The organism is Cytobacillus stercorigallinarum, assembly GCF_014836495.1.
Classification (GTDB): Bacteria; Bacillota; Bacilli; order Bacillales; family Cytobacillaceae; genus Cytobacillus; species Cytobacillus stercorigallinarum.
The window spans coordinates 1-115343 of record NZ_JACSQT010000006.1; the positions used below are offsets into that span (position 1 = coordinate 1).

Below are 115343 nucleotides of genomic sequence, written 5' to 3' on the forward strand. Positions count from 1 at the left end.
GAACTGGCAGACGCACAGGACTTAAAATCCTGCGGTAGGTGACTACCGTACCGGTTCGATTCCGGTCCTCGGCACCATAATTTAATAAAAAATATTGCCGGTGTGGCGGAATTGGCAGACGCGCACGACTCAAAATCGTGTTCCGTAAGGAGTGTCGGTTCGACCCCGACCACCGGTATATGCGGGTGTAGTTTAGTGGTAAAACCTCAGCCTTCCAAGCTGATGATGAGGGTTCGATTCCCTTCACCCGCTTATAGAAGTTAAAGACTGTAGACAATCTCTATTTATTAGAAGATTGCCTGCAGTCTTTTTTATTTACCTTTAAAAAGTTTATAATGACTAAAAGTGAAGTGAATGGATTAAATTCGGTAACGAGAAACGTATTCTCCTTAAAAATATAAGGGGAATAACAGTTGGATAAAAAGAAGTAAGCTGAAAGTGAAAACTTTTCGTATTGATGGTTGACAGGATAGCTTTTATTAGATAAACTTTTCTTTGAAGTTGATAATCATTATCAATGAGTTGATGATGATCTAAAATGTTCGGATGGAGTGAATGACCTTGTCTAGATTATTTACTGAAGACTTGAGAATTGCATACGGTGATAGAGAGATTGTGAAGAATTTAAACATGATGATACCAGACGGTGAGATTACGGCTATTATTGGGCCGAATGGTTGCGGTAAATCGACTGTCTTAAAGACGATTGCGAGAATTATCCAAGCCAAATCTGGGTCTGTATATCTTGATGGTAAGCAAATCAGTAAGGAATCGACAAAAGCAATCGCACAAAAAATGGCCATTCTTCCTCAATCTCCAGATGCTCCTGAAGGTTTAACGGTTTCAGAGCTAGTATCATATGGAAGGTTTCCATATCAAAAGGGAATGGGAAGATTAACAGCAAAAGATCGCCAAGTGATAGATTGGGCACTCCAAGTAACAGGAATTGCAGAATTTAAAGATAGAGAAGTAGATGCATTGTCTGGTGGACAGCGTCAAAGAGTATGGATTGCGATGGCTTTGGCTCAAGAGACTGATATTATCTTACTAGATGAGCCGACTACATATTTAGATATGTGTCATCAACTGGAAGTATTAGAACTGTTAAAAGAGCTTAATCATTTAGAAAATAGAACAATTGTTATGGTTATTCATGATTTAAACCATGCAGCTAGGTTTGCTGATTATTTGATTGCTATGAGAGCAGGGAAAATTATTAAAAATGGTGCTGCGAAGGAAGTTATGAATAAGCAGATTTTAAGAGAAGTATTTAATATTGATGCAGAAATTGGTATTGATCCACGTACACAAAAACCAATCTGTTTAACGTATGATTTAATTGATAGTAGGATGGTAGTTCAAGAGCAAGTCGTTTAAAGATTTGCTTCTTTTTTTGACTATAATTGAGAATGATTATTATTTAAAAGGTGGATGGAGAACTTGAAAAAGCAATTGGTATTTTTATTTTTTATTCTATTATTAGTTTTAACAGCCTGCGGAAATGGTGGTAATGAATCGTCAGGTGAAGGCAGTAAGGAAACGGAAAAAGAAACATATACATATGAATCCGAAAATGGAGAAATGGAGTTACCTGCTAATCCTAAAAAAGTAGCATCAATGGCTTACACTGGTAATGTTCTATCCTTAGGGATTACGCCAGTAGCAATAGATGAGTGGTCTAAAGCGAACAAATTTTATGGTGATAAACTGAACGAAGCTGAAGTTATTACAGCAGATAATGTAGAGAAATTATTAGAATTAGAACCAGATTTAATTATCGCTTATTCCACTGACGAAAATGTAGATAAATACAAAGAAATCGCACCAACCGTCACATTAACTTATGAAAAATATGGCTATTTAGATCAACATCTTGAAATAGGTAAGGTGTTAGGAAAAGAGCAGGAAGCACAAGCATGGGTGGAAGAGTGGAAAGAGAAGACAGCTGCTGAAGGTGAGAAAGTAAAAAAGACAATTGGTAACGATGCGACTGTTATGGTATTTGAGACTTTTGGTAAGGACATGTATGTGTATGGTGAGAACTGGGGACGAGGAACAGAAGTCATCTATCAAGCACTTGGTTTAAAAGCACCTAAAGCGGTAGAAGAAGAAGTATTTGGACCAGGATACTTAGCTATATCTTCAGAAGTCATACCCAAATATGCTGGAGATTATATTTTTTTAGGAGATGGACAAGGAGCTGATAATTCCTTTACTGAAACAGATGTTTGGAAAGGTATCCCAGCTGTGGAAAATGACCGCGTGATTACATTTGATTCTTCTTCTTTCTATTTTAATGATCCGATTTCATTGGAAAAAGAATTAGCATTTATCGTTGAGAATTTACTTGGGGCTAAGTAATGTAATGAAAAATAATACTCTTAATGAAGCAAAGGAAAAGAAAATATATGCACGTCCTGCAGTTGCTTCCATTATTCTTGCACTAAGCTGCCTACTTTTAGTAGGTAGCTTAGTTTTGGCTATTTCAGTTGGAGCAGCGAGTATATCATTTGCAGATGTTTGGCAAGCTGTATTTGCTTATCAACAAGGAAATGAAGACCATCAAATTATAAGAAGTATACGATTACCTCGTGAGCTAGGAGCTGCTGTTGTCGGAGCTGCTTTCGCTGTTAGTGGTGCCATTATGCAAGGAATGACAAAAAATCCTTTAGCGGATCCGGGTTTACTAGGTTTAAATGCAGGTGCAAGTTTAGGACTAGCGATTGCCTTCTCGTATGTAGGTAATACAAATTATATGATTATTATGTTGTTCTCATTTATTGGAGCAGGGATTGCTGCTTGCTTAGTATTTGGGTTTAGCGCAATGAACAGAGGCGGGATGACACCTCTGAAAATAACGTTAGCTGGTGCGGCAGTAACCGCTTTTCTTTCATCGATTGGAGAAGGGATAGCACTTATAAATAAATTATCACAAAGTATTGCCTTTTGGACTGCTGGTGGCGTTTCAGGAACAACATGGGCGCAATTGCAAATTGTTACACCTACAGTACTTTTGGGTATTATGATCGCCATCATGCTTTCAAGAAGTTTGACTGTATTAAGCTTTGGAGAAGATGTGGCTAAAGGGTTAGGGCAAAGAACTTTTATTGTTAAGGCTGTGCTTATGACGGTTGTGCTTATATTGGCAGGAGCCGCGGTTTCTCTTGTTGGGGCGATTGCTTTTGTTGGTCTTTTAATTCCCCATATCGTGAGATTTTTAGTCGGTAATGATTATAGGTGGATTATTCCGTGTTCAGCCGTAATAGGTAGTGTGTTTTTAGTTTTAGCCGATACGGCAGCGAGAATGGTTAATCCTCCGTTTGAAACGCCAATGGGGGCAATTGTAGCGATACTTGGCTTACCTTTCTTCTTGTATCTTGCAAGAAAGGGGAGATCATTAATATGATGAGTACCCGCCATTTAAAACGTTCAATTATTATCATTATCTCGACGTTTGTGTTACTCTTGCTTATCTTTACAATAAGTGTAGCAACGGGATTTGCCTCTTTAAGTCCGGATCGTCTTTTGCCAACATTATTTGGTAATGGAACGGCGAAGGAAAACCTGATACTATTTACCTTTAGATTGCCTAGGATACTGATTGCGGTGCTCGCAGGAATGGGGTTAGCTTTGTCCGGAGCAATCTTACAGAGCATTACGAGGAACCCGTTAGCAGACCCGGGAATACTAGGGATCAATTCCGGCGCCGGTTTGTTTGTTGTTTTCTTTGTTTTGTTATTTGGAAATAGCACAGGCAATCATTTATATTTATTGCCACTATTCGCTTTAATTGGCGGATTAATTACTGCTATATTCATTTATCTTTTCTCTTACAAAAAAGGGGAGGGTATTCAACCTGGAAGAATGCTTTTAGTTGGTGTCGGATTAGCTGCTGCTATAAATGGTGCATTGTTAACTCTTGCTTCTAAAATGGCTAGAGAAGAGTATGATTTCTTTGCCAACTGGGCTGCAGGGAGAATATGGGGGGATGATTGGTTATTTGTCTTTGCTCTACTACCTTGGCTTGTACTATTAATTCCGTTCATTTACTTTAAATCAAATACGCTTAATACTATGGCTTTAAATGAAGAGCTTTCTGTCGGTCTTGGAGTTAAAACGAATAAGGAACGGTATACATTGTTATTGGTTTCTGTGGCCTTAGCAGCTGCGTCAGTATCCGTTAGTGGTGGGATAGCTTTTATCGGTTTGTTGGCACCCCATATTGCAAGAAGCTTAGTCGGTCCTAGACATCAGTTGTTTTTACCTGTTGCGGCAATGTTTGGGGGGTTACTTTTACTTTCAGCCGATACGATTGGCAGAGTGTTACTTGATACGATTGGCATACCAGCAGGAGTAATTGTATCATTTATTGGGGCGCCATATTTTCTATATTTAATGGCTAAAAAATAGTAGTCTTAAGAAATTGAAATGACCCCTAAGGCAACTCGGGTAAAATGGGTTCGGTATTGCACCGGACTCATTTTATATTTCGCCTTTATGCGTTTTGTGTAAATGCTCCACCACTTTCAAATTCCTTCAAGTAAAGGAATTCTGATTTCATTTCCCTTTAAAAGCTCTATTAACAGCAACTAACTTTTCCTTAAAGCTTTAAATTTGGCCATAGAAAAACTGCACCTCCAGTCGTTAGATTGTATCTAACAATGGGGATGCAGTTCATATGAATTGTTCGGATCTTTTTTTTTTGAAGAACGATTCTGTCTTAACTTTTTAAACGATTACCTCAACTTGTCCGCTACCCCCGTGTACTTGAATAAACATATCTTTTAGGGAGTGGAGCAGTGCTTGTGCCTCATCTACTTCAATGGAGTGTCTTAAAAAAACAACTTGTAACGCATTGGTTGTCTGTTCATTGACATTTGTTCTGGTAGAATCAACAAATGGACTACCAAACGGACCAAGTGAATCACATATAATAATTAAGTCTTTTAATGAATTTTCGCGCCCATTTAATCCTTCGTATACTTCTCCATCATGTCCGACCCTCACTTCAATATTTCCGTTGAGACAATCTAGATCGTATATGCCAATCGGGACTTCGTATTTTAATGAGAAAAAGTTATTAATATCAGCGGCACTGTTGATGCTTTGTAAGTAGTTCTGTTTTTTTATTCGGCGATACATCGCTTCAGCAGAGTGGCGATATTTGTTAGGGTCTTTACCTGTTTGTTTGAAAATACTTCTCCATTCTTTTATCCCTGCAAATTCAGTTATCTTCTTTTCTTCAAGGTCAAAAAATAATGACTCTTGAAAGAGCTGTAAGCGACCCTTTACCATTTGGGGAGAACCTGATATAGTGATATGATTGTATGTAATAATGCCTATTTTGAATTGAGGGAATAAGGCTTTTAAATCTTTTGAAATGTTGATTTCCAATATTTACACCTCCTGATTTTATAATACAAGTTTATCATGAGAGGGAAGATGAATCACATGGAAAGCCAAGGAGGAGTGAATAATCCTTGAATATAGCAGAACTAAAAGAAGAAATCATTCGTTATAGTAAGACGATTGGAATAGATAAGATTGGCTTTACAACTGCATCCACTTTTGATGGTTTGCGGAATAGATTAATGATACAACAAGAGCTGGGTTTCCAATCGGGTTTTGAAGAGCCTGATATAGAGAAGAGAGTCAACCCTGCGTTATTGATGGACCAACCGATGTCGATTATTAGTATTGCCTTAGCTTATCCAACAAAGATGAAGGATAGAGTAGTGAGTAAACCGGGTGAGAGAAGAGGTATTTTTTGCCGAGCTTCTTGGGGAGATGACTATCATTTAGTGTTAAAAGATCGCCTAAGTAAGTTAGAAGCTTATTTAGAAGAGCTTGTTCCTGATGTCCGCTTTACATCAATGGTCGATACAGGAGCTTTATCTGACCGTGCTGTAGCAGAGCGAGCCGGTATAGGGTGGAGTGGAAAGAATTGTTCGATCTTTACACCTGAATTCGGCTCTTATGTCTATTTAGGTGAAACCATTACAAATATTCCTTTTGAACCGGATGAACCACTAGAATCAAAGTGTGGGACTTGTACGAAATGTATTGATGCTTGTCCTACAGGCGCACTCGTACAAGGCGGGCAACTAAATGCGCAACGTTGTATTTCCTTTATTACGCAAACAAAAGGATTTATGCCCGATGAGTTTCGCGAAGAGTTAGGGAATCGAATTTATGGCTGTGATACGTGTCAAACAGTTTGTCCAGAAAATAAAGGCAAGGATTTTCATTTTCATGAAGAAATGGAGCCAGATTCAGAAATTGTCAAACCTTTGTTAAAACCAATCCTTCATATGAGCAATAAAGAGTTTAAGGAGAAATTTGGTCGTCTTTCTGGGTCATGGAGAGGGAAGAAACCCATTCAGAGAAATAGTATTATCGCTTTAGCTCATTTTAAGGACGAATCAGCTGTGGAAGATTTAATCATGTTAATGAAAAAAGATCCGCGACCAGTAATAAGAGGAACGGCAGCATGGGCATTAGGGAAAATTGGAGGCGAAGAGGCAGAAAAAGCTTTACAAGCATTACAAGCTTCTGAGAACGATCCCGAAGTCCAACAAGAGATCGAAAAAGGTTTAAAGATGTTTAATCCTATTATGTAGGAGGTGCAAGAGAAAGTGATGTCCTTACTTTCTCTTTTTTATCGTTAAAATTCCGTTATGAACATATGCATGTTAATGGAGGGAGTGATACGATGAAAGAACAATTGCAAGAACAATTAGAAAAAAGGGTTAGGCAATGTGTGAGCAATGAGAGAGAATCAACTCATACTTGTATGAAGATAAAAAATAAAAAAAGAAGTTTAGAAAAAAGGGGAGCAAGTATCGTAAAGGCAAAGGCAATTGGAAAAATCAAAGGAGAGCCGCAAATAAAAGAAGATAGTAAATATATTTCGTACATGGCGCATTTTCAATATTTAATTAAGCAAGGGAAAACTTTTTATATTGAAGAAGAGGTAGAAGAACGAATGGCCGAGTTTTATAAAGAAACGCTTGTTGAGGATAAAGAAAAGTTGGTTCTTTATGATCAAAAAACGGTTGATTTCTTAGAGGAAGATTCGCGTGCTTCTTATCCATTTCAGTATGACCGCAGAAAAGCGGTACAATATGCAGAAAAATGGTGGAATAGCCATAATCCACAGTTCCACGCATTTGATGTGGATTGTACGAATTATATCTCGCAATGTCTACATGCGGGGGGCGCACCGATGCGTGGATTTCCAGCGAGAGGAACAGGGTGGTGGATGCGGAGTAAAAATTGGAGCTATAGTTGGAGTGTGGCTCATTCTTTGCGTATTCACTTGGCTAACTCGACAATCGGATTACGAGCGAAAGAAGTGGAGCGTCCTGAGGAATTATTGCTAGGAGATATCATTTGCTATGATTTTCAAGGAGATGGTCGTTTTGACCATACGACGATTGTGACGGCTAAAGATGAGCAGAAGATGCCGCTTGTAAATGCTCATACGACTAATAGTCGCAAACGATATTGGGATTATGAAGACTCTACTGCCTATACAGAAAATATTAAATACAAATTCTTTACGATTTATGACGCCTAGCACTTACCTTTCGTAATAAGCAGAAGAGGTGTATAATAAGAGCGAGATATTATAATAGAGGTGAACAATTAGTGTCAGTGAATGTTGTTTTATATCAACCAGAAATTCCAAGCAATACAGGTAATATCGCCCGTACTTGTGCAGCTACTTATACAACGCTTCATTTAATTCGACCATTAGGTTTTTCAACGGATGATAAGATGTTAAAAAGAGCGGGATTAGATTATTGGACGTTTGTAGATATTGTTTATTATGATTCGTTAGAAGAATTTTTAGAGAAAAATAAAGACGGCGAATTTTTCTTGTTAACAAAACATGGAAAACAACCGCATACGACTTTTGATTATAGTGATCAATCAAAAAATTATTTCTTTATCTTTGGAAGAGAAACAACGGGGTTACCAGATGAATTTATTCAAGCGAATCTGGAGCGCGCTTTAAGAATTCCAATGAATGAGCATATGCGCTCACTAAATTTATCAAACACAGCAGCTATTTTGATTTATGAAGCTCTGCGTCAGCAAGGATATCCACGAATGAACTAGCATGAATAAGAAGGTCTGCTCTAAATATGGCAAGATCTTCTTTTTACTAATGTTTTTACATAGGGGAGATGAGAAGATGAATGAAATGATTCAATTGATGAAAGACCATCGTTCAGTGCGCCATTTTGAGGATAAACGTTTAACGAAAGAGCAAATTGAGGAGATTGTGACAGCCGCTCAGTCTGCTTCTACTTCAAGTTTTGTACAAGCGTATTCTATTATAGGTGTTTCCGATCAACAGAAGAAGGAAAAGTTGGCCGAATTGGCAGGGAACCAAGGGTTTGTGGCAGACAGTGGCCATTTCTTTGTGTTTTGTGCAGACCTTCATCGACATGAAGTCATTGCAGAACTAGAGGGGGTAGATTTAACCGAGTCCATTGAAAGTACGGAAAAGTTTATGGTCGCTTTAATCGATGCAGCCTTAGCGGCAGAAAACGCAAGCTTAGCAGCTGAATCCATGGGTCTTGGCATTTGTTATGTTGGTGGATTACGGAATCAACTTCAAGATGTAAGCGAAGTATTAAAGACACCGAATCATGTGATACCACTATTTGGGCTAGCAGTAGGGTACCCATCAAAAAGAAATGCGCAAAAGCCGCGACTACCAATGAACCATATCTATCATGAAAATGAATATGAACAAGATAGGGACCTATATATTCAAGAGTTACAAGCGTACAATGAGGTGATCTCCGCTTATTATAAAGAGCGAACAGCAGGTAAGCGTGATGATACTTGGACAAGTCAGATTGCCGGTATGTTTGAGCGGAAAAAGAGAATGTACATGAAGCAATTTGTTCAAGAAAAAGGATTAGATAAACGATGAAAAAAACTGCGGGAGTTAGACTCTCGCAGTTTTTTTGTCTTAGCCTATTACTTAATGTGCTTACCAGGCTTATCATCATAGCCCGCTGTGAAAATAGAAACTAAAAATGCCACCATCACACCTAAAATTAGGACTGTACCCATTATGTATGGCCTCCTTTTTCCTAAAAATAGAAACACAACAATAACTTTATTATATCCTAATAAATTTAAATAGTGAATGCAAATCATGGATATTATTGGACAGTTCTGCATAGGAATGTGTATTAGATATTAGCGTTATTCAAGACCCTCTTTTTACAGTTCTTTGGGGATGGATAATCTAATGTTGTTTTTATTTGTAAAAGTTCTTAAACAACCAAATTTTTTGTCATTTGTTTTCGGTAAGCATGTTTGTTTTTCTTCAAGCATAGATTGTAATAATCGTCTCTGATAATGTGACAGGGGGAGGTCCATATGGATATTCTAAAAAAAGTGGAGTTGTATAGACGAGAAGAGGAAAAGTTGAAATGGGAAGGGACTTTTGGAGAGTACTTAGAAATCATAAAAGAAAAGCCATGGGTTGCCCAGTCCGCACATTCACGGGTTTATAATATGATCAAAGACGCTGGTGTTAATGATGTGAAAGGGCAGAAAACATATGAATTCTTTAGCAATCAATTATTTGGCCTAGAAGAGTCATTAGAACGACTTGTGGAAGAATATTTTCATCCGTCGGCAAAAAGATTAGATGTTAGAAAGCGGATATTATTATTAATGGGGCCGGTAAGCGGCGGGAAATCAACCCTTGTGACGATGTTAAAGAGAGGATTAGAAGCCTATTCATTAACAGATAGAGGAGCGGTATATGCCATTAAAGGCTGTCCAATGCATGAAGACCCACTTCATCTTATCCCTCATCATTTGCGCAAAGATTTCTTGGATGAATATGGCATTAGAATTGAAGGGAATTTATCACCACTTAATATGATGAGGCTTGAACAAGAATATAATGGAAAAATTGAAGATGTAATAGTCGAAAGAGTCATGTTTTCTGAAGATAAACGGGTAGGGATTGGTACATTTAGCCCTTCTGACCCTAAATCTCAAGATATCGCTGATTTAACAGGAAGTATAGACTTTTCCACAATCGCCGAATATGGTTCCGAATCTGATCCGAGAGCTTATCGATTTGATGGGGAACTGAATAAGGCCAATCGGGGTATGATGGAATTCCAAGAAATGCTTAAATGCGACGAAAAATTCCTATGGCATCTCTTATCATTAACCCAAGAAGGAAATTTCAAAGCAGGCCGGTTTGCTTTGATATCAGCGGATGAATTAATTGTTGCTCATACAAACGAAACAGAATATCGTTCGTTTATAAGTAATAAGAAAAATGAGGCATTGCATTCACGGATTATTGTGATGCCAATTCCATATAATTTGAAGGTGACAGAGGAAGAGAAAATTTATGAGAAAATGATTTTTGAAAGTGATGTGTCAGATGTTCATATTGCTCCGCATACATTAAAAGTCGCTGCTATGTTTACAATTTTAACGAGAATGAAGGATCCGAAAAAAGGGGATATCGATTTAGTCAAGAAGATGCGTTTATACGATGGTGAAAGTGTAGAAGGTTTTAATCGGGCAGACGTAGAAGAAATGAAAAAAGAACATGCGGATGAGGGAATGAGCGGTATTGACCCACGTTACGTAATCAATCGTATTTCCTCTACCATCATTCGTAAAGAGATGACGTCAATCAATGCCTTAGATGTATTAAGGTCATTAAAAGAGGGATTAGATCAACATCCATCCATTACTGCTGAACTGAAAGAGCGTTATTTGAACTTTATTTCACTTGCTCGAAAAGAATACGATGAAATTGCGAAGAAAGAAGTGCAAAAGGCATTTGTCTACTCTTATGAAGAATCAGCGAAAACATTAATGGAGAACTACCTTGATAATGTTGAGGCTTATTGCAATAAGGCTAAACTTAGAGATCCACTTACTGGAGAAGAAATCAATCCAGATGAGAAACTAATGCGTTCGATTGAAGAGCAAATTGGGATCTCAGAAAATGCTAAAAAAGCGTTTCGTGAAGAAATTCTCATTCGTATTAGTGCTTATGCTAGAAAAGGTAAACGATTTGATTATAATTCTCATGATCGTCTGCGTGAAGCTATTCAAAAGAAATTATTCGCTGACTTAAAGGATGTAGTCAAAATTACGACTTCCTCAAAAACACCAGATGAACAACAATTGAAGAAAATTAATGAAGTTGTCGCACGTCTTATTGATGAACATGGCTATAATTCAACATCTGCGAATGAATTACTTCGTTATGTAGGTAGTCTATTAAATCGGTAAATCTCCTTAGTCTATTGTTTAAAAAAGACAGAAATAGGGTATTTAAACAATAGAGGTGACGCATATGTCAAATGAAGAAAAAGTACCGGAAAATAGCTCAATGGCAAGCAATGAAGCAGAAATAGAAACACTAGGAAAAGAAATGGAACAAATGAAATCGAAAGAAGAATTAAAAGAAATGCAGAAAACACCTGATCCAAAACAGGAAGTAGGTAAGCGAAAATCATAAAACTACGAACGATGAAAAAAGCGATGGAGATTGACCCCATTGCTTTTTTCATTCTATTCACTTTTTTATTAGTTGAACGATGTATTCTAAAGAGTAATTGCCCAACTTTGCTAATTGTCTAAATAATGTGTAAATAATTCGGTTTTATAGCATAGGATAGAGTAATCAACATTTTTTGAACCTAGCTATAAGTAAACATTTATAGGTTGTGATGGATACTCGTCATATTGTATGTCTTTGGGTGAAATATGTGAATGAATTTTGTAAAATCCTTCAAGTTTTTTTATAAACAATAAAGGAGGGCAAATGAGAATGACCGAAAAAAATCAAAACCATCAGTTTGTCGTGTCACAGGAAGATTGGTCCCTCCATCGTAAAGGGCATGATGATCAACAACGCCATCAAGAAAAAGTACAGGATGCCATCAGAAACAATTTACCTGACCTGATTACAGAAGAAAACATTGTCATGTCCAATGGTCGTGACGTCGTTAAAATACCGATTCGTTCCTTAGATGAATATAAAATTCGCTATAATTATGATAAGAATAAGCATGTGGGTCAAGGGGATGGCGACAGCCAAGTTGGCGATGTTGTAGCGCGCGACGGATCAGGTCAAAAAGGTCAAGGAAAAGGTCAAGGTGCTGGTGACCAAGCGGGCGAAGATTACTTTGAAGCAGAAGTATCATTGATGGAAATTGAGGAAGCCCTTTTCAAGCAATTGGAGCTACCAAACTTAAAGAAAAAAGAACAAGATCAAATTGTTGTTGAAAATATCGAATTCAATGATATTCGGAAGACGGGTCTAATGGGAAACATAGACAAAAAAAGAACAATGATGTCAGCATTTAAACGGAATGCGATGCACGGGAAAGCAGCCTTTCACCCGATCTATCAGGAAGATTTAAAATTTAAAACATGGAATGAAGTCATTAAGCCTGAATCGAAAGCAGTTGTTTTGGCGATGATGGATACAAGTGGTTCGATGGGGATTTGGGAAAAATATATGGCAAGAAGTTTCTTTTTCTGGATGACTCGGTTTTTACGTACAAAATATGAAACGGTCGAAATCGAATTCATTGCCCATCATACAGAAGCAAAGGTTGTATCTGAAGAAGATTTCTTTTCAAAAGGGGAAAGTGGAGGGACAATCTGCTCGTCTGCTTATCGTAAGGCATTAGAATTAATTGATCAAAAATATAACCCTACAAGATATAATATATATCCCTTTCATTTTTCAGATGGAGATAATTTAACTTCAGATAATGCGAGATGTGTGAAGCTTGTCGAAGAGTTAATGAAAGTATCAAGTATGTTTGGTTATGGTGAAGTGAATCAATATAACCGCCATTCCACTCTTATGTCAGCATACAAAAATATAAAAAATGATTTATTCCGCTATTATATTTTAAAGCAAAAAGTTGATGTGTTTCATGCGATGAAAAGCTTTTTTAAAGAACAAGAGCAGAAGGAAATGTTAGCTTAATATGGCATGTTCTGAAAGAATCGCAACTAAGTTCTGAAGTGCCACAATTTACTTACGAGCGTTTCGGAGGCAGGTTTTGAAAATGAAGTGAACAAAGTAAAAGTATTTTCTTGGGTGTATCACAGCGATTGATGCTGTGGTTCTTTTTTTGCTCAAGTGACCAGGCACTATGATAATTTGAGCATATTAAGTAGCTCTCTTCATCTACTTATGTCATAATTTTCATAAAGAGCAATATGGAGGGGATTACTTTGCACAAAGTTCGTGATTTAGGAAATGATATTCAACTCATTGATTTAATGGATTTACAAACACCTGAGCGTACGGGGGCGTATATATTAGGTGCTGAAGAATTAACAGTGATTGAAACAAGTGCTAGTCCTTCTATTCCCCATCTTATAGAAGGGTTGCAAGAATTGAACATTAACCTTGAAGACATCAAGCATATTATTGTCACCCATGTACATTTAGACCATGCGGGTGGAGCCGGTTTGTTCTTAGAGCAATGTCCAAAGGCAAAAGTATATGTTCACCCAAGAGGTAAACGGCATTTAGCTGATCCTAGTAAATTAATTGCTGGTGCTAGAATGGTATATGGTGATGAATTTGATCAACTATTTAATCCGATTATGCCAATTGATGAGAAGAGACTAGTCACGATGGAAGAGGGACAATCATTGGATATCGGTGGTCGCTTGTTAACATTTTATGATACTCCTGGACATGCAAAGCACCATTACTCTATCCATGATTCGAAAAGTAATGGCTTTTTTACTGGCGATACGATTGGCGTATTTTATCCGGGCATAGCAAGAAAAGGTTATCCATTAGTACTGCCATCGACGTCTCCTAATCAGTTTGATCCAGAGGCGATGTTATCATCTGTTGAAAAAATCGAATCACTTCAACCACAACATATCTTTTTTGGGCATTATGGTGAAGGCCCTGAACCAAAGGATGTTTATACACAAATCCGCTATTGGTTACCTATATTTACTTCAATTGCAGATGAAGTTTTTCAACAAGGAAATGACATAATAAAAATGCAGGAAGCCATACAATCGGAACTGTTGGATCAAGTAAAACATTATTTATTATCAGAGCATGAAGTTGTAATAAGTGCAGAGGATGAGAAGTTAATAGGCTTAGATTTAAATGTCTGTACAATGGGAATGATTGATAGGTTACAGAAATTGAAATAGAGATTTTAGTCGTGTGTTTGGAGGTAGTTAACATGGATTTGGAGGAAATAAGATCAGAAATAGAGCATCGTCAATCAGATATATTAGGCAGCCCCACATTGGTTAAATTTGCTGTTCTTCTTCCCCTAATAGAAAAAGATGGAGAAATACATATTTTGTTTGAAGTACGATCTTTATCTATGAGAAGACAGCCTGGGGAAATTTGTTTTCCTGGAGGGAAGATGGATCAAGAAGATGTGGATTTAATTGAGACGGCAAAAAGAGAGACGAGTGAGGAGTTAGGTATTCCCATTGGCGAAGTCTCTGTTTTTTCCGAACTTGATTATGTAGTCACACCTTATAATACAGTGGTTTATCCGTTTGTAGGCACAATAGAAAGCATCAGAGATCTTAAGCTAAATCCAGAAGAAGTGGATCAAATTTTCACCGTACCACTTGCTTATTTTTTGAAAGAGGGTCCATCAATTCATTATATTGAGATGAGACCAGAGCCTAATAGTAGCTTCCCTTATCATCTCATTCCTAATGGGGAAAAATATAAATGGCAAACTCGGAGGATGCAAGAAATTTTTTATACTTATGAAGGTCATGTGATATGGGGGTTAACAGCTAAGATACTGTATCATTTTTTGACACTTATCCAAGGGGGAAATAAATAAATTTTCAAAATGTTATTGACGATTCCCTATGAATGGGTATATGATGTTAAACAAATAAATAGGAACTTCTTATCCAGAGAGGCGGAGGGACTGACCCGGTGAAGCCTCGGCAACCAACAATCTTTTGTATGGTGCCAATTTCAGAGGATACTATCCAAAGATAAGGAGAAGGTAAGCTCGTTAATTTAAAGCCCTTCTGCCTCTTCTTGGTAGAAGGGCTTTTTATGTCATAGAGCGAATATTTTATCGGAATATAAAATATATTCAGATTTTATATTGACGATAAATCGTTTTTTGGATATAATTCTATTTGTAATTAAAGTATTAACGCTTTAAAAAATAAAATATTTCTTATCGAGAGTGACGGAGGGATCAGGCCCTATGAAGTCCGGCAACCTTCAAGCAAATGCTTGAAAAGGTGCTAAATCCTGCAGGCAGTAAATGTCTGGAAGATAAGATGAGGCACCCCCCTCTTCTTATGAAGAGGGGGTTTATTTATTTTAATCATCCGACTAAAAAGTAGAGGAGAGTATATAATGACGAATCAATTTAACACTTACGATGACGAGACGATTTTATTACATGGAGGTCAATCACCAGACCCGACTACGGGATCTCGTGCAGTTCCTATCTATCAAACGAGTTCATATGTTTTCCATAATACAGACCATGCGCAAAGTCTATTTTCATTGGATGAGACGGGAAATATCTATTCACGAATCGGTAATCCAACCGTTGATGTATTAGAAAAACGTATTGCGTTGTTAGAAGATGGTGTAGCGGCAGTAGCGACTTCATCTGGAATGGCAGCTATTGCTCTTTCAATTATGAATATTGCTCAAGCTGGTGATGAGATTGTCGCAGCTTCCAACCTTTATGGTGGAACATATAATCTTTTTGCCATTACCCTTCCGAAATATGGGATTAAAGTTCATTTTGTTGATGGTTCTGACCCAGAGAATTACCGTAAAGCGATTACACCAAAAACAAAGGCTTTATATGGAGAGATTATTGGTAACCCAAGTCTTCATGTCCTAGATGTAGAGGCAGTTGCAAATATTGCTCATGAAAATGATATTCCTCTTATTATTGATAATACTTTCGCCTCTCCTTATCTTTGCAAACCAATCCAATGGGGAGCAGATATTGTAATACATTCGGCAACAAAATGGATTGGTGGTCACGGAACAACTATTGGTGGACTTGTAGTTGATGGGGGACGATTTAATTGGAATCATGATAAGTTTCCCGGTTTTACTCAACCAGACCCAAGTTATAACGGTATTGTTTATGCTAATGAGTTTGGTACACTCGCTTTCAGTACAAAGCTTCGTGTCCAGTTGCTACGCGATTTTGGGTCATCATTAAGCCCGCATAGTGCATTTCTTTTACTTCAAGGATTGGAAACACTTCATTTACGAATAGAGAAACATACGGAAAATGCAGCGAAGATTGCCCATTTCTTAAACGACCATCCAGCTGTCGATTGGGTCGCATATCCAGGTTTAGCAGAGCATCCAGCGCATGAATTAGCGAAAAAATATTTAAACACTGGTTTCGGTTCTATTGTGAACTTCGGTATTAAAGGTGGCAGAGATGCGGGTAAGAAAGTAATCGATACAATTGCATTGTGGTCTCATGTAGCCAATGTAGGTGATGCAAAGTCACTCATTATTCATCCAGCTTCAACAACACATCAACAGTTAAGCGCAGAAGATTTAATTAAAAGCGGTGTAAGTGAGGAACTCATACGTTTATCAGTTGGGATTGAATCGGTTAGAGATTTAACGAATGACTTAGATCAAGCCTTCTATGAAGCGACTGGTATTTCTTCCAAGGGAGAACAAAAAGGGGAGACAGCAGTCAATGATGAAGGTGTAATTCGTTGGGCATTACAATCATCCTCATTAAAAGAAGTTGTGGATAGCAATGAGCTAGTAAGAGCAAAAAGGATTGCTGTAGTTGGTTTAAGTGGAAACCCAGCTAGACCAAGTTACCGTTTAGCAAGAAAAATGCAAAGATTAGGTTATCAAATTGTGCCAGTCAATCCAAAGGAAACAGAAGTATTAGGTGAACAGGCATATCCAAATTTAAAATCCATTCCTTATACCATTGATATTGTGCAAGTATTTAGAAGTCCTGAGGCAGCGATAGAAGTTGCGAAAGAGGCAGTAGAAATCCAACCAAAAGTGTTCTGGCTACAAGAAGGTGTCATTTCACCAAAAGCAGTTGAAATAGCAAAAGAAGCTGGACTTGAAGCGGTACAAAATCGCTGCACATATAAAGAGGCGCAGAGGTTAAGAGGTTCTATTGTAACCTTTGCTTGTGAAATCTAAAACCGAGATTGAGGAGAGTCATCTAATGAAGAAATGGTTCGTTTTTTTAATCGTCGTTTTATCAGTTGGATTCATTAGTGCTTGCGGTAATAGTGAGGCAAGCACTGATGGTGGCAGTGGAGAAGAAAGAAAGCCAGAAAAAATTGTTTTAGACTATGCGTATTATTCCCCAACAAGTGTCATTTTGAAGAAATTCGGCTGGGCAGAAGAAGCGTTTGACGAAGATAAGATAGATGTTGAGTTTGTCCTCAGTCAAGGAAGTAATAAGGCACTTGAGTTTCTTAATAGTAGCAGTGTTGATTTCGGCTCAACTGCAGGTGCAGCGGCATTAATTGCAAAAGCAAATGGAGCTCCAATTGAATCAGTCTATATATACTCAAAACCAGAATGGACGGCATTAGTTGCCCCTGAGGGATCAGCTATTAAATCAGTTGGTGATTTGAAAGGAAAGAAAGTAGCAGCAACGATTGGAACAGATCCATATATCTTTTTACTACGCTCTTTAAATGAAGCTGGATTGACTTCAGCGGATGTAGAAATCGTTAATTTGCAACACGCTGACGGTGGAACGGCATTAACAACAGGCCAAGTAGACGCTTGGGCTGGTTTAGATCCACATATGGCGAAATTAGAGCTTGAAGCAGGTACAGAATTTATTTATCGAAATATCGATTTTAACACTTATGGCACTTTAAATGTGAGAAGCGAATTTGCTGAGAAATATCCTGAACAAGTGAAAAAGGTAATTGAGCTTTATGAAAAAGCCCGTACATGGGTATTAGAAAATCCTGAAGAAGCGGCAGAGATACTGGCAGAAGAAGCACAAATCACCCTTGATGTGGCGAAAAAAGAATTAGAGAGAAATGACTTTAATGAGCCAATTCCAGGTGAAGTACAAATAGAAGCATTAAATGCTGCTGGTAAAGTTTTAAAAGAAGAAGGCATTATTAAGAGTGATGACGTAGGTAAAGTGGTTGATGAATTAATAAACCCAGATTTCTCAACAGAGGTCATTCAATAGGGTTGGTAAAGGAGAATGAATATGAAGGAAGTCATAGCGATCCCAAATGTAAATGAGGGTAAGGAGAAGCATAGAAAAATTAATCCTAGTATTCAAAGGGTATTACTCGGAAGTATCGTGCCAGTCTTACTTATTCTTGCATGGGAGTACTTGAGTCGGGTCGGTGTGTTTCCTCCTCATTTACTCCCAGCTCCATCAATCATTTTACAATCACTTATGACAATGACATCAGATGGAAGTTTATGGACACATACGAGCATTACATTATATCGCCTAGTGCTTGGTTTCTTATTTGGCACTGTTGCAGCATTAATTATCGGTGCCGCTGTTGGCTATTTTTCAACAGTTGAAAGTTTATTAGATCCGCTTATCCAAGCTTTTCGTTCCATTCCTTCATTGGCATGGGTGCCGTTATTTATTCTCTGGATGGGAATTGGGGAGCCTTCCAAGGTGGTTTTAATCGCTGTCGGTGTTTTCTTCCCAGTATATTTAAACATCGTTTCAGGCATTCAAGGAATTGACCGTAAACTAATTGAAGTGGGGAAAATCTATCATTTTAGTTCATTGCAATTAATTCGAAAGATTATTTTACCAGCAGCTTTACCATCATTTTTAGTCGGACTAAGAAGCGGATTGGGACTTGGTTGGATGTTCGTAGTCGCTGCGGAATTAATGGGCGCCTCTACAGGTATTGGCTACTTGCTCGTATATGGTCAAAACACTTATGCACCGGAATTAATTATTTCTAGTATCGTCTTATTTGCTATATTAGGAAAAATAACGGATGCCATTTTAAAACGACTAGAGACAAAAACATTGCATTGGCAAGATACGATTGTCAAGAAGTAGGAGGTGGCAAGATTGTTATCAATCGAACGAGTATCGAGAACTTTTTCCAATGGAACAACGGGATTCAAAAATATTGAATTAAAGGTAGAACAGGGTGAAGTCATTGGTATCTTAGGAACAAGCGGTTGCGGTAAAAGTACGCTTTTACGGGTATTATCCGGCTTGGATAAACAGTATGATGGTCGAGTTGTAATAGATGACGAAACTGTCCATGATGTTCATAAGAAAATCGGCATGATTTTTCAAGAACCTAGACTGATGCCTTGGTTAAAAGTTCATGACAATATTGGATTCGGTCTACAAAAGAAGGAACAAAGTAAAATAGCACAATATATAAAAGCCGTTGGGCTCGAAGGCTTTGAAAATCATTACCCGAAAGATTTATCTGGTGGGATGGCGCAAAGGGTTGCCATCGCCAGAGCACTTGTAACCTCTCCAGAAATATTACTTTTGGATGAACCCTTTAGTGCGTTAGATGCTTTTACAAAAATGCAGTTACAAGACTTATTATTGAATCTCTGGCAAACCTATCAATCAACTATTCTCTTAGTGACGCATGATATTGATGAAGCATTATATTTAGCCGATCGCATTATTATTCTTAGAGGACAGCCGGGAGAAGTATATCAAGAAATAAAAATTGAAAAATCGAAACCAAGATCAAGAGGAGATCAAGATCTTGCTGCACTAAAAGATGAGATTTTGCAATTATTAGATTTATCTCAACCAAAAGCAATTTAAAGATAAAGGAGCTAAGAACTTATGACAGTGATAGGGCGGCAACAGCTTGCTCCCATTGAAGGAGATTACAACTTAACGAATTATGAAGAGGCATGTCAACATATTTCATGGGATGAGGTTAAACAACAGTTTAGCTGGAGCGAATCAGGTCTCGTCAATATGGCTTATGAATGTATTGATAAACATGTGGTTGACGGTTATGGAAACAAAATAGGATTGCATTACGTGAATGGTGCATATGAAGAGACGTACACATTCGCAGAGATTAAAGAAAAAACAGATCATATTGCCACCGTTTTAAGAAACCAAGGGGTGAAAAAAGGTGATTTTGTATTTATTTTTTTACCTAAACATCCTGATTGCTATTTTGCCATGATTGCGACCATTAAACTGGGCGCAATTGCTGGTCCCCTTTTTGAAGCATTTATGGAGGAAGCAGTAAAAGATCGAATCTCTGATTGTGACGGTAGATTTTTGATTACGGATACTGACTTACTTAAGCGAGTACCAAAAAATGAACTGCCTTCTTTAGAGAAGATATTTATTACTGATGACGTACAATTATTAGGTGAAAAGGAAATTTCTTTAATCAAAGAACTAGAGAAAACAGAAATAGAAGAAGATATCACGACGTGGGTTGATCTTGAGCATGGTTTAAATATCCATTATACGAGCGGTTCTACAGGAAAGCCAAAAGGAATTATTCATGCCCATAGAGCGATGGTTCATCAATATCAAACAGGGAAATGGGTGCTGGATTTAAAAGAGGATGATGTGTATTGGTGTACGGCACATCCAGGTTGGGTTACGGGAACTGTGTATGGCATTTTCACACCTTGGTTGAATAGAGCGACAATTGTTGTTAATGGCGGCCGCTTTGATGCAAAGGGTTGGTATCATACATTAGAAACAGCTGGAGTATCTGTATGGTATAGTGCACCGACAGCATACAGAATGTTAATGGCAGAAGGAAATGATTTACCGAATAATTATGATTTATCTAACTTAAGACATTTATTAAGTGTTGGTGAGCCGTTAAATCCTGAGGTTATTTATTGGGGACAAGAAACCCTAGGGAAAAGAATTCATGATACATGGTGGATGACGGAAACAGGAGCACAATTAATCGTCAACTTACCTTCAGAAGTAATTAAACCCGGATCAATGGGGAGACCATTTCCTGGTATAAGCATCGCTATTCTCGATGATGATGGCATCGAACAATCAAGAGGATCGATTGGACATCTAGCAATTAAAGCACCATGGCCAGGAATGATGAAAGAAGTATGGAAGAATGAGGAAAAATACCAGTCATACTTTCCTTTTGAAGGTTGGTATGTATCAGGAGATCTGGCTGTTCAAGATGAAGATGGATATATATTCTTCCAAGGTAGAAGTGACGATATGATCAATTCTTCTGGGGAGAGAATAGGCCCTTTTGAGGTAGAAAGTAAGCTCATTGAACATCCTGCTGTAGCAGAAGCTGGGGTCATTGGTAAGCCAGATGTATTAAGAGGAGAAATCGTCAAAGCCTTTATCGTCCTGAGAAAAGGATATACAGGCAGTGATGCATTACTTGAGGAGATTAGAAAGTTTGTGAAAACAAGATTAGCTGCTCATTCTGCCCCGCGGGAAATGGAAATAGTCTCGGAACTTCCTAAAACAAAAATCAGTGGCAAAATACTACGCAGAGAACTAAAGGCAAGAGAGCTAGCCAAACTTAGTCAACAAGTACAGTAATATCATGTAAAGGGAGGTAAAGGGCATGACGATAAATATCGCTTTACTTGGCTATGGTACTGTTGGTAAAGGTGTTTACCGGACAATTCAACAGCATCAAGGGCGTTTGCAGAAATTATTAGGTGAGGAAATAAAGGTTGTTGCTATTTTAGTGAGGGACATTAAGAAGCATACAGCCCCTGACCAGTCAGTTATTTTGACAAATCAATATGAAGAAATTCAACAATTGGAGAATGTTGATGTAGTAATTGATGCCATTGTTGGGATTGAACCAGCTGTGACCTATTTACAAAATGCTATTGAAAAAGGGCGCCACGTGATTACGGCAAATAAAGAGATGTTTGCTGAAAAAAGTCACATTTTAAGAGAATTAGCAAAAAAATATCATGTCTCAGTGGGCTACGAGGCTACTGTTGCAGGTGGTATTCCTATTATTCAAACTTTAAAGAAACTGTTAAATGCTAATAAAGTAACGAAGGTTGAAGGCATATTGAATGGTACATCTAATTTCATATTAACCAAAATGAGAGAAGAACAATTATCATTTGATAATGCCTTGGCGCTAGCGCAAGAATTAGGTTATGCGGAAGCGGATCCAACGAATGATATTGAAGGCTTTGATGCGTATTATAAAGCATCTATATTAAGTGAATTAATTTATGGAGAGAAACCGAAAAGTGAACAGGTTGAAAGAAGAGGGATTGCGAGTATTGCTAAATCAGATATTACGTTCTTTAATGAGCTAGGTCTTAGATACAAACATGTGGCAACAATTGAATACGCACAATCTCATGTGAAATGTGCTGTTCGACCAGTGTTAGTTGAAAGTAATCATCCTTTGTATCAGGTGGAAGATGTGCAAAATGCTATCCATATCGAGGCGGATATTGTCGGGAGTATTAGTTTGCAGGGACCAGGTGCAGGTATGTATCCAACAGCAAGTGCGATTATAGAAGATTTAATTCATTTAAAAGAAGAGGATCGGGATTATACATTTAATGAAGAGTCCGCCCTTGATCAACAAAGTGTGAAAACGAGTTGGATTGCATATGGGCGTTCAGCTTTACTGCAATTACCTGAAGGAGCAGAAATTATGAAGATGATTGCCAATGATACATGGGTAGTAGAAATCGAGGGGGATTTAAGTATAAAAGATGCTTCCTTTATTGAAATTTTAGGTGATACCACAAGATTAAAAGAAGTGAAAAAAATTCATTAAAGTAGTGGATGTTAAAACTATATCTAATTAATTGCCTTGTTCAACAGAAGGATTCATTCATTGAACAAGGTAATATTTTTATGGCTCTAATGTCATTGGCCAATAACAATAGAAATCAACCAAACAGAAAAGGGATCATCAATGAAATATATGTATGGTTCTGTTTGTAGTCTTCTTTCCTATATATGAAGGAAAAAAATTCTAATATCCCTTAAAGTATATAAAATGAAACTCCTTGTTTTTTATGAAGAACCCATCATTAATTCTTTTAGATCATCAACAACCAACTGTTTTTATACACATGCGTTCTTTAGATAAATAAAAAAGGATAGCTAGCCCCGATTTGTAGACTAACTATCCTATAAATACATTTATCTGCTCTTTTAAACTGATTGCGATGGTGTTTTTACTGATTGTTTCGGAAGTAACGTTTGGTTAATTTCTGAATATAAATCCTTTATATTGACAGTGACAATTTTAGCCCCGATCTGTACGTGGACCATATTATCAAAGACTGCTGTAACGAGACCATTTAAAGACACGCTTGTTCCGATACTTACATCTTTCTTTTCATTCTTTCTTATATTTGTAACTTTGTTATTTGCCATATTCTCCACCATCCATTCTTATAAATTATAAGTATAGAAGTTTTCTACTTCGTTTACATTATATCTATTTATATTACCTGTTTATAGTAAAATAAACGTTAAAAGTGAAAATGTCCAGTGAAAAGGTTGGTCTTTTTATCGACAAATTTCTCTCATTTTATAATTGTAATAAATCATTCAATTGCTTCTTTAAAACAGGATATTGATTAAAGTTGTTAATCATTCCTTTAATGACTGGAAGGCGAGGATGTTCCCTTTGGGTTTCTTCTTCTATCATATCGAGAGAGACCTCTAAAGTTTCCTTATCATCGCATTCTTGAATTTGTTGTCTAATATCTGCAATGGTAGTCGATGGACTAGTATTTGGTAAACATAAATTAAACTTTTGCAGGAGACGGTTCATTTTATCTTCGGTGATCAAAGGTTCTTCTTTTTTTAAACCTTCTGCTAAAGAGTCCATTCTATTCAATAAATAATCAGTAACATTTTCAGGCTTAAATATTTCTTTATCAATAATTAATATTTTTACGTATGAATGAAAAAGACCATCAAGGAGCTGAGACAAATCCCATAAATAAGGAGTCATTTCTTCTCCATATATAGAAGATAAACTTTTGCGGTAAAATTCATTCATTTCAATTTGCTTTGAGAATAATAATTCTTTAATTGTTTCATTAATAGGTATGGCTTGTTCTCTTGTTTGTGTAATAATAAAATCCTTATGTTGGATTATCATATCAATGGTTGTATTGATTTGTGCCTTGAATTTTTCTCTGGCTGAAAGGTTCTTGTTGTCCCACTTCATGATTTCTTCAGTTAATTGATCAATATAAAATATTAATAAGGACTCTAACAATTTTTCTTTTGATTTAAAATATAAATAAAATGCCCCTTTGGAAATGCCACTATGAGTGGCGATATCTTGTACAGATGTGGCAGTATATCCTTTTTTTGCGAATAATTTGATCGCAGCTTCAATAATTATTTTCTCTTTTTCTTTCATCTGTAACAACTCCTTAACCGAAGAAGGATCTCCGTGTTAACAAAAACTTCACAATAATATAATTGACACATGACTGACCGGTCAGTTATATTTATTGGTGATGTGACCCACTAGTCATATTCTATAGGATACCCGAGTTTGTCGTCAAGAAAACAACCAAAATAGATTGTATAGAACCGTAACGATTTTTTTGGGTATGATAGTTAGTATCCCTATTTGTTAGACTTCATTTACGCTGATTTCTACTATATACATAATGGTTATCAGGTAAAGGAAAATCGAATCTTTTAAAAAAAGAGGTGTCAATGTGAAGGGCATAGTCAATTTCGTTTTAAAGAATAAGCTCGCTGTGTGGTTATTAACCATTATTATTACAGTTTCAGGGGTTTACTCCACTACACAGATGAAAACTGAAACAATCCCGGATATCTCTATTCCATTCTTAATGGTGAATGGCGTTTATCCTGGTGCCACCCCTGAACAAGTGATGGAAGAGGTTTCAGTGCCTATTGAACAGGCAATCGAAGGGCTTGAAGATGTCAATGCTGTTTATTCTAATTCAAGTGCGAATGTAGGAAGTATTCAAGTAGAATATAAATATGGCGTCGATATGGATGATAAGAAGGTTGAACTAGAAAGAGCGGTTGCTAATCTAGATCTTCCTGAAGACGTGGAAGAGCCGACTGTAACATCTATCAGTATGAATATGATGCCAGTAGTTGCACTTTCAATTAGTAGTACAGAAGAAGATATTGTTGGACTGACTGAATTAGTGGAAGATGTTATTTTACCTGATATTGAGAAGATTGAAGGTGTAGCATCTGCAACAATGACCGGTCAACATATTGAACAAGTGGAATTTACTTGGGATGAAGACCAGCTAGCCAAGTTTGAATTGAATCAAGATGATGTAAAAGAACTGATTAAAGCAAGTGATATGGCATTATCTTTAGGTTTATTTGATTTTGAAGAAGCTGAAGAAGCGGTTTCGGTAGATGGTAAAGTAACAACTGTTGATGAGTTGAAAGAAATGATGATCCCAGTAACGCCAACTGCCGATCACCCACAACCGTTTGTTGAGTTAAGTGAACTTGCTCAGATTGAACAGGTAGGTAAAGTAGAGTCTGTTTCTCGTACAAATGGAGAAAATGCGATTGCCATCCAAGTTGTAAAAGGACAACAGGATAACACAGTAGATGTTGTTAATCGTGTGAAAGACTACGTTGCAGAAGAAACGGATAAGTATGATGGACTTGCTATTGATATTTCTTTAGACCAAGGGGAACCAATTGAAAAGTCTGTTAGCACAATGGTTGAAAAAGCTCTTTTTGGTGGATTAATTGCTGTTTTAATTATTCTGCTATTCTTAAGAGACTTTAAGTCAACGATTATATCCATTGTTTCTATTCCAGTGTCAATCTTTATGGCATTTTTAGTTCTCAATTGGTTGGATATTACACTTAATATTATGACCCTTGGAGCGGTTACAGTAGCAATTGGTCGTGTAATCGATGACTCGATCGTTGTTGTTGAAAATATTTACCGTCGCTTACATTTGAAAGAGGAAAAATTAAGTGGTCGTGCTTTAGTAAGAGAAGCGACTATTGAAATGTATAAGCCAATTCTTTCATCTACATTAGTAACAGTGGCCGTTTTCGCTCCGTTAATTTTCGTAGGTGGGATGGTTGGAGAGTTATTTGTCCCATTTGCTTTAACAATGACATTTGCATTAGGCGCTTCATTAATAGTTGCCATTACAATTGTTCCAGCCCTATCTCATTTCTTATTTAAGAAGAAGCTTTACGGTAAGAAAGAGGAGAGCAATCATAAAGAAGTAGGTAAACTTGCTTTATGGTATAAGGGTATTTTAAACAAAGCATTAAATCACAAAATTATTACATCAGCTATTGCTATCCTTTTATTAGCTGGATCATTAGCACTAACCCCATTAATCGGTTTTAGCTTCCTCGGAAGTGAAGAAGAGAAGGTGATGTATTTAACATATACACCTGAAACCGGCGAAAAAATGGATAAAACAGAAGAAAATATAACTGAAGTAGAAGAAGAGTTATTAAAACGCGATGAAATTGATATATTACAAGTGTCCATTAATGACCCAGACAATGTAGATCCTGCTGCAATGATGATGGGCGGTGGAGCTGGTGGAGCTCTCATGTATCTAATCTTTGATCCAGACATGAAGGACTTCCCAGAGGTAAGAGAAGAAATTGAAGAATACGTATTTAATCTTGAACAATCAGGTGAATGGAAATCTCAAGACTTTTCTTCAATGGGTGCGAATACTAGTGAAGTAAGCTATACATTGTATGGTGAAGATTTAGATAAGCTAAATGATGCAGTGACACAAGTGGAAGATGTCATGCATGATACTGATAATTTAGAAGATATTTCATCTACAGCAGAAGATGCGTATGTGGAACATATCTTAAAAGTTGAGCAGGCAGATGTCATGCAGTATGGCTTAACGACAGGTCAAATTGTTATGGCGTTAAACAATACAGATAATAGTGAAGTGCTGACAACTGTTCAAAGTGATGGTAATGAAATAGATGTCATTATTCAAACTGAAGCTGCTGAGCCTGCGAAATCAATTGATGAATTATTAGATACAAATGTTCCGACTGCAACAGGCCAAGAAATGCCATTATCTGAGCTTGTGAATGTCGAAGAAGGGACAACATTAAATACGCTGTCTCGTAGTAAAGGTGAGTACTATGCAACTGTCTCTGCCACAGTAACTTCAGATGATTTATCTAAAGTTACAAATGAGCTGGATAAAGGTATCGATGATTTAGAATTGCCACAAGGCGTAACGCTTGATGTTGCTGGTGTAACTGCAGATATGAATGAAACGTTTACGCAATTAGGTTTAGCGATGCTTGCCGCCATTGCGATTGTATATTTCATCTTAGTTGTTACATTTGGTGAAGGTGTTGCACCGTTTGCCATTCTATTCTCACTACCGTTTGCTGTAATTGGCTCATTTGTCGGATTATACATTGCAGGGGAAACAATCTCTGTTACTGTAATGATGGGTCTACTCATGTTAATCGGTATCGTTGTTACAAATGCGATCGTATTGGTTGACCGGATCATTCATATGGAAAGAGACGGTATGACGATGAGAGACGCTATTCTAGAAGCGGGTGCCACTCGTCTTCGTCCAATACTAATGACAGCTATTGCTACAATGGGTGCGCTAGTTCCATTATTATTTGGTTCAGGCGGTGGAGGCTTAATCTCTAAAGGATTAGGTATCACAGTTATCGGTGGTCTTGCAAGTTCGACCTTATTAACTCTAGTCGTTGTTCCAATTGTGTATGAAGTATTATCAAAAATGTTTAAAAAGAATCGGAAAGATGTTCAAGATAATTAATTGATAAGTAACCCAAAGCGTTGATGCTTTGGGTTATTTTTTTAAATAAAGTTGATCTAATGAATTAATTGGGCTGATTTTAGGTATACGATCACTTTAGAGACGTTATTTTAAACTTTTTGAATACTGTTGTGATAATGTTAAAATGAACCAGAGCATGGAAAAGGTGAGTGATAACTATGGAAAAAAAGATAGGGTTTATCGGTTGTGGAAAAATGGCACAAGCGATTATTGGAGGCATATTAAAAAACGGGTTAGTAAGTCATCATGAAATTATTTCTAGCGCAAAAACGAAAGAAACACTACATAAGGTAGAAGAAAAGTATGCGATTCATACAACACAATCAAATAAAGAAGTGGCAAGAAACGCTGAAGTGATATTTTTAGCGATCCCTCCAAGTGACCATAAAGAAGTGATTGAGGAAATAAAAGGAGAAGTAAATGAACAAAGCATTATCGTAACAATTGCTGCGGGCATTACTTTAGATGATATCGAAAAGTACTTTGGGCGGAACGTAATGGCTGTACGTACAATGCCAAATACACCTTCACTTGTTGGTGAAGGAATGAGTGTGTTAAGTAGAAACCAGTATATTAATGAAGAGAAATTAAGGAAAGTCATACGCATCTTTTCTGCTATCGGGCAAGTAGAAGTAGTTGATGAATCATTAATGGATGGAATTCCAGCAATTAGCGGCTCTTCTCCTGCCTATGTGTTTTTATTTATAGAAGCATTAGCCGATGGAGCGGTAAAGGACGGTATACCAAGAGAGACTGCTTATAAACTAGGTGCCCAGGCAGTATTAGGTGCAGCAAAGATGGTGCTTGAATCTGGTAAACACCCTGGTATGTTAAAAGATGAGGTTTGTACCCCTGGAGGCGCGACTATTGATGCGGTCAGCAAGTTAGAAGAAACAGGATTTCGTTCCTCTGTACTCACTGCTATGAAAGCATGCAGTGAGAAGGTAAAAAGTTTATAAGATGATTTTTATTTAAGCTGCGGCCATCACTTGAATTTTCAAAGTGATATCGCAGTTTTTTAATTTGTGTAAGCATATCAAGTGATGGTATATATTCATAAAAAAAGCATATACCATAAAGGATAATTAAAAAGTAATTCATACTTGACTTATAGGAATAATCGTATTAATATATGAAATTGTGCAAAAGTAAGATATTAGGAGGAGTAATGATGGATAATGTATGGTTTATTATTAACTTAGCATTAATGATTGGTTTTATTAGTTTATTATTTATTATGCAACGTAAACATATTTCATTTTCTAAAAGAGTCTTTACGGCATTGGGAATAGGGATATTATTTGGTTTAGCATTGCAACTAATTTATGGACCAACTTCAGAAGTACTTGAAAGATCAACGGATTGGTTTCAATTAGTTGGTGGGGGTTATGTTAAATTCTTGCAAATGATTGTTATGCCACTCGTGTTTATTTCCATTTTAGGCGCGTTTACAAGATTAAGCCTCTCAAGTAATATTGGTAAAATAAGTGTGTTAATTATTGGCATACTACTTGGGACTACAGCTTTGGCTGCAATTGTTGGTATTGGTTCGGCAAACGTCTTTAATTTAGAAGCAATCCAAATTGAAGAGGGCGATGCAGAGATCAGTAGAGGGACACAAATGGAAGAAACCTCTCAATCACTTGAAGCTCAAACATTGCCACAACAAATTCTAGAGTTACTTCCTGCCAATCCTTTTCTTGATTTAACGGGAGCGAGGGCGACTTCAACGATTTCGGTCGTTATATTTGCAGCCATCTTAGGTATTGCTTACTTGGGTGTACGAAGAAAAACCCCTGAGCAAGCAGAGGTATTTGCAAAAATCGTCGATGCCTTCTATAGCATTATTATGCGAGTAGTCACATTAATCCTCAGATTAACTCCTTATGGCGTGCTAGCTATTATGACTAAGACAGTTGCGTTAAGTGATTTTTCTGCAATCTATAATTTAGGGAAGTTTGTTATTGCTTCGTATGTAGCATTAGCGGTTATGATGTTAATCCATTTGTTATTATTACTATTTGTCGGATTAAGTCCACTACAGTACTTAAGAAAAGCCTTTCCGGTGCTTGCGTTTGCCTTTACGTCTAGAACAAGTGCTGGGGCATTACCTTTAAATATTAAGACGCAAAAATCCTTAGGGGTATCAGATGGGATAGCCAATTTTGCTGGCTCGTTTGGTCTCTCAATTGGGCAAAATGGTTGTGCGGGTATTTATCCGGCTATGTTAGCGGTTATGATTGCACCTACAGTCGGGATTGATCCATTACAGCCAAGTTTTCTGTTTTCTATTATCCTTATTGTTGTTATCAGCTCATTTGGTGTTGCAGGAGTAGGTGGGGGGGCAACATTTGCGGCCATTCTCGTCCTTTCAGCCTTAGATCTACCTATTGCTCTTGCGGGTTTATTGATTTCGATTGAACCGTTAATTGATATGGGAAGAACAGCGGTAAATGTAAGTGGTTCAATGACTTCGGGTATATTAACAAGTAAGATTACGAAAGATCTCGACCAAGAAGTTTATAATAACCCAAATAATAAAATTGAAGAAGTTGACATTTAACTGTTTCAATATGAAAAGCAATTACTAAGGAAAAAGTAAGAAAATCCGAACATTCATCATCAGATGCTACTTTGCTTTAGCATTTGAAGAGATGTTCGGATTTTTTTATCTTTCCAATCAATTGACTTTAATGTGGTAAAAAGAGCAATTGAATGAGAAATAATACAGCGAAAATATAGACAAGCGGATGAACTTGTTTATATTTGCCTTTAAATATTTTTAAGATTGGGTAGGTAATGAACCCGAGTGCAATACCTGTTGCGATACTAGAGGTGAGCGGCATCGTCAAAATAATTAAAAAGGCTGGGAAAGCTTCGTCAAACTCGCTCCATTTAACTTTAACTAAGCTACCCATCATTAAGCTACCAACAATAATAAGTGCAGGCGAAGTAATGGCTGCAATACCGGAAACCGCACTGACAAGAGGGCTAAAAAAGGCAGCTACGATAAAAAGGATACCTACTGTCAAAGAAGTTAGTCCTGTTCGACCACCGGCGGCAACCCCACTTGAAGATTCAATGAACGCAGTTGTAGGGCTTGTTCCGAACATAGAACCGACTGTTGTGGCTAATGAATCGGATAATAAAGCCTGCCTTGCACGAGGCAATTTATTCCCTTTCATTAAACCAGCTTGTTGTGCAACACCAATCATCGTTCCAGTTGTATCAAAGATTGTTACTAATAGAAACGAGAAAACAACGGCATAAAGACCATGAGTGATAACGTCTCCAATAGCTGATATCGGATTGAATACTAAAATGCCTTCTGGAAGCGAAGGTAAAGATGTAAGCCCGTCACTAAACTGTAGTTGTCCAGTAAAGAAAGCGATTAAGCCTGTTATAATCATACCGAAAAACAGTGCTCCAGATACATTTAGTGCAATTAAAATAAGTGTGATGACTAAACCAACTAACGTTAATATTGTCGAAGTTGCTGTTAAATCTCCTAATGCGACAAGATTACTAGGATCACTAGTAATAATACCTGACATTCTCAGTCCAACAAAAGCAATAAATAAGCCAATACCAGCAGAAATTCCAGCTTTTAGGTTTTCTGGAATGGCCTCGATTAATTTTTCGCGAAAAGCAGTTAACGATAAAATGACAAAGATTAGACCGGCTACGAATACGGCAGCGAAAGCAGTTGCATAATCTAAGCCACCGCCAACGACAGAATAGGCGAAATAAGCATTTAATCCCATACCGGGAGCGATAGCAATTGGATAGTTAGCAAAAAAGGCCATCCAAAGTGTACCAATAACTGCGGCAATAATCGTTGCAGTAAAGACTTGATCAAATGGGACACCAGCGTCAGAAAGAATGACGGGGTTAACAACAACGATATAGGCCATTGTTAAAAAGGTGGTAAAACCGGCGAGTATTTCTGTTTTTGCTGTAGAATTGTTTTCTTTTAACTTAAACATTAGAATCCTCCAAGTTTTAAATACATGGTCGTGTGTATAATACGAACGAAAAAAGGTCACATGGACTATAGTATTCGTTTTTATGAAGATTTTCAAGTTATTTATAGTATTTGTTATAGATGTATTCTTATGAGAAAAGAAAAAAATCCTTAAAGGATTCATACCTTTAAGGATTTGTATGCGTTATAGGAAAGAACTTAAAATTAAATAGGTTAAACCAGCTATCGTTGCTGAAATCGGCAAAGTAATAACCCAAGTAATTATCATACGTTGTGCTGTTCCCCATTTAACTCCTTTTACTCGATGAGCAGAACCTACCCCGAGGATAGATGAAGAAATAACGTGTGTTGTACTAACTGGCATATGTAGTGCGGTTGCACCAAAGATAACCATTGCTCCTGTAATATCTGCTGCTACTCCATTAACAGGGCGAATCTTCATGATTTTGCCACCAACTGTTTTAATTATTTTCCAACCACCAACAGATGTACCAAGTCCCATCGCGATCGCACAAGAAAGTTGAACCCAAAAAGGAATGTCCGTTGAGGTTACATAGTTGTTGGCAATTAACGCTAATGTGATGATCCCCATTGCTTTTTGAGCATCATTTGTACCATGAGTATATGATTGCAATGCAGCGGTGAAAATCTGTATTGTTCTAAAATTTCTATTTGTCTTTGTTAAATTATTATTTCTAAAAACAATTTTAAAAATGCTATAAATGATAAATCCTGCTGCAAAAGCAATCAGTGGTGAAAAAATGAGTGCCTGTATGATCCCGATAAATCCGCTATAGTTTAATGAAGAAAACCCAGCTGATGCAATGGCAGCCCCTGCGATTGAGCCGATTAAAGCATGAGAAGATGAGCTTGGTATGCCGAAATACCAAGTCAAAAGGTTCCAAAAAATCGCTGCTATAAGGGCAGATAGTATGACAATTGAGCCGTTTTGCAATGTGAAAGGATCGACAATATCCTTCGTTATCGTTTTTGCTACACCTGTAAAAGTCATTGCACCTACAAAGTTCATTGTTGCAGCTAGTATAATGGCATGTCTAGGTTTTAAAGCTTTCGTTGACACTGAAGTTGCAATAGCATTTGCTGTATCGTGAAACCCGTTAATAAAGTCAAAGACTAAAGCAAAAATGACGATTAATACTGTAATAATTAAAATTGCATCCATTAGTTATTGCTCCTCACGCGTTTTTCATTATAATTGTTTCGAATGCGTTGGCAACTGTTTGGCAGCTGTCAGCAATTTCCTCTAGGTTTTCGTAAATTTCTTTTATCTGAATGATACGAATTGGATCTTTTTCAACGGAAAAAAGATGCTTAATTGATTGGCGTAATACGCCATCGCATTTTGATTCGAGATCTTTGATTTTAATCGCATGATCTCGTATTTTTAGCAACTTTTTAGAGGATAATAGCTCAACTGATTTTTCAATTTCTACTGCGCTTTGTTGAATAGCTTCTACAAACTTCAACATATACTCATCAGCGTTCGTGATGGAGTACATTTCAAATAAATCTGCTGTTTGTTCAAAACCATCTAATACGTCATCCATAGCCATAGCAAGATGAAGAATATCTTCTCTTTCTATTGGTGTAATGAAGGCGTTGTTTAATTCTTTAATTGTTTCATGAACCAGCGTATCACCTTTTGTTTCGTATTCTTTCATTTTTTCTGAGAAGATTTTTAAGTCACTAATGTTATTTAGCTTATATTCGGCGAAGTACATTGCTCCTTCTTTCAAGTTGATTGCAATATCACTTAATAATTTATTGAATTTATCTTGTTTTTTAAAAACCATCATAAATACCTCCAGTAATTTTCGGAAAATAAATCCTTCAAACGTTACTATTTTAAACGAAAATTTTTATTGTATAAAGCGAAATTTTCGGGTCTAGAAGAAAAGTGTCGAATTATGTATACTTGTAACCAAAATGTAATATTTCTTATTATTTGATTAAATGACCTTTACCCCTTGTTATTATTAACTTTATTAGAGTATAAATGGGGGAAAACATGCTTTTTCTTATGAATTTGGTGATTTCACCTTTACAAAAAATTAATAATATTTATCATTACTTTTACATTATTCCCAAACTAAATTATCATATTGGAATACCTTAAAAGAAATGTACATTTATTTGATTGTTATGCATTTTTCTGATAATATATATTTCTTCTCACTTACACAACGTCAGATTACTCTCCATCAGCGGCTAATTATTAAAATGGAGGTAAATGATTATGACAACGGTACATCAACACCCCGATTACAATGAAGAAAGCCAGCGCCTAGAATATACAAAGAGATATATGGAAGCAGTTATTAAAACGGCAGAAACATCGAAGGATAACTTTCAAGACAATATGAAAGCAGCCTTTCAAGACGTCGATTCCAGCTTAGGTTATTCATCCTTATTAACGAATGCTCGCTTTTTTGATATGTCAAAAGAAGAACTATCAAGTTTAAAAAAATCCCGTCTCAAACCTTATTTTGCAAGAATTGATTTTTCCAGAAATGATCAACCGATGGAAGAAGTCATCTATATTGGGAAAACATCTTTATATTCAAGAGAAAATCAGGATCAATTAATTGTCGATTGGCGATCACCAATAGCAAATCTTTATTATGAAGGCAGGCTAGGGGATGTTTCGTATGCCTCGAATGGAGAAAACTTCAACGGTGAGCTTTTATTAAAAAGACAATTTATGATGGAGCGAGGTTACCTGACTGAGATTCGGGATATTGATTTGACAACAAATGATCAATTGCTGCAAGAAACGCTAGCTGGAAGTTCAAGTAATCGCCTCACAGAAATTGTATCTACTATACAAGAAGAACAAAATAAAGTGATTAGAGCAGATTTGAATAAACCAATCATCGTTCAAGGCGGGGCTGGAAGTGGTAAAACGACGATTGCTCTACACAGAATTAGTTATTTTATCTTCCAATACAAAGAAAACTTTGAACCTGAGCAATTGATGATTATTGCCCCAAGTAATTTATTCCTTGATTACATTTCCGAAGCGCTGCCAGAGCTTGGCGTAGAAAATATTAAACAAAAAACGTATGAGGATTATGTGCTGGGAGCGTTACAAAAGGAAAATATAAAATTGAAAAAAGATGATAAGTTAATTCAATTGTTAGAGAATAATCATCATAAGGAAACCGTTCATGCGCTTCAAATATCAAAATGGAAGGGATCTAAAATATTCCAAACAATCCTAAATGAATATATGAAAGAAATCTTTCTAACTTTTCATCCGTCTACTGATTTTTATGTTGATAAGTATCGATTATATAAAAGTGAGCGATTTGTCAAATTATTAGAAGAAGATTTTTATTATTTACCTCTGTATAAGAGACTAAATAAGTTACGATCGATATTACAAAATGAAATAAAACATAAAAAGAAGCGGATGCTTGAGAAAATTGAAACGTTTTATGATGACAAAATTGAACGAGCATTATATCAAGCGAAAGATCCTATCAAGAGGAAAAGGTATGTATCACAGGCCCTTGATAAAAAAGAAGCGAGATTACAAGAAATGAAAGCGGCAATAAAGACATCGGTTGCTACATATATGAAGCAATTTCCAAAGAAGAATATTTGGACCTATTATAAAGATCTATTTCAAAACTCACAGCAATTAGTCAAACGCTCGCATAATCAGTTAACACAAGCAGAAGCAGATTATATAATTCGCTATCAACAAGACTTGTTTAAGAGGCGAACGTATGAAAGAGAAGATTTAGCTTTATTATTGTATTTGCAGGTTCATTTATTTGGGATTGAAAAAGAATGGAAAGTAAAAAACATAGTCATCGATGAGGCGCAAGATTATACGTTCATGGAACTTCTTTCTCTTAAGAAAGCAGCTGATACCGATATGTTTACATTAGTTGGAGACTTAGCTCAAGGTATTCACTCTTATAGAGGGCTTACATCTTGGGAAGACGTCAAGGCTGAAATTTTCCCTCGAGCTACTTATACCGAATTACAGAAAAGTTACCGAACTACTGTTGAAATTATGGAAGCAGCTAATCATTTATTAAGAAAACTGCCGTATACTTTTCCTAAAGTGGAGCCTGTTGTTAGACATGGAGAGCATCCGCAGTTTATTCAATCAAATGAAGGCAAGCACTATATAAATATCCTAGAGGCTAAATTACTTAAAGTAAAAGGAGAAGGATATAAAACTTTTGCATTAATTGGGAAAACGATGAACGATTGTATGAAGCTTTATCAACAATTTGAAAAACATGGTAATATGTCGGTTTATTTACTAGGTGAACATGGACAAATTCCTAAAGAATCAGTCGTCATTGTTCCGGCTTATTTAGCAAAAGGTTTAGAGTTTGACGTAGTATTTATCTTTTCAGTTGATGAGGTGTTTACCGCAAAAACTCCCTTGGAAATACAGTTGCTATATGTGGCAATGACTAGACCGCTTCATCGTTTATATTTTTATGGGAATAAAAAAACAGATTTTTTACTTGAGGAGGATGAAGGATGATAAAAATACCTAATGTAAAATTAGCGAATGGAATCTTGATGCCCCAATTTGGGTTAGGTGTATATAAAGTAGAAGAAGGGAAGGAAGTGGAAAATGTCGTATGGAATGCGATTCAACTAGGTTATCGCTTAATCGATACCGCAAGCTTCTATGATAATGAAGAAGGCGTAGGTAAAGCGATAGAACAAAGTGGCATACCTAGAGAAGAGCTGTTTATTACGACAAAAGTTTGGAATGATGATCATGGATATGAGGAGACCATTGCAGCCTTTAAGAAAAGTTTGAATAAATTACATTTATCTTATATTGATCTATATTTAATACATTGGCCCATGCCAACTAAGTATAAAGATACGTGGCGAGCACTGGAATATTTGTATGAAGAAGGCTTAGTAAAGGCAATAGGCGTTAGTAATTTTCACGAACATCACTTAGCAGAAATAAAAAAAGACGCCAAAATAATGCCAATGGTAAACCAGGTTGAATTGCACCCGCAATTATCCCAACAACCACTTCGTGAGTATTGTAAGAGTAACGATATTCAAGTGGAGGCGTGGGCGCCTATTGCAAGAGGTAAACTTTCTGAGGAGCCACTTTTCGTTACTCTAAGTGAAAAATATAATAAATCAGTCTCGCAAATTATCTTACGTTGGCATATACAACATCAAGTGGTCGTTATACCTAAAACAACGAAATTAGAAAGGCTAGAGGAAAATCAAGCTATATTTGATTTTGCTCTGTCTGAAGAGGATATGAGCATGATTGACAAATATAATAAAAATAAACGAATGGGTAAAAATCCTGACGATTTGTAAGTGGCATTTCCATATTAGGAAAAAAGTGAATGAATGATTTCTTGAATGCTATCACAACCTAAGTGTACATCTAATGAAGATGGAATAGATGTAATGAAGGAGTGAAGAGCATTGTTTAGCTTTTTATGGTCTTTAATTATTGGTGGTCTTATCGGCTGGGTTGCGAGTTTAATCGCAGGCAGAGATATTCCAGGAGGAGTTATAGGAAATATTATTGCTGGCTTTATCGGAGCTTGGTTAGGGTCTCTTATTTTAGGGGATTGGGGACCAGTAATCGCAGATTTTGCCATAATTCCAGCAATCATTGGTGCGATTGTACTTGCCTTTGTCGTGAGTTTCATCATGAGATCCATGAGGAAAACGACAGATTAAAAAAGTCAAAACGAACAGATTCAGAAACTCGAATTTGTTCGTTTTTTTATTTTTAAAGTTTTTCCTAATTGACTTTTATGGAGATATTGAACGGAAGTCTGCTGGTGCCGGGCAAGTAATCTCCTGCTTTTCTTTTGTGAAGGGGTGCTGCCATTCAAGTTTATATGCATGTAATGCTTGTCTAGTTAGAAGATGATTCCCACCATATAAATGATCCCCAACGAGTGGATGTCCGATATGACTTAAATGGACACGAATTTGATGGGTTCTCCCCGTATCAAGTTGACAAGTGATGAGTGAAATATTTCTTTTGCTGTCGTAAGCTTGGACGTCATAAGTCGTTTTAGCATACTGACCTGTAGTTGAGACTCTCCGCTTATTAGAATGATGGCGATCCTTACCAATGGGAAATTCAATACTATCATGTTTATTTTTTAATTGTCCATGGACGAGAGCCATATACGTGCGCTTGATTGATCTTTGTGCAAGTTCTGTATCAAGGATAGCGCCTGCTAAAGAATGTTTGGCAAACAATACTAAGCCAGATGTATCCTTATCTAAACGGTGAATATGGCGGATGTAAGTAGATTCACCCTGCGTTTGCATATAAAATTTGGCTGCATTTAAAAGGGTGTTTTTTTGAACTAAGTTGTGTGGGTGTGTTTCCATCCCAGCAGGTTTGTTAAAAATGATTAAATGATCATCCTCGTACTTAACATCTACATCTTTAAAGAAACCATCATTCTCCAGTGTCTCCACTTGATGATCAGCCAAAAGTTTGAATTGTAACCGATCTCCTTGTATTAGTGGCTTTTCCCATACAATAGGGTGGTTATTCTTTTTTACGCAGTGTTCCATGCGCATTTGATGGGTAAGCTTTTTAGGGGCGCCCCAAATCTCTCTAAACAATTGCATAGCAGATTGACCCGCCCATTTCTTTGGAATGGTTAATTCAAACCATTCTCCTTTTTTACTTACTGTTACCATTATTTACTTCCTTCCATTTAAGCATATCAGCTAGTGTTCATTCATATAGATGAAAAGTGTATTTTATCAAGGATTATTCATCCTCTCTTTTAGAAAACAATAGTTGCATCAATAGTATATAAAATCATGGTGATAATTACCACCAAGAGGCAAAAGTAGTTTATGCTATTCTATTGGTAATCATGAAGTATTAGTGAACAAAGGTGGGTTACTTGTGAAAGTAGTTTTTGCGGCAACAACAGAACAAGAGGAGCAAATTGAAGCATTGGTGGATAAAATGTTACATCATGTGTTACCTCATTATTTTTCAGAGAAAGAATTACAGACATTTGGTGATATGAATATTTTAAAGCCGACAGAGAAGTGTATGGATACTTTGGGAGATGCTTACTCGGTAATGGCTAGTTTACAAACTTTAATGCATCTGCTTGAAAATGAAGGGCTGAAGAAAGAGCATTGTGAGTTATTTAATAGAAATACTGAGATTTTAAATCGATTTGATATCTCTTTCCCATTTTCCTTTCATCATTTCCTTCCTGAACAAACAAAAGAGTCAATGAATATCGATCAAACATACTTACAGTAAGAATCAATTTAAAAGCGTGTAATGAACAAAAAACGACCAAATTCATGATCATTTTGGTCGTTTTTCTTTTATTCTTTTTATTCTGTTACGTTTTCCTCAAACCAATCTTGAAATACAGCTTCTTCTTGGTATCCCGTAATACGAGCAACTTCTTTTCCATCTTCATAATGCACAATAGTTGGTGTTTCAGAAATGCCAAAGTCATTCCAACCTTGATCGAATTCTAGTAAGTTGTATTGTAATAAGTCAACGCCCATGTCATCGGATAAAGGAGCAACAATTGGAGTTGTTCTTTGGCAGTGAGGGCATGTTGGACTAAAAAAGTATACAGTAGCTTCGCCGCTTTCATTTAATTGATTGTCTAAATCCTCCGGTAGCACAATGTTGCTATAATTAGGATCATCTAACTGATCAATCGTTTCTTGCTCTAGATCAGTTGTTCCATAAGGGTTGTCCCCTGATACTTTTTGATCGTTCTGCATTTTTGTTAACAGTGCAACTCCTCCAAAAAGGATAATAATGACTGCTAAGAATATGATGATTTTTTTCATTTCGTCGTCTCCCCCTTCGTTCTTTTCCATATCATGACACTACAAATAAAAATAATAATAAATGCTACCAATGCTAGAAATGGAATGGTAATAAAGCCAAACCAGTTAATATATTGTCCCGTACAAGGAACTCTGCCACATGCTGGAGCGGTTTCAGTTAAAAAAGAAAGCTTTTGAATCCCGTAATGGTAAATAGAGATGAGTCCTCCAATTCCAGATAAAATCATCGTATAAAAGCTGATTCGAAAGTCTTTTTTAACTACTGCTATGCCTAAAATGACAATGAGAGGATACATAAGAATTCTTTGGTACCAGCATAATTCACATGGCTCATACTGTCTAATCTCCGAAAAATATAAACTGCCGAACACTGCAACGACTGAGGCAGCCCATGCTGTAAACAGTATACTTTCCCTCGCATCCTTCTTTTCTGTTGGTTTCATAACGTTCTCCCTTTTTTCATATTTATAGGCGAAATGAAAAATATGTATACTAACGTATTTTAACAAATTATACGTCTCTTTATCGTAAAAATAAACGATGCTTAAAAAAATTCTATAAAAAGTCATAAAATGCACACAAAATAAGCATAGTTATGTGTTGACAAATGAATCTATAGGAAGGCCTTAGACTAAGGTTAGAAATAGGAGAATAGGGGTATAAGAATTAACAAACGTTTGTTTCAATGAAAATAAGGGGAGTATTTATGAGAAAATTAGATTTAAGTAAATTTGAGAAAAAAATGATTATTAGAAATATGAAAGACGAAGATATCGATAAAATTATCGCGCTTCAAGAGGTATGTTTTCCTGGAATGGATCCATGGAAGAGAGATCATCTTGAAAGTCATTTAAATATATTTCCAGAAGGGCAGTTTGTGGCAGAATATGATGGTGAAATCATTGGCTCCTGTTCTAGTTTAATTATTAATTTTGATGAATATGATGATCGCCATACTTGGGCTGATGTGACAGATGATGGTTATATTACTAATCATAATGATGATGGCTACAATTTGTATGGAATTGAAGTAATGGTTCATCCTGAATATCGTAGAATGAAGATTGGGCATCGTCTTTATGAGCAAAGAAAGGAGCTAGCTCGGGAGTTAAACCTGAAGAGTATTATTATTGGGGGGCGGATCCCGAATTATCATAAGCATGCAAAAGAGATGAGTCCGAGAGAATATGTCAATGAAGTATCACTTCATAAAATATATGATCCTGTTTTATCCTTTCAATTATTAAATGGTTTTACACTGATGAGGATAAATCCGAATTACTTACCAGATGATAGGCAATCCAATAAATACGCAACATTAATGGAATGGAATAATGTTGATTATAAATCGACGACGAAAAGATTTTATAAAACAAGTTACCCAGTTAGAATTTGTGTCGTACAATATATGATGCGCCAAATTCAGTCATTCGAAGACTTCGCTAGTCAAGTTGAGTATTTTACAGATGTTGCGTCAGATGCAGAAGCGGACTTTGCGGTTTTTCCAGAGATATTTACGACGCAATTAATGTCATTTTTGGACGAGAAAGTACCGAGTCTTGCCATAAGAAAGCTTACTGAGTATACAGAAGAATATATACAATTATTTACTGATTTAGCAGTTAGATATAACATAAATATTATTGGAGGATCTCATTTTGTAAAAGAAGATGAGGATAAAATTTATAATATAGCCTATTTGTTTAGACGTGACGGTACAATTGAAAAGCAATATAAGCTCCATATTACTCCTAATGAAAGAAAATGGTGGGGGATATCGCCAGGCGACTCTGTCCGCGTCTTTGATACAGATTGCGGAAAAATAGCGATTCAAATTTGTTATGATATTGAATTCCCAGAATTAGCCCGAATAGCAACTGATATGGGGGCAAAAATTATATTCGTTCCTTTTTGTACCGAAGACAGAGAAGGGTATTTACGGGTTCGATACTGTGCACAAGCTCGTGCAATAGAAAATCAAATTTATACGGCAATATCCGGCACAGTCGGGAATTTACCACAAGCAGAAAATATGGATATACAATATGCACAATCAGCAATATTTTCACCTTCAGATTTCGAGTTTCCTAAGGATGGGATTGTGGGAGAAACGAATGCAAATATCGAAATGGTGCAAATTGGAGATGTAGATTTAGAGGTATTAAGAAGGAAAAGACAAGACGGAACGGTAAGACATTTAAAAGATAGAAGGCATGATATTTATCAAATTCAATATCGTCATCATAAATAAATCTATGGACAGTATCCTTTTCACGAACAAATTTATTTGTTCGTGTTCTTTTTGGGAGGATTATTCATTGGGGCTCTTGGGATTATCCATCTAATGAAATGGAAATTGCATTAATTTATTGAAAATTTTATAAAAATCAACTATTTTTAATAAGAGAGAATAGCTTACAAAATGGATTAATTTAGTCGATAATGGAATGAGGTATTTAACTAGGGGGGAAATAAATACGATGGATTGGAAAAGCAATGTCGATAGATGGAATACATATTCACAATTGACGACTGAAATGAAAGAAGAATTAATTCAATTAAATGACAATGAAAACCATCTAGAAGATGCGTTTTATAAAAACCTCGAGTTCGGAACTGGTGGGATGAGAGGCGAGATTGGTGTAGGCACAAATAGAATGAATATATATACCGTTAGAAAAGCCTCTTACGGTTTAGCCAAATACATAATTGAAAAAGGACAGGAAGCAAAAGTAAGAGGTGTTGTGATTGCTTATGATTCAAGACATATGTCACCAGAATTTGCTTTAGAAGCGGCAAAAACGCTTGCTTCAAATGATATTCAAACATATATTTTTGATGAGCTAAGACCCACACCGGAGCTTTCGTTTGCTGTAAGATATTTGCATGCATATGCTGGTATTGTTATTACAGCTAGTCATAATCCAAGAGAATACAATGGCTTCAAAGTATATGGACCAGACGGAGCACAATTGATTCCAGAGGATGCTGATACGGTTATTGCAAAAGTAAATGAAATTGAAAACGAGTTACTTATTGAAGTAGAAGAAGAATCAATCTTAAGAGAAAGAGAACTGATTGTTACAATTGGCTCAGCTATTGATCGGGCTTATGTTCAAAAGTTGCAGACAATTTCTGAAGACCGTTCGATAGGTGAAAGAACGGATCTTACTATCGTATTTTCTCCACTACATGGCACAGGCAATAAGCCGGTTAGAGAAGGTCTTGCAAGCTTGAATTATAAGCATGTTCATATTGTAGAGGAACAAGAAAAACCCGATGGTGATTTTCCAACAGTAGACAGCCCTAATCCGGAAGAAAGGTCTGCATTTAAGTTAGCTATAAAAAAAGGCAAAGAGGTAGATGCGGATTTACTTATTGCTACTGACCCTGATGCCGATAGACTAGGTATAGCAGTTAAAAATGACAAGAATGAATATGAGCTTCTGACAGGCAATCAGACAGGTGCTTTAATCCTTTACTATATGCTGTCACAAAAGAAGGATAAAGATAGCATTCCGGCAAATGGAATTGTACTGAAAACAATTGTTACTTCAGAACTTGGAAGTGAAATTGCCGCTTCGTTTGGTTTAACAACAATAGATGTACTCACAGGTTTCAAATTTATTGCTGAGAGAATTAAAGAATATGAAACAACAGGTGAGTATAAATTCCTTTTTGGTTATGAAGAAAGCTATGGTTATTTGATTGGTGATTTTGCTAGAGATAAAGATGCTGTTCAAGCCGCATTATTAATTGCTGAAGCCGCAGCTTTTTATAAAGAAAAGGGCCAAACACTATATGATGTATTAATGATGATTTATGAAAAGTATGGCTATTTTCGCGAAGGATTAAAGTCGATCACTTTAAAAGGCCAATCAGGTACAAAAACAATTGCAAACATACTTTCCAAGTTTAGAAATACATCTTCAATGGATATAGAAGGTCTTAGTCATATCGCGACAGAAGATTATTTAACAAGTATTCGCACGGATAGTAATCGTAATTTTTCGGATATCCATCTTCCGAAATCTAATGTATTAAAATATTTCTTCGCAGATGGTACTTGGATTTGTTTGCGCCCATCAGGAACGGAACCAAAAATTAAATTTTACTTTGGTGTGAAAAGCGAATCATTAAGCTTGAGTCAAGAAAAGCTTGACCATGTTCAAATGGAATTAATGAAGAAAGTGGATCAATTGATGCAAGAGGAATTAAAAAACTAAATGAAAGCAAAAAATTCGAACATCATTCCAATCTATGTAAAGGATGCGAATGATGTTCGGCTTTTTTTTAATTAAGTAAGGTAGCCAACATCATCCTTTGAACCGCGTAAAGTAGATTTGCATGCAGATCAGAAGAAAAACGTGTTTGAGCGCTTTGTGAAAGGATTACTGAATATTCACAAATTTATAGTTGGAAACAGTAATCGAACAGGCTTGATACATAAGACTTTAGACTGAGATATATTCATTGTTGCGAATGAAGATTATTGCATCAATACTCATTATAATCATTATAAAGAGAGGGTTTAGCGAATGGTGGATCAACAAATTCGTGAAGCAGTAATACTTAAGGAAATTGCGGAATTACTTAATGAAGGAAGCGAAATGAGAGAAACATTGTCTGCTGTATTAGAAAGATTGTTACAAGTAACCCGATTAAAAACAGGGTGGCTTTTTTTAATCAAGAATAATGAACCTACTCTAATCGCATATCATCATTTGCCCCAAGCATTAACAAGGAATCAGCTAGCTCCTATGTGTACGAAAGAATGCTGGTGTGTCAACCGTTACAATAACGGAGAATTAAATCGTGCGAGTAATATTATTAATTGTAAAAGAATTGAAGATGCAAAGAAGGATGGACATGCAGATATTGAAGGATTAACACATCATGCAACAGTTCCCCTCCGCTTTGGTGAAGAAATGTTTGGCATTTTAAATGTAGGAGCTCCGAATAAAATTCACTTTTCGGAAAAGGAACTTTCTTTATTAGAATCTGTTGCTTTTCAGATAGGATCGACATTGAAAAGAATGGCATTAACTGAGAGAGAGAGAGAAATGGCCCTTATTGAGGAAAGAAATCGCCTGGCTCAGGAATTGCATGACTCTGTCAATCAGTTGTTATTTTCGGTGAGTTTAACGGCTCGAGGTGGAAGAGAATTAACAAAATCTAAAACAGTACAAGAAACATTTACTTATATACAAGAACTATCCCAACAAGCACTTCATGAAATGCGCGATCTAATTTGGCAGTTACAACCAAAAAGTTTAGAAAACGGGTTGCTTTCATCATTAAAGGAATACAGTGAAATGCTTGGTCTTCAGTTATATTGTCATGTTAATACATTAACAAATATTTCTGGACAAACAGAAGAAACTTTATGGAGGATAGCCCAAGAGGCGATGATGAATTGTAAGAAGCATTCTGGTCAGGATAAGATTGAAATTGCAATTGATTTTAACCAGGAGAAACAGAAAGTACAGATGATTATCACTGATCAAGGTGTTGGGTTTAATTACAGTCCATCAGTAATCTTACCTTCTCATGGATTGAGGAATATGCGTCAACGAGCTGAAAGGCAGAACGGTACAATGGAAATATTCACTAGTGAAGGGAATGGGACGAAAGTCATTATAGATCTGTTCAATTAGGAGAGGAGGGACTAACGGGTGAATGTATTAATTATTGACGATCATCATGTTGTAAGAAAAGGGCTCATCTTTTTTTTGAAAACCCAAAAGAATATTCATATCGTTGGCGAGGGTAGTACTGGAGAGGAAGCAATAAGATTAACAGAACAATACATGCCCGATCTTATTTTAATGGATCTTGATATGCCTGATATGAATGGGGTTGAAGCAACCAAAGTAATTAGGAAGAAATTTCCCCAAGTAAAAATACTCATACTAACAAGTTTCTCAGATCGAAGCCATAGTCTCTCTGCAATAGCAGCAGGTGCATCAGGTTATCAACTGAAGGATGTAGAACCAGATGAGCTCGTAAAAACAATGAACGGAATAATGGATGGGGAAAATTATATTCATCCTAAAGCGACAACGCATTTAATGTCAAAGTTCTCTCATGAAAATGATGGCATACATTTATGGCATGAACTTACAAAAAGAGAAAAAGAAGTATTATCGGAAATGGGAAAAGGTAAATCCAATAAAGAAATAGCGGCCGATCTATTTATAACAGAGAAAACGGTAAAAACACATGTCTCTCATATTTTGTCAAAATTAGACGTCGATGACCGCACACAAGCGGCCATTTTTGCAGTGAAAAATAACTTTGTCAATTAAAAGAAGAGCACTACGATAGATAGTGCTCTTACATTATTTGGTGGAATTCTACATAAAATAGGGTGAAGCTGTTTTCATTTCTTCTTCCGATAATTGATTGGCGTGATCAATATAACGAAGAAGTGTATATAGATGCTGCTCGATTATCGTGTAATCTTTTTCAAAATTGTACGCATGAAGAAAATGCTCTATTTTTTTCGCTAAAAATTGATCACTTGTTCTAACCATAAGAATGAGTAAATTATCCCATTCGGAACGGTGAGTATAATATAGCGCGCGGTCATAATCCACTTTATTCATTATCATTCTCCTCCCTTGGGAGTTAAGAATAGTTTGAGCTATAATGAATTATTTTTTCAAGCAAAAATTTGGTCAACCTGTTATTTAACGTTTTTCAAGTTTTACCTGTATAAAATTAAATTCTTTTATTTATACATAATCAAGTTACAATTTGAAAAAGCTACAAGTAGTGATTTTAGATAAACGGGGGTTTATTAATGAAAAAGCTACTTTTATTGTTACTTACTGCAGTATGTTTGAATTACATTCAGGCACCAGTATTTGCCGACGTACATACACATGGAGAGCATAAAGAAAAAGTCGATTATAAAAAATACGGAAGAATCGCAACAGCGGTTGTGAAGGAAGATTACCCGGAAGAAGAAGTGGTTGATTATCAGTACGCTGGAAGACGTATGATTTCAGAATATGAAGTCATTGATACTTTTATATTTCAAGTAAAAGAAGATGGTAAAGATTTGACTGTACTTGTCAAAGTAACTCATCGATTAGACGATAGTAAATTTTTAAATTTAACTGTTGAAGAGCAGGAGCGAAAGTGAAAAAAATGTAGTAGACGCCTAGCGACTTCTTTAGAAAAAAATAATTATTTCACAAAGGATGCTCATTTTAAGGGCATCCTTTGTTTGTCTAAATGAAGATTATTGGATCACTAAAAGTCTTGTTTGAATGACTGAAGTGTACTCATCATTCTCTTTTTTCTATCATAGATTATGTTAAAGGTGAAGATAGGAGTGAGAGAATGCTTGGTAGTGAACACAAATCGTTAGAATATGCAATAGACGAAATCACAGAAATCGCCACAGGTTTTGGTCTGGATTTTTATCCAATGAGATATGAGGTTTGTCCAGCAGAGATCATTTATACTTTTGGTGCTTATGGAATGCCAACAAGATTTTCACACTGGAGTTTTGGAAAGCAGTTTTTTAAGATGAAACTACATTATGACCTCGGTTTGTCAAAAATATATGAATTGGTGATTAACTCTGATCCATGTTATGCTTTTTTATTGAATTCCAACTCTTTAATTCAAAACAAATTAATTGTCGCACATGTTCTTGCTCACTGTGACTTTTTCAAAAATAATGTTCGATTCCAAAATACGAAGAGAGATATGGTTGAAAGCATGTCCGCTACGGCAGAACGGATTAGAAAATATGAAATTGACTATGGCAAAAAAGAAGTAGAGACATTTTTAGATGCCATTTTAGCTATTGAAGAACATATAGATCCTTCTCTCATGCGTCCGAAATTTATTTGGGATGATAATGAGGAAGAAGAGAGTTCGTCTTTTCCTGTTGAAACACCTTATGACGATTTATGGGGACTTGATCAAAAAGAAGTGAAACAAAAAAAGAAGAAAATGAAAAAGTTCCCACCTAAACCAGAAAAAGATATTCTTTTATTTATTGAACAATATAGCCGTGAATTGACTGATTGGCAGAGAGATATCTTAACAATGATGCGAGAAGAGATGCTCTACTTTTGGCCACAACTTGAGACAAAAATTATGAACGAAGGCTGGGCCTCTTTTTGGCATCAACGAATTTTAAGGGAGATGGATCTCACTTCTGGGGAAGCTTTGGAATTTGCGAAATTAAATGCGGGTGTGGTGCAACCATCAAAAACAAGTATTAATCCATATTACCTCGGCTTGAAGATTTTTGAGGATATTGAGGAGCGATATAATCATCCGACGGAAGAAATGATTCAGAGAGGAATAGAGGTTGGCTCTGGAAGGGAAAAAATGTTTGAAGTACGCGAAATTGAATCTGATATCTCATTTATCCGGAATTACTTAACAAAGGATTTAGTGATGAGAGAGGATATGTATTTATTTCAAAAGCAAGGAAAAGATTATAAAGTTGTCGATAAAGGCTGGGAAAATGTTCGTGATCAGCTAGTAAATATGAGAGTAAATGGAGGATTTCCTTATCTGACGGTAAATGATGGGGATTATATGAAAAATGGTGAGTTGTATTTAAAGCATTGGTTTGAAGGGATTGAGCTTGATTTGAAATATTTAGAAAAAGTCCTTCCTTATGTACATCAGTTATGGGGAAGAGCGGTTCATTTGGAAACAATTGTAGAAGAGAAAGAAATGGTTTTTACTTATGATGGAAAGACGCTTCATAGAAAATATCTATAAAGGTGATCATTGAAAAATTCAGTAATCGTGACAAATACGAACAGTTCTGATTTGAATCGATTCTGTTCGTATTTTTTTATACAAATAGATGAATGGTATTATTTTTTTAAATTAATGAAGAGCCGATTTAAATTTACTGCCTCGTGCTTCTTGTGTGTCCATAATAGTTGTAAAAGCAAGGGGATCAATTTCGGCAATGATTGTTTTAAGTTTCGATAACTCTAATCGCGTCACAACAACGTAGATAATTTCTTTATCTGAATTAATATATCCACCTTTGCCGTTCAACTTCGTGACACTTCTTCCTAGCTTTGTAATAATACAATCAGCCATCTCCTTATAATTGTCAGAAACGATGAGCACAGCTTTCGTATCTCCTTCAAATCCTTGTACAACCATATCAATCGTTTTAGAAGCAATATAGTAAGTGATAATTGAATACATGGCTTGTTCCCATCCTAAGACGAACCCTGCCCAGACAAAAACGAAAATATTAAAGAACATGATAAATTCCCCTATAGAAAAGGGGATTTTTTTTGTGAGAAGAATAGCCATAATATCGGTCCCATCTAACGCACCACCATATTTAATGACTAGGCCCACTCCAGCTCCTAGAATGACACCTCCGAATACTGTTGCCAGTAATGGGGTAGATGTAAAAGGAGTCGTATGATGGAATAGTGATTCGACTGCTGCTAAAGAGATAATACCTATTAAGGACGCAAGAAAAAAACTTTTTCCTAATAGCTTATAGCCAGCAATTAAAAAAGGAATATTAAAACAAATAATTAATACACCGAAATGGACGGTAGTTAAATGGTTAACAATTAAAGAAATACCAATAATTCCGCCATCTATAATCAGATTAGGTATAAGAAATAATTCAATTGATAAAGCAGCAAGTACAGCACCAACGATAATCATTATAAACTTATAGATAAGAAATGCTTTACTTTTGAAGAGTGCTTTTATCATGAAAAAATCCTACTTTCTGTTGAAGAAGCTTTGTTCTTTTGATTTTGGTGATGTTTTATATCATTTTTGTAAACAATACCATATTTTAGGCTACAAACAAACTTTTCATTCGGTTTTATACAAAAACATTTGAACAATTTCGTTAAGTTTGTCATAATGTAATATATGAACATATATTCATATATGAGGGGTGAAATATAATGAGTCATCATCATTCACATTCACATACGCATCATTCGTCTAACAATCAAAATGTTTTATTACTGACCTTCTGTTTAATTTTTGGATTCATGCTTATTGAGTTTATTGGTGGACTGTGGACGAATAGTTTAGCACTTTTATCGGATGCAGGCCATATGTTAAGTGATGCAGCCGCTTTAGGGTTAAGTTATATCGCCATCAAGGTAGCTAAAAGGGAATCAACAAACAAAAAAACATTTGGATTTAAAAGGTTTGAAATTTTAGCGGCGGCAATCAATGGGGTAACTTTAATAGTCATTGCTATACTGATCATGATTGAAAGCGTGAAAAGGTTTATCTCACCGCCCGAAGTAGCAAGCTTAGGAATGTTAACAATCGCTACAATTGGTTTTCTTGTTAATATAGTAGCAGCTGTTATCTTAATGAAAGGTGACAAAGATGAAAACCTCAATGTGAAAAGTGCGTTTCTTCATGTAATTGGAGACTTACTTGGCTCAGTAGGAGCGATTATAGCAGGATTACTGATTTACTTTTTTGGCTGGGGCATTGCTGACCCTATAGCAAGTTTAATTGTTGCTATTCTGATTATAAATAGTGGATATAGAGTGACAAAAGAAGCCTTTCATGTATTGATGGAAGGGGCACCTGATGGGATACAAATTGAGCAAATTAAAGCTTCCATCAAAACACTTAATAAAGTAGACGATGTCCATGATATCCATCTCTGGACCATCACTTCAGGGTTCCCTGCTTTTAGTTGCCATATAGTCTTAAATGATGACGGGCATCATGACACTGTACTTAAAGAAACAAAAGAATTACTATCTCATCAATTTGGAATCAATCATAGTACGATTCAAGTTGAAGGCAGAAGCAGTGGTTGTCCAAACCTTGAGGATGTATGTAATTAAGAATGGCGAGTGTGTTCTATTGTTTGTTTTAATAAATGCATAACATGCTCATCATCGTGACTATAATATAAAGTAGTTCCTTCCCGTCGGAATTTAACTAGTCGCAAGTTTTTAAGAAACCTTAATTGATGGGAGACAGTTGATTGTAATAGAGAGAGCTTATCGGCAATCTCATTAACCGAGTGTTCTTCGTGAAAAAGTAAATGTAAGATTCTCAGCCTTGTCGGATCAGATAAGGCTTTAAAAGTTTGTGTGACTAAAAAAAGAGTTTCTTCGTCTAATTCGTTGTATGCTGGTTTGTCATTCATTATTTTATTCACCTTCCTATTTATCCTAAGTATACCTTTGTTAAAATTGAAAATAAATATCGAAGTCATCTTTCAATTACTTTTAGTGAGGACGCAATGTGACTTTCATATTTTTAACACCGTTTTGACACATAAATGAGATATAATTCTTTTATTAAAATAAAATATGTCTATTCATTCGAATAAAATAAGGTCTTTAAAATAAACTTAGATTACCTGTTTAAAGGATGGTGTTTATACATGAATTTATTAGTAGTTGAAGATAATGAAAGTGTTTGTACAATGCTTGAAATGTTTTTCATGAAAGAAGGATATAGAGGAACCTTTGTCCACGATGGACAATCAGGGTTTGAGGCGTTTAATAAAGGAGACTGGGATTTAATCATACTCGATTGGATGCTCCCGGCTATGGACGGTGTAACATTATGCAGAAAAATTCGTGATATTAGCAGTGTTCCTATTATTATGTTAACAGCGAAAGACAGTGAATCTGATCAAGTACTTGGGCTTGAGATGGGTGCTGATGATTATGTGACGAAACCATTTAGCCCTTTAACATTAATGGCAAGGATTAAAGCAGTAACAAGGAGATTTCAATCAGATACAACAGAGAAGGATCATCATTTTACGACAAGTCATTTTTTTAAAATTAGTAAAGAAGCAAGAGAAGTATATTTTAAAGATGAACTGCTTTCAAACTTAACACCTAAGGAGTTCGATTTACTGTATTACTTTATTACACATCCAAAACAAGTATTTTCAAGGGAACAATTACTTGATAAAGTATGGGGATACCAATTTTATGGAGATGAAAGAACAGTCGATGTTCATATTAAACGTTTAAGGAAAAAGATAGGCAGTGCAGACCAACCATTTATCCATACTGTGTGGGGTGTAGGTTATAAATTTGATGAGTCGACAGATGCTCATGAGAAATAAGTATTTTCTTAAACTGCTATCGAGTCATGTTCTTATTTTAATATTGGCGTTTCTTTTAATGGGATTGATTTTTTCACAATTTGTAAGAAGTTATATTTTTGAAAATAAAGTGGAAGAATTAAATGAATATGGCCAGCAAATTCTAGAAGATGTATCCATTCATGAAGAAAGTCCTCAAACATTTTTAAACAAGTATAGTAAGCTGCTTGAAGCAAGAAATATTCAATATATTTTATTCGATAGTAATGCAGATATTATCTACCCCAATGTTTCTATGGACCCTAGTATACGGCTTTCCCAAAAAGAGTGGGACAAGTTATCAAAGGGTGAGTCTGTAACGATTCTTCATGATATTAAACGGTTTGATCAGGAAGTATCATTAGTAGCTTTACCATCAATGGAAGGTGAAAACATTACGGGTGGAATTTTATTACTTTCGCCGATAAGTACTTCTTTAAAAATGATTGGACAACTTAATCAATATTTATTATATACGATTGCTATCGCTGCAACTGCAGCAATCTTTTTAAGTTTAATCTTCTCCCGTAACTTATCAACAAGAGTGAGGGCATTTAGAAAAGCAACATCAATGATTTCATCAGGTGATTATAATGTACATGTGCCAGATGATTCAAAGGATGATTTAGGCTATTTAGCAAGGGACTTTAATGAGATGGTTGTGCAATTGAAAAAATCTCATGAGGAAATTGAAAGGCTAGAAAATCGCAGACAAAAATTTCTTGCTGATGTCTCACATGAACTAAGGACACCCTTAACGACAATTAGTGGATTAGCGGAAGGCATTAAAAATCAATTGATTCCTGAAGGGGAAGTTGATAAAGGGATGAATTTAATTGACCGCGAAGCTAAAAGGCTGATTAGGTTAGTAAATGAAAACTTAGACTACGAGAAGATTCGTTCAAATCAATTGGAATTACATATGATTGATATTCAAGCAATTGAGGTATTTGAGGTCGTCAGTGAGCAACTTTTAATGCAAGCAGATGAAAAAAACAACCAAATTTATATTGAAGCAGCAGATGATATCTTTATTCATGCCGACTATGACCGATTGGTCCAAATTCTTATTAATATTGTTAAAAATAGTATTCAATTTACAGAAAACGGATGGATATCCATGCGCGCCTTTGAGAATGAGCATGACATCTGTATTGAAATTGAGGATAATGGAATGGGGATAGACCCAAAAGAAGTTGATTGGATTTGGGAAAGATTTTATAAGGCGGATAGTTCAAGAACGAACAGTTATTTTGGTGAATTTGGGATTGGTTTGTCAATCGTAAAACAATTAGTCTCTTTACACAATGGTAAAATAGATGTTCAAAGTGAACCAAATAATGGAACCATTTTCCGCTTGTTTTTTCCTAAAAAATGAAGGAGGAAATAAAATAATCGCGCTGAATTTCAGCGCGGTTTTTATTTCACATTTGTACTTGTGATTCCGTAGACAAAGGAATTTGGGAAGGAGCTATTTCTTCAATAACTGGTTTTTTGAATGCTTCCACTAATTTGATATGGTGATCTTCCATTTCTACAATAGTAAACACAAAGTTCTCCTGTTCAATAAAATCGCCTTCTTTGGCTTCGAAGTTTTCAGTTAACAACCAACCACCTATCGTGTCAACGTCTTCATCATTGATGGAAATATTTAAGATGTCATTAATTTGACTAACTAATACTTTTCCTTCTAAGATATAATGATTTTCTTTCACTTTTTGAACACTCGGTACTTCGTCTACATCAAACTCGTCTCTAATATCACCGACAATTTCTTCGATTATATCTTCAACTGTCACCAATCCTGAAGTCCCGCCATATTCATCCATCAATATAGCCATATGAATACGTTCTTTTTGCATTTTTAACAACAAATCATGAATCGGTGTCGAATCGATTACACGAATGATAGGACGAATATAAGATGATATTGATTTTATTGTTGTCTGAGACTTAGAAGAAATTAGGTCCGTTAAAATTTCTTTCATGTTGATCATACCGATGATATGGTCTTTGTCACCGTCAATTATTGGATAGCGTGTGAACTTCTCATTCTTCGCGATAGGCAAAAATTCCTCTAGAGAATCATCTTTAGAAATCGAAATAATCTCTGTGCGTGGAACCATAATTTCTTTCGCAATACGGTCATCAAAATCAAAAATTTTGTTCACATATTTATATTCAGATTGGTTAATTTCCCCACTTTCATAACTTTCTGAAAAGATGATTCTTAATTCTTCTTCAGAGTGAGCCATTTCATGTTCAGAAGCAGGTTTTAACCCAATCAATTTTGTTAACAATCTGGCGGATCCGTTTAGTACCCAGATAAATGGGAACATGATACGATAGAACCAAATTAAGGGCTTGGCTACCATTAATGTGACCGCTTCGGCTTTCTGAATAGCAATTGTTTTCGGCGCAAGCTCTCCAACGACAACATGTAAAAATGTAACGATCGTAAAGGCGAATACAATAATCAAAATATGAGATAATGAGGCAGGTATTTGAAACAACTGGAATAACGGTAAGAGAAGATTTTCAAATGTTGTTTCACCAAGCCAACCGAGAGCTAATGCCGTAATTGTAATTCCTAATTGACAGGCAGACAAATACTCATCTAAATGAGTAGTTACTTTTTTTACTGAAATGGCTCTCTTGCTACCTTCTTCGATTAATTGATCCACTTTTGAGCTACGTACCTTCACAATAGCAAATTCTGAAACGACAAAGAATGCCGTTAAGCCAATTAAAATGGCAACAATAACCAAGTTTAATATGTCCAAATAAATTCCCTAAACCCAATAAAGGGTAGGGTGTCACCTCCTGAGAATTGAAAAATAGATGAGCTCCTATTACAAGCAAACGAAGCAATCAATGAGTTAAGTATTCTATTTGATGTATACTTAAATATTCCTATTTCAAATTTAGAGGTATAGGTTTTTTGTTTTTAATTTTAAAAAAAGATGGAATTGCTTCGATGATCTTGTAAACTATTGTAGTTCTTTTTCATAGAAAGTTCATCACAATATATAGAAGAAACTTCATATACGCCTATTTCCTGCAATAACTCAATTTTCACTAATCCACCGATGCGATAGAATATCCCATTTTACCACCTCAGTTTGAATATTTTAAATAATTATACTTCAATAAAATATAACCCGTCAAAGGGAAACTTCGTAATTAAAACTATTTTATTCAAAAATTCTGTAAATATGAAGGGCGAAAAAACGAATTTCTGTTCCATCTGGGTTTTATTAAGGGTATAATATTTATACATCTTTTACCAATTGTGATCTGTACTTAACAGAGAATAAAGAACAAGGTCATGAAAATGGTTATTAATGTATTCGTTGTCTCTGAGAATACCTTCTTGAGTAAAACCTAATCTTTCTGGTACTTTACGGCTTTTTTCGTTTTGTACGGCACATTTTATTTCTAGGCGATGAAGATGTAAAAGAGAAAATGTATAGTTAATGAGGTGATTAGCTGATTTCGTAATAAGACCTTTCCCTTGATGTGTTTGATCCAATAAATAACCAATGCTTGCTTGCTTATTTTGCCAGTCTATCGTATGAAGACTAATGGAACCGATTAATTTTTGATTTATAAATATACCTAAGAATATCCCGTTCTGTGTATGATATTGTTGGAGCCATGAGGAGATCATTGTACTTGTTTTTTCGATACTATTTGTGAATTGCACCCATGGCAACCACTCAGCTAAATAGGCGCGATTTTTTTCAATTAATAAATAAAAATCCTGCGAATGATTAGGCTCTAATAAGTGAAGTGTATGAGAGGAATCGATATTCATTTTCCACTTCGACAAAAAGCTCACCCCTTCGACATAAATAAGTAAAAAATAACCAATTTTATAGGTAAAAAGTTCTGTTTTTCGTCATGGATGGACAAAATGTTTTGCAGAAATACACTTGTATATATTACGATTGTATCTCGAGTATATTATTTTATGGGAGGACTTCTATGAAAATTACCACAAAAATTATTATTGCGTTACTTGTTGGTGCAGTTGTCGGAATTATCTTAAATATAACCGCTCCTAATGTATTTGAAGTATTAGATACGTGGTTATTTTATCCGCTTGGACAAATTTTTCTTAATTTAATTAAGATGTTAGTAGTGCCAATAGTTTTATTCTCAATTATTCTCGGATTTACTGGCTTAGGGGATCCGAAAAAATTAGGGAGAATCGGTGTTAGAACCATTTCATACTTTCTTGTAACAACGGCAATAGCTATAGTCATTGCTATTTCTTTAGCGTTAATTTTCAAACCTGGCGAAGTGGGCACATTTGACACAGCAAATGCCGAATTTAAAGCAGAAGAGGCACCACCAGTAAGTGATACCTTACTTAATATGATTCCTGCTAATCCATTTGCAGCGATGACTTCTGGTGATATGTTACAAATCATTGTTTTCGCAGCATTTATTGGTTTTGCATTAACAATGTTAAGAGAAAAAACACAAGGTATTATCAAATTGGTCGAACAAGGCAATGAGATTATGATGTATCTTGTTGGCGTTGTTATGAAGTTTGCACCATACGGAACTTTTGGTTTGATTGCTTCAGCAATTGGAAGTCAAGGTTTCTCGGCAATTAAAGCAATGGGATTATATTTTATCCTAGTAGTTGCTGCACTTATCATACATTTAATTATTGTATATGGTGGTACAGTGTATTTCTTAGGTGGTAGACAAAACCCATTGAAGTTCTTTAAAGGTTTCTCACCTGCAATGGGCGTAGCATTTAGTACGTCAAGTAGTAATGCTGTTTTACCAATCTCAATGGAAGTAGCCCAAGAGAACTTAAAAGTTCCTAAGCATATTAGTAGTTTCGTTCAACCTTTAGGTGCAACCATTAACATGGACGGAACAGCCATTATGCAAGGTGTGGCAACCATTTTTATTGCTCAAGTTTATGGAGTAGATTTAAGTGTTGGCCAATTATTGACAGTAGTTCTAACAGCGGTCCTTGCTAGTATTGGGACAGCAGGCGTACCGGGAGTAGGTTTAATTATGCTTGCGATGGTTTTACAATCAGTTGGTTTACCTGTAGAAGGAATTGCATTAATTCTTGGAATTGACAGATTATTAGATATGGCACGTACAGCTGTTAATATTACGGGTGATGCAGCTTGTGCTGTTTACAATACAGCAGCAGAAGAGAGACGTGAAAAAAAACTGGCTAAATAAGTTAATCCTATAAGAGGATTAATCAAAAATGGTTTCATTAAGATCCGAGCACATATGAATTCTTTCAAGAAGGATTTAAGGCATGTGTTCGGGTTTTTTCTTTTGATTAAAATATTGATGGTTATTTAAAAGTATGAGAAGTCTCTATTCCCAAATGACAATAGATTTTTCACTTAATAAACACCATAAAATTGATGGTGAAAATTGCCTGCATCTTATAAAAATAATGGCATTTTATATAGTCCGTATTTCTTAATTATTTGCAATTATGTTGTGTTCAATTGAGTAATCTTTCTTGCAATGTTAATATGATTATCAATCGATGTGTATTGGACTTTTAAATATATCTATAATATAAAATTACATTTGTTAAACAAATGTAGGATGTATATGCGTTATTCATTTCGTTTTTTATTTGAAAGGTTCGAAAAATTTAATTATAATCGATGTGAAAAGGTGTAAAAATACACGAAAAATAAATCAAGGGAATGAAATGATTTTGACTAGAGATGAAATCATATTAAAAGTTTCGGAGAAGATGCGCTTAATTCGTACTGAAGCCGGTTATACACAAGACAAAATGGCAGAAATCGTTGGGGTTTCCAAGAAAACACTTGTACAAATTGAAAAAGGTCGAGCAAATGCTGGTTGGTCGACAGTGGTGGCTGTGTGCGCGTTGTTTAGAGAAACAGAGACAGTCAGGTTTTTATTCGGGAACGAGCCTTTGGAAGTAATTGAAACAGTAGTGCGAGAGGGAATTGATTTTCGCAAAGAGAAAACTCTAGGTGGAAAGATTTGGTGGAAGGAAATACAGAATAAAAGCGGTTATGTTTTGCAGCAAAATATCATTAGTCAACATTACCGAATTATTGACGAAGAGCATTTCCGCATTTATAGTAGTTTTGATGAAACCTCTGCTAAAGAGAGATTTGCTGAAGTCATTGAAGAGCTTCAACATCAATATTGATTCATTTAATACATAGCTTTAAAAAACCCAACAAAGTTGGGTTTTTTGCTTATTATTTGACGACCATTACACTACATGGTGCTTCTTTTGTTATTTTTTCACTATTGCTTCCTAAGAAAATTCTTTTTAATCCTTCTTTTGAGGAACTTCCTACGAATATAATGTCTGCATTTAATTCTTCTGCTAATTCGCATATGGCATCTGCCGGTTTGCCTTCTAATATTTTTATTTCTATTTTCCCTCCAGCATCATCAGCAATTTGTTTAGCATGTGTAATTGCTTGGTCGACACTGTTAATTACTGTGGAATGTGAAGTTTGTTCTTCTGCATGATTACTAATATGGAGAGGTTGTATTTGCATGCCTTCAACAATCATATTATTCGATCTTAATTGAGGGTTTTGTTTAGTTGCTGAATAAGAATGTTCAATCACTTCTTCATCAGCATGAGCTAGAATGACTTTTGTGTCAATCGTGGAGAAAGAAAGTGCTTTTTCCAATGCGTGTCGGCTGTTTTCAGAATCATCATATCCGACAATAATTGTTTGAAAGTTTAACAATCTTATCACCCTTTCGTCTTATGTTATACTTTACCCTTATTGAAGAAGTATAATCCTATAATAATAGAAATTTTTTTGCTAGGAACATAAGGTGGGATATTATGAAAAGGGGAAAAACACCATTTATTTGGTTGAAAAATGTCATAAAGAAATTGCATATATGGCAGGTAATATTATTACTCGTATCACTGGTGGTTCTTTTGGGTTTAATCTATCTCATTCCATTTGCAACAAACAATGATATTGAGGGTTTAAATAGTCAATTAAGTAAGCCAACCATTATTTATGATAAAAATGGTGAAGTGGCTAGTAAGGTTTCTGCGAATAAAAATGAAGGAGTAGCCTTTGATGAGATCCCCGAATCACTCATCCAAGCTGTTATTGCTATAGAGGATCATCGTTTTTTTCAACATGAAGGCATAGATTATCAAGGAATTGGCCGCGCTTTTTTCAGCAATATCAAAGCAGGTAGAATTGTTGAAGGTGGAAGTACAATCACTCAACAACTAGTGAAAAATGAGCTTCTAACAGCAGAAAAATCATATGACAGAAAGCTACAGGAGTTTTTTATAGCTAGAGAAGTAGAGCGCCAATATAGTAAAGAAGATATACTTCAAATGTATTTGAATAGAATTTATTTTGGTGAAGGTGCGTATGGGGTAAAAAAAGCAGCTAATAAATACTTTGCTAAAGAGTTAGACGAATTATCGTTAAGTGAATCTGCATTGTTGGCTGGTTTAATTAAAGCACCTTCTGTGATTAACCCTTACAATGATAAACAAAAGGCAATAGCAAGAAAAAATCTTGTTTTAAGGCAAATGAAGGAACATGGATACATTAATGAAGAGGAAATGAATCAGGCAATAAAGGTAGAAATGAGTTTTAAAGAAGGGGAAGCTGATCCAATAAAAGGAAGGTACCCTTATTATATTGATGCAGTTCTAGAAGAAGCAATGAATCAATATGATCTCACATTAGATGAGTTGTTAACACAAGGCTATCAAATATATACCGAACTAGACCCTAATATGCAAGCTGATATAGAGTCTACTTATCAAAATGATGAAATCTTTCCTTCAACAACAGGGGATAGACCTGTTCAAAGTGGGATGATATTAATGGATCCTAAAACGGGTGGAATTCGTGCTTTAGTTGGTGGAAGAGGTGAGCATACGCTTCTTGGACATAATAGAGCCATTCACCCTGTGGGAGAGCCAGGTTCAACGATGAAACCGATTATTCCTTATGCTGCGGCAATTGAAGCTGGATGGGAAAATACAGATATGTTGAACGATGAAAAATTATCATTCGGTGAGTATGCTCCAAACAATTATAATAACCAATATTTGGGTGAAGTCGCAATGTATGAGGCTATGATGCATTCCATCAATTTACCGGCTGTATGGTTATATAATGAAATAGGTGTAGAGACTGGAAAGAAGATGGCCGAACAATTCGGCATCCCTAAGAATGTATTGGATGGAGGGCTAGCTCTTGCCTTAGGTGGAACAAGCCGCCCCGTATCGCCTAAAGTAATGGCTGAAGCTTATAGTGTTTTCGCCAATGATGGTAAGAAAGAAGAAGCTCATACAATTATTGAAATAAAAACACAATCTGATGAGCCTTTCGTTCAATGGGAAAGTAAAAAGAAAAGAGTCATCTCTGAACGGACGGCAAATCAAGTGACAGCAATGCTATTAGGTGTAGTCGATTATGGTACAGGGAAAGCTGCTAAAGTTGATGGAGTGGAAATCGCAGGGAAAACGGGTTCAACACAGTTGGGAATTGAAGGTTTAAGTGGGACTAAAGATCAATGGTTTGTTGGTTATACTCCTCATCTAGTAGGTGCTATCTGGGTTGGTTATGATCAGAGTGATCGTCATCATTATTTAACGACGAGTAGTAGTGAAGGCACTGCACCAATTTTCAAGGAAGTCATGGGGAAGGTGCTTCAAGGAAAATCGGTTGAAAGCTTTAATGTCGATAAAATCGATGATGAATATAACAAGAAACAACGTAATAAGGAGAAACAAGAACAAAGGGATGAAATAAGAAAGTGGTTAGAAGATAAAAAAAATCAGTTTTTTGATTGGTTTAATTAAAATGAGAGTAGCTTGGAAAGGGAAATAGTGAAAAATCTAATGAGAAAGTATAATAATCTCATTAGATATCCTATTTCCCTAATCCTTTACTGAATAAGATATCTTATACATGAACACTTTTGTTCAATAATAAATTTTGATTCTCGGCTGTAAAGTGAGCATCATCAGTACACAATGTTTTAATTTGATTAAGTATTTCTTCTGGTTCAGTGCCTTCCACAATCACTTTCAATTCGTCTTTCGGACGGACCATCATAAGAAAGGTTACGAGCTTTGATAAGTGAGAAGGAATCACTACATTATGTTGATAAAGAAAGTAAATTGTACCGTCATATTTAGTTGCAGTTTGGTATATAGCAATCATTTTCTTTATAGCTAATGATTTTTCAAATTTTAAACTGGAAGAGATTATTTTTCTATTCATGATATGTAACTCCTTTATAAAAGAATTTAATAAAAAATTACCCCTTTCTTTTTAAGTTAAACATTTTGCATTTAGATTGTATTCACATTTAAATTCTCGATATTATTAATAGAAAAGTCGAATAACTTGATTCTGTTAATTAGGAATGTAAAACTAAAGATGAAGCTTGAATAAACCTATTTTAAAATGTCTTGAAATAGGAAAGTAATAGACAGGAGAGAATTTTGGGAGGTAGTAAGATGACTGAATATCGTGTAGAAAAAGATACGATTGGCGAAATTAATGTGCCTGCTGAAAAATATTGGGGGGCACAAACAGAAAGAAGTCGCAATAATTTCAAAATAGGTATTGAAAAAATGCCATTAGAGTTAATTTATGCTTTTACTACGATTAAACGTTCAGCAGCGATCGTCAATTACGAATTAGAAAAGTTATCAGAAGAAAAGAAAAATGCAATTATTGCAGCGTGTGATGAAGTGTTAGTTGGCAAATATGATGAACATTTTCCTTTAGCTGTATGGCAAACAGGAAGTGGAACGCAAACAAATATGAATGTTAATGAAGTCGTTGCGAGACGAGCAAATGAGTTATTAGGTAATAAAGATATTTCCATTCACCCGAATGATGATATAAACATGTCGCAAAGCTCTAATGATACTTTTCCAACAGCGATGCATATTGCGGCAATGAATAGTGTGGAGAAGCATTTAATTCCTGCCCTTATTAGTTTAAAAGAAGTTATCTTACAGAAGGAAAACGATTTTGCAGATATCGTGAAAATAGGAAGAACTCATCTTCAAGATGCAACTCCACTTACATTAGGACAAGAGATAAGTGGTTGGCGTTATATGTTAGAGAAGGATGAGCGTCTTATCAATGAAGCGAAACAAGCACTAGGGGAACTGGCTATTGGTGGAACTGCTGTCGGAACAGGAATTAATGCTGATCCTTCGTTTGGAGAAAAAATGGCTAATGAGATTTCTAAATTAACGAAGCTCTCGTTCACTTCTTCTCCTAATAAATTTCAAGCACTAACAAGTCATAGTGAGATTGTTCATCTTCATGGCACATTAAAAGGTTTAGCTGCAGATTTGATGAAGATTGCTAATGATGTTAGATGGCTTGCGAGTGGACCAAGAAGTGGGATTGGAGAATTAACGATCCCCGCTAATGAACCAGGAAGTTCAATTATGCCAGGAAAAGTAAATCCAACACAAAGTGAAGCGTTGACAATGATTTCAAGTCAAGTATTTGGAAATGATGCAACGATAGGCTTTGCTGCAAGTCAAGGGAATTTTGAATTAAATGTCTTTAAGCCAGTAATTATTTTTAATTTGCTACAAAGTATTACATTACTTAGTGATGGTATGAATTCATTTAATAAAAATTGCATCGTTGGTTTAGAAGCTAATACTGAAAAAATTTCTCTTTTTGTTGATCAATCCCTCATGTTAGTGACAGCTTTAAATCCCCATATCGGGTACGAAAAGGCAGCTGAAATTGCTAAATTAGCTTTTAAAGAGGAGACAACATTGAAGGAAGCAGCATTAAAATCAGGATATATTACTGAAGATCAATATGATGAATGGGTCGTACCAGAAAAAATGATCTAAACAAATAAAGCCCCCTAGATGATAGGGGGCTAATCCATATTATTAAGTTTTGCAACTTAGAACTTTCCGCCACCAAGTTGTTGTTCAGCCATTTGAACAAGACGCTTAGTAATTTCTCCACCTACAGAACCGTTCGCACGAGATGTTGTTTCAGCACCAAGGTTAACTCCGAATTCACTTGCGATTTCGTACTTCATTTGATCTAAAGCTTGAGATACTCCAGGTACTACTAATTGATTTGAAGATTGGTTTGCCATTGTGTTTCCACTCCTCTAAATTTTTTTTTTTGGCTGGGTCAGTTGGTAGTGAACCAACGCAATTTTCTTTGCACCATATTTGGTTGAACCCATCGTTGTAGAAGTTTTAAGCGTGTTTGCCGCTTGTAATAGTTATTATGGATGAAATCTAAAAGATTATGCCTGAATATGTTTAGGGAATTATTTCCTAATAAAGTTTTGTTGTCTTGATATCGTGCATAGGGAGAAACAAAGGAAACATGATATAATATAAATCATCAATTTAAACGTCATTAAAAATTATTGATTAATGATGAATACCCTAATCATTGAAAATGAGGTTAGAAGGTGAATAAATGCATTACACAGAGGATATGAAAAACAGGCTTAAAAGATTAGAAGGTCAAGTGAGAGGCGTATTGCGTATGATGGAAGAAGAGCAACATTGTAAAGATGTGGTGACACAGCTGTCAGCTATTCGCTCAGGCGTTGACCGAACGATTGGTTATGTCGTCGCAAAGAATTTGGAGGCTTGTATAAGAGAAGCAGATGCCGAAGATAAAAATGCAGAAGAAGCGATACAACAAGCTGTTAACATGATTGTGAAAAGTAGATAAGGTGTTTTGTAAAAGGAAAGGAACGATTGTAAGCAATCGTTCCTTTTTACTCTATTCTTCGTCACAGCAATGCGGAGGTTGTTCTTTTTCTATTTCTCTTGCTTCTTCGATATTCGTGTATTCCCCGCTAACATGCACAGTACCTCCGGACATCCCTTCGTTAATATAACGATCAACATCGAGGAAGACTTCATCACGTCCTTCATATGGTAAATCTTTTTTTATATCGTCTTTTTTGTTTGCCATAATCGAACCTCCTTAATTTCAGAAGAATGGATTCATATTCTTCCACAATTCTTTACCGGTCATACACATGGTAAAGCATGAGTTCGTGTATATGGCTTTTTAATTTCTCCTCATGATTTTGGTCAGGAATAGTGGATAACCATTCGATTTTTCCATCACGATGATAAATACCTAAATACTTTTTGCCATAATGAAAAAAAGAAAATTTCCAGCCTGGTAATTCTTTGTTTTCATATAATGATTGAAATTGAAAATGTGAAATCATGATTACTCCTCCTTATTCTCATTTTAACTTGAATAGAGGAGTTCTGAAATGAAAATAAACATAAATTAATGAGGAAAAATGGGAAAACCACTTAATTGCATACATAAGTGACAAATGGCTTTTATTCGTTTGTTTTCAATATGCTCTTCATCAAAACTCATAGGCTTTGAATTTACCTCATACAAGTAGAATTTCCCATTAACATCTTTACCAATATCTAATGAGAATTCTCCAAATAAACCAAGGTGTTCATTAAATAAATGACCGACCTCTTGTATTATGGCATTAAAAAATATATCATCATCTTCTTTAGCGAGCAGTTCATAAGGCAGTATCTTCCCGCCGTGAGGGACATGTGTTGTTACTTGTTGGTGATTGCTAGATTGCCTTATACCGATGCCAGAAATGATAAAATGGTTCTCTGTCTTATGCGATAATATTCTAAAATCATACCTTGAACCATTATATAATGCTGGTTCAATCGCTTCTTGTATGATATATGGACCTTTAGCTAAATAAATTTTTAATTCATGCCATAATTCGTTAAAGGTCGCGAGCTGTTTTGTTAGATGAACCCCTTCCATTAAATAGTGATTTTCCTGTGCGAAGATTCGAAAGATCCCCTTTCCTTTCGAACTACTTACGGGTTTGATATATATATCTTGTTTATCTTCCATCCAATCATGTAGCATTTTTTTAGAAGTTAATAACGTAGTTTCTGGTAATAAAGGTTTTAATGTGGGAGATTGTTTTAATAAATGGTGCATTTCCAATTTGTTAATAAAACAGGGATTGAAAAAAGGAATATTATGTTTTTGTAAGAGTGATGTAAGTGCAGCAAAATCAGTATCTTCTTCTAGGTTGCGAAAAGGAATACGGTTATATACGACATCTGGTAATGGGGATGAGACCTGTATCCATTTCCCTAGAGCAGGATGAAATGTATAGCCAGTCATAAGTGAATTTCCTAAATCTTCTTGCGTAAAGACGATGGATAATGCGCCTATCTTAAAAAAATGTTGCACAAGAGATAAAAATAGCGGACCATTGCCCGCTAATTTTTTGTTTTTTCCTTTGCTTGTTAAGATTCCTATAATTGGACCGATACGGTGAGAATCTTCATTTAATGAGAATGGCACCCATTTTTTTGAATAATGAAAGAGTTTTTCTGTTTTTATTTTATTTTTTCCAAACATTTTTTCTTGCGCATGATACCACTTTTGGGATAAGGGGTCATAGTAGGTAGTACTCATTTAAATAATGCCTCAGGGCTTTTCATTGCTTGTTCTGTTAAATAGATACTATAGGCTAAAGAAAGCTTACGTGTTAAAAAATCAAATTTTTTCATACTTGGATGTGTAAAGATTGAGCGTCCTGGTTTAGAATTTGCTTCAAAAAACCAAACTTTCCCTTTCTGGTCGATACCTAAGTCAAATCCTATTTCTGCGACAAGACCTTCCATATTGTTTTCTATTGCTTCGCTTAATTTTAATGAAGCTGTTTGCAATTTCTTTGCAATTTCTTTTCTTTCAATTGGATCTTCGAAAATTTCATCTAATGATTGAATGGTACCTCCACTTTTTACATGGGTTGTAACACTTCCGTTTCCAGCCACTTTTGCTGCACAAGCAGTAACGTTCCACTGTCCTGTGGAATCTTTATTCGTGTGGACACGAAAATCAATGGAGCATTTCTCTTTCTTCAGCAAATAAATACCCTGTTGGATAATCATTCTTTCGAGGTTTTTACCTGCAAAAATATGCTTCATTAACCCTTCAAGACTAGAGAATTTCTTCAGTTTGTTCATACCGGCTTTTAAATCTCTGTACCGACAATAATAAACACTGTCTTGCTTGTTATAAATAATCTGATGAACACCTAATCCTAAACTGCCATTCATTGGTTTAATGTATATATGACTATATTTGGAAAGCATATTTTCAATTGCGGAATAGGAGCTAAATGGCTGTGTTTCAGGTAAATACTCCGAAATTTCTTCCACTTGAAATAAACGATCATAAATATCCATTTTATTGAAAAAGCCTGGGTTATACCAAGGAATTAAATATTCTTGCTCTAATCGTGCTTTGGCTTCTTTTTGTTGTTTTTGCCGTTCACTCTTTCTATTTGGAAGACGATCATATATGACGTTTGGGAAAGGCACTTCAATGGTCTTCCATCCATTTTGTAAATAGAATAAACCTTGGATAGTGCCTGTATCCCAATTGATATGCTTCTCCCCAAATACGAACGGAATTGCACCGACACTAGAACTTACAGATAAGAGTTTAGAAAAAATAATGGAGCGATCACCGATAGGTCGCATAGGAAATGGTGTAAACCCTGACGTGAAGATACCAACAAGGGGTCCAATTGTTAAGGTTTCATCATGTATGAAAATATGAAGCGGATGCTTGACATAAGGGAAGAAAATGTTTGTAGCGAGATCCTCACTGATGGTGATTGATTGCTTTGAGCTTGGTTGTTGCTTAAATTTTGCATCAATGGTAACTGTACCGAAATTTAATTTGTAAAGGGCAGTATCTAGATTTAAATGGTTTGGCAAGAATACACAGCCTCTATCATCTGATGAGATATCTATCATAAATGTTTGATTCTTCATTTTTTCACTTCCTTTCAGTTAAAGCCTGCTGTGATAATAGATAGTCCCCATACTTAAATGGAGAAGTGTAAAGGACATCAGCTAATTGTGGGTTTGTTTGTAAAACCAATTTTCTCCCTGGTTTAGAGTTAATATCAAGAATCCAGATGCCACCTTCTTGATCAATTCCAATATCAATACCGAGTTCAAATAGTGTAGAAAAGCATGATTCCATAATTGAGGGAAGAATAAATAATATTTCTTTTAATTCTTCTTGTAAAAACGACTTTTGGCTTTTTGGAATACTATCTAACCAACGCTCATAAGGGGAAGTTGTTCCACCAGCACTTAAATTAGAGATAATGCCATTTTCATGACCAGTTCGCATGGCTCTTGCTCGTTCTTTCCATTCACCGTATGCATCTTTTTGCAAAAAAACGCGTAAATCAAACGGGCGATTCTGTTGGTCAACGAGTAATAAAAAAGGTTGGATGAGATATTGATATCTCTTTGTCAGCCTCTCTAGCCAGACCATTGCTTTATGAATGGGAAGTGTTTGTTTAATCTGTTTAGAGCCTTTGTCAGTTTTGATAATCACTGAGTCACCTTCGATTGAGATAACATAAATACCTATACCTTGTGAACCGTTTACTGGCTTTAATACGAGTGGAGCCTGCTTTTTTAATTGTTTAATGAAAGATTTTGCTGAAGTGAATGAATCTGAATGCAGTAAATAAGGAGCGAGTCTAGAATGTTTTAATGCATCATATATTTCTAGTTTATTTGGAAGTCCTTGACCTAAGAATTGAGTCTTACCACTATTTTTTAACCAATTAGTAATGACTTTGCATTTTTTTGAATGATCATCTTCTTGATAAAAGCAGCGGTCATATAACAGTTCAGGTAACGGAAAAATCGCCGACTCCCATAGCTCTGTTTCTTCATTAAATCGCTCTCCATTTACTTCATTATTGTGTGGTAGTATGTTTTTCGGGATAAAACGAAAGCATTGATAGCCATGATGTTTAGCTTGTGAAGCAATCGCTGTGATATAGGTCCTTTCACTTGTTTCATAAAGAGTCATAATACCAAGTGTTTTCATGCTGATTTCTCCTCCTAATGATCATGTTGAAAAAGCTAAAAAAGTGCAGTACTCTACAAGTGCTCTTGCAGAGGGTCTAATCTGATTAAATTGACTATCCATTTGTTTAGATGGCTTAGAGTTTGCTTCAATCATCCACAATTGGCCTTCATAATCAACGCCTATATCAATACCAAGTTCCCCATAAAGGCCAAATGTTTTTTGATCAATCATTGTGCATAGTTCTATTGAAATCTCTTTCATTAATGCTAATATTTGTCTTGCTGTGGTTTTATCAAATAGTGTAGTTAAAAGTGCTAATGGTTTTCTCATTTCCCCGCCCTGTGCAAGATTGGATACAAATTGTTCTGCATTAGAGATTCGGGCTACAGTAGAAGTAACCTTCCATATGTTTTGCCTATTTTTATGACATAGAATGCGAAAGTCAATCGGTCTTTTGTTGAGTTGAATTAGTGGTATTCCTTCTTGGATAATATAATTACTTGTGTGATGCTCCTTCTCAAATTGCGATATGAAGCGCTCAATATGATGGAAATGGTGAGCTGTTCTTGCCTTTTTTCCCGATGAGTAGCCAACGGTGTACGAATCATTATTTTTCCGTATATGAATAATTTGTTTGCCCTGACGTCCATTTACAGGTTTTATGAAGATAGATGAATACTTTTGGATAAAATGAAGTAACTGTTCTTTCGAATAATTTTCTGTTTCTGGTAAATAGGTACGTAAATGGGTTTCGTCGAATAAGTATTCATATACCTCTTTCTTTGATAAAAATTGTTCATTAAAAAAGGGGATGGCATATTTGTATAGTAGATTTTTTAGGTTTTTAAAGCTAGGTGAGTTTTCAATCTTTCTAGAGTGAACACGGTTATAAATAACATCAGGCAATGGGAGTAGTTGTTTCTTCCATTCTCCCTCGATATTTATATAACCAAGGACTTCTGTTTCTTTAATATCTTTGGGATGACAAACATAAGTAATTCCTCCTAAAAGGTCAACCGTTTGATTGATTTCTTGGCAAAATTGATGTATGGTGCGAAAATGTGGAGGAGATTGATCTGCAATTTCAAAAAAGTCAGTCATGATAGCAATAATTGGCCCGAGTGACAATACCTTGCTTTGAACAATATAATTAACAAGCATAAGGTGGCCTTCAAGTGGTATATTGAAATAATCGAATACAGATTGACTAATGAACAGTTCCTTTTCATCTACTTGACGATAAATGATGCGAATGGTTAATTGTTTTTGTCCTAATGATAAAAGGATGCTCTCCTCATTAGTAATTAGTAAATGTTTTGCTAATGCTGGGTTGAGCTCTAGAACCATCTTATTTTCATATGGAAGAACTCTAATTTTAATGTTTGTATATCGTGTCATCATGAATCCCCATTTGCCCGCACGAAGCGAGTAATTATATAATAAAAATCTAGGCGAATGCTGATACGCTATCTTATGAATGGCAAGGTAAATTGGTGCGATTGCACAAAGAATTTGGTGAAAGAAGAAAGGTAGAGAGCGGAATGAAAGAAATTTTCACGACCCTGTTTATGATGGTGGCTACTGGTGCCATCATTGGAGGAGTTACAAATTATTTAGCCATTAAAATGATATTTAAGCCATATAAGGCAATTTATATTGGGAAATGGCGTCTTCCTTTTACCCCAGGTTTGATTCCTAAACGTAGAGGTGAGATGGCCGAACAAATGGGTAAGCTTGTCATTAATCATTTGTTAACACCAGAAGGGATACAAAAGAAACTACAAAATGAACGTTTTCAATCTATGCTGACGCAATTTGCTGCTGTAGAAGTAGAAAAGAAATTGAAAACAGAAGAAACGTTAGAGCAACTGTTGGAACAATTAGATATAAACGAACCGGCAAAAATGGCTGAGGATAAGATAGGTACGTTTTTAGAGATTAAATATGAAAATTGGATGCGTGAAAATCAAGATGTAGCTATTAAAGAAATCATTCCACAAAAGCTGGTAGGTAAAGTGGAGGGTGAGTTGCCACAACTAAGCAATTGGATTGTACAATCAGCAAAGAATTATTTCGCAAGTGAAGAAGGAAAAGAAAGTATTCAAAGGATGGCCGATGATTTTGTCCAAAAACGAAGTGGTATGATTAAAAGTATGCTACAAATGTTTTTAGGTAATGTGAAATTAGGGGAAAAACTCCAACCTGAAATCATAAAATTCTTAAATCATCCTGGGACAGAGGAGCTGTTAACATCACTCCTTAGAAAAGAATGGCGAAAATTATTAGACAAAAGAACTGCTGAGTTTGAAGAAAAGATAGGAAGAGATAGCCTTCTTCAATTCATCAAGCAGACTGTTTTCCGATTCGTTCAAGTTCATGAAATATTTCAAATGCCAATTAGTCAACTAACAGCAACGATAAGACCTTATATCATTTCTGAACTTATCCCGAAAGCTTCAGTTGGATTAAGTAAACTATTAGCTGATAAAATATCAGTTTTAATGGAAAAAATGAAGCTCAATGAAATTGTAAAAGAACAGGTGGACTCATTTTCTGTTGAAAGGTTAGAGGAAATGGTGTTCTCGATTATTAATAAGGAATTAAGAATGATTACATTTCTAGGTGCCTTACTGGGTGGTCTAGTAGGTGTGTTTCAAGGTATTTCTGCCATTTGGATATTATAAATCCTTATCAATTATAGGTTTTCCCTCGATTTTACTTCCATTGTCTGTTATAGTGGGGGAAGTCTATGAAAAGGAAGTGTTCAATTTGGCAAATAATTTACAAGACGCAGCAATCGCATTAGAAAAGGCAATCCGTGAAAGCAATGAATATCAAAGCTTAAAGGATTCTTATGATAAGGTGAATGCAGATCCATCAGCTAAATCGATGTTTGATAACTTTAGAAATATTCAAATACAGTTGCAACAGAAGCAAATGTCTGGTCAAGAAATCACACAAGAAGAAGTGGATCAAGCGCAAAAAACAGTTGCACTTGTACAACAACACGAACTGATTTCTAAACTAATGGCAGATGAACAAAAAATGAGCGAAGTGATTACAGACTTAAACAAAACAATCATGAAGCCCCTTGAAGATTTATATGGTGCAGCCGAGTAAGATATGAGTTAGACTTAGCTCTAATGGCAAAAACACAAACCTTGCTTTCAACAGCAAAGTTTGTGTTTTTTTGCGTGCAGATTTAACAACTCAATTTCTTCTTTAAGATGTGAATGTCTATATCCAAATAAGAGCCGGAGGGATAACCAGATAAGTTTATAGTCAAAAAGAGAATAAGCTTCATTTACTCTAAATCTTCCTGTTCTATTTTCTGTTTCAGGTACATAAAAGTGTCATAAGGACAATTTTCATCCAGAATAGGGGGCAAAAAGATGATTTATCGTCTCTTAGCTATAAATATTGATGGTACCCTTCTTCAAAGTAACGGAAGGCTGCATAAATCAACAAAGGAAGCAATTGAATACGTCCAGCAAAAAGGAATTTATGTGACGTTAGTAACAGCGAGAAGTTTTCCATCGGCTAAGAAAGTGGCTAAAGCATTAAAATTAAATTCCATTCTTGTGACATCAGCTGGTGCTTATACAGCGGAAAAGTTAGAACAACCAATTGAAGTGAAGCGAATTAAAAAAGAAGTAACCTTTGATATTGTACGTTTATTAGAAGGTTTCCCATGCCAAATAAGACTTGTGCATGAAAAGTTTTCCCTAGCAAATAAGACAAAAACAAATAATAATATTCTCGCTAAAACGGTGTTCTCAACAGGTGACCCTGTTTTTTATTCTCATCAGTTTGTTGAGTCCTTGAGTGAAAATTTGCTAGAAGATCCAGTGAAGCCACCAAAAATTGAAATTTATTTTGAAAATACCGACGATCTTATACATGCCAAAAAAGCATTAGCTGTCATGTATGATGAGGAAATTGCTATCACCCAATTAAATGACTCTCGTTTAGATATTGTCCCTTATGGCGTTTCCAAATGGAATGGTTTATTGAGATTAAGTAAGGAACTCGGTATTGGACCGCAAGAAATTGTAGTCATTGGAGATGGCTATGATGATTTGCAGATGATTGAAGGGGCAGGCTTAGGCGTAGCGATGGGAAATGCTCCTCATATCTTAAAAAAGCAGGCTGATTGGGTAACAAGAACAAATGATGAACATGGTGTAACATATATGGTGAAAGAGCATTTTCGCAAACAGCATCCTATTCAATTTTTAAGGAAAATGAATCTTTTGAAGTAAGGTAGAAGCTCTGAAGGTGGTAGAAGAATTTGCTACCTTCAGAGCTTCTTATTCGTATGGTTACAATTTGCAGGGATTGAGGGGTTTTTATGCTTTTAAAAAAAGATCAACTCTGAATCAGAGTTAACAAAATGACAAACTAAAATGACCCTTTCGAATGAAGATTGACCCGTAAGGTCTTTTTTTTGTAAACTTAAAGAAGTTTGATGAAGAGAAAGTATAAAGGTGATAAAAATGAATATATCTATTTTAGGTTTGAATGATAACCGTTATATAAGACCGTTGCAGTTAATTGGTAATTTGTTTTTCGAAGAATGCTCTGTAAAACTTGATAAAAATGAGGGTGCAGATGTAGTTGTATCTTTCCACTATGAAGTACGCGGAGAAATTAACATGAGTGTTACGCTTACTACGAACGAGGAAGAAGTGTTTACCGCTAATTATAGAAAGCAACTTAAAGCGTATGAGACAGAAAAAGAATACTTTAATCAATTAAAGTATGCAGCTTCCCATGTTTATTTAACTGTTTTACAGGATTGGACAGGCATTATCCAGAAGTGGGGCATATTAACCGGAATAAGGCCGACAAAGCTTTATCATCGTCATATGATGTCTGGAAGTAGTAAGGAAGAGGCTCATCAAGCTTTGAAAAGAGATTATTTAATTTCAGATGAAAAAATTAATCTAATGGAAAAAATCGTTGCACGACAATTAACGGCGATTCCAGATCTTTATGAATTAAAAAAGGAAGTCAGTATCTACATTGGCATTCCCTTTTGCCCAACAAAGTGTGCTTATTGTACATTCCCTGCTTATGCAATTGGTGGTAAACAAGGTAGAGTCGATTCTTTCTTAGCTGGCCTTCATTATGAAATGAGACATATGGGGGAATGGTTAAAGGAAAATGACATAAAGGTGACAACCGTATACTATGGTGGAGGCACGCCAACAAGTATTACAGCAGAGGAAATGGATCTTCTATATGAAGAAATGGTTGAGTCGTTTCCAGATGTGAGTCAGATTCGGGAAATTACGGTCGAGGCAGGTAGACCGGATACAATTACAGCTGATAAGTTAAATGTATTAAAAAAGTGGAATATTGACCGTATCAGTATCAATCCACAATCTTATACACAAGAAACGTTAAAAGCGATAGGTAGGCATCATACGGTTGAAGAAACAATTGATAAGTTCCACCTGGCGAGAAGTATGGGGATGAACAATATTAATATGGATCTAATCATTGGCTTGCCAAATGAAGGCACAACAGAGTTTGCCCACTCATTAAATGAAACAAAGCAGTTACTACCCGAGTCGCTGACAGTCCATACATTATCTTTTAAAAGAGCTTCTGAAATGACAAAGAACCGTCAGAAATATAAGGTGGCTGACCGCGAAGAAGCAGAAAGAATGATGAATATGGCTGAAGAGTGGACAGCTGAACATCATTATGAGCCCTACTATTTGTATCGACAAAAAAATATTTTAGGAAATTTAGAGAACGTTGGCTATGCGTTACCGAAACAAGAAAGTCTCTACAATATTATGATTATGGAAGAAATGCAAACGATTATCGGAATTGGTTGCGGGGCAGCAAGTAAGTTTATCCATCCTGAGACAGGTAAAATTACTCACTTCGCAAATCCGAAAGATCCTAAATCCTACAATGAAAGTTTTGTTGAATACACAGATAAAAAAATCGCTATGTTAAATGAGCTTTTTAATATTGAGGCGAAATCTATATAAGCAGAATAATGTGAGCTGTACCTTTGCTTTAGGTGCAGCTTTTTTGCTTTTAAAAAGAGCAGATTTAATAATCGCACTTTAATAGAGGATTTTATTAAAAAAACAAGAATGTAATAGGTACAAAAGCGCATATACATCTATGAATGATGTAAGCGGTTACTAAATGGGAGGCGATTGGTGATGAAGCATTCTTCTTTGACGATGGGACAGATGATCAAAAGAGCAGAAACGTTTTTCGCAAAAAAAGAGATTATATCTAGAACAGCAGGTGGTATGCAAACATTTACGTATAAAGAAATGGCTGAACGAACACGAAGACTTGCTTCAAGTTTACAAAGGCTTGGTATTAAAAGAGGGGAGAAGGTAGGGACATTTGCCTGGAACCATCATCGCCATTTGGAAGCATATTTTGCGATTCCTTGTAGTGGAGCGGTGTTGCATACAATTAATATTAGACTCTCGTCTCAGCATATCAGCTATATTATTAATCACGCAGAAGATAAAATTCTCCTCATAGATGAAGAGTTAGTTCCATTAATTGAACAATGTAGGGACGAACTTTCCAATGTAAAAGCATTTATCATTATGAGTGACCATAAGGAACCTCCAACTACAACTCTATCTCCAGCATATAATTATGAAAGACTACTAGAAGAGGCTGATCCCAATTATCAATATCCAGATGATTTAGATGAAAATGACCCGGCTGGGATGTGTTATACATCGGCGACCACCGGAAATCCTAAAGGGGTCATCTACTCTCACCGAGCGATTGTGCTCCATAGCTTAGCATTAGGTTTAGCAGATAGTGTTGGTGTAAGTGAAAAAGATATTGCCCTACCTATCGTACCGATGTTTCATGTCAATGCATGGGGCTTACCTTTTGCAGGGGTGTGGTTCGGCACAAAATTAATCATGCCTGGTCCAGCATTTACGCCTAAATTAATTGCAGAATTAATAGAAGAATATAAGATTACCATTACTGCAGGTGTGCCTACTATTTGGCTTGGTTTATTAAAAGAATTGCAAGCGAAAAAGTATGATTTAAGTTCTTTAAGGAGCATTCTTTGTGGCGGATCTGCTGCACCAAAAGCCATGATTAGAGTGTTTGAAGAACAGTATAAGATACCGTTTCTTCATGCCTATGGAATGACAGAAACAAGTCCACTTGCAACTGTCTCCAATTTGAAAAGCTATCAAGAAAATATAGATCTTGAAAAGAAACTAGAGTTGAGAAGCAAGCAAGGATTATTGGTTCCGGGATTAGAGATGAAAGTGGTTAACGAGAAAGGGGTAGAAGTAGAGTGGGACGGAAAGCAGATGGGCGAGCTCTGCTTAAGAGGTCCGTGGATTGTAACCGAATATTATAATGACGAGCGGACTGCCTCTAGTTTTAAAGATGGCTGGCTTCATACCGGAGATGTTGTCACGATTGATGAAGAAGGACTTTTAAAGATTGTTGATCGCACGAAGGATCTAATAAAGAGTGGTGGGGAGTGGATTTCATCTGTTGACATAGAAAATGCACTCATGGCTAATGAAGCCATTTTTGAAGCTGCTGTTATTGGTATTCCGAGTGAAAAATGGCAAGAGCGCCCACTAGCCTATGTGGTATTACATGAACAGTATAAAGGGAAAGTAACAGTTGAAGAAGTGCTCCAGCCATTAAGCGCACAATTTGCAAAATGGTGGATTCCCGATGATGTCATCTTCATTAATGAAATTCCAAAAACATCTGTAGGGAAATTTTTAAAACGCGATTTACGAGAAAAATATCAAATGGATAAAATTAATCAGTAATTATTTTTAATATGAGGCGACATTCATTTTTCTATTAAAAAACTTAATTATATTTGGAAAATAAAAAATATTTTATTTATAATAGAGGTATCCAAACTTAAGGAGGAAAATGAATGACGCTTGATTTTGATACAAAGACCGTTAATTATTCGATTGAGGGAAGAGTAGCACAAGTGGAAATGAACCGCCCAGAGTCATTAAATGCACTTAATGTGGAAATGATTCATGAACTTGGTGCTGTAATGAAAGAGTTAAGTAATTTAGAGGAAATAGATATCGTTGTTTTGAAAGGGGCGGGTAGAGCATTCTCTTCAGGTGGTGACATTAAAACGATGCTGATGGAAGCGAATGAAAGCGATTTCCCTGCTGTAATGGATGCGATTAATGAGTTAGTTGTTACATTATATAGTATGCCTAAAATCACCATTAGCGCAATAAAAGGTGCAGCTGCAGGACTCGGGTTGAGTTTAGCTTTAGCTACGGATTTCATTTATGCTCATAAGGATAGTAAATTAGCGATGAACTTTATTGGCATAGGGTTAATCCCGGATGGTGGTTCCCACTTTTTCCTTGAAAGTAAGTTAGGACCCGACCAAGCTAAGCATCTCATTTGGGAGGGGAAACCGATGAACGCTGAAGAAGCATTGAAGAGAAGACTTGTTCATGAAGTCGTAGGTGATGATCTTGATGAAGCAATTAATAAAAAAGTGTACCATCTGAGTCATCTTCCAATCCTTGCAATGATTAAAACAAAAAAAATACTGACAGATAAGAATCGCCCATTACTATTAAAATTATTAGAGCTCGAAAAAAGTGGTCAAGCACAAATGAGGAAAACTGCTGATCATAAAGAAGGCATAAACGCTTTTATTGAGAAAAGACAGCCTCGATTCACAGGGAAATAAAAGGAATGAAAGACACGCATGTTTTTATCAGAAACATGCGTGTCTTTATTTGACTTCGTGGTGTATAGTAAAAGTCTAGCGGTGAAATAATATAAGCTTTCCTGCTGGTGATGAACAACGATGGGTTTTCTCTTCTAATCCTTTTTCTTTCAGCAGGTTTTCACCCGCCACCTTTGCTTCTTGATCATTCGCTGATTCGAATGATTCATCAAGAATTTTTTCACCGGTTGGTTCGAAAGCCGTTAATTTATAAGTTTTCATTATAATGACTCCTTGTAATGTAGTTGAATATTCCGATATTTAATTATATTTTGGCATAATTCCATCAATCTTGCAAAAAGAAACATACTTATTTGATGAAACTTTTATAGTTTTAGACCGTAAATGAATGAAAGGGAGGGACAAAGTTATATGTCTTTAAAATTAGAAAATGTAACGAAGAAGTTTGGCCAATTTACGGCAGTAGACGATATATCTATCGAAATACCTGAAAAGGAAATGTTCGGTTTTTTAGGAGCGAATGGTGCTGGAAAGACGACTACTTTTCGAATGATTTTAGGATTAATTGATGCAACGAAAGGAAACATCACTTGGCAAGGCAAACCCATTAATTATTCAGTGAGTGGTCAAATTGGTTATTTACCTGAAGAGCGAGGATTATATCCTAAATTACAAGTGAAAGAGCAACTTGTTTACTTAGCACGGTTAAGAGGGATGGATAAACAAGCTGCCTTGAAGGAATTAGACAACTGGCTTGAGCGCTTTAAAGTACCTGATTACAAAACAAAGAAAGTAGAGGAACTATCAAAAGGGAATCAACAAAAGATTCAATTTATATCTAGTATTTTACATAAACCTAAACTATTGATTCTTGATGAACCGTTTAGCGGATTAGATCCAGTAAATGTAGAACTGCTAAAAGAAGCGGTTGTAGACTTAAAAAATAGTGGGACTTCAATCGTATTTTCTTCTCACCGCATGGAACATGTCGAAGAGTTATGTGAGCATCTTTGTATCATGCAAAAAGGTAAGCCTGTTGTCCATGGTGAGTTGAAGGAAATTAAGCGTTCTTATGGAAAGAAATCATTAATCATTCATGGTGATTTTTCTATGAGTTTTTTGCAAGACCATCCTGCTGTGAAGAAATTTAAAATGACAACAGAAGGGGTGCATCTGCAAATTGAAAATGAATGGGCAGCGGACGATATTTTAAAGGATATCGTTGGCAAAGGGTTTATTCGTAAATTTATGCTTGAAGAACCATCTTTAAATGATATTTTTATTGAAAAGGCAGGTGCTTCTTATGAATAATTTTTGGACAATTCTATGGCATACGTATTGGACCAAAATAAAAACAAGGTCTTTTCTAATCACAACAATCATTACGGCACTTTTATTCGTGCTGTTAGCCAATATTACAACTATTATTGATACTTTTTCTAATGAAGAAACACCAAAAGTGGCAGTGATAGATGAAACAAACAGCTCCATCGATGCAATAGAACGTATAGAGGCATATACATCGGAGGAAGTTATCTTAGAAAGTGTACAACAGTCAGAAGCTGAAGTGGAAGAGAAGGTAATATCGGGGGAATTTATAGGTGCACTTTACTTAACTTCTAACGGTGATGATCCCATTAGCGGTGAATATAAATCTTTGAGTATAGCTGACACCACTATTTCTAGCTTATTGCAAACAGCTTTGCAGCAAATAAAGACGGAATTAACTGCAGAGAGTATAAATTTATCACCAGAGCAATTGCAGACATTGTATGCGCCTGTATCGTTCGAGACGACTGCGCTTGAGGAAAATGCGAAATCTGAAGAAGAATTAAGTCAGGCAAGAGGTCTTGTTTATGTGGTATTATTCTTAATTTATTTTGCTGTTATCATGTATGCGAGTATGATTGCCAATGAAGTGGCAACTGAGAAATCATCTAGAATCATGGAAATTCTTATTTCAAGTACCCCACCTGTTCAGCAAATGTTTGCTAAGATACTTGGGATTGCTCTATTGAGTGTGACTCAAATGCTTATTCTAGGTTCCATTGGTTTCCTTGCTTTAAGAGAAAGCATGTCTAAGCTTGAAGGTGGCTGGTTCGAAGCATTTGGGTTCAGCAACTTATCTATTGGGATATTGGTGTACGCTGCTATCTTTTTCTTATTAGGTTATTTTTTATATGCGACGTTAGCCGCTTTTCTTGGGTCATTAGTTAGCCGGATTGAAGATGTTCAACAAATGATTATGCCAATGACGATGTTAGTCATTGTCGGCTTTTTACTCTCCATGTATGGTCTATCTGATCCAGATACAACTTTCATTACTATAGCCTCTTATATTCCTTTTTTTACGCCAATGCTGATGTTCTTAAGAGTAGGAATGCTTTCATTGCCAGTATGGGAACCGATATTAGGCATGGTCGTGCTTATTGTGACGACAATTATATTGGCGATATTCGGTGCACGTGTATATCGTGGCGGTGTCTTAATGTATGGTCGTTCCACTTCGTATAAAGATATTAAAAAAGCGATTCAATTAACGAAGAAAGAAAAATAAGTAGTTATTAACATTCGAGCTTCTCATACTTGTGTATGAAGAAGCTTTTTTAGGAAAAAAAGAATCGATGAAAGGTAGTAGCGGCCATATTAAATTTATTAAAATCATGATAAACCTAATCTAAGGGCACTGGTAATGTTTCTTGTTGGTACGTAAGCAACTTTTTTCCCTTTTTAATTGAAAAGTGGCAGAAGTAAAATAAATCAATGACAAATGTAACTATTTGCCTTTGGCCTTTCTTGACATACTTACACTAACAAAGGTGAAAGGGTGTGAGAGGATGATAGCCTCACTAAATGGGATTGTGAAACGTTATGATTCGAAACTCGTGTTGGATTACATTGATTTAGAAATAAATGAGGGCCAAATTATTGGTTTACTTGGTCCTAATGGAGCGGGGAAATCAACCTTAATTAGATGTCTCACAGGAATGGAGACAGTTAATCAAGGGAATGTTACGTTATTTGGGGATGGAAAGAAACCATTTCAAAATAAAAATAAAGAGAAAATTGGTTTAGTTACGCAGGAAATATCAATTTTTCCAGAATTGACAGCAAAGGAGAATGCGAACTTTTTTGCCGGGGTTTACGGCTTAAAGGGGGAGGAAAGAAAAAGAAGGGTCGCAGAAGCATTAGCGTTTGTTGGATTAGCGGAGCAAACAAAGGGAAAGGCACAAAATTTTTCTGGGGGAATGCAAAGGCGACTGAATATCGCATGTTCCCTTGTTCATAATCCTAAGTTATTAATTATGGATGAGCCGACCGTAGGCATTGACACGCAATCTCGAAACCATATTTTGCAGGCTGTAAAGCAATTACAAAGTAAAGGAACGACCATTCTATATACAACGCATTATATGGAAGAGGTTGAAGCGATTGCATCAGAGGTCGTGATATTAGATAAAGGGCAAATCATTACAAAAGGAACCGTTCAAGAGTTGATTCAAAACATTCAGCATGAAGAGAAAATTAAGGTAGAAGTTAGTCATCCTGAAGAGGTCTCTTTAGCGAATATTCAAGCGCTGCCAGATGTAAAACAAGTGATCAAAGATGGGAATCAAATTTTGATTGTAACTTCGGCCAATTCCGGACATCTTGATCGTATTTTAACGATTATAAAAGAAGACTCTGGCGTTGTCGGCATTAATGTAGAAAAACCGAATTTAGAGGATGTTTTTTTAACTTTGACCGGAAGAACTTTGAGGGATGGAGGCAGTGTATGATGCGTGTCTTACGAACAATTCCTTATACATTGATTCGAATGAGCCGAGATTATATTACGCTACTGTTGCTCTTAGTTGTTCCGATTATACTTATTACCATTTTTTATTTCGTATTAGGTGATATGAAAAATCAATACGGTGATCTGGCGTTCTATGATACAGCACAGTTAATGACACTCGTGTTTCAATTGTTCGGCGGTTCAATCGTGATTGCCTATATTCAAGATGATTTATTTTCAGCAAGGCGGCAACGTATATTGGTGGCACCGATGAGTCTACCACTTTATGCTCTCTCAATCTCCTTATGTGGCATGTTTTTCTCCATTTTTCTAGGCTTTTTGTTAGTGCTATTTACAGGAGTGGGGTTAAATGTAGAGTGGGGGAATGTGTTCTGGGTCATGTATATCATTGCCTTATTGGCAGTACTATCAAGCCTTGTAAGTTTAATTCTTATTTTTTCTGTGAAAAATATTAAATTAGCAGAACGTTTAAGTGATGTGTATGGAATTGGTTGCGTCGTGCTGGCAGGGTTGTTTTTTCCAATTCCTGATTATCCGGTTATTACATTCATTAATGAGTACCTTAATCCATTATTGTTAGCTGCTAATGCCATTAGCTATGCGCAAAGTAATTTGTTTTCTGATGCTTATATTTATATGTTTCGATTAGGAATCGGAATTGTCATTACTTTTATAATCGTGTATGTCCTAGGTAGGAGGAAGATTTAAATGACTGTTTTTCATTATGTACTGAAGAGAAGTATAGCGAATAAAACAAGTTTGCTGATTCTATTTCTCTTCCCAGTTGTTGCGATCTTTCTACCATCAGGCGAATATTGGCCACATCTTCCATACGGATATCAATATTTTGGTATTTTTATTTTATTTATTAGTTTGAAGCTCTCCGGATTAATTTTAGAAGATAGGATGAGAGGAATTGCCAAAAAGTTATCAATTGCCCCCATCAGTCATTTTAGTTATCTAGCACAAAATTTGCTAGCCTATTTTCTAATTTTAGTCTTACAATGTCTTATTTTAGTCTATGGTGGCGTATTTTTTGGGAAAGAACTTTATCAGCCTTTTTGGTTGCTCATTTTATTTTTGACATTTAGTATGGCATCGATTGCTTTTGCGCTAATGTGGATTTCTTTTTTTCGTAATAAAGAAATATCCATGTTAATTTTTATGTCGATGATCAGTGTAATTGCTTTAATCGGTGGGGTCTTGATTCCCATTGAATTATTACCAGAAGTTTTACAAAAAGTAGCGATTACATTGCCGACTTTTTGGCTAGCTTGGGGAATAGATTGGATTATTTTTGGTGGCGAAGTGAAGGAGTTTCTGCTTGTGAATGGAATGCTTATTTTATATATGTTTTTATTTTTAATAATTGGAAGTGTGAAAAAATTGCATTGATAGGTGAGGAGAGATGTGCATATGAGAGTGTACGAGCGATATTTTAGATTTGTGATATTTTGGCGAATAGCACAATTACTTATCTTAGCACATCTTTGGCTCCTAAGTACTACTGACTTTGAGGGAATTGTTTTTATCCTGCTTTTGCTAATAGTTATGAGCATACGTATAAGGTTTTCCATAACTAAATGGAGTTTTCTTATTGAATTAATCCTCTGTATAGCTTTTATTCCGTACTTTCCGTTTGCCTTATACGGTTTAGCCATTGCTATTTTCGAAGCAGCAATAGTGGGGAAATGGTGGTTGTTTTTCCCAATAACGATTTTAATGATTGTTTCTCATCCCCTTGATCTCACTTTGATTTGGTATAGTTTTCTCACAGTAATAGTGGGAAACTTCACTTATCATTCAATGAAAGAACGTAAGCAACTAGAAAAGACATTAGACATGGAAAGAAAGGAAAAGTATGAGCTTGAACGGATCAAAATGGAGCTTTTAGACGCTTATTTTGAGGTGGAAAAGGCAGCGGAACTGAAGGAAAGAAATCGGATTTCAAGAGAACTCCATGACCACCTAGGACATGATTTAACAGGTGCACTTCTAGCTATTCAAGCATATGAACAAGTAGATAATGAAAAACAAGCACACGGCCTCCTGGAACAGGTGAAAATCAGGCTTTCGAGGAGTACTACGAGATTAAGAAATACAGTGCATAATCTTACACCTGTTACTTATATAGGTGTAGAGAGGTTGCAAAGAATCGTAGCAGATGCAGAGCCATTGTTTGTAGAATTTAAATATAATGGAAATGTTGATAATGTATCGTCGCAATCTTGGATGATGTTGGAAGCCTGTCTTAAGGAAGCTATTACAAATGTAAGTAAATATAGTAATGCGACGAAAACGGAAGTTGAACTTGATGTTACTGAAACACTTGTAAGGTTAAAAATTCATGATAACGGCACCGTTACAAAAAAATCAGTGAATGGCAGTGGAATAAGAAGTTTACAATTAAGGGCAAGAACGTTAAAAGGAAGCTTAACAATTGATCGTCAAAATGGGTATTTGCTTGTATGTGTCTTACCTTTACAGAGAAGGAGGGAGTAGCTATGGATATATTAATTGTGGATGATGATTGCTTAATCTGTCAGAGCTTACAATTACTTCTCGATAAAGAGGAAGATATTACAGTTGTTGGTGTGGTTGAAAATGGACGTGAAGCGATTTCTTTTTGTGAGAAAATTCAACCAGACCTTATTCTAATGGATATTCAAATGCCAGTATTGAATGGAATTGAAAGTACAAAGATGATAAAAAGAAACTGGCCACATATTAAAATAATGATGCTGACAACCTTTCAAGATAAAATGAATATTCGACTGGCTTTAAAAGCAGGTGCTGAGGGCTACATCATAAAATCTAGTGCGATCAAAGATATGGCCAAACAAATCCGTGCAATCGAATCCAATTCGATGGTCCTTACTCCGGAAGTGCTTGATAAACTTGTACATCAAAATCAGTCGGCTGAGTTCTTGGAGTTAACCGAACGGGAAAAAGACGTGATGGAACTTGTGGTGGAAGGGTTATCAAATAAAGAAATAGCGAAGCAGCTTTATTTAAGTGAAGGGACCGTGCGTAATGTTCTTTCGATTGTCCTTGATAAATTGGAGCTGCGCGATCGTACACAACTCGCCATTTACTATTGGCAACGGCAAAAATAAGTTGTTTAAAGCAATTAGAGGAAGTATCTAAACATAAACCAGGAGATTGAACTGCACCCCAATTGTTAGACACAATTTAACAACTGGAGGTGCAGTTTTTCTTATGTAATTAAGAGCCGAATATTTTTATTTAAGCATTAAGTTACTATATAGCAATTTATAAATGAGTAAACAAGAGATTGCGCTCATTCGTCTGTTCCTTGTGCGTATTTTGAATTTTACCCATCGATTGGTAAGAACGTGCATTCGTATTTGTTTTGCGTTAAAATAAAAGAAAAATGTAAGAGGGATCAAAATGGAGCCTATCAAATTTATTCATGCTGCAGATTTACATTTAGACAGCCCAATGGTTGGATTAAAAGATTTACCTGACTTCATATTTGAGCGGTTAAAGGAAAGTACATTCCGTTCATTTATGAAGCTTATTGATGTTGCAATAAGTGAGAAAGTTGATTTTGTGATTATAGCGGGAGATTTATACGATGCAAGTGATCGGAGTATAAAGGCACAAAACATCTTGCGAGAACAAATGTTACGGTTACATAAGGCTGGAATTCGTGCATTTATCGTACATGGTAACCATGATCATCTAGGTGGAGAGTGGATTAAATTAACGATGCCAGAGAATGTATTTATGTTTGGCGAAACACCAGAAGTAACTAGATTTCAAAAAAAGGATACGATTATTCATCTTTATGGCTTTAGTTATCCAGAACGACATGTCCATGAAAGAATCGTTCGGCTTTATCAAAAAGAAGAAGCAGCTGGTTATCATATTGGCATTTTACATGGGAACTTGGAGGGGTTAACAGAACATGGCAACTATGCACCGTTTACCATTTCTGACTTAATAGAAAAACAATTTGATTATTGGGCCCTTGGTCACATACATAAAAGAGCAGAAATCAATACAGTACCACCAATTATTTACCCAGGGAATATACAAGGACGACATAAAAAGGAAACAGGTATAAAAGGTTGTTATTTAATCGAATTACAGGAGCATATTTGCGAAAAGCAATTTATTGAGACAAATGACGTGATTTGGGAGGAAGTGATCCTTGATTGTCGTCCATTCAATTCTTTCGAGGTTTTATTATCAAATTGTACCAAATTGTTAGAATCAAAAAGAAGAGAAGGCAAAGCCATTATACTTAAATTAGAATTACAACACTTAACTATGAGTGAAATGGAAGAAAAGGCCATTCGGTCAGGTGAATTAATAGAATTTCTCCAAGAAACGGAACGAATGCACCAATCCTTCGTTTGGGTAAATGAGTTAAAAGTGAAAAAGGAGTTAGTGTGGGATGAGGAAAGTTTACGAAATCAGTCACCTTTTTATAAAGAAATGTTCGATCTTGCAAATGAAGAAATAGTACTGAAAGCATTATCCCCATTGTATAGACATAAGCAAGCAAGTCGATGGATCGATGAATTATCAGCAACAGATCAGAATGAAATTGTTGCAGATGCAAAACAATTGTTACTTGAACTATTAGTGGAGGGGGTGAATGAATGAAGCTTAAAGGGATGGAGATCTATGGGTACGGAAAATGGGAAAATATCAAAATTGAAAAGTTAAACGATTTTCATTGTTTTTACGGGCAAAACGAAGCGGGTAAATCAACACTAATGTCTTTTATTCATAGTATGTTATTTGGTTTTCCTTCTAAAAAAGGAAATGAAAGAAATTATAAACCTAAGAATAGTAGTCAATATGGTGGCAAACTGATTGTCACTTTACCAGATGGTCAAGAAGCCACGATTGAGAGAGTAAAGGAAAGAACGCCTGATGAAGTGAATGTCGTGCTCAGTTCTGGAAGAAGCGGAGGTTACGCTTTATTAGAGGAATTGCTTCAAGGAATGGATCAATCATTATACCGAGCGATCTTTTCTTTTGATCTGTTTGATATTCAAAATGTGCAATCTTTTAGTAAAGAAGATTTAGGGCATTTTTTATTTTCTTCTGCAGTAGTTGGTACAGATGGCATCTTAAAGGCGGAACAATATTTGCAAAAGCAACTAGATCTGCGCTTTAAGCCATCTGGAACAAAGCCGGTTTTAAACAACGGTTTAAAAGAACTAAAAAAAGCATATGAAGATCTAAAGAAAGCAGAAAAAACGAATAGCCTTTATAAAGAACGAACAGAGAAAAAAGAAGAATTAATTAGTAGCAACGAACAACTTGAAGAAGAAGTCGAACAGTTAGAAGAGTTGCTCAGTTCTTTAAAGAAGTGGTTAACAGTTGAGGAAGTATATATTCATTATTTAAGTTTACTAACTGAAGAAAGGCAATTAGACGTAGATGATTTTCCAATAGATGGGTTAAAGCGATTAGATACTCTTCAACAGAAAAAGGAAGTATTAGAAGACCAAAGAAATGAACTAATCACGAAAAGAAATAACCTTGAGAAAAAATTACTAAATGCAGACTTACAGAAGGAAATACTTGAAAATAGAGCGGAAATCGAAGCGGTTTGCGAACGGAATACTGTTAGAGAAAATCAAGTACAAACGAAGAAAGAATTGCAACTCGAAATAAAAGCTTTGGAAGAAGAATTGCAGCATATGTCAGATAAGCTACATATGCACATATCAGAAGAAGAGATTTTATCTTTTGATACGAGTATGTTTCAAAAAGAGCTTATCACAAATGTAACGAAGAAGAAGTCGAGGTTGACGGATAAAAAAGTGCAGTTGGATGAGGAGTCGGAGACTGTAAGAACTGAATTATCTAATTTAGAAAATAAAATAAATGAAAAAAGAAAGCAGTTACTATCAAAGGAAGAGAGAACAAACATTGTTAACAAAATCACTACATTTGAGCAAAAGGAAAGTCATCATCAGAGATTAAATGAAATCGATGTCAAAATACAATTGCTCACAGAGAAATTTAAACAAGCAATAGCTAAGGATAAGAAATCCAAAAAAATAGAATATATGAAGCTGAGTTCACTATTCTTATTATTCATTTTCATCGGTTTATGGGGGTTTTTAGAAGATTCATTCCTTACTCAAGCGTTAGCGATTGGGGGGATTTGTCTCACCTTTATTAGTTCATTTTTCAAACAGAAGGCAGGCTATTCCGATGGAATAAAAGAAGAATTAGATTATTTAAGTCAACAGAAGGTGGAATTAGAAAGGAAAGAGCCCATCGCTGCTAAAGAGCAGGTAGATAATTGGAAGCAGCAAATTGAAAGAAATAAGCAACAAGAAGCAGAAGTTGCCGAATACGCTCATCGATTAGATTATGTTAATAGTCAGTATGAAAAAATCATTGCCGCATATGAAGTGTGGGAAGATGAGATGAGGGAAGTAAATAGTAAGATAGATCGCATAGCAGAGCCATATAAATTAAATAAAGCAACTATGAAAAATCAATTACTTGATGCCTTTTTATTGATTGAAGAGATGAAGAGCACAATCAGAAAAAAGAAGGTAAAGAAAACGAAATTAGATACCTTGAGCCAATCTATTATTAATATAGAGGAGAAACTCACTCATTATTTCTCCTTATTAACTATAGAACCACGCTCATATGCTGATGGCGTGATTCAGCTAAAAGAGGTGATCGATAAAGAAAGAAACAAACTTGCAAACTTTGAAAAAAATAAGGAAATAAAAGAATCGATTCAATCAGATATAACAATTATAGAGGAGAAAATAGCAAATAGAGATAATGATATTCAATCGTTACTAAAAGAAGCAGATGTGCCTTCAATCGTTTCTTTTAAAGAAAAAGGGATGGCGGCTCAAAGAAAGCAAGCCATTAAAGAAGAGCTACGTACGGAAAAATTAAAATTAAATATGACAAACTTATCTAAAGAGAAGTTAAATAAATATGTTGAATCAAGACCGACAGAAGAACAAATAAAAGAATACCAAATAAGCATTGATACGAAGAAAGAAAAAATAACTAAGCAACAAGAAATATTACATCATCTTTCTTATGAAATTAAACAATTAGAAGAAGGCGGGATTTATGCTGACTTATTGCACAAATACAAACAATTAAAAGCCGAGTGGAATGAGCTTGCTAAGGAATGGGCTGTGTATGCAACCGCAAAAAGCTTGTTATCTGAAACGGTGAACACCTTTAAAGAAGAAGAATTCCCAAAAATATTAAAAAAAGCTGAGGGGTATTTTTCTGATTTAACCTTAGGGCAATATAAGCGGATTCTTTATGATAGTGACAAAAACCAATTATTATTAGAGCATAAGGAAGGGATGTTTTTTGAGCCGAGATCATTAAGTCAATCAACCGCTGAGCAACTTTATATTAGTTTACGATTGAGCTTGGCAGAAATTGTGTTCTCTCGTTATCAGCTCCCTTTTATCATTGATGATGGATTTGTGAACTTTGATCATAAAAGGGTGGAAGAAGTGATGCGAGTATTAAGAGGTAAAGAACAGCAGGTTATTTTCTTTACTTGCCATAAAGGGATGTTGCAAAGCTTTAACCGGGATGAAGTAATTGATTTAAGTGAACTACAAACAGCAACAAGTTTTTAAAAATGAAGGCGGTAAGTGAGATATGGTATACTTTTACTTAAAGGTAAGACGTAGAGGAGGCAGGTATAACGATGACCAAAGGGATCGCGTATTATGATATTGGGGAACAGGTTGAATTGTTCTTATTAATAAAAAATGCTACAAAAGGGATGGCAAGTAACGGCAAACCTTTTTTAACTATTATTTTTCAAGATAAAAGCGGGGATATCGAAGCAAAACTTTGGGATGTTTCCGAACAGGATGAAAATAATTATGTGCCAGAAACGATTGTCAAAGTGGCGGGAGATATCTTAAATTATCGTGGACGACAGCAGCTGCGGATAAGACAAATTCGTCCTTCAAACGACAATGATACGGTAAAGTTAGCGGACTTTTTAGAGACAGCTCCTATTGACGCTGAAGAAATGATGGGGAAAGTCACACAATACATTTTTGAAATGAAAAACCCTAATATCCAAAGAATCACTAGACATTTATTAAAGAAATATCAAGCTGAGTTTCTGGAATATCCTGCAGCCACTAAAAATCATCATGAATTTGTCTCAGGATTAGCTTATCATGTTGTTTCAATGTTAGACCTTGCTAAAGCGATTGCAAATCTTTACCCTAGTTTGGATAAGGATTTATTATATGCGGGCATCATTCTCCATGATTTAGGTAAAGTAACAGAGCTATCTGGTCCTATATCCACAACTTATACAGTAAAGGGAAACTTACTCGGTCATATTTCCATCATGGTTAGTGAGATTGAAACAGCGGCTGAGGAGCTATCAATTCAAGGAGAAGAGGTCGTTATTTTACAGCATATTGTTCTGTCTCACCATGGTAAGGCAGAATGGGGAAGTCCGAAACCGCCTTTAATTAAAGAAGCGGAAATCATTCATTATATTGATAATTTAGATGCGAAAATGAATATGCTTGACCGGTCATTAGCTAGAGTCAAACCAGGTGAATACACTGAAAGAGTCTTTGCGTTAGATAATCGGGCATTTTATAAGCCGACCTTTCATGAATAAATGAGAAATAGCAAGTATGTGAAGTGTAAGAATGTCACATAACTTGCTTTTTTTTGTAGTTTAAATATTCGGTTGTATATGTATTAATCAAGCCAATGGAAATGAGAGTAAGGTGAGCAAAATTGTATGTTTGTTTAGTCTAGTTTTTTTAATTTTTTTGCATATTTTAGGACAAGCAGACATATTTTCTACTAAGAGAGTAAGGAGGAGTCCAATGGTACCTATATGGCTATACTTTGTGATTGCCGGTATTTTCATTAGCGCATTTATGGCGATTAAGACAGGTAGGGATGAAAGAAAGGCAGAAAATGTTCAAATTGAGCAAGAAGGTGAAGTTTATATGCAAAGGCTAGAATCCGCAAGGGATGAAAAACGAGAACAATATGAAAGACAAGGCTAACAAAGATCGAACTATAAATATAAAAAGAATAAACATATGCATGTTCTAATGGATTTTAAGACCAAAGAAAAGACCTGGTATGTCAAATAACCAGGTCTTTTGTGTTATTTTTCATCTTTTGCTTCGGAATCATCTGTTTCTGCTTCAGGTGCTTTGAATAACTCTTTAAAATCACTATCTTTTACTTCCACACCTGAATTCTCTAATTCCCTTTGCATTGCGTCTTGAATAATCGTACTATCGACTTTCGCTACTTTAACTTGGTATTCAATTTCTTCTTTCATATCTTCATATGATTCTTTTTCTTTTTTGTCAGTTACTTGAATGATATGGAAACCATGTTGTGATTCAACAGGGTCACTAATTTCATCTACTTTTAATGCATAGGCAGCTTCTTCAAATTCTGCAACCATCTGTCCAGCTCCAAACCAACCTAAATCGCCACCATTGGCAGCAGATGCTGTATCAGTTGAATATTCTTCTGCCACTTTAGAAAAGTCTTCGCCATCATCTAATTTCTTTTTCGCTTCTTCAGCTGTTTCTTTATCCGCTACAAGAATATGACGCGCTTGAATTTCTGGCTTATAATTCTCATAATATTCCTTCATTTCTTCTTCGGTAGCTTCAACATCTTTAATTGCCGCTTTTTCTTGCATTAGACCTGTTCTTAGCATTTCTTTTAGGTCTTCTTCACTTTCCATACCGTATTGGGCAAGTGCTAATTGGAAGTTAGAGCCTAATTGTTCTTTCATTGTATCTACTTGTTCATTAAGTTCGTCCTCGGAAACCTCATAATTTTCAGAAAGGACTTTCTCATAAACGAGTTCTTGCAGAACTTGTTCACCATATTGCTCTTTCAAGGCTTGATAAAAGTCTTCTTGTGTAATATTTCCGTTTCCTGTTTCGACTACTACTTCAGAATCTCCTGAACTACAAGCGCTTAAAACTAATACACCTGTGGCAACAGAAAGGGATAAAATCCATTTTTTCATGTTGAACACTCCCACGTTTATTGTTGTATATACACAGTAAATACTATAACACAAATCATTTCCTTAACAAAAATATTTACTACAAAAATAGGTTTATTTAAGAAAATTTTGGGTATTAGACTAACCATTCTGGAGAGTACAACATAGGATATAAAGAAATTGAAAATGATATTTCGTCCAGAGAAGTTTTTAGAAAATATAAAAAGACGAGATACGCGCCTATTCGCACGACAGAGTGTTTGAATAGTATGTGGTAACAACCTAATAAGGGAGGTGTTATCATGGGTGGAGGATTTGGATACGGCGGAGGCTTCGCTTTAATTGTTGTTCTTTTCATTCTATTAGTCATCGTAGGTGCTGCTTGGTTATAAAAAATAGCGTTATAAGACAATAAAAAAAGACCTTATAACGTACGATAGAAGGGAGGAAGATCCATGTCACACGGCGGTGGAGGATTTGGATACGGTGGAGGTTTCGCTTTACTCGTTGTCCTTTTCATTTTATTAGTTATTATTGGAGCTTCTTGGGTTTACTAATTCATACCTCAAGCTTTTCCATACAGAGAAAAAAGCGGCGAAAATCGGCCGCTTTTTTTACATTTATTTTAAGTAAATGCAATTTCAACAAAGGAAGAAATAAGCAATATCGTAATTAAAACATTAATTGTTCGATATACTTTAGGTTGTTTCTCCTCTGGAATTTCCTTTTGTAAACATAAGGAAAAAGTAAGTCTGTTAATATTATATAGGATAAATACAGCAAAAATAATGAAAATGGAGATCATCGATGATTCCCTCCCCTTGTCAATCGTAGTCTATTGTTTTACAATATCAAAAATAATCATAAAAAGATAGTATAAAAGGTTGGAAGAATAGATTTTATCTAGTTTCCTCGATTTGTATTAATATATTGAGTCCATCTTCATTCTCTTCAATATATGAATATTTTGGTGTATTCATTACGATTTTTATATAGATTAGATCTCTGCATGATAATCCGATATGCAAAGATAAAAGAATAATGAAAAACGCTCCATATTGTTGAAATGATAACATGAATAAAAACAGTGTTATATTAATAAATAAAATTGGTGCGATCAAAGCAGTTAGATACATAGATTTAGGTACGGGTTCATTGACTTTTAATTGGATCATAGGTACCCATTTTCCTCGTAATTCCAATGATTTCTTTATATTTTTATTTACCGGCATTAATGGAATATAATGAATTAATTTATGGATAGGATACAACCCAATTAGAATGAGGGTAAAGATACTTAAACTTTCTGTATTAATTACTGTATCAGGAAACAAATAATTCATTGGTAAATAGGTGATAATAAAGACAGTAAATGCCAGTATAGCAGACATGAAGTCTAACCATAATTGTCCATACTGCTTGTTAACATTTATCTCCTTTACACAGCTCATAAACAAAATAATCCCTCGCAGTTCAGCGCTCATGTTTTAAATTCAAACACTACTTTACTCTCCTCTTTAAGAAAAATCAATACCATTTTTTCGATAAAAAAATGATTTGTGTATTTCAACATCAAAGGGAAGAGATGTAAGGGTTTTCATTATTATTACACAATGAACAATAAATAATTTCCTTTTATGCCAAAATAAAAAAGCGGAGAAGTTTGTTAATAATTCCGCTTTTATCTTACAAGATTAAACTAATTCTTTTGTGTATTCTTTTTTCTTTGATAGTTTACCATCTTTTTCCTCGAATTCGTTATCAATATTAGAAAATGACTTTTCGAATATTTCCATAAAATCATCTCCGTAAATGTTGCGGATAATGGCCATCACTTCAATGATTTCTGGGAATTTTCCATATAACTCTTTTAAAGGCATCGCTCCTGAATAAATAGAATTTTTATCTGGATGATATGTTTCCATTAATTCTAGAAAAACGCTTTCACCTTTATCAGTTAATTTAATGTAAGTGTTCCTTTTATCACTTTCTCTTTTTGAAAATTCAAGATACCCTCTTTCTTCAAGCTTTTTAGAAAAATTAAATGCGGTAGATACATGCATTACGCCAAACTTCGCAACATCAGATATGGATGCGCCATTTAAATGATAAGCAATCCATAAAATATGGTGTTCATTGATATTTAAGTCATATGGTTTAATCCATTGTTGCCAGTCTTTTTCAATAGATTTCCATAATGCTTTACTCAATTGAGCAACCCTTTGGCTGAAAAGCATGGCTTCCTTGATTGAGAAATTCGTTTCTGACATTTCGCTTCACCTACTTTTTTATTATTGTATATTTATTATGCCAATAAAGCAAAAATTAATAAAGATATAAATTTGCATAATTTTTAGATTTTGTTTCTTGTTTTTAGAGAGTAATACTTCTGTTAGCATTTGGCATAATCGTAAGCAAACCATTTTTATAACATAATATATTAGATTTCTTTTTTAAAATAAGAAATCCTTCTTTTTTTCTAAAATAAATAGAAAAAAGAAGGATTGTAAAATAGAAGGGGAATTACTCTTTGTTCATTGGTTTGGCATCTTTTAATGTTTGTTCTAATTCAGCAATAGATTTTTCAATATTTGCGATTTCTTGTTGTAAGTTTTGTTGATGAGGAAGAATTTCACTTTTCCATTGTTTAATGGAAGATGATACGTCTTCGGTTAAGGTGGAAAGAGCTATTTTTCCTTCTTCACCTACATGGACGATCTGATTCTTAATATCAGTCAATTGTTTACCTAATTCTTTTATTTGAATAGAAGCTGATTTTGATTGTACAGTAATATATTTTCGGGTATCTTTACCGGAAGCAGGTGCAGTAAAGAGTGTAGCTGCAGCAGCTGCTACCCCGCCAACGACAAAACCTAAAAAAAGTGATTTCGCTTTCAATCTAAACTCTCCTTTCCATAATAATGTCTACGTCTATCATACATGAATCCAGTAAAAAGAGCATCTTTTAATCCTTATATACCACGCTTTCAAGCTTTATTAAACATAAAAAAACCACCTGCAATTACAAGCAGGTGGGGAAGCTCTATAAATGAATCGTACGTTCATTTAATTTAGTACGTTTATTAATAGATTTTGTTATTGGGAATAGAATCGCCATTAAAATTGCATTTAATATTACGGCTGGTAAGACGCTTGCTGCAAATAGCGCGATAAACGCACCTGGTAGACCAACAATGATATAAGCAGATGTTAAAAATATAAATCCGGATACCAGTGTGCCAATCGCTGTTAAGACAATAGCGACAATTGATTTAGCGCTGATATTTTTTAACAGTGACAGCAGACCATAAAATATAAAGGCAGTGATCAGCTTATCAATAATATTAGGAATTTGTCCTCCTGGAAACCCTGTGGTTAAGGCTGAAAGAATACCACTTACAAGTCCAATAAGAGCAACGCTTTTGATGTCAGTAAATAATAAAATGCCTAAGAACATCATGACTAACATCATGTCAGGCTTTACACCCATAATAATTGGCGGAGTTATGGCATGTAGTACAACACCCATTCCTGCCAATAGGGCAAGGGCCACAATATTTTTACTCTTCATTTTCTCATCTCTCCTCAAGGCTCATCTCTTTTAAGCTATATTCTCCTACAATGCACTCATTGCTTGCAGCGAGAACTTTTGTATATTATAACATCACAAATATCATATGAACATATCTATTTTATGGTTAATATTTTTCTTTGAAGTTCTTCATAAATGATACTAAAGCTTCTACATGTTCTAATGGAACAGCATTATAAATAGAAGCTCTACAACCACCAACAGAGCGATGCCCATTTAATCCAACAAATCCTGCTTGACTCGCTTCTTCAAGGAATTTTGCAGAAAGATCTTCGCTTTTTAAGTTAAAAGTCACATTCATATGAGAACGGCTATTCTCATCGGCATGCCCTATATAAAAACCATTACTATTATCAATCATATTGTATAAAAGGGAAGACTTCTCTTCATTTCTCTTACGAATGGCTTCGATCCCACCATTTTCTTCTACCCATTCTAAAACTAGAGAGAGAAGGTAAATGGCTAGTGTTGGAGGTGTGTTGTATAAAGAGTTGTTTTTTGCATACGTGTCATAGCTTAACATCGTAGGTAGTGCAGGTTGACTTTGAATGAGTTCTTTACGAATAATAACTACTGTTACCCCAGAAGGTCCTAAATTTTTCTGCGCTCCTGCATAGATTAGATCGAATTGCTCTATTTGCAGTGGGCGGGACAAAATATCGCTTGACATATCTGCAATAAGCGGGACTTGTGTATTTGGAAATTGGTGCCACTGTGTGCCAAAGATCGTATTATTGCTCGTTAGATGGAGATAAGCAGCATCATCTGACAAATTGATTTCCTCTAGCTCAGGAATGCGATGATAGCCCGTTTCCTTCGTTGAAGCAGCAATATGGGTTGAACCCAACTTTTTGGCTTCTTTTAATGCTTTATCTGACCATGAACCAGTAAGGATATAGTTTGCGGTCTGATCTTGTTTTAATAAATTCATCGGAATCATAGAAAATTGTAAACTCGCTCCACCTTGTAGAAAAAGAACTTCATAATCATCTGGGATGGATAGGATGTTTCTTAATGAGGCAATAGCTTTGTTATGTACTTTTTCATAGTCTTTACTTCTATGGCTTAACTCCATTAAAGCCATACCTGTTCCATTAAAATCTAGCCAAGATTCTTTTGCTTTTTCTAGGACAGCAAATGGCAAAGTCGCTGGCCCTGCATTAAAGTTAAATGCTCGTTTCATGCTTTTCCCTCCATCATTCACAATGTTGTACTATATCGCTGTAGCGAAATAAAGATATCATTATGTTATCAAAAAAAACATATTTGTACAGGCTTAATTAAAAAGATTGTGAATTTTTTTAGAAATAGTTTAAGTCGGGATTCTTTCGCGAAGAGGGGGGTACAAAGGAAAATGAGATTGAGAGGAGAAAAAGAAATATTTTTTGGCCTTGGGGTTTGAGTGTAGAAACATCTATATGGAAGGTTAGCAGAAATACTTGTAAATGAGGAGGTTGGGACATAAGTATTCTAGCTAATGATTTATCCGAATGATTAGGAGTTTTATCATCTAATCATTCGGTTTTTTGTGATTTGAACCCTTATATGCAAAGAATAGTGAAATGGAGCGGAAGACACTCGACTCCTGCGGGAAATAGAGGGAAAGCTGAGACCCCACAGGCAATGCCGAGGAGGCTCAGCCCCTCCCCGCGGAAAGCGAGTGACTGTAGCGCAATGGAACGGACTTTTTTTTGCAAATGATATTTTAAGATCAATTTGTTATTGTTCTTTTTTGAGGTTAGCTCATTTAGTTATGTCCCAGCCTCCCTTTATGATAAATGACTGTGGATTTGCTGTGACATCTTTTGTAGGTCTTCAGGCGTATATTCTGAAGTATGTGTTTTCCAGACGACACCTAAACCATCACCTTGACCATATCTAGGAATAAGGTGCATATGATAATGAAAAACCGTTTGGCCAGCAATTTCACCATTGTTATTAATCGTGTTTAATCCATCAGGCTGGAACTCTTCTTTAAGCGCCCGGCTAATGGCTGGAACTGCTTCAAATACGTGGCGGGCTGTTTCTTCATCTAATTCAAAAATATTTTCTTTATGTACCTTTGGAATGATCAATGTATGTCCTTTTGTTACTTGACTGATATCTAGAAATGCAACGACATGCTCATTTTCATACACTTTCGCTGAGGGAATTTCCCCGGCTACAATTTTACAAAAGATGCAATCACTCATATCTTTTCATCTCCCTTATGTTCGAATTGACCATATTTTATCATAAATTAAGAAAAATCATAAATAAAAGAAGCAGGATTCAATAAGAATCCTGCCGAAATTGAAGGGGAATGCTTCTTGGGCTTCTACTCTTGGAAATACTCTTTAACAAACACCTCATTTGAAAGTTTTGTTAAAATGCATTGAAGAACTACCATCACAAATTACGTGTAATTGGTATCTTTAATAAACACCTCATTTAAAATGATGATTTAAACCACTTTCGGTAAAGCGATTTAAATGTTTAAAAAAAGCTCAATGCGTTTTCATTACATTTGTGCAATAAAAACATCTCCTTTAATAGTTGCATTTGAAGCTACAATCGATTTGAAAGATAATTGTCTGCCGTAGACACCTCATTCAATTTCATTCATTGAAATAATGAATGTTGATTTGTGTTCCCCTTCATAAATTATAATCCCCGTAAAACGAATAGATATGCATCACCTGAAAAAATAGTTGTTTTCTTTACAATATGGTTTTAATTTACTTACAATAAGAATAACTTTTTACAAGGAAGGTCGATCAAATGACGTTATTAAATATTCAAGAGGTAACAGGTGGTTATACGAGAAATCCCGTTTTAAAGGGTATTTCCTTTGATGTCAAACCAAATGAAATCGTGGGATTAATCGGCTTAAATGGTGCAGGTAAAAGCACAACAATAAAGCATGTTATTGGACTAATGGAGCCACAAAAAGGCGAGATAACGATTAATGGAAAATCATTCTTAAGTAACAAAGATGCTTATCGTAGACAATATACATTTATTCCAGAAACACCGATTTTGTATGATGAATTAACTTTAGATGAACATTTAGAAATGACGGCAATGGCTTATGGACTTGAACGTGAAATCTTAAAGGAAAGAAAAGCACAGTTACTAAAAGAATTTAGAATGGAAAAGCGCTTAAAGTGGTTTCCTGCTCATTTCTCTAAAGGAATGAAACAAAAAGTAATGATTATGTGTGCTTTCCTTGTACAACCTTCCTTATATATTGTAGATGAACCTTTTGTTGGGCTTGATCCACTCGGTATACAATCATTATTGGATTTAATGGAGAAAATGAAAAATAGCGGTGCAGGTATCCTTATGTCCACGCACATATTAGCAACGGCAGAAAGGTATTGTGATCGCTTTGTGATCATTCATGAAGGTGAAATTAGAGCGAAGGGCACATTAGAAGAGCTAAGGGTACAATTTAAAATGCCCGGTGCTACATTAGATGATTTATATATCCAGTTAACAAAGGAAGAAAATTATGAATGATATACAAAGTATTTGGAAGAACCGTTTAGCGAAAAGAGCGAAGGAACTAAGTCGCTACTTAAAATATATTTTTAATGGGCACATCGTTATTGTTATGGTATTTCTTATTGGTACAGTAGCCTATTCGTATCAAGAATGGCTAAAAACGCTCCCTTCGGATTTTCCAGTGGCTGAAATTATGGCCATTCTACTTGGTCTTATCGTTACATATAGCCCTATTTATACTTTTTTAGAAGAAGCAGATCGTGTGTTTTTACTTCCTTTAGAGAACAAACTAGGTATGTATTTCAAGAAAGCAATATTAACTAGCTTTTTATTATCGTCCTATTTAATTCTTATCGGCTTGGCAGTATTAATGCCGATGTATGCAAGTGTAAATCAAGGGGATTTCAGTTCGTTTTTACCGTTTTTAATTATTTTGTTGTTAGTAAAAGGTGTGAATATGCTTATTCGTTGGCGAGTCCAATATGAAATGGATCATACGACGCATCTTTTTGACTCATTTGTTAGATTCGTAATCAATGTTGCTTTGTTATTTTTCATATTCAGCTCAGCACATATTGGGTTCACGATTGCTACAATAGGTATTCTTTTACTCCTTTATTTGTATTTCTATCAGAAAACAAAAGGAAAAGGATTAAAATGGGAATTCCTCATTCAGTCTGAAGAGAGAAAAATGGCTAAGTTTTATCGAGTGGCAAATATGTTTACAGATGTACCGCATTTACGTGATCAAATTAAGCGGAGAAAATGGTTGGACTGGTTGTTACAATGGGTTTCCTATCAGCAGGAAAACACCTATCATTATTTATACTTAAGAACTTTTCTCCGAACGGGAGATTATTTAGGTATCTTTTTCCGTTTAACAGCCATTGGCGGTGTGTTGTTATATTTTATTCATAATGGGATCGCGCAAGTTGTTATTGCCATGCTTTTTATCTATCTGACAGGATTTCAACTCATACCATTATGGAAGCAACACCAGAATAAGTTATGGATAGACCTTTACCCAGTTGATATAAAAATCCGCGAAAACTCTTTTAAATGGTTAATTGCTCGTATACTTATCATTCAAGCCATCATTTATGCGCTCATTCTTATGATAAAAGGGAGTTTCTTTGTAGGCTTTGCTGTCCTCGTTTTAAGTGGGTTAGTAGCTGTCGGTTATGCATATCTTTATATGATGAAAACATTGCGTTCTCAATCGTAGGGTGATAAAAGTAATTGATAATGGAGTGTGTGATATTATGGGGAGTTATGAGGATGTTGTATCAAGAGAAGTAAAAGATTGGCTCTATCAAATGCGGAAAAAGTCAAGATTATGGAAAAGAACATCCAAGCAGGCACAGGATAAATTCAATGGATTGATACCAGAAAAAGCTCATCACTTGATAACAGATGCTATAAAGCATATGGTAAAAGCCACATTATGGGGGAGTGAATATACATCAAAGAGACCTTCTCATATAGCGCTTACCTTACAGGAGCAGGATGAGAAGTTAACAGAGACGCTGATTAAATACCGAAATACCGCTTCTGTTGAAGGAGCAGGAACAGGTGCTGTTGGTTTTTTAGGTGGGTTAGCAGATTTTCCACTGCTTCTAAGTATAAAAATGAAGTTTCTATTTGATGCAGCAATGATCTATGGCTATGATACATCAGAATATGAAGAAAGATTATTTATACTTCACATTTTCCAATTAGCTTTTTCCAGCGATGATAAACGTAGAGAAACAATGGATATCGTAGAAGATTGGGAAAATAAAAAAGCAGAACTTTTAGATATGGACTGGCAGGTGTTTCAACAAGAATACAGGGACCATATTGACTTAATTAAGATGTTACAAATGATTCCTGGAATTGGTGCGGTAGTTGGTGCATATGCAAATTTTCATTTGTTGGAGCAATTAGGGACGGCAGCTAAAAATGCTTATCGGCTAAGAAGAATCCAACTAAATAACTGAAATTTTAATGCCACAGATGTTCATTCTGTGGCTTTTTTGTTATTAAACATATTTCCCGGGGAATTCCGACAAAAAAATTAGTCATGTCGAATGGTGATACACACAACTTTTACTCCCAAACATATTTTAAAGTAATCCATTAGGCCATATGCCTAATAAATGGATGAGGGGGGAGAGTGACGAACATGGGCATCGAATTAACAGCCATTCATTGGATTTATGTAGTGTTTATCTTATTAATTATTGGATTTATGGTTGCGAGAAGAGATACCACCTTTATTTGTATAGTTGGGATATTCTTAATTGCAATCACAGCAACGAATTCGATTAATTCTTCGATTAGTGGAATTTTTAACAGTTTTATTTTTGCTATTACGGAATTACTACCTACAATATTGGTCATCTCAATTATTGTAGGTATGAGTAAAACATTAACATCAACCGGCATTAATGATGTCATGATTTCACCATTTACTAAACTGATTAAAACACCAACATTAGCTTATTGGATAATTGGTATTTTAATGATGGGCATTTCATGGTTCTTTTGGCCATCCCCAGCAGTTGCTTTAATTGGTGCAGTGTTATTACCAGTCGCTCTAAGAGCAGGTCTACCAGCATTAGCGGTAGCGATGTCAATGAACTTATTTGGTCATGGGATAGCATTATCAGGAGATTTTGTTATTCAAGCTGCCCCCAAACTGACAGCAGATGCAGCCGGGTTACCAGTTAGTGATGTGATCTCGGCTAGTATTCCTCTTGTTATTGTTATGGGGGTTGTCACCACCTTAACAGCGTTTTTCTTTATAAAGAGGGATATGAATTCAGGTAAGCTAAATATGTCAACTGCTGTCACGGAAAGTACGGATTTACCTACTGATTTACCGCAAGCAAACTTACTTACCCCTATACAAAAAAGAGTTTTTGCTATTCTTATTCCCATTTTATTTGCCTTTGATGTGGTAGTTATGTTTTTATTTGACCTCCAAGGAGGAGATGCAACCGCTTTAATTGGGGGTACAGCCATACTCATTTTACTCACAATCACATTATTTTCTCATAAACATAAAGGTCTCGAAAAAATAACCACTTATTTAGTAGAAGGATTTCAATTCGGATTTAAAGTATTTGGACCAGTGATACCCATTGCTGCGTTCTTTTATTTGGGAGATGCTGGGTTTCAGGCCATCATTGGAGAGCAGCTTCCTGAACATTCACATGGAATCGTCAACGACTTAGGTGTTGCACTTGCATCTGTTGTACCATTAACTGCACAAGTTGGTGCGATTACATTAACGGTAGTAGGTGCAATAACTGGTTTGGATGGCTCAGGTTTTTCAGGAATATCTTTGGCTGGATCTATTGGCAGTTTGTTTGGTACAGCGATTGGTGGTGGAGCAGCAACATTAACGGCATTAGGTCAAATTGCAGGAATTTGGGTAGGTGGCGGAGCGTTAATTCCATGGGCGATGATTCCTGTTGCCGCTATATGTAAAGTGGATGTATTTGAGTTAGCGAGGCGTAATTTTCTTCCTGTCGTCATTGGTTTAATTGTAACGACAATTGTAGCGATGTTTTTAATATAGTGATAGAAAATGAATAGGCTGAGGCGAAGGAAAGTAGCCTCAGCTTCTTCTAGTAAGGTTTTTTTATTTTACGTTCATTGACCTTTTACCTATGTTTTTTCAATGAGAAAGCTTTTATTTATCTGTTGTTTGTATATAATAAAAACTGGTATAGGCAGGATCTGTCAGTAATTCTTTCTTACTACTTTGTTCTTTCTGTATTTTTTTTGCTATAGGACTGGCGCTTTCCCAATTTTTATATGAAGATTCGGAGTCCCAGGCTGTAATAATTACATAAGTATTCCCTTTCATTGGGGTTAAAACCCTAGCTGCTTGGAAACCATTTGTATTTGTAAAGCTTGAAGAGAATTGCTGATAGTTGAATTCGAAAATGGGCTTTCTTTCATCAGTTACGGGGATATATTGAATAGCGATAAATTTACTTCTGTGAAGGTCTCCGGTTGAATCATGGATCTGATATGATTTTGGTTGTTGAAATTTACTTTTTTTACTTTCTGTTTCATGTACTAACAGGGTATTCTGACTATTTTGCATAAGAACGATATTCTCTTTACTTAATTTTTCCATGAGTGGAAGTAGAAAATTTCTAGTGCCACTTGTCATGTGAAGATTCATTACTATTTCACCTCGTTTTTGATGATAAAAACGTCAAATTTTCGACATTTGGTGCGGGTACTGTACAATAAACACCGAAAAAAGTTATAGTTAATGTGAACATTTACTAAATAAGAATAATTCTAAGCTTATTTGTATTGTAAATACATAAGGCAATTGAAAGGTGGACGTTATTTAATGACTATAAATGATACATTCCTTAAGGCGGCTCGAGGAGAGAAGACTGATTATGTGCCTGTATGGTATATGAGACAAGCAGGCAGGTCACAGCCGGAATATCGCGCAATAAAGGAAAAATACTCTTTGTTCGAAATTACCCATCAACCTGAATTATGCGCATATGTAACAAGACTTCCTGTAGAACAGTATAACAATGATGCCGCTATTTTGTACAAGGATATCATGTCACCGCTTCCAAGTCTCGGTGTAAAGGTAGAAATAAAATCTGGAGTAGGCCCAGTCATTGATAATCCAATTCGTTCGATGCAAGATGTAGAGAAGTTAGGCGAGATACATCCTGAAGAAGATGTCCCATATATTCTAGATACGATTAAGTTATTAACTAAAGAACAATTATCTGTACCGTTAATTGGATTTACCGGTGCACCATTCACATTAGCCAGTTACATGATCGAAGGTGGACCTTCTAAAAATTATTATAAGACAAAAGCGTTTATGTATTCAGAACCAAAAGCCTGGTTTGCACTAATGGATAAATTAGGTGAAATGGCCATCACATATGTAAAGGCACAAATTAAAGCGGGTGCTAGTGCCATTCAAATTTTTGATTCGTGGGTCGGTGCATTAAACGTAGAAGATTATCGTATTTATATTAAACCTGTCATGGAAAAAATCTTTACTGGCTTGAAAGATGAAGGGGTACCACTTATTATGTTCGGTGTTGGTGCGAGTCATTTAGCGAATGAATGGAATGACCTTCCATTAGATGTTGTAGGGCTTGATTGGAGGTTGCCAATTAGTGAAGCAAGGTCAAGAGGTATTTCAAAGACAGTGATGGGGAACCTAGAGCCAGCTATGTTACTTGCTCCGTGGGAAGTAATTGAGAAAAAGGTCCGTGCTATTCTTGATGAGGGTATGAGTCAATCTGGATATATTTTTAACTTAGGACATGGTGTCTTCCCAGAAGTAAACCCTGAGACATTAAAAAAACTCACATCATTTATCCATAGTTATTCTAAGGAACAATTAGGGAAATAATAAAAGAAAAAGTAATCATTTTTAAAGAGGTGTAAGAATGAATAAAGAAAAAATTGGTTTATTAGTCATGGCTTATGGAACACCTTACAAAGAAGAAGATATTGAACGGTACTACACACATATTAGACATGGTAGAACGCCATCGGAAGAAATGTTAGAAGATTTAAAGAGTCGCTATAAAGCGATTGGAGGAATATCGCCATTAGCAAAAATAACTGAGAATCAAGCGCGATCACTGCAAGAACAATTAAATAAGATTCAAGACCAATATGAATTTAAAGCTTATATCGGGTTAAAGCATATAGAGCCATTCGTTGAAGATGCAGTACAACAAATGCATGATGATGGGATCACAAAAGCTGTTAGTCTTGTTCTGGCACCCCATTATTCTACTTTTAGCATTAAATCTTATAATGGTCGGGCAGAAGATAAAGCTCAGACGCTTGGTGGACCAACAATTTACTCAGTCGATAGTTGGTATAAGGAACCGAAATTTATACAATTTTGGGCAGATGGTGTGAAGAAGCAAATTGCTAAAATGTCAGCTGAGGAAAGAGATCAATATATATTAATTGTCTCAGCGCATAGCTTACCAGAAAAGATTAAAGAATATGGTGATCCATACCCTGATCAACTACAAGAAACAGCTGAGTTGATTGCTAAAGAAGCTGGTGTTCGTGAATTTGCTGTCGGTTGGCAAAGTGAAGGAAATACACCTGATCCATGGCTAGGACCTGATGTACAGGATTTAACGAGAGATTTATATGCAAAAAAAGGCTATAAAGCATTTATTTATGCACCAGTTGGTTTTGTCGCTGACCATTTAGAAGTGTTATATGATAATGACTATGAATGTAAGGTAGTTACTGATGAAATAGGAGCTGCCTACTATCGTCCTGAAATGCCAAATAGTCATCCGGCGTTTATTGATGCTTTAGCAACAGTTGTCCTGTACAGATTGAAAAATAAGTAATGAAATGGATTGCAACCGCTTTTTTTATTTTCATAAAGGAGCGGTTACTTTTTTAAGGGTTTTTTGACAATGTGAACAGTTTGGTCATAGAGAGGGGAGAAATAGATGGCCATTGACCGGAAACAATTAATTATTCAAGCTGCTACAAAATCATTTTCTCTGTTTGGCTATAAAGCCACAACAATGGAGCAAGTAGCCAAAATCGCTAATGTAGGGAAAGGGACCATTTACACTTTCTTTAAAAATAAAGAAGAATTATTCGATGAAATAATTACGGCCCTTATTAGAGAAATGAAAATAGAGGCAGAACAGGTTTTGTCAACGGATTTATCTTTACAAGAGAATTTACATTTAGCTCTTTATCGCATTTTGGAATACAGACTAGAGCATCAATTAACAATTAAGCTGTTCCAAGAGGGAAAAGAAATGGGAACCACTGCAGTTATAGAGATGACGAACAAAATGGAAAGAGAAATCATTTCTTACATAGGGGAAAAAGTAAAAACATTAGGTATTGATAAAGGGGAAATCGAACCGTGCGATCCGGAATTGACTGCCTTTATTATGTTAAAGTTATACATATCACTCATTTTTGATTGGGAAAGGCAGCATGCCCCACTTTCGAAAAGTGAAATTGCTGAGCTAATGGAAAGGTATGTGTTTCAAGGGCTTTTAAAATCATAAATGAATCATAATCAGATCAGTTCGCATATACAGTGTGGACTGGTTTTTTGCTGTTTCTAATAAAGTAATTTAGATGAACAGTTTTTGTGTCGATTTTAAAATCCAAGTAAAAGTCACTCAAATCAAAACTTCAAACAAAAATCTGAGCAAAAGCATTTTTTATGTCATTTAGATCAAAAATCGGAAAGAAAAGCTAAGCTGTTTTTTAACGTAATTTCAGTATTTATTCTTTATACTTTGATTTGTTAGTCAATCCCTGCTAGATGGATTGCTGAACTCGGAGCGTGCTCGTTACTATTATTCAATTTGCCAGTAATATAGGTCTCCCTTATAAACTTTGAACATAACATTTTGTTTGCCATGAAAATGGAGGAAGGCATGCTAAGGGGAGCACGCCTTCTTCTTTTAATTATCATGAGATTTATATAATAATGGATGGGGAAACTAGTATTCTACATATCTGAGACACCTAAACAATGGTCACACTTATTACCGTAACATTCATGTTGCTCTTCGATGGATTTCCCGCATTCAGCACATTGCTTTTGGGGGAGATTCCTAAAGAATTCTAAAATGTTTTGAACCATGGTTGAAGCCTCCTATTGTTAATTGAATTGTTTTAATATTTATATTGTATTATAACAGATTTATTTAGTCAATAACTGTTTCAATACAAATTTGAAAAAATGAAAAAATGGGCATGATTTAGTATAGTTAAAGATGAATCAAAAGGAGGGAAATGTATGAAGTTGACGGTTATAGGTGCATGTGGAGGTTATCCAAAAGTAGGAGAAGCAAGTGCTGGTTATCTTTTAGAACATAATGGTTTCACATTATTAATTGACTGTGGAAGTGCTGTATTATCAAAAATGCAAGAAATTAAACAGCCAGAGGAGTTAGACGCAGTCATTATTTCCCATTATCACCCAGATCATCATGCTGATATAGGTGTACTACAACACGCTCGATTAATTCAAGGATTCTTAGGAAACAAGACAAGTATTCTCCCTATTTATGGGCATGATGAAAATGAATATGAATTTCAAAAGTTAAATTATAAAAATATATCAGAAGGTGTACCCATTAATGGAAGTCTTCCTTTAGAAGTTGGCCCGTTCACGATTACCTTTCAACAAACCAATCATCCCGTATTGTGCTATGCCATGCGCATAAAAGTTGATGATAAAGTAATTGTCTACACAGGTGATACCTCATATAAAGAAGAGTTAGAAACTTTCGCTCACGAAGCGGATCTTCTTCTATGTGAGTGTAATTTTTATGGACATCAAGATGGTCAAAATGCGGGACATATGAATAGCTTCGATGCAGGTCGGTTAGCACAAATAGCCAAAGTGAAGCATCTGCTATTAACCCATTTGCCCCATTATGGTAATATAGAATCGTTAAAGGATGAAGCTTTAACAGAGTACAAAGGACCGATTAGTCTGGCCGCTTTTGGCATGACTTTTGAAATTTAAAGGAGTGGAAACATGAAATTTATAGATAATCAAGGAATTACAGATCCTCGCATTAACTTAGCTATTGAAGAGTATGCGTTGAAAAATTTAGATATTAATGAATCATATCTATTGTTCTACATAAATAAACCATCAATCATAATTGGTAAAAACCAAAATACGATTGAAGAAATCAATACAGAATACGTTGAGAAAAATGGACTGCATGTAGTACGCCGCTTATCTGGTGGTGGTGCTGTATACCATGATCTTGGTAATTTAAACTTTAGTTTCATTACAAAGGATGATGGTGAAAGCTTTCATAATTTCTTGAAATTCACTGAACCAGTGATTACTGCTCTAAAAAAGTTAGGTGTAAATGCAGAATTAAGTGGAAGAAATGATTTGACAGTAGACGGGAGAAAGGTTTCTGGAAATGCACAGTTCTCTACAAAAGGGAGAATGTTTAGTCATGGAACATTAATGCTTGATTCAGAAATTGAAAACGTTGTCTCTGCACTTAAAGTGAAAAAGGATAAGATTGAATCAAAAGGAATCAAATCTATTCGCAGCCGGGTAGCAAACATCTCTGAATTTTTAACTGAGAAAATTTCTATCGAAGAATTTAGACAATTGCTTTTGCAACATATATTTGAAGGTAGTGAAGTAAGTGAATATCGTCTAACCGAAAAAGACTGGGAAGAAATCCACAAAATCTCAGAACAAAGATATCAAAAATGGGATTGGAACTATGGCAAGTCACCAAAATTTGATTATGAGCATTCTAAAAGGTTTCCAGTAGGTTCTATTGACATTAGATTGAATGTAACAAAAGGGCAAATTATTGAATGTAAAATTTACGGTGATTTCTTTGGTGTCGGAGATGTAACTGATATTGAAGAAAAGTTAGAAGGCATCCGCTATGAAAAAAGTGAAATTGAAAAGGCGCTAGCTGATGTAAATATAAAACATTATTTCGGTAATATCACTTTAGAAGACTTTATTAACTTAGTGTACTAGAGCTGTATCAGTCTGTGATTATTAAGGCATGAAAGTATTTTCACCGTTTGGGGGATGAAAAGCTTTTATGCTTTTTTGTTTGATTAATAAAGAAAAAAACAAAGTAGATCTCACTAGACTACTTGAATCCTGAAATTTCTTTTAATATAATAAATTTAGAAAATTTATATTATAAAAATGAATGATTATTCATTCAGAAAAGAGGGAGAAACTTGAATTTAACAAGTCAGCTTCACAAGATTGCCTTAGAAAATGGAGAAAAGAATGCGTATTATTTTATGGATCAAGCAAGTACATATGCTGAGCTTGATGAACAAGTAACTAGGTTTGCTTCTGGACTTTCGTCATTAGGTATTAAAGAAGGTGATCATATTGCCTTGCTACTGGGTAATTCGCCGTATTTTGTTATTAGTTTATATGGTGCGTTAAAGCTAGGGGCAAAGGTAATACCGGTAAACCCTATCTATACGCCTGAAGAAATTGGCTATATTTTAAAAGATGGCGATGTAAAAGCGGTGATTATGCTTGAGCAATTATTACCATTAGCAGAAAAAATGCATCATTTATTAACAGATATTAAGCATTATATTGTCTGCGAAACCGGTCAATCAAACGGACTGTCAACATTGGAAGATAAGTCGGTGTACTCTAAATTGAAATCGTTTTCAGAGGTTGTTGCCAAAGGAAATGTTACATTTGCTGATGCAGATGTTACTCCTGATGATGTTGCGATCATACTCTATACCTCAGGAACAACTGGTAAACCTAAAGGAGCGATGTTAACTCATCGTAATCTGTATAGTAATGCAAGTGATGTCGCGGACTATTTGCAGATTAATGAACGTGACACAGTAATTACAACATTGCCTATGTTTCACGTGTTTTGCTTAACGGTTGCTTTGAATGCCCCACTTATAAGTGGAGCAACGATCTTAATAGACCCTAAATTTAGTCCAAAAGAAATTTTCCGTTTAGTGGAAAAATACAAGCCAACTGTGTTTGCCGGCGTTCCTACAATGTATAATTTTCTTTATCAATATCCTGAAGGCAATCCTGAAGTCTTCCAATCTATGAGATTATGTATTTCTGGAGGTGCTTCACTTCCTGTTGCGTTGTTAGAAAATTTCGAGAAGAAATTCAATGTGGTTATTTCTGAAGGCTATGGCTTATCAGAAGCTTCTCCAGTCACATGCTTTAATCCACTAGATCGTCCACGAAAACCGGGGTCGATTGGCACATCTATTATTCATGTTGAAAATAAAGTAGTTAATGAATTAGGTGAAGAAGTTGCTGTAGGTGAAGTAGGGGAGCTTGTTGTGAAAGGGCCAAATGTTATGAAAGGATATTACAAAATGCCTGAAGAAACAGCTGCTTGCTTAAAGGAAGGTTGGTTATATACAGGTGACCTTGCTAAAAAGGACGAAGAAGGGTACTTCTACATTGTTGACCGTAAGAAAGATATGATCATTGTTGGCGGCTATAATGTGTATCCAAGAGAAGTAGAAGAGGTTTTTTATGACCACCCTGACATTGTAGAAGCGGCTGTATTAGGTGTACCTGATCAAAATACTGGAGAAAAAGTTTTAGCCTATATTGTACCTAAAAATGCAGATTTGACGGAGGCAGATTTATTGGCTTATTGTAAAGAAAAATTAGCCAAATACAAAATTCCTTCTTCTATAGAATTTTTAGAAGAATTGCCGAAGAATACAACTGGAAAGATACTGCGTCGTGCCCTAAAGAAAAAGGTCTTGGAAAATCAAGAAGTATAAGCAAAAAAATATGTTGACAAAAGATTCTAAATATTTTAGAGTTACTATATCAATTAAATAACCACTATCTAGAGAGGTGGAGGGACTGGCCCTACGAAGCCTCGGCAACAGACTTAGCATTGAAGTACTGTGCCAATTCCAGCAAGCTAGCATGTTAGCTTGAAAGATAGGAAGAGAATGAAATATTTATGAGCGTACGTTACCTCTTCCTTTTTGGGAAGAGGTTTTTTTATGGCTGATTGGACGACCAAAAGCGATAAACATTCTTAGCACAATTGATAAATACATTATTATGCTTCTTTTGTAGAAGCGTTATAGGAGGTAATGGCAGTATGAGCCATAAACAAATAATATTGAATGCATTTGAAATGACGAGTGCAATGCACAATTCTCATGGGCTATGGAAGCATAAAGATTCCAAAAGACATCGTGCCTATAAAGATATTCATTATTGGATGGAATTAGCCAAAACTCTCGAGAAGGGGAAATTCGATGCTGTCTTCTTTGCTGATGTATTAGGTGTTTATGATACGTATAAAGAGAGTAAAGAACCTTCAATTAATGATGGATTACAGTTTCCTGTTAATGATGGAGCGTTTGTTATTCCCGCCATGGCAGCAGTGACAGAGCATCTGTCATTTGCATTAACGGTGAGTACAACATATGAGCCACCTTTTGGGCAGGCAAGAAGGTTTTCTACATTAGATCATTTGACAAAAGGAAGAGTGGCATGGAACATTGTTACTTCTTACCTTCCTAATGCGGCAAGAAACTTTGGTTTCAAAGATATGATTAAACATGATAAGCGGTATGAAATTGCTGATGAATATATGGATGTCGTTTATAAACTGTGGGAATCAAGCTGGGAAGATGGAGCGGTGATCGAAGATACAGAAAAAGGGGTATTAATCGACCGTAAGAAAATCCATGAAATTCACCATAAGGGAGAATATTTTGATGTCGAAGGACCGCATTTATCAGAGCCGTCACAACAAAGAACACCTGTTTTATATCAAGCAGGTACGTCTCCTAAAGGGCGTGCTTTTGCAGCAAAGCATGCGGAATGTGTATTTGTAGGTGGACCCACTCCTGAAAGAGTAAGACATTATACAGAGGACATTCGAAAACAAGCGGCTGAATATGGCAGAAATCCGGAAGATATTAAAATATTTACTTTTCTAACAGTCATTGTAGGTAAAACAACTGAAGAAGCGGAAGAAAAATTTGCTGAATACAACCGATTATGGAGTGCGGATGCAGCGAAAGCACAGTTTGGGGGCGCAAGCGGTTATAATGTTGCACAATATACACAGGATGAGTTAGATAACCCATTTGAATTTAAAGCTACAGAGCATGGGCATTATAAAGCGGCTTCATTAACGAAAGATGCAAAGAAAAAGCTATCGATTAAAGAAGCGATTTCTAAATTAGAAGGATTAGATAGAGACAACATAATTATCGGCAATCCAACAGAAGTAGCAGACCAGATTCAATATCAGTTTGAAGCCTCTGGTGTTGATGGTTTTAATTTAAATCATTTAGTAACACCATCAGATTTGGAGGATTTTATTGAGCTTGTTATTCCGGTTCTACAACAACGTGGTTTATATAAAAAGGAATATAAAGAGGGCACGTTAAGAGAGAAGCTTTTTCCTCATGGCTCGCCTCTTTTACCAAGTGGTCATCCAGGAAGTAAATATCGCAAAGGTGAAAAAATAAACAATTAAAATAAGAGGTGAAGATATTGAAAAAAGTTTGGTTACTATACTTTGTTCTGACTTGTTGCGCTGTTTTAAGTGCATGTGGGGCTTCAGGTTCATCTGGGGAAGAAAAGAAAGAGTTGGTCTTAGGGGCGACAGTTCCTTATAGTGATATGCTTGAGCAAGGTGTAGCACCACTGCTTGAGGAAAAAGGGTACAAAGTAGAAGTGAAGGAATTTAATGATTATGTTCAACCGAATATTGCTTTAGATAGTGGGGATTTAGATGGTAATTTATTTCAGCATAAAGTGTACTTAGAGAATTTTAATACCGAAAAAGGGATGGATTTAGTAGATATTATTTCTGTTCCTACAGCGCCAATTGGTATTTATTCAGAAAAATTCAGCTCCCTTGAAGAAGTGAAGGATGGCAGCACGATGGCTATTGCTAATGATCCTACAAACTTAGCAAGGGGTTTAACTGTTGCGCGTGATGCTGGTTTAATAGAATTGAAAGAGGAAATAAACCCTGTCAATGCAACAGTAAATGATGTCTTATCTAACCCGAAAAAATTAAAATTTCATGAAGTAGATGCAGCCCAACTGCCACGATCTCTTGAATCAGTTGATCTTGCTGCTGTTAATGGTAATTTTGCAGTTGCTGCAGGATTAGATTTAACAACGGCAATTTATCGTGATCAAATCCCTGAGGAAATCCAAAATAGGATTGTTGTACGAAAAGAAGATAAAGACTCTCAAATGGCAAAGGATATTATTGAAGCCATAGAGTCTGAAGAATTTGCAAAAGTAATTGAAGAAAACTTTAAAGGTTTTCATCAGCCAAAATGGATGGGGGAATGAGTAAATCATCTTAATTTTTAAAAAAGTAATTGACAAATATTGATAGATATTATAGAGTGAATGATATAAAATTTAATATGATTTTTCTTATCCAGAGAGGTGGAGGGACTGGCCCTTTGAAGCCTCGGCAACAGGCAATTTATTGCACTGTGCCAATTCCAGCAAGCTGTAGCTTGAAAGATAAGGAGAGATAAAGAACGGAACTTTAACCTCTTCTTGTCGGAAGAGGTTTTTTATATTGCATGATTTAATCACCAAGGGATGATCTCCTCTATACAAATGTTGCTTTTAAACTGATTAAACCTATTTGTTAAGTTGGAATTAATGTTGCTGATTGGACCTCCAAAGGCAGTAGTGCAGCTAGATAAACATCAACGGGAAAATCGGCAATGGTAGTCAACCATTGTCCACCAAAATATTGCGATATAAAGGAGGACGAAACAATGAAGAGAGTAGAATCAACTGTTATACCAGGTGCAGATTCTTTTTATTATGAAGGTGGGGACATTGGAATTCTTCTCATCCATGGCTTTGTTGGCACACCACAGAGCATAGAATACTTGGGTGCGGAACTTGCAGATAGGGGCTTTACTGTTCATGCGCCAAGGCTCACGGGTCATGGAACAAAAAGCAGAGATTTAGAGTTATTTGGTTATGAGGATTGGTTCAATGATGTTGTTACTGCTTATAAGCAATTGAAAGAGACGTGCAAACAAGTCTATTGTTTAGGTCAATCTATGGGCGGTGCATTAGCGTTGTTGTTAGCTAAGAAATATGGCGAGTTGGATGGACTGATCCTGATTAATACTGCTTTGACATTACCAGATTACGAGCATTTAAGATATTACGATGAGAAACTCTATATTGAAGAAGGTAGCCCAGATATCAAAAATCCGACTATACATGAAATTACTTACGATAATATTCCAGTAAAAGCAGTCCATTCTTTACAAAAGGTAATGAGTGATGCAAGAAAAAGTTTATCTCATGTTCATTGCCCAATATTATGCTTTAAATCTATTCATGATCATGTTGTACCTCCAGAGAATACAGATCGTATTTTTATAGAAATCCAAACAGATCATAAATGGCTTCGCGTTCTTTACAACTCATACCATGTAGCATCCATGGATTTTGATCAATCCAAAATTATCGAGGATACAACCGAATTTCTAGATACGATGAATAAAGAAAAAAAGAACACGGAATGGGGGGGCAAAGAGGTTGGCTAAGTTTTTACAAAAAGCGATAGCAAAGAGAAAACAAACCTTAATCAACCTTATGCTCACTATGGATGAGATAAACTTCAAGCGACATGAATTGGAACAGTTAACACTTTCAGAAATAGAAGAGATTGTAAAAAGACTAAAATAAGTCTCGTAAAGGAGAATTTTATGGAAAAACAAATTGATAAAGATAAAATTCATACCATTCTCACAACATTAAAGGACCTCGAATATGGTTGTGTCACCATCACTGTTCATGAAGGAGATATTACCCAAATTGACATTACCGAGAAGAAACGATTTGCTTTGAAAAAGAAACAACAAAATAAAAAATAATGGAATAGAAAAAGGAGTGAGTTACATGCAGTTAAAAATTAGTAATCGAACACCGAATGTAGCTAAAAACCTATCGGGCTGCATGTACTTGAATCTACCTGATTTTCATTTTATTAGATGGTGTTGTCAATCTTTTAATATTAATAAAGGAATCTTCCATACGGTTGAACAGTCTCTTTATGAAAAAGGGTTACACTCAATTATTGTTAGGAGGCTGTTCATAATCGCGTTTTTAGATTTTGCCTCGAATCAAATTGAAAATCGAAACAATCAAACGAGAATCAAATTTGGCAAGGGTGGTTTAAGTAAAGCACTTGATGAGTTTTTTATAAAATATCATAACTAAAGGAGAATGAAAAAATGACGTCAAACAGAATGTACCTCAATGCTTTTGATATGAACTGCGCTGGACATCAATCACCAGGATTATGGACACATAAGGATGATCAATCTTCTACTTATAAAGACATATCTTATTGGACACATTTGGCTCAAGTATTAGAAAAGGGACGTTTTGATGCCATTTTCCTAGCAGATGTGCTTGGGACATATGATGTTTATCAAAATTCAAGAGATGCGGCGGTTAAACAAGGAGTTCAAGTGCCAGTTAATGATCCTGCTTTCGTTGTCCCTATAATGGCGCAAGTAACAAAACATTTAGGGTTTGGTCTAACGGTTTCAACTAGTTTCGAACATCCCTATGTATTTGCAAGGAGGATGTCTACGCTCGATCATTTAACTAAAGGAAGAATAGGCTGGAATATTGTCACTTCTTATTTAAATAGTGCTGCACTAAATATTGGACTAGATCAGCAAATCAGCCATGATGAACGTTATGAGATAGCTGATGAATATTTAGATGTTACATATAAACTGTGGGAACAAAGCTGGGAAGACGACGCAGTGGTTTTAGACAAGGAAAAAGGGCTCTTTACAGATCCAAGCAAAGTTCATGATATTAACCATGAAGGGAAATATTTCAAGGTGCCAGGTGCACATCTATGTGAACCTTCTCCCCAAAGGACACCAGTTATTTTTCAAGCGGGTGCATCTACAAGAGGGAGAAAGTTTGCTGCCAAGCACGCAGAGTTGGTCTTTATAAGTGTGCCTACGAAAGAAGCCGGTAAAGTATTAGTCAATAAAATTAGGGAAGCAGTAAGAGCGGAGGGGAGAGACCCAAGTGAGGTAAAGATCCTTTCTCTCGTCACGCCTATTATCGGTGAAACAGCGGAAGATGCTAGAGCGAAGTATGAAGACTATCAAAACCATGCGAGTTATGAAGGGGCATTAGCGTTATTTGGGGGTTGGAGTGGTATCGACTTCTCTGAGTATAAAGCAAATCAACCGATTGAGTATGTTAAAAATGACGCCATTCAGTCAATCGTTGAAACATTTACGAATATTGATTCTACAAAGAATTGGACCGTCGATGACATTGCTAAATTTGTTGGTGTTGGCGGGATGGGCCAAGTGGCTGTTGGTACAGCCCAATCTGTTGCTGATCAATTAGAAGGGTGGAAAGAAGAGACAGGAGTTGACGGGTTTAATGTTGCATATGCTGTCACTCCAGGTACATTCGAAGAGTTTGTTGAGCATGTGATTCCAATCCTACAAGATAGAGGGCTCGTAAGGAGAGAGTATGAAGAAGGTACTTTTAGAAAGAATTTATTTGGGTATGATCATTTGCCAGCACATCATTATGGTAAAAAATTTAGTAAGTTGACAGTGACAAAATAGGAGGCGTCAGAAGATGACAAATGTAGTAATAATATCAGGAAGCACATCAAATAACTCCCGTTTAAACGGATTAGAGCAAGAAGCGATAGCGTTTTTAAATAAAAAGGGCGTGTCATATGAGCAAATTAGAGTAAGGGAGTTACCTGCTGAGGATTTAATTCATGCAAAATTTGATAGCCCAGCAATTATCGAAGCGAATGAAAAAGTAGAAAAAGCAGATGCTGTTATTATTTTAACACCTGTATTTAAAGCGTCTTATACCGGTGTACTAAAAGCCTATTTGGATTTATTACCTCAAAAAGGCTTCATTGAAAAATCTGTCCTACCGCTTGTGATAGGAGGATCGTTCGGACATTTACTAATGATTGATTATGCATTGAAACCAGTTATATCCAGTTTAGGAGCAGAAACAATCCTTCAGGGTGTATATGTTTTAGATAAAGAGATTGAAAGAACAGAAGATCATCAATTTTTTGTCGAAAATCATGTAAAGGAAAGATTAGATAAAGAATTAAAGCGTCTGTATTCATTATTGTCTATGAAGGAATTACAACTAAAATAACTAGAAAATACTCATTGAGGTTGGGACATAAGTATTCTAGTTAATGATTTATCCGAATGATTAGGAGTATCCATCTAATCATTCGGTTTTTTTTGTGTGATTTGAACCCTTATATGAAAAGAATAGTGAAAGGAGCGGAAGACACTCGACTCCTGCGAGAAATAGAGGGAAAGCGAGAGTACGTGAGCGCATTGGAACGGACTTTTTTTGCAAATGATGTTTTAAGATCATCATTGTTATTGTTCTTTTTTGAGGTTAGCTCATTTTGTTATATCCCAGTCTCTCTTTTAATTATTTGAAAAAACTAAAAAAACTGTAATTTGATTCGTTATCA

111 protein-coding genes, 2 tRNA genes and 4 riboswitches are annotated in these 115343 nt (G+C 35.7%); of the genes, 79 read left to right on the forward strand and 34 right to left on the reverse strand.

From position 1 onward, the window contains the following. Nucleotides 1–96: 96 nt before the first annotated feature. The 6 genes from H9655_RS12730 (at nucleotide 97) to H9655_RS12755 (ending at nucleotide 4410) form a co-directional block, all read left to right on the forward strand. Nucleotides 97–178: transfer RNA gene (locus tag H9655_RS12730), tRNA-Leu, on the forward strand. Nucleotides 179–181: 3 nt separating this feature from the next. Continuing rightward, nucleotides 182–252 (forward strand) — tRNA-Gly (locus H9655_RS12735). 309 nt (nucleotides 253–561) lie between these two features. Continuing rightward, nucleotides 562–1377, forward strand: coding sequence for an ABC transporter ATP-binding protein (locus H9655_RS12740; RefSeq protein WP_318245484.1), 816 nt, complete (start codon nucleotides 562–564; stop codon nucleotides 1375–1377). Between the two features lie 63 nt (nucleotides 1378–1440). Next, nucleotides 1441–2361 carry an iron-hydroxamate ABC transporter substrate-binding protein gene (locus tag H9655_RS12745; protein WP_191814562.1) on the forward strand — a complete coding sequence of 307 codons (921 nt, stop codon included), beginning with the start codon at nucleotides 1441–1443 and terminating at the stop codon, nucleotides 2359–2361. 4 nt (nucleotides 2362–2365) lie between these two features. Then, nucleotides 2366–3406, forward strand: a complete 1041-nt coding sequence (locus H9655_RS12750; RefSeq protein WP_191814564.1) for a FecCD family ABC transporter permease — start codon at nucleotides 2366–2368, stop codon at nucleotides 3404–3406. Then, nucleotides 3406–4410: a FecCD family ABC transporter permease gene (locus H9655_RS12755; RefSeq protein ID WP_404826100.1), complete on the forward strand. Its 1005-nt coding sequence runs from the start codon at nucleotides 3406–3408 to the stop codon at nucleotides 4408–4410. The genes H9655_RS12750 and H9655_RS12755 overlap by 1 nt, the downstream gene beginning before the upstream one ends. A gap of 318 nt (nucleotides 4411–4728) precedes the next feature. Here H9655_RS12755 and H9655_RS12760 read toward each other — a convergent pair whose 3' ends face one another. Then, nucleotides 4729–5394, reverse strand: a complete 666-nt coding sequence (locus H9655_RS12760; protein ID WP_191814567.1) for a B3/B4 domain-containing protein — start codon at nucleotides 5392–5394, stop codon at nucleotides 4729–4731. 86 nt (nucleotides 5395–5480) lie between these two features. Between H9655_RS12760 and queG the strand changes: the two genes are divergently transcribed. From queG to H9655_RS12835, 15 genes are all read left to right on the forward strand, one after another. Then, the gene (gene queG / locus H9655_RS12765; RefSeq protein WP_191814569.1) at nucleotides 5481–6620 is read left to right on the forward strand and encodes a tRNA epoxyqueuosine(34) reductase QueG; all 1140 of its coding nucleotides are present in this window, start codon (nucleotides 5481–5483) and stop codon (nucleotides 6618–6620) included. Nucleotides 6621–6712: 92 nt separating this feature from the next. Beyond that, a complete protein-coding gene (locus H9655_RS12770) occupies nucleotides 6713–7579 on the forward strand; it encodes an amidase domain-containing protein (RefSeq protein ID WP_191814571.1) in 867 nt (288 codons plus the stop codon). A 71-nt stretch (nucleotides 7580–7650) separates the two neighbouring features. After that, complete coding sequence (trmL, locus tag H9655_RS12775; protein WP_191814573.1) at nucleotides 7651–8124, forward strand: tRNA (uridine(34)/cytosine(34)/5-carboxymethylaminomethyluridine(34)-2'-O)-methyltransferase TrmL; 474 nt, start codon at nucleotides 7651–7653, stop codon at nucleotides 8122–8124. Between the two features lie 76 nt (nucleotides 8125–8200). Then, nucleotides 8201–8950, forward strand: a complete 750-nt coding sequence (gene nfsA, locus H9655_RS12780) for an oxygen-insensitive NADPH nitroreductase (protein ID WP_191814576.1) — start codon at nucleotides 8201–8203, stop codon at nucleotides 8948–8950. A 455-nt stretch (nucleotides 8951–9405) separates the two neighbouring features. Then, complete coding sequence (locus H9655_RS12785) at nucleotides 9406–11301, forward strand: PrkA family serine protein kinase (protein ID WP_191814578.1); 1896 nt, start codon at nucleotides 9406–9408, stop codon at nucleotides 11299–11301. Nucleotides 11302–11365: 64 nt separating this feature from the next. Then, on the forward strand, nucleotides 11366–11530 hold the full coding sequence (locus H9655_RS12790) for a hypothetical protein (protein ID WP_191814581.1): 165 nt from the start codon (nucleotides 11366–11368) through the stop codon (nucleotides 11528–11530). 312 nt (nucleotides 11531–11842) lie between these two features. Further along, a complete protein-coding gene (yhbH, locus tag H9655_RS12795) occupies nucleotides 11843–13015 on the forward strand; it encodes a sporulation protein YhbH (RefSeq protein WP_191814583.1) in 1173 nt (390 codons plus the stop codon). A gap of 251 nt (nucleotides 13016–13266) precedes the next feature. Further along, nucleotides 13267–14217: an MBL fold metallo-hydrolase gene (locus tag H9655_RS12800; protein WP_191814585.1), complete on the forward strand. Its 951-nt coding sequence runs from the start codon at nucleotides 13267–13269 to the stop codon at nucleotides 14215–14217. 32 nt (nucleotides 14218–14249) lie between these two features. Then, nucleotides 14250–14876, forward strand: a complete 627-nt coding sequence (locus H9655_RS12805; protein WP_191814587.1) for an NUDIX hydrolase — start codon at nucleotides 14250–14252, stop codon at nucleotides 14874–14876. A 66-nt stretch (nucleotides 14877–14942) separates the two neighbouring features. After that, nucleotides 14943–15043, forward strand: a riboswitch (SAM riboswitch). 181 nt (nucleotides 15044–15224) lie between these two features. Next, nucleotides 15225–15335, forward strand: a riboswitch (SAM riboswitch). Nucleotides 15336–15412: 77 nt separating this feature from the next. Further along, complete coding sequence (locus H9655_RS12810) at nucleotides 15413–17212, forward strand: PLP-dependent aspartate aminotransferase family protein (RefSeq protein ID WP_191814589.1); 1800 nt, start codon at nucleotides 15413–15415, stop codon at nucleotides 17210–17212. A gap of 25 nt (nucleotides 17213–17237) precedes the next feature. Beyond that, a complete protein-coding gene (locus tag H9655_RS12815; RefSeq protein ID WP_191814591.1) occupies nucleotides 17238–18233 on the forward strand; it encodes an aliphatic sulfonate ABC transporter substrate-binding protein in 996 nt (331 codons plus the stop codon). A 21-nt stretch (nucleotides 18234–18254) separates the two neighbouring features. Beyond that, nucleotides 18255–19082 carry an ABC transporter permease gene (locus H9655_RS12820; protein WP_225230628.1) on the forward strand — a complete coding sequence of 276 codons (828 nt, stop codon included), beginning with the start codon at nucleotides 18255–18257 and terminating at the stop codon, nucleotides 19080–19082. A gap of 12 nt (nucleotides 19083–19094) precedes the next feature. After that, a complete protein-coding gene (locus H9655_RS12825; protein WP_191814595.1) occupies nucleotides 19095–19823 on the forward strand; it encodes an ABC transporter ATP-binding protein in 729 nt (242 codons plus the stop codon). A gap of 21 nt (nucleotides 19824–19844) precedes the next feature. Next, a complete protein-coding gene (acsA, locus tag H9655_RS12830; RefSeq protein ID WP_191814597.1) occupies nucleotides 19845–21563 on the forward strand; it encodes an acetate--CoA ligase in 1719 nt (572 codons plus the stop codon). Between the two features lie 25 nt (nucleotides 21564–21588). Further along, nucleotides 21589–22782, forward strand: coding sequence for a homoserine dehydrogenase (locus tag H9655_RS12835; RefSeq protein WP_191814599.1), 1194 nt, complete (start codon nucleotides 21589–21591; stop codon nucleotides 22780–22782). A 383-nt stretch (nucleotides 22783–23165) separates the two neighbouring features. Here H9655_RS12835 and H9655_RS12840 read toward each other — a convergent pair whose 3' ends face one another. Both H9655_RS12840 and H9655_RS12845 read right to left on the reverse strand, forming a co-directional pair. Then, the gene (locus tag H9655_RS12840; protein ID WP_191814601.1) at nucleotides 23166–23390 is read right to left on the reverse strand and encodes a hypothetical protein; all 225 of its coding nucleotides are present in this window, start codon (nucleotides 23388–23390) and stop codon (nucleotides 23166–23168) included. A 157-nt stretch (nucleotides 23391–23547) separates the two neighbouring features. Beyond that, complete coding sequence (locus H9655_RS12845; RefSeq protein ID WP_191814603.1) at nucleotides 23548–24393, reverse strand: TetR/AcrR family transcriptional regulator; 846 nt, start codon at nucleotides 24391–24393, stop codon at nucleotides 23548–23550. Between the two features lie 307 nt (nucleotides 24394–24700). Between H9655_RS12845 and H9655_RS12850 the strand changes: the two genes are divergently transcribed. The 3 genes from H9655_RS12850 to H9655_RS12860 all read left to right on the forward strand — a co-directional run bounded on the left by H9655_RS12850 (nucleotide 24701) and on the right by H9655_RS12860 (nucleotide 30374). After that, the gene (locus tag H9655_RS12850; protein WP_191814605.1) at nucleotides 24701–27790 is read left to right on the forward strand and encodes an efflux RND transporter permease subunit; all 3090 of its coding nucleotides are present in this window, start codon (nucleotides 24701–24703) and stop codon (nucleotides 27788–27790) included. Nucleotides 27791–27969: 179 nt separating this feature from the next. After that, the gene (gene proC / locus H9655_RS12855) at nucleotides 27970–28770 is read left to right on the forward strand and encodes a pyrroline-5-carboxylate reductase (protein ID WP_191814607.1); all 801 of its coding nucleotides are present in this window, start codon (nucleotides 27970–27972) and stop codon (nucleotides 28768–28770) included. Between the two features lie 212 nt (nucleotides 28771–28982). Beyond that, nucleotides 28983–30374, forward strand: coding sequence for an L-cystine transporter (locus tag H9655_RS12860; RefSeq protein WP_191814609.1), 1392 nt, complete (start codon nucleotides 28983–28985; stop codon nucleotides 30372–30374). Nucleotides 30375–30501: 127 nt separating this feature from the next. On the opposite strand, the gene H9655_RS12865 is transcribed toward H9655_RS12860, so the two are convergent. From H9655_RS12865 to H9655_RS12875, 3 genes are all read right to left on the reverse strand, one after another. Next, the gene (locus H9655_RS12865; protein ID WP_191814611.1) at nucleotides 30502–31797 is read right to left on the reverse strand and encodes an NCS2 family permease; all 1296 of its coding nucleotides are present in this window, start codon (nucleotides 31795–31797) and stop codon (nucleotides 30502–30504) included. A 183-nt stretch (nucleotides 31798–31980) separates the two neighbouring features. Beyond that, entirely contained in the window at nucleotides 31981–32979 is a 999-nt protein-coding gene (locus H9655_RS12870) for an inorganic phosphate transporter (protein WP_191814613.1), read from the reverse strand. A gap of 13 nt (nucleotides 32980–32992) precedes the next feature. Next, nucleotides 32993–33610 (reverse strand): DUF47 domain-containing protein, encoded by a 618-nt coding sequence (locus H9655_RS12875; RefSeq protein WP_191814616.1) that lies wholly within the window; start codon nucleotides 33608–33610, stop codon nucleotides 32993–32995. Nucleotides 33611–34053: 443 nt separating this feature from the next. Between H9655_RS12875 and H9655_RS12880 the strand changes: the two genes are divergently transcribed. The 3 genes from H9655_RS12880 (at nucleotide 34054) to H9655_RS12890 (ending at nucleotide 37514) form a co-directional block, all read left to right on the forward strand. Further along, nucleotides 34054–36327 carry a HelD family protein gene (locus H9655_RS12880; RefSeq protein ID WP_191814618.1) on the forward strand — a complete coding sequence of 758 codons (2274 nt, stop codon included), beginning with the start codon at nucleotides 34054–34056 and terminating at the stop codon, nucleotides 36325–36327. After that, nucleotides 36324–37142, forward strand: coding sequence for an aldo/keto reductase (locus H9655_RS12885; protein WP_191814620.1), 819 nt, complete (start codon nucleotides 36324–36326; stop codon nucleotides 37140–37142). The genes H9655_RS12880 and H9655_RS12885 overlap by 4 nt, the downstream gene beginning before the upstream one ends. Before the next feature lie 111 nt (nucleotides 37143–37253). Further along, on the forward strand, nucleotides 37254–37514 hold the full coding sequence (locus H9655_RS12890) for a GlsB/YeaQ/YmgE family stress response membrane protein (RefSeq protein WP_191814622.1): 261 nt from the start codon (nucleotides 37254–37256) through the stop codon (nucleotides 37512–37514). A 75-nt stretch (nucleotides 37515–37589) separates the two neighbouring features. On the opposite strand, the gene H9655_RS12895 is transcribed toward H9655_RS12890, so the two are convergent. Then, nucleotides 37590–38501, reverse strand: a complete 912-nt coding sequence (locus H9655_RS12895) for an RluA family pseudouridine synthase (protein WP_191814625.1) — start codon at nucleotides 38499–38501, stop codon at nucleotides 37590–37592. A 214-nt stretch (nucleotides 38502–38715) separates the two neighbouring features. Here H9655_RS12895 and H9655_RS12900 point away from each other — a divergent pair, with 214 nt between their 5' ends. Next, nucleotides 38716–39087, forward strand: a complete 372-nt coding sequence (locus tag H9655_RS12900; protein WP_191814627.1) for a DUF5365 family protein — start codon at nucleotides 38716–38718, stop codon at nucleotides 39085–39087. Nucleotides 39088–39164: 77 nt separating this feature from the next. On the opposite strand, the gene H9655_RS12905 is transcribed toward H9655_RS12900, so the two are convergent. Then, a complete protein-coding gene (locus H9655_RS12905; RefSeq protein WP_191814629.1) occupies nucleotides 39165–39638 on the reverse strand; it encodes a thioredoxin family protein in 474 nt (157 codons plus the stop codon). Beyond that, nucleotides 39635–40081 (reverse strand): disulfide oxidoreductase, encoded by a 447-nt coding sequence (locus H9655_RS12910; protein ID WP_191814631.1) that lies wholly within the window; start codon nucleotides 40079–40081, stop codon nucleotides 39635–39637. The genes H9655_RS12905 and H9655_RS12910 overlap by 4 nt, the downstream gene beginning before the upstream one ends. Before the next feature lie 263 nt (nucleotides 40082–40344). On the opposite strand from H9655_RS12910, the gene H9655_RS12915 reads away from it, so the two are divergent. The 4 genes from H9655_RS12915 to H9655_RS12930 all read left to right on the forward strand — a co-directional run bounded on the left by H9655_RS12915 (nucleotide 40345) and on the right by H9655_RS12930 (nucleotide 45946). Beyond that, the gene (locus H9655_RS12915; RefSeq protein ID WP_191814633.1) at nucleotides 40345–41889 is read left to right on the forward strand and encodes a bifunctional GNAT family N-acetyltransferase/carbon-nitrogen hydrolase family protein; all 1545 of its coding nucleotides are present in this window, start codon (nucleotides 40345–40347) and stop codon (nucleotides 41887–41889) included. A 229-nt stretch (nucleotides 41890–42118) separates the two neighbouring features. Then, on the forward strand, nucleotides 42119–43864 hold the full coding sequence (locus H9655_RS12920; RefSeq protein ID WP_191814635.1) for a phospho-sugar mutase: 1746 nt from the start codon (nucleotides 42119–42121) through the stop codon (nucleotides 43862–43864). 312 nt (nucleotides 43865–44176) lie between these two features. After that, nucleotides 44177–45295, forward strand: a complete 1119-nt coding sequence (locus H9655_RS12925) for a GAF domain-containing sensor histidine kinase (protein WP_191814637.1) — start codon at nucleotides 44177–44179, stop codon at nucleotides 45293–45295. Nucleotides 45296–45313: 18 nt separating this feature from the next. Continuing rightward, the gene (locus H9655_RS12930) at nucleotides 45314–45946 is read left to right on the forward strand and encodes a response regulator (protein WP_191814639.1); all 633 of its coding nucleotides are present in this window, start codon (nucleotides 45314–45316) and stop codon (nucleotides 45944–45946) included. Between the two features lie 48 nt (nucleotides 45947–45994). Here the strand turns inward: H9655_RS12930 and H9655_RS12935 are convergent, their stop codons facing one another. Next, nucleotides 45995–46246 carry a YhdB family protein gene (locus H9655_RS12935; protein ID WP_095369951.1) on the reverse strand — a complete coding sequence of 84 codons (252 nt, stop codon included), beginning with the start codon at nucleotides 46244–46246 and terminating at the stop codon, nucleotides 45995–45997. A gap of 197 nt (nucleotides 46247–46443) precedes the next feature. On the opposite strand from H9655_RS12935, the gene H9655_RS12940 reads away from it, so the two are divergent. Then, complete coding sequence (locus H9655_RS12940; protein ID WP_191814641.1) at nucleotides 46444–46788, forward strand: DUF3889 domain-containing protein; 345 nt, start codon at nucleotides 46444–46446, stop codon at nucleotides 46786–46788. Nucleotides 46789–46988: 200 nt separating this feature from the next. Continuing rightward, on the forward strand, nucleotides 46989–48395 hold the full coding sequence (locus tag H9655_RS12945; RefSeq protein ID WP_191814643.1) for a SpoVR family protein: 1407 nt from the start codon (nucleotides 46989–46991) through the stop codon (nucleotides 48393–48395). 111 nt (nucleotides 48396–48506) lie between these two features. On the opposite strand, the gene H9655_RS12950 is transcribed toward H9655_RS12945, so the two are convergent. Next, entirely contained in the window at nucleotides 48507–49319 is an 813-nt protein-coding gene (locus tag H9655_RS12950) for a YitT family protein (protein ID WP_404826096.1), read from the reverse strand. A gap of 251 nt (nucleotides 49320–49570) precedes the next feature. On the opposite strand from H9655_RS12950, the gene H9655_RS12955 reads away from it, so the two are divergent. Next, nucleotides 49571–50482, forward strand: coding sequence for a cation diffusion facilitator family transporter (locus H9655_RS12955; RefSeq protein ID WP_191814647.1), 912 nt, complete (start codon nucleotides 49571–49573; stop codon nucleotides 50480–50482). Here the strand turns inward: H9655_RS12955 and H9655_RS12960 are convergent. Next, nucleotides 50479–50790: an ArsR/SmtB family transcription factor gene (locus H9655_RS12960; RefSeq protein ID WP_191814649.1), complete on the reverse strand. Its 312-nt coding sequence runs from the start codon at nucleotides 50788–50790 to the stop codon at nucleotides 50479–50481. The two genes, H9655_RS12955 and H9655_RS12960, sit on opposite strands and share 4 nt — an antisense overlap. A gap of 240 nt (nucleotides 50791–51030) precedes the next feature. Between H9655_RS12960 and H9655_RS12965 the strand changes: the two genes are divergently transcribed. Both H9655_RS12965 and H9655_RS12970 read left to right on the forward strand, forming a co-directional pair. Then, on the forward strand, nucleotides 51031–51729 hold the full coding sequence (locus H9655_RS12965; RefSeq protein ID WP_191814651.1) for a response regulator transcription factor: 699 nt from the start codon (nucleotides 51031–51033) through the stop codon (nucleotides 51727–51729). Nucleotides 51730–51787: 58 nt separating this feature from the next. Beyond that, entirely contained in the window at nucleotides 51788–53125 is a 1338-nt protein-coding gene (locus H9655_RS12970) for a HAMP domain-containing sensor histidine kinase (protein WP_318245485.1), read from the forward strand. Between the two features lie 46 nt (nucleotides 53126–53171). Here the strand turns inward: H9655_RS12970 and H9655_RS12975 are convergent, their stop codons facing one another. Both H9655_RS12975 and H9655_RS12980 read right to left on the reverse strand, forming a co-directional pair. Continuing rightward, complete coding sequence (locus H9655_RS12975) at nucleotides 53172–54530, reverse strand: hemolysin family protein (RefSeq protein ID WP_191814653.1); 1359 nt, start codon at nucleotides 54528–54530, stop codon at nucleotides 53172–53174. 500 nt (nucleotides 54531–55030) lie between these two features. Further along, a complete protein-coding gene (locus tag H9655_RS12980; RefSeq protein ID WP_191814655.1) occupies nucleotides 55031–55579 on the reverse strand; it encodes a GNAT family N-acetyltransferase in 549 nt (182 codons plus the stop codon). A 155-nt stretch (nucleotides 55580–55734) separates the two neighbouring features. On the opposite strand from H9655_RS12980, the gene H9655_RS12985 reads away from it, so the two are divergent. Next, nucleotides 55735–56964 carry a dicarboxylate/amino acid:cation symporter gene (locus tag H9655_RS12985; protein ID WP_191814657.1) on the forward strand — a complete coding sequence of 410 codons (1230 nt, stop codon included), beginning with the start codon at nucleotides 55735–55737 and terminating at the stop codon, nucleotides 56962–56964. A 499-nt stretch (nucleotides 56965–57463) separates the two neighbouring features. Continuing rightward, entirely contained in the window at nucleotides 57464–57931 is a 468-nt protein-coding gene (locus H9655_RS12990; RefSeq protein ID WP_191815030.1) for a helix-turn-helix transcriptional regulator, read from the forward strand. A 52-nt stretch (nucleotides 57932–57983) separates the two neighbouring features. Here H9655_RS12990 and H9655_RS12995 read toward each other — a convergent pair whose 3' ends face one another. After that, complete coding sequence (locus H9655_RS12995; RefSeq protein WP_191814659.1) at nucleotides 57984–58490, reverse strand: universal stress protein; 507 nt, start codon at nucleotides 58488–58490, stop codon at nucleotides 57984–57986. A 101-nt stretch (nucleotides 58491–58591) separates the two neighbouring features. Between H9655_RS12995 and H9655_RS13000 the strand changes: the two genes are divergently transcribed. Beyond that, nucleotides 58592–60592 carry a transglycosylase domain-containing protein gene (locus H9655_RS13000; protein ID WP_191814661.1) on the forward strand — a complete coding sequence of 667 codons (2001 nt, stop codon included), beginning with the start codon at nucleotides 58592–58594 and terminating at the stop codon, nucleotides 60590–60592. Nucleotides 60593–60695: 103 nt separating this feature from the next. Here the strand turns inward: H9655_RS13000 and H9655_RS13005 are convergent, their stop codons facing one another. Continuing rightward, the gene (locus H9655_RS13005) at nucleotides 60696–61016 is read right to left on the reverse strand and encodes a hypothetical protein (RefSeq protein ID WP_191814663.1); all 321 of its coding nucleotides are present in this window, start codon (nucleotides 61014–61016) and stop codon (nucleotides 60696–60698) included. 239 nt (nucleotides 61017–61255) lie between these two features. Here H9655_RS13005 and fumC point away from each other — a divergent pair, with 239 nt between their 5' ends. Next, entirely contained in the window at nucleotides 61256–62629 is a 1374-nt protein-coding gene (gene fumC / locus H9655_RS13010) for a class II fumarate hydratase (protein WP_191814665.1), read from the forward strand. 56 nt (nucleotides 62630–62685) lie between these two features. Here fumC and H9655_RS13015 read toward each other — a convergent pair whose 3' ends face one another. Then, entirely contained in the window at nucleotides 62686–62886 is a 201-nt protein-coding gene (locus H9655_RS13015; RefSeq protein ID WP_191814667.1) for an alpha/beta-type small acid-soluble spore protein, read from the reverse strand. A gap of 335 nt (nucleotides 62887–63221) precedes the next feature. On the opposite strand from H9655_RS13015, the gene H9655_RS13020 reads away from it, so the two are divergent. Beyond that, nucleotides 63222–63482 carry a metal-sensitive transcriptional regulator gene (locus tag H9655_RS13020; protein WP_191814669.1) on the forward strand — a complete coding sequence of 87 codons (261 nt, stop codon included), beginning with the start codon at nucleotides 63222–63224 and terminating at the stop codon, nucleotides 63480–63482. Between the two features lie 51 nt (nucleotides 63483–63533). Here the strand turns inward: H9655_RS13020 and H9655_RS13025 are convergent, their stop codons facing one another. The 6 genes from H9655_RS13025 to H9655_RS13050 form a co-directional block, all read right to left on the reverse strand. Beyond that, nucleotides 63534–63728, reverse strand: a complete 195-nt coding sequence (locus H9655_RS13025) for a hypothetical protein (protein ID WP_191814671.1) — start codon at nucleotides 63726–63728, stop codon at nucleotides 63534–63536. A 52-nt stretch (nucleotides 63729–63780) separates the two neighbouring features. Further along, nucleotides 63781–63993, reverse strand: coding sequence for a YheE family protein (locus H9655_RS13030; protein WP_191814673.1), 213 nt, complete (start codon nucleotides 63991–63993; stop codon nucleotides 63781–63783). A gap of 65 nt (nucleotides 63994–64058) precedes the next feature. Further along, entirely contained in the window at nucleotides 64059–65189 is a 1131-nt protein-coding gene (locus H9655_RS13035) for a YheC/YheD family endospore coat-associated protein (RefSeq protein WP_225230629.1), read from the reverse strand. Between the two features lie 53 nt (nucleotides 65190–65242). After that, nucleotides 65243–66616: a YheC/YheD family endospore coat-associated protein gene (locus H9655_RS13040; protein ID WP_191814677.1), complete on the reverse strand. Its 1374-nt coding sequence runs from the start codon at nucleotides 66614–66616 to the stop codon at nucleotides 65243–65245. Nucleotides 66617–66620: 4 nt separating this feature from the next. Further along, entirely contained in the window at nucleotides 66621–67697 is a 1077-nt protein-coding gene (locus tag H9655_RS13045; RefSeq protein ID WP_191814679.1) for a YheC/YheD family endospore coat-associated protein, read from the reverse strand. 21 nt (nucleotides 67698–67718) lie between these two features. Continuing rightward, nucleotides 67719–69077, reverse strand: coding sequence for a YheC/YheD family endospore coat-associated protein (locus tag H9655_RS13050; RefSeq protein ID WP_191814681.1), 1359 nt, complete (start codon nucleotides 69075–69077; stop codon nucleotides 67719–67721). Between the two features lie 143 nt (nucleotides 69078–69220). Here H9655_RS13050 and H9655_RS13055 point away from each other — a divergent pair, with 143 nt between their 5' ends. The 6 genes from H9655_RS13055 (at nucleotide 69221) to H9655_RS13080 (ending at nucleotide 76392) form a co-directional block, all read left to right on the forward strand. Then, nucleotides 69221–70363 (forward strand): DUF445 domain-containing protein, encoded by a 1143-nt coding sequence (locus H9655_RS13055; RefSeq protein WP_191814683.1) that lies wholly within the window; start codon nucleotides 69221–69223, stop codon nucleotides 70361–70363. An 85-nt stretch (nucleotides 70364–70448) separates the two neighbouring features. Beyond that, complete coding sequence (locus H9655_RS13060; RefSeq protein WP_191814685.1) at nucleotides 70449–70799, forward strand: YlbF family regulator; 351 nt, start codon at nucleotides 70449–70451, stop codon at nucleotides 70797–70799. Nucleotides 70800–71071: 272 nt separating this feature from the next. Then, nucleotides 71072–71941 carry a Cof-type HAD-IIB family hydrolase gene (locus H9655_RS13065; protein WP_191814687.1) on the forward strand — a complete coding sequence of 290 codons (870 nt, stop codon included), beginning with the start codon at nucleotides 71072–71074 and terminating at the stop codon, nucleotides 71939–71941. Nucleotides 71942–72175: 234 nt separating this feature from the next. Further along, a complete protein-coding gene (locus H9655_RS13070) occupies nucleotides 72176–73687 on the forward strand; it encodes a coproporphyrinogen III oxidase (protein WP_191814689.1) in 1512 nt (503 codons plus the stop codon). A 180-nt stretch (nucleotides 73688–73867) separates the two neighbouring features. Then, complete coding sequence (locus H9655_RS13075; RefSeq protein ID WP_191814691.1) at nucleotides 73868–75487, forward strand: long-chain fatty acid--CoA ligase; 1620 nt, start codon at nucleotides 73868–73870, stop codon at nucleotides 75485–75487. 113 nt (nucleotides 75488–75600) lie between these two features. After that, complete coding sequence (locus tag H9655_RS13080) at nucleotides 75601–76392, forward strand: enoyl-CoA hydratase (RefSeq protein ID WP_191814693.1); 792 nt, start codon at nucleotides 75601–75603, stop codon at nucleotides 76390–76392. 75 nt (nucleotides 76393–76467) lie between these two features. Here the strand turns inward: H9655_RS13080 and H9655_RS13085 are convergent, their stop codons facing one another. After that, nucleotides 76468–76653: a YhzD family protein gene (locus H9655_RS13085; protein WP_191814695.1), complete on the reverse strand. Its 186-nt coding sequence runs from the start codon at nucleotides 76651–76653 to the stop codon at nucleotides 76468–76470. Nucleotides 76654–76803: 150 nt separating this feature from the next. Here H9655_RS13085 and H9655_RS13090 point away from each other — a divergent pair, with 150 nt between their 5' ends. The 11 genes from H9655_RS13090 to H9655_RS13140 all read left to right on the forward strand — a co-directional run bounded on the left by H9655_RS13090 (nucleotide 76804) and on the right by H9655_RS13140 (nucleotide 89235). Next, nucleotides 76804–77703, forward strand: coding sequence for an ABC transporter ATP-binding protein (locus H9655_RS13090; RefSeq protein WP_191814697.1), 900 nt, complete (start codon nucleotides 76804–76806; stop codon nucleotides 77701–77703). Then, the gene (locus H9655_RS13095; protein ID WP_191814699.1) at nucleotides 77696–78949 is read left to right on the forward strand and encodes an ABC transporter permease; all 1254 of its coding nucleotides are present in this window, start codon (nucleotides 77696–77698) and stop codon (nucleotides 78947–78949) included. Before H9655_RS13090 ends, H9655_RS13095 begins: the two co-directional genes overlap by 8 nt. A gap of 280 nt (nucleotides 78950–79229) precedes the next feature. Continuing rightward, a complete protein-coding gene (locus H9655_RS13100; RefSeq protein ID WP_191814700.1) occupies nucleotides 79230–80171 on the forward strand; it encodes an ABC transporter ATP-binding protein in 942 nt (313 codons plus the stop codon). Continuing rightward, the gene (locus H9655_RS13105; protein ID WP_225230630.1) at nucleotides 80168–80899 is read left to right on the forward strand and encodes an ABC transporter permease; all 732 of its coding nucleotides are present in this window, start codon (nucleotides 80168–80170) and stop codon (nucleotides 80897–80899) included. The genes H9655_RS13100 and H9655_RS13105 overlap by 4 nt, the downstream gene beginning before the upstream one ends. Continuing rightward, nucleotides 80900–81586 (forward strand): ABC transporter permease, encoded by a 687-nt coding sequence (locus H9655_RS13110; protein WP_191814702.1) that lies wholly within the window; start codon nucleotides 80900–80902, stop codon nucleotides 81584–81586. Nucleotides 81587–81742: 156 nt separating this feature from the next. Further along, the gene (locus H9655_RS13115; protein ID WP_225230631.1) at nucleotides 81743–82693 is read left to right on the forward strand and encodes a sensor histidine kinase; all 951 of its coding nucleotides are present in this window, start codon (nucleotides 81743–81745) and stop codon (nucleotides 82691–82693) included. A gap of 2 nt (nucleotides 82694–82695) precedes the next feature. Continuing rightward, complete coding sequence (locus H9655_RS13120; RefSeq protein ID WP_191814706.1) at nucleotides 82696–83307, forward strand: response regulator transcription factor; 612 nt, start codon at nucleotides 82696–82698, stop codon at nucleotides 83305–83307. A 295-nt stretch (nucleotides 83308–83602) separates the two neighbouring features. Beyond that, nucleotides 83603–84826 (forward strand): metallophosphoesterase family protein, encoded by a 1224-nt coding sequence (locus tag H9655_RS13125; RefSeq protein WP_191814708.1) that lies wholly within the window; start codon nucleotides 83603–83605, stop codon nucleotides 84824–84826. Beyond that, complete coding sequence (locus H9655_RS13130) at nucleotides 84823–87819, forward strand: ATP-binding protein (RefSeq protein ID WP_191814710.1); 2997 nt, start codon at nucleotides 84823–84825, stop codon at nucleotides 87817–87819. Before H9655_RS13125 ends, H9655_RS13130 begins: the two co-directional genes overlap by 4 nt. Nucleotides 87820–87890: 71 nt before the next feature. Further along, nucleotides 87891–88835, forward strand: a complete 945-nt coding sequence (gene yhaM, locus H9655_RS13135) for a 3'-5' exoribonuclease YhaM (RefSeq protein WP_191814712.1) — start codon at nucleotides 87891–87893, stop codon at nucleotides 88833–88835. A gap of 214 nt (nucleotides 88836–89049) precedes the next feature. Continuing rightward, nucleotides 89050–89235 carry a sporulation YhaL family protein gene (locus tag H9655_RS13140; RefSeq protein WP_191814713.1) on the forward strand — a complete coding sequence of 62 codons (186 nt, stop codon included), beginning with the start codon at nucleotides 89050–89052 and terminating at the stop codon, nucleotides 89233–89235. Nucleotides 89236–89339: 104 nt separating this feature from the next. Here H9655_RS13140 and H9655_RS13145 read toward each other — a convergent pair whose 3' ends face one another. Further along, complete coding sequence (locus H9655_RS13145; RefSeq protein WP_191814716.1) at nucleotides 89340–90227, reverse strand: peptidylprolyl isomerase; 888 nt, start codon at nucleotides 90225–90227, stop codon at nucleotides 89340–89342. A 281-nt stretch (nucleotides 90228–90508) separates the two neighbouring features. Here H9655_RS13145 and H9655_RS13150 point away from each other — a divergent pair, with 281 nt between their 5' ends. Continuing rightward, nucleotides 90509–90598 carry a YjcZ family sporulation protein gene (locus H9655_RS13150; protein ID WP_095369913.1) on the forward strand — a complete coding sequence of 30 codons (90 nt, stop codon included), beginning with the start codon at nucleotides 90509–90511 and terminating at the stop codon, nucleotides 90596–90598. Between the two features lie 63 nt (nucleotides 90599–90661). Continuing rightward, nucleotides 90662–90763, forward strand: coding sequence for a YjcZ family sporulation protein (locus H9655_RS13155; protein ID WP_191814718.1), 102 nt, complete (start codon nucleotides 90662–90664; stop codon nucleotides 90761–90763). A gap of 68 nt (nucleotides 90764–90831) precedes the next feature. Here the strand turns inward: H9655_RS13155 and H9655_RS13160 are convergent, their stop codons facing one another. The 7 genes from H9655_RS13160 to H9655_RS13190 form a co-directional block, all read right to left on the reverse strand. After that, nucleotides 90832–91011 (reverse strand): hypothetical protein, encoded by a 180-nt coding sequence (locus H9655_RS13160; protein WP_095369911.1) that lies wholly within the window; start codon nucleotides 91009–91011, stop codon nucleotides 90832–90834. A 94-nt stretch (nucleotides 91012–91105) separates the two neighbouring features. Continuing rightward, nucleotides 91106–91690, reverse strand: a complete 585-nt coding sequence (locus H9655_RS13165; protein WP_225230632.1) for a DUF3267 domain-containing protein — start codon at nucleotides 91688–91690, stop codon at nucleotides 91106–91108. Between the two features lie 210 nt (nucleotides 91691–91900). Next, a complete protein-coding gene (locus H9655_RS13170; protein WP_191814722.1) occupies nucleotides 91901–92476 on the reverse strand; it encodes an HTH-type transcriptional regulator Hpr in 576 nt (191 codons plus the stop codon). A gap of 253 nt (nucleotides 92477–92729) precedes the next feature. Continuing rightward, nucleotides 92730–93104: a YtxH domain-containing protein gene (locus H9655_RS13175; RefSeq protein ID WP_191814724.1), complete on the reverse strand. Its 375-nt coding sequence runs from the start codon at nucleotides 93102–93104 to the stop codon at nucleotides 92730–92732. A gap of 145 nt (nucleotides 93105–93249) precedes the next feature. Continuing rightward, the gene (locus H9655_RS13180) at nucleotides 93250–93777 is read right to left on the reverse strand and encodes a tryptophan transporter (RefSeq protein WP_191814726.1); all 528 of its coding nucleotides are present in this window, start codon (nucleotides 93775–93777) and stop codon (nucleotides 93250–93252) included. A 127-nt stretch (nucleotides 93778–93904) separates the two neighbouring features. Then, nucleotides 93905–94981: a 3-phosphoserine/phosphohydroxythreonine transaminase gene (serC, locus tag H9655_RS13185; RefSeq protein ID WP_191814728.1), complete on the reverse strand. Its 1077-nt coding sequence runs from the start codon at nucleotides 94979–94981 to the stop codon at nucleotides 93905–93907. Nucleotides 94982–95567: 586 nt separating this feature from the next. Continuing rightward, nucleotides 95568–95990: an HIT family protein gene (locus tag H9655_RS13190; RefSeq protein WP_191814730.1), complete on the reverse strand. Its 423-nt coding sequence runs from the start codon at nucleotides 95988–95990 to the stop codon at nucleotides 95568–95570. Between the two features lie 568 nt (nucleotides 95991–96558). Between H9655_RS13190 and H9655_RS13195 the strand changes: the two genes are divergently transcribed. The 4 genes from H9655_RS13195 to H9655_RS13210 all read left to right on the forward strand — a co-directional run bounded on the left by H9655_RS13195 (nucleotide 96559) and on the right by H9655_RS13210 (nucleotide 100849). Next, entirely contained in the window at nucleotides 96559–97299 is a 741-nt protein-coding gene (locus tag H9655_RS13195) for an ABC transporter ATP-binding protein (RefSeq protein ID WP_191814732.1), read from the forward strand. Next, complete coding sequence (locus H9655_RS13200) at nucleotides 97292–98509, forward strand: ABC transporter permease (RefSeq protein WP_191814734.1); 1218 nt, start codon at nucleotides 97292–97294, stop codon at nucleotides 98507–98509. The genes H9655_RS13195 and H9655_RS13200 overlap by 8 nt, the downstream gene beginning before the upstream one ends. Nucleotides 98510–98546: 37 nt before the next feature. Beyond that, a complete protein-coding gene (locus H9655_RS13205) occupies nucleotides 98547–99263 on the forward strand; it encodes an EcsC family protein (RefSeq protein ID WP_191814736.1) in 717 nt (238 codons plus the stop codon). 185 nt (nucleotides 99264–99448) lie between these two features. Beyond that, nucleotides 99449–100849, forward strand: a complete 1401-nt coding sequence (locus tag H9655_RS13210) for a hypothetical protein (RefSeq protein WP_191814738.1) — start codon at nucleotides 99449–99451, stop codon at nucleotides 100847–100849. Between the two features lie 114 nt (nucleotides 100850–100963). Here H9655_RS13210 and H9655_RS13215 read toward each other — a convergent pair whose 3' ends face one another. Then, complete coding sequence (locus tag H9655_RS13215; RefSeq protein ID WP_191814740.1) at nucleotides 100964–101464, reverse strand: antibiotic biosynthesis monooxygenase family protein; 501 nt, start codon at nucleotides 101462–101464, stop codon at nucleotides 100964–100966. 177 nt (nucleotides 101465–101641) lie between these two features. Here H9655_RS13215 and hemE point away from each other — a divergent pair, with 177 nt between their 5' ends. The 3 genes from hemE to H9655_RS13230 all read left to right on the forward strand — a co-directional run bounded on the left by hemE (nucleotide 101642) and on the right by H9655_RS13230 (nucleotide 104339). Further along, entirely contained in the window at nucleotides 101642–102682 is a 1041-nt protein-coding gene (gene hemE / locus H9655_RS13220; protein ID WP_191814742.1) for a uroporphyrinogen decarboxylase, read from the forward strand. Nucleotides 102683–102719: 37 nt separating this feature from the next. Then, nucleotides 102720–103655: a ferrochelatase gene (hemH, locus tag H9655_RS13225; protein WP_191814744.1), complete on the forward strand. Its 936-nt coding sequence runs from the start codon at nucleotides 102720–102722 to the stop codon at nucleotides 103653–103655. A gap of 105 nt (nucleotides 103656–103760) precedes the next feature. Continuing rightward, nucleotides 103761–104339: a TetR/AcrR family transcriptional regulator gene (locus H9655_RS13230; protein ID WP_191814746.1), complete on the forward strand. Its 579-nt coding sequence runs from the start codon at nucleotides 103761–103763 to the stop codon at nucleotides 104337–104339. 452 nt (nucleotides 104340–104791) lie between these two features. Here H9655_RS13230 and yhfH read toward each other — a convergent pair whose 3' ends face one another. Continuing rightward, nucleotides 104792–104926, reverse strand: a complete 135-nt coding sequence (gene yhfH, locus H9655_RS13235; RefSeq protein ID WP_191814748.1) for a protein YhfH — start codon at nucleotides 104924–104926, stop codon at nucleotides 104792–104794. Between the two features lie 156 nt (nucleotides 104927–105082). On the opposite strand from yhfH, the gene H9655_RS13240 reads away from it, so the two are divergent. The 11 genes from H9655_RS13240 to ssuE all read left to right on the forward strand — a co-directional run bounded on the left by H9655_RS13240 (nucleotide 105083) and on the right by ssuE (nucleotide 115009). Then, on the forward strand, nucleotides 105083–105817 hold the full coding sequence (locus tag H9655_RS13240; RefSeq protein ID WP_191814751.1) for an MBL fold metallo-hydrolase: 735 nt from the start codon (nucleotides 105083–105085) through the stop codon (nucleotides 105815–105817). Between the two features lie 12 nt (nucleotides 105818–105829). Beyond that, nucleotides 105830–106816 (forward strand): lipoate--protein ligase, encoded by a 987-nt coding sequence (locus H9655_RS13245; RefSeq protein WP_191814753.1) that lies wholly within the window; start codon nucleotides 105830–105832, stop codon nucleotides 106814–106816. A 212-nt stretch (nucleotides 106817–107028) separates the two neighbouring features. Next, nucleotides 107029–108588: a fatty acid--CoA ligase family protein gene (locus H9655_RS13250; protein ID WP_191814755.1), complete on the forward strand. Its 1560-nt coding sequence runs from the start codon at nucleotides 107029–107031 to the stop codon at nucleotides 108586–108588. A gap of 61 nt (nucleotides 108589–108649) precedes the next feature. Then, nucleotides 108650–108761: riboswitch (SAM riboswitch) on the forward strand. Nucleotides 108762–108920: 159 nt separating this feature from the next. Next, entirely contained in the window at nucleotides 108921–110315 is a 1395-nt protein-coding gene (locus tag H9655_RS13255; protein ID WP_191814757.1) for an LLM class flavin-dependent oxidoreductase, read from the forward strand. 8 nt (nucleotides 110316–110323) lie between these two features. Further along, on the forward strand, nucleotides 110324–111148 hold the full coding sequence (locus tag H9655_RS13260; RefSeq protein WP_404826097.1) for a MetQ/NlpA family ABC transporter substrate-binding protein: 825 nt from the start codon (nucleotides 110324–110326) through the stop codon (nucleotides 111146–111148). An 84-nt stretch (nucleotides 111149–111232) separates the two neighbouring features. Beyond that, a riboswitch (SAM riboswitch) is annotated at nucleotides 111233–111335 on the forward strand. Nucleotides 111336–111591: 256 nt separating this feature from the next. Then, complete coding sequence (locus tag H9655_RS13265; RefSeq protein ID WP_191814761.1) at nucleotides 111592–112380, forward strand: alpha/beta hydrolase; 789 nt, start codon at nucleotides 111592–111594, stop codon at nucleotides 112378–112380. Further along, nucleotides 112373–112522: a PH domain-containing protein gene (locus H9655_RS13270; protein ID WP_191814763.1), complete on the forward strand. Its 150-nt coding sequence runs from the start codon at nucleotides 112373–112375 to the stop codon at nucleotides 112520–112522. Before H9655_RS13265 ends, H9655_RS13270 begins: the two co-directional genes overlap by 8 nt. Before the next feature lie 20 nt (nucleotides 112523–112542). After that, a complete protein-coding gene (locus tag H9655_RS13275; RefSeq protein ID WP_191814765.1) occupies nucleotides 112543–112710 on the forward strand; it encodes a YezD family protein in 168 nt (55 codons plus the stop codon). Nucleotides 112711–112735: 25 nt separating this feature from the next. Beyond that, nucleotides 112736–113056, forward strand: coding sequence for a hypothetical protein (locus tag H9655_RS13280; RefSeq protein ID WP_191814767.1), 321 nt, complete (start codon nucleotides 112736–112738; stop codon nucleotides 113054–113056). A 14-nt stretch (nucleotides 113057–113070) separates the two neighbouring features. Then, entirely contained in the window at nucleotides 113071–114447 is a 1377-nt protein-coding gene (locus tag H9655_RS13285; RefSeq protein WP_191814770.1) for an LLM class flavin-dependent oxidoreductase, read from the forward strand. Between the two features lie 13 nt (nucleotides 114448–114460). Beyond that, on the forward strand, nucleotides 114461–115009 hold the full coding sequence (gene ssuE / locus H9655_RS13290; protein ID WP_191814772.1) for an NADPH-dependent FMN reductase: 549 nt from the start codon (nucleotides 114461–114463) through the stop codon (nucleotides 115007–115009). The last annotated feature ends 334 nt before the right edge of the window (nucleotides 115010–115343 follow it).

Excerpts from the sequence above, each read along its gene's own strand:
- H9655_RS12750 (WP_191814564.1), top strand. The coding sequence starts at position 2,366 with ATGAAAAATAATACTCTTAATGAAGCAAAGGAAAAGAAAATATATGCA.
- H9655_RS12755 (WP_404826100.1), top strand. The coding sequence starts at position 3,406 with ATGAGTACCCGCCATTTAAAACGTTCAATTATTATCATTATCTCGACG.
- H9655_RS12770 (WP_191814571.1), top strand. The coding sequence starts at position 6,713 with ATGAAAGAACAATTGCAAGAACAATTAGAAAAAAGGGTTAGGCAATGT.
- nfsA (WP_191814576.1), top strand. The coding sequence starts at position 8,201 with ATGAATGAAATGATTCAATTGATGAAAGACCATCGTTCAGTGCGCCAT.
- H9655_RS12785 (WP_191814578.1), top strand. The coding sequence starts at position 9,406 with ATGGATATTCTAAAAAAAGTGGAGTTGTATAGACGAGAAGAGGAAAAG.
- H9655_RS12790 (WP_191814581.1), top strand. The coding sequence starts at position 11,366 with ATGTCAAATGAAGAAAAAGTACCGGAAAATAGCTCAATGGCAAGCAAT.
- yhbH (WP_191814583.1), top strand. The coding sequence starts at position 11,843 with ATGACCGAAAAAAATCAAAACCATCAGTTTGTCGTGTCACAGGAAGAT.
- H9655_RS12805 (WP_191814587.1), top strand. The coding sequence starts at position 14,250 with ATGGATTTGGAGGAAATAAGATCAGAAATAGAGCATCGTCAATCAGAT.
- H9655_RS12810 (WP_191814589.1), top strand. The coding sequence starts at position 15,413 with ATGACGAATCAATTTAACACTTACGATGACGAGACGATTTTATTACAT.
- H9655_RS12815 (WP_191814591.1), top strand. The coding sequence starts at position 17,238 with ATGAAGAAATGGTTCGTTTTTTTAATCGTCGTTTTATCAGTTGGATTC.
- H9655_RS12820 (WP_225230628.1), top strand. The coding sequence starts at position 18,255 with ATGAAGGAAGTCATAGCGATCCCAAATGTAAATGAGGGTAAGGAGAAG.
- acsA (WP_191814597.1), top strand. The coding sequence starts at position 19,845 with ATGACAGTGATAGGGCGGCAACAGCTTGCTCCCATTGAAGGAGATTAC.
- H9655_RS12835 (WP_191814599.1), top strand. The coding sequence starts at position 21,589 with ATGACGATAAATATCGCTTTACTTGGCTATGGTACTGTTGGTAAAGGT.
- H9655_RS12840 (WP_191814601.1), bottom strand. The coding sequence starts at position 23,390 with ATGGCAAATAACAAAGTTACAAATATAAGAAAGAATGAAAAGAAAGAT.
- H9655_RS12845 (WP_191814603.1), bottom strand. The coding sequence starts at position 24,393 with ATGAAAGAAAAAGAGAAAATAATTATTGAAGCTGCGATCAAATTATTC.
- proC (WP_191814607.1), top strand. The coding sequence starts at position 27,970 with ATGGAAAAAAAGATAGGGTTTATCGGTTGTGGAAAAATGGCACAAGCG.
- H9655_RS12860 (WP_191814609.1), top strand. The coding sequence starts at position 28,983 with ATGGATAATGTATGGTTTATTATTAACTTAGCATTAATGATTGGTTTT.
- H9655_RS12865 (WP_191814611.1), bottom strand. The coding sequence starts at position 31,797 with ATGTTTAAGTTAAAAGAAAACAATTCTACAGCAAAAACAGAAATACTC.
- H9655_RS12870 (WP_191814613.1), bottom strand. The coding sequence starts at position 32,979 with ATGGATGCAATTTTAATTATTACAGTATTAATCGTCATTTTTGCTTTA.
- H9655_RS12875 (WP_191814616.1), bottom strand. The coding sequence starts at position 33,610 with ATGGTTTTTAAAAAACAAGATAAATTCAATAAATTATTAAGTGATATT.
- H9655_RS12880 (WP_191814618.1), top strand. The coding sequence starts at position 34,054 with ATGACAACGGTACATCAACACCCCGATTACAATGAAGAAAGCCAGCGC.
- H9655_RS12885 (WP_191814620.1), top strand. The coding sequence starts at position 36,324 with ATGATAAAAATACCTAATGTAAAATTAGCGAATGGAATCTTGATGCCC.
- H9655_RS12895 (WP_191814625.1), bottom strand. The coding sequence starts at position 38,501 with ATGGTAACAGTAAGTAAAAAAGGAGAATGGTTTGAATTAACCATTCCA.
- H9655_RS12905 (WP_191814629.1), bottom strand. The coding sequence starts at position 39,638 with ATGAAAAAAATCATCATATTCTTAGCAGTCATTATTATCCTTTTTGGA.
- H9655_RS12910 (WP_191814631.1), bottom strand. The coding sequence starts at position 40,081 with ATGAAACCAACAGAAAAGAAGGATGCGAGGGAAAGTATACTGTTTACA.
- H9655_RS12915 (WP_191814633.1), top strand. The coding sequence starts at position 40,345 with ATGAGAAAATTAGATTTAAGTAAATTTGAGAAAAAAATGATTATTAGA.
- H9655_RS12920 (WP_191814635.1), top strand. The coding sequence starts at position 42,119 with ATGGATTGGAAAAGCAATGTCGATAGATGGAATACATATTCACAATTG.
- H9655_RS12925 (WP_191814637.1), top strand. The coding sequence starts at position 44,177 with ATGGTGGATCAACAAATTCGTGAAGCAGTAATACTTAAGGAAATTGCG.
- H9655_RS12935 (WP_095369951.1), bottom strand. The coding sequence starts at position 46,246 with ATGAATAAAGTGGATTATGACCGCGCGCTATATTATACTCACCGTTCC.
- H9655_RS12940 (WP_191814641.1), top strand. The coding sequence starts at position 46,444 with ATGAAAAAGCTACTTTTATTGTTACTTACTGCAGTATGTTTGAATTAC.
- H9655_RS12945 (WP_191814643.1), top strand. The coding sequence starts at position 46,989 with ATGCTTGGTAGTGAACACAAATCGTTAGAATATGCAATAGACGAAATC.
- H9655_RS12950 (WP_404826096.1), bottom strand. The coding sequence starts at position 49,319 with ATGATTATCGTTGGTGCTGTACTTGCTGCTTTATCAATTGAATTATTT.
- H9655_RS12955 (WP_191814647.1), top strand. The coding sequence starts at position 49,571 with ATGAGTCATCATCATTCACATTCACATACGCATCATTCGTCTAACAAT.
- H9655_RS12960 (WP_191814649.1), bottom strand. The coding sequence starts at position 50,790 with ATGAATGACAAACCAGCATACAACGAATTAGACGAAGAAACTCTTTTT.
- H9655_RS12965 (WP_191814651.1), top strand. The coding sequence starts at position 51,031 with ATGAATTTATTAGTAGTTGAAGATAATGAAAGTGTTTGTACAATGCTT.
- H9655_RS12970 (WP_318245485.1), top strand. The coding sequence starts at position 51,788 with ATGGGATTGATTTTTTCACAATTTGTAAGAAGTTATATTTTTGAAAAT.
- H9655_RS12985 (WP_191814657.1), top strand. The coding sequence starts at position 55,735 with ATGAAAATTACCACAAAAATTATTATTGCGTTACTTGTTGGTGCAGTT.
- H9655_RS13000 (WP_191814661.1), top strand. The coding sequence starts at position 58,592 with ATGAAAAGGGGAAAAACACCATTTATTTGGTTGAAAAATGTCATAAAG.
- H9655_RS13005 (WP_191814663.1), bottom strand. The coding sequence starts at position 61,016 with ATGAATAGAAAAATAATCTCTTCCAGTTTAAAATTTGAAAAATCATTA.
- fumC (WP_191814665.1), top strand. The coding sequence starts at position 61,256 with ATGACTGAATATCGTGTAGAAAAAGATACGATTGGCGAAATTAATGTG.
- H9655_RS13015 (WP_191814667.1), bottom strand. The coding sequence starts at position 62,886 with ATGGCAAACCAATCTTCAAATCAATTAGTAGTACCTGGAGTATCTCAA.
- H9655_RS13020 (WP_191814669.1), top strand. The coding sequence starts at position 63,222 with ATGCATTACACAGAGGATATGAAAAACAGGCTTAAAAGATTAGAAGGT.
- H9655_RS13025 (WP_191814671.1), bottom strand. The coding sequence starts at position 63,728 with ATGGCAAACAAAAAAGACGATATAAAAAAAGATTTACCATATGAAGGA.
- H9655_RS13030 (WP_191814673.1), bottom strand. The coding sequence starts at position 63,993 with ATGATTTCACATTTTCAATTTCAATCATTATATGAAAACAAAGAATTA.
- H9655_RS13035 (WP_225230629.1), bottom strand. The coding sequence starts at position 65,189 with ATGTTTGGAAAAAATAAAATAAAAACAGAAAAACTCTTTCATTATTCA.
- H9655_RS13040 (WP_191814677.1), bottom strand. The coding sequence starts at position 66,616 with ATGAAGAATCAAACATTTATGATAGATATCTCATCAGATGATAGAGGC.
- H9655_RS13045 (WP_191814679.1), bottom strand. The coding sequence starts at position 67,697 with ATGAAAACACTTGGTATTATGACTCTTTATGAAACAAGTGAAAGGACC.
- H9655_RS13050 (WP_191814681.1), bottom strand. The coding sequence starts at position 69,077 with ATGACACGATATACAAACATTAAAATTAGAGTTCTTCCATATGAAAAT.
- H9655_RS13055 (WP_191814683.1), top strand. The coding sequence starts at position 69,221 with ATGAAAGAAATTTTCACGACCCTGTTTATGATGGTGGCTACTGGTGCC.
- H9655_RS13065 (WP_191814687.1), top strand. The coding sequence starts at position 71,072 with ATGATTTATCGTCTCTTAGCTATAAATATTGATGGTACCCTTCTTCAA.
- H9655_RS13070 (WP_191814689.1), top strand. The coding sequence starts at position 72,176 with ATGAATATATCTATTTTAGGTTTGAATGATAACCGTTATATAAGACCG.
- H9655_RS13075 (WP_191814691.1), top strand. The coding sequence starts at position 73,868 with ATGAAGCATTCTTCTTTGACGATGGGACAGATGATCAAAAGAGCAGAA.
- H9655_RS13080 (WP_191814693.1), top strand. The coding sequence starts at position 75,601 with ATGACGCTTGATTTTGATACAAAGACCGTTAATTATTCGATTGAGGGA.
- H9655_RS13085 (WP_191814695.1), bottom strand. The coding sequence starts at position 76,653 with ATGAAAACTTATAAATTAACGGCTTTCGAACCAACCGGTGAAAAAATT.
- H9655_RS13090 (WP_191814697.1), top strand. The coding sequence starts at position 76,804 with ATGTCTTTAAAATTAGAAAATGTAACGAAGAAGTTTGGCCAATTTACG.
- H9655_RS13095 (WP_191814699.1), top strand. The coding sequence starts at position 77,696 with ATGAATAATTTTTGGACAATTCTATGGCATACGTATTGGACCAAAATA.
- H9655_RS13100 (WP_191814700.1), top strand. The coding sequence starts at position 79,230 with ATGATAGCCTCACTAAATGGGATTGTGAAACGTTATGATTCGAAACTC.
- H9655_RS13105 (WP_225230630.1), top strand. The coding sequence starts at position 80,168 with ATGATGCGTGTCTTACGAACAATTCCTTATACATTGATTCGAATGAGC.
- H9655_RS13110 (WP_191814702.1), top strand. The coding sequence starts at position 80,900 with ATGACTGTTTTTCATTATGTACTGAAGAGAAGTATAGCGAATAAAACA.
- H9655_RS13115 (WP_225230631.1), top strand. The coding sequence starts at position 81,743 with ATGAGCATACGTATAAGGTTTTCCATAACTAAATGGAGTTTTCTTATT.
- H9655_RS13120 (WP_191814706.1), top strand. The coding sequence starts at position 82,696 with ATGGATATATTAATTGTGGATGATGATTGCTTAATCTGTCAGAGCTTA.
- H9655_RS13125 (WP_191814708.1), top strand. The coding sequence starts at position 83,603 with ATGGAGCCTATCAAATTTATTCATGCTGCAGATTTACATTTAGACAGC.
- H9655_RS13130 (WP_191814710.1), top strand. The coding sequence starts at position 84,823 with ATGAAGCTTAAAGGGATGGAGATCTATGGGTACGGAAAATGGGAAAAT.
- yhaM (WP_191814712.1), top strand. The coding sequence starts at position 87,891 with ATGACCAAAGGGATCGCGTATTATGATATTGGGGAACAGGTTGAATTG.
- H9655_RS13140 (WP_191814713.1), top strand. The coding sequence starts at position 89,050 with ATGGTACCTATATGGCTATACTTTGTGATTGCCGGTATTTTCATTAGC.
- H9655_RS13145 (WP_191814716.1), bottom strand. The coding sequence starts at position 90,227 with ATGAAAAAATGGATTTTATCCCTTTCTGTTGCCACAGGTGTATTAGTT.
- H9655_RS13150 (WP_095369913.1), top strand. The coding sequence starts at position 90,509 with ATGGGTGGAGGATTTGGATACGGCGGAGGCTTCGCTTTAATTGTTGTT.
- H9655_RS13155 (WP_191814718.1), top strand. The coding sequence starts at position 90,662 with ATGTCACACGGCGGTGGAGGATTTGGATACGGTGGAGGTTTCGCTTTA.
- H9655_RS13160 (WP_095369911.1), bottom strand. The coding sequence starts at position 91,011 with ATGATCTCCATTTTCATTATTTTTGCTGTATTTATCCTATATAATATT.
- H9655_RS13165 (WP_225230632.1), bottom strand. The coding sequence starts at position 91,690 with ATGAGCGCTGAACTGCGAGGGATTATTTTGTTTATGAGCTGTGTAAAG.
- H9655_RS13170 (WP_191814722.1), bottom strand. The coding sequence starts at position 92,476 with ATGTCAGAAACGAATTTCTCAATCAAGGAAGCCATGCTTTTCAGCCAA.
- H9655_RS13180 (WP_191814726.1), bottom strand. The coding sequence starts at position 93,777 with ATGAAGAGTAAAAATATTGTGGCCCTTGCCCTATTGGCAGGAATGGGT.
- serC (WP_191814728.1), bottom strand. The coding sequence starts at position 94,981 with ATGAAACGAGCATTTAACTTTAATGCAGGGCCAGCGACTTTGCCATTT.
- H9655_RS13190 (WP_191814730.1), bottom strand. The coding sequence starts at position 95,990 with ATGAGTGATTGCATCTTTTGTAAAATTGTAGCCGGGGAAATTCCCTCA.
- H9655_RS13195 (WP_191814732.1), top strand. The coding sequence starts at position 96,559 with ATGACGTTATTAAATATTCAAGAGGTAACAGGTGGTTATACGAGAAAT.
- H9655_RS13200 (WP_191814734.1), top strand. The coding sequence starts at position 97,292 with ATGAATGATATACAAAGTATTTGGAAGAACCGTTTAGCGAAAAGAGCG.
- H9655_RS13205 (WP_191814736.1), top strand. The coding sequence starts at position 98,547 with ATGGGGAGTTATGAGGATGTTGTATCAAGAGAAGTAAAAGATTGGCTC.
- H9655_RS13210 (WP_191814738.1), top strand. The coding sequence starts at position 99,449 with ATGGGCATCGAATTAACAGCCATTCATTGGATTTATGTAGTGTTTATC.
- H9655_RS13215 (WP_191814740.1), bottom strand. The coding sequence starts at position 101,464 with ATGAATCTTCACATGACAAGTGGCACTAGAAATTTTCTACTTCCACTC.
- hemE (WP_191814742.1), top strand. The coding sequence starts at position 101,642 with ATGACTATAAATGATACATTCCTTAAGGCGGCTCGAGGAGAGAAGACT.
- hemH (WP_191814744.1), top strand. The coding sequence starts at position 102,720 with ATGAATAAAGAAAAAATTGGTTTATTAGTCATGGCTTATGGAACACCT.
- H9655_RS13230 (WP_191814746.1), top strand. The coding sequence starts at position 103,761 with ATGGCCATTGACCGGAAACAATTAATTATTCAAGCTGCTACAAAATCA.
- yhfH (WP_191814748.1), bottom strand. The coding sequence starts at position 104,926 with ATGGTTCAAAACATTTTAGAATTCTTTAGGAATCTCCCCCAAAAGCAA.
- H9655_RS13240 (WP_191814751.1), top strand. The coding sequence starts at position 105,083 with ATGAAGTTGACGGTTATAGGTGCATGTGGAGGTTATCCAAAAGTAGGA.
- H9655_RS13245 (WP_191814753.1), top strand. The coding sequence starts at position 105,830 with ATGAAATTTATAGATAATCAAGGAATTACAGATCCTCGCATTAACTTA.
- H9655_RS13255 (WP_191814757.1), top strand. The coding sequence starts at position 108,921 with ATGAGCCATAAACAAATAATATTGAATGCATTTGAAATGACGAGTGCA.
- H9655_RS13265 (WP_191814761.1), top strand. The coding sequence starts at position 111,592 with ATGAAGAGAGTAGAATCAACTGTTATACCAGGTGCAGATTCTTTTTAT.
- H9655_RS13275 (WP_191814765.1), top strand. The coding sequence starts at position 112,543 with ATGGAAAAACAAATTGATAAAGATAAAATTCATACCATTCTCACAACA.
- H9655_RS13280 (WP_191814767.1), top strand. The coding sequence starts at position 112,736 with ATGCAGTTAAAAATTAGTAATCGAACACCGAATGTAGCTAAAAACCTA.
- H9655_RS13285 (WP_191814770.1), top strand. The coding sequence starts at position 113,071 with ATGACGTCAAACAGAATGTACCTCAATGCTTTTGATATGAACTGCGCT.
- ssuE (WP_191814772.1), top strand. The coding sequence starts at position 114,461 with ATGACAAATGTAGTAATAATATCAGGAAGCACATCAAATAACTCCCGT.